Below are 115,343 nucleotides of genomic sequence, written 5' to 3' on the forward strand. Positions count from 1 at the left end.
GCCTGACGCGTCCATTGGCTACCCGTCCAGCACGGTTGTTCTCCGACGCCTCCCCCCCCCCCCCCCCCGCTCCCCCTCCCCCCCCCCCCCCCCCCCCCCCCCCCCCCCGACCCCGCAGACGGTCACGGTGCTCGCCGCGCTCGAGGCCGAGATCGCGGCGAGCACCCTGGTGCGGGCCGCGACGGACTCCGACGACGACGTGGTCGCCGAGGTCAGCGCCGACGGCGGCGGGCTCGCCGTCTGCGACCGGGCCGGGCCGCTGCACCCGCCGCGCCCCGCCGGGTCCGGCACGGCCGCGGCGCTGCGGGCCGACCTGGAGCGCGTCGCCCGGGCCACCGCGCTGCGCGGCCTGCGCGACGACCCCGCGTACCTGCTGACCACGCCCGTGACCGTCGAGTGGGGCCTGGTCGGCGCGGACAGGACCGAACACCCGCTACGGACCGCCGGGGAGGTGCTGCACCCCGGCCAGCGCACGTACGTGCGGATCCGCAACGACGGGGACTTCGCCGTCTACGCGTCGCTGATCGACATCGGCGTCGCCGGGAAGGTCACGCTGCTGACCAGGTTCGCCCCCGCCGGCTTCCGGCTGGAGCCCGGCAAGGAGTACGTGTTCGGCTACGACCAGCTCGAAGGTGTCCTCACCGGGCAGCCGCTGAACTGGCCGGAAGGGCTGCCGGCGCAGCTGGCCCGGCCGGAGACGCTGATCGCGCTGGTGTGCGACGCCCCGCAGGACCTCGGCGTGATCGAGCAGGAGGGCGTCGACGCGCGCCCCGGCCAGTCGCGGCGGCCCGGGTCGGTGCTGGAGCGGCTTGTCCGTCAGGTGGCAGTCGGCGGCTCCCGCGACTACCTCGCGGACACCGGACCGGAGGTGCGGTACATGGTGCGGACCATCGACTTCGACGTCGTCGACGCGCCCGCGCCCGCCGCCGAGGACGTGCCGTTCGAGATCGACGACCGGCCGGACCCGTCGGCGCGGCTGTTCACGCCGCGCGGGCTGGCACCCCGGGTGGTCGCGGTGCGTCTCGGCGAGCTCGTCGTGCACAAGAACCGGGCGGTGTTCGGCGCGGACATCCGGGTCGACGCCGTCGTGCTGACCGGCGGGAACCCCGGCGGGATTCCCGTGCACACCGCGCAGACGGAACGCTTCGCCAACATCAAGGACGGCGACCGGCTGCCCCTGGAGCAGATGCTCGTCTACCACGGCCCGGCGGTGGACTTCCTGGACATCGCCGTGTGGGTGTCCCGGGACTCGGCCGGCAGCCTGGCCCTGAGCGACCTGCTCCGCGCGCAGCTCACCGGCCAGGAGGTCCAGGCCGCCGGCGTGCAGCTGGCGAGCCTGGCGATGGCGGCGCCGCAGGCCGCCCTCGCCGTCGGTGCCGTCGGCGCCGGGGCGGTCCTCGTCAACGTCGCCTATCAGCTGCTCAGGGGCGCCGTGGGGGACAGCATCGGGCTGTACCGCACGTCGCTGCTGGCGCACGAGGAGTTCGGTGTCGGGCGCTACCCGGCCGACGGGACGCTGCGGCGCGCCCAGGACTTCTCGTTCTCGTTCACGGTCCAGGCCGTGTCCTGAATGCCCGAACCGACCGATCCCAACCACCGTTCGAAGGGACCACTGTCATGAGCAACAAGCGACTCATCATCGGCGAGACCGAGTGGACGATCGACGACAAGGACGAGGAGAACGTCGTCGCCCAGGTCAAGGCCGCCATGCACGGCAACACCACCACCGAGTTCGTCGTCCTGGACCCGAAGTCCCGGCCGGTGACCCTCGTGCTGAACGGCCGCGCCACCGCCGCCGTCGGGCTCGACCTCGACACGGACCCGCGGCCCGGCGAGATCTCCTGACCTGACACGTGGACCGGCGGTCCGGGCGACCCTGCTACGGGATGCCCGGACCGCCGCCGTGAGCAGGTCAGGCGTCCTCGTCGTCGAAGGGGTCGGCGGCGGGGCGCAACAGGCCGAGCCGCTGCGCCCGCAGGACCGTCGTGAGCCGGTCGGAGGTGCCCAGCTTGCGGTACAGGCGCTCCTGGTGCTTCGCGACGGTCCGCTCCGACAGGCACAGCTGCCGGGCGATCGCGCGGGTGTTGGCGCCGTTGCCGAGCATCACCAGGACCTCACGCTCCCGCCGGGTCAGCCCCAGCGGCGCGGCCGACCCCTCCGGCGCCGGCCGGTCACCGATGATCTGCGTGACGACCGCGAACGGCTCGGCCCAGCCGGCGGTGACGGTGCGCAACGCGGCCAGCTGCTCGTCGCGCATCGCGGCGGCGCGGGCCTCGACGAGGCCGGTGACCCGCCCCGCCCGGGACATGCCCGCCACCCAGCGCCAGCGGCCCTCGTGACGGGTCAGGGTGCCGTCGCCGAGCCCGCAGGCCAGCAGCGCGCGCAGCAGCACCGGATCGCCGCCGGACGCGGCGTTCAGAAGCCGCCGGGTCGCCGGCTCGACCGCGCCGTTGAGCACCTCGGTCGCCAGCTGCTCCAGATCCACGAACGGCGGCTCCGGCTCGGGGACGATCGTCGGTCGAAGGGTCGACATCCTGCGCTCCTCCTGCTCGGGGGTTACGCGGACAGCCTTCCGAGCGCGGCGCGGCGGCACATTGACACTCTTTAGCGATTCACGGATGGATCTTCTTTAGTCCCACGTGAGGCCGTACGCGTGGCGCTGCTTCAGCCCGCCGAACACGAGGCGGACCTCGCCGGCCTCGTCCGGCACCAGCGGATGCTCCCGGGGCAGGTCCGCGTCCAGCGACCACGGCGGCACCGCGTCGAGGCGCCACACGACCGCCGGCCGGTGCCCGGGCCGGAACCTGATCTCCAGGTCGAAGTGGTCGCACGGCACCGACGGCAGCAGCGTGTAGTGCGGGCGCGTCACCCGGTCCGGCGCGGCGACCTCCGCGACCCGCGACTCGTGCAGCGCCGGCAGCCGCGCCGAGTCCCGCCCGCCGGACCCGACGACGACGCACGACTCGTGCAGCTCCGGCAGCGCCGTGTCCAGGCGCAGGACGGTGCGCACCGAGCGCAGCCGCCAGCCGGCGAACGGGTCGGTGCCGTCGGCCGGGCGCTCCCGCAGCGCCGCCCGCGCCAGCAGCCTCGTCGCGTGGTCGACCCGGCGGCGGGCGGTCCTCGGCGCGCACGACTGCTCCGCGGCCAGAAACGCGACCCGCTGGGTCAGCTGCCGATACTGCCGGTCCCGGTCCAGCGCGAACGCGACCACGACGGCTCTGGCCAGCTCCGGCGGCAGCTCGTCGGCGAACGCCGTCAGCCAGGACCGGATCCGGTCGTGGACCTCACGGTCGTCGGCGCTGTCCCGGATGCCGCAGGCGCGGCGCAGGTGCGGCCCGGTCCGCCGGGCGAGGCTGCGGTCGCGCAGCCCCCACCCGCGCCGGACGGCGACGAGTTCCTGAACGAGATCATCTTCGGCCGACACCGTGTCTCTCCCTTCGGCGTTCCCGGCCGCTGCGAGGCCCGGTCAGCCTAACCCCGGGAAAAGCCGCCCGGTCGTTGCCGAAGTCAATGTGCGCATTTTTACGCAGCGCCACTCGATGGCCAGTCGATGTCCAGTCACGCCGATTCGCGCGATCCCGCAGGAGGACGTCGGCCCGTATCTGGCCAATGGCTCGGGAGGACACAGGTAATGATATCGGTCGTGTTCGGGCAGCCGAACAGACGGCCGCCGGAACGACCGGACGGCGGCATCGGCCGAACGCCTTTCGTTACTCCCCTGGGGTGGGATCTTTTGCGTACCGGGCTTTGCCGCTCCCATATCCCTGCGGCAGGCTGGCGGCAATCCACCCGGAAGGAGTAACGCAGTGCTCGAGTCGGCGGATCTGGTGCGGGACATGGCTCGCCGTGGAGTGCTCGCGGACCATGCGGAGTCGGTGAGCGGCCCCGAATACGTGAAGCTCACCGGCGGCGCGTACGACATCGTGTGGCCGGTCGTCTTCCAGCGGATGACCCGCGGCTTCGAGATCCGACGCGGCCACCCCGGCTGCGCCGCGTCGGTCACCGGCCTGCGCCCCGACTGCCTGGATCGTTTCCAGGACGACGTCGAGGCCGTCCTCGACGATCTGCTGCGCAACGCGAAGGTGCCCATCCACAACTTGGACGGTTGGATCACCAGACGGCTCAACGCCGCCACCGTCGACGCCCACCGGCGCCGTCGCGGCGAGCGGGGCGCGCTGCAACGTCCCCGGATGCCCGGCTGGCTCGCGGCCGCGCTCGGCGGGGACCCCTGGCTCACCGCCCTCGCCGTCGACATCCTCGTGTGGGTCGGCGTGCCGTCCACGGCCGGCACCGGCATCTGGCCGCTCGGTGCCTGGGCCGAGCAGCGGGCCCTCGCCACCGGCGAGGCCCGCGTCGACGAGGCCGACGTCCTCACCGACGTGGAGACGGTCCTCGCGGCGATGCGGCAGAGCCCGATGTGGTTCGCGAACTTCGTCGAGCGCCCGCTCGGCAGGAAGCAGGCGCCCGTGCTGTCCGCCCCGCGCACCGACCCCGACCACCCGGGCGAGCTGCCGCAGCTCGCGCTCACCGAGCCGCACGAGCGCGCCGACGCGCACCTGATCGAGCTCGCCGCGGGCGCCGTCGACGCGATCGAGCGCCGGATCCGTCTCGGGCACGACCCGCGCACCGTCGTCGCGGCCGTCGTGCGCACCGTCTTCAGCGGCGGCAGCGGCGCCGAGGAGATGGACCTGACCCCCGGCACGACGTTCGGCGACGCCGAACGGGCCGCGGCCCTCGTCGCCGACGAGGCGACCGTCGCGCGGATCACCGAGACGGTCCTCGACATCCTCGGCGACCGCCTCCACTGACCTGGTTCCGCTGACTTGGCTCCGCCGACCCGGTCCCGTTGACTCGGCGTCGCCGGCCCGGTCTCCGATGGCCTGGTTCCGTTGACTCGGTTCAGCTGATCCGGTTTCGCTGACCTGCTTCCACTGACTTGGCTTCACTGACTTGGTTCCGCTGGCTTGGTTCCGCTGACTTGGCTTCACTGACTTGGCTTCGTTGGCTGGGCTTCGTTGGCTGGCTTTGTTGACTTCGTTCCGCTGATCCGGCGAGACCGACCTGGCCGCCGGCACCACCTATGCCGGCCCGCGCTCCCGCACCCCCGGGGACCGCGCCGCAGCGGGATCTGCCATCGCGACGGCAGCCCCCGCGTCCCACGAGGAGGCGAACGATGACCGGCGCACCCGACGACCCGCGCGGCCGCACGGCCCGCCCCGCGATCCGGCCAGGCGCCTGGCTCGCCCGCCCGCTCAACACCGGCCCCGTCGCGGGCGGCCTCCGCAAGGGCGGCGTCCCGGCCGGCGGCACCCTGCCGGACAGTGCTTCGACCGGCGGTGTCCTTGCCGGCGGCGCTTCGGTCGACGCTGCTTCGGCGGGCGGGGCTCACCGCGGTCCGGCGGGTCCGGGGGGACGGTCTGATTCGCGGGCGGCGGCGCTGGACGGGCTTCGGCGGCGGGGTGCCGGCATCCTGCTGCAGCGGGACGCGGCAGGCGCGGCCGCGCTCGCCCGCGACGCCGAGCGGCGCTGCCTGGACCTGGCCCGGTCCTGGCTGGCCGGCGGCGACCCGGCGGCGGCGGTGCGGGCCCTCGAGACGGGCCGTGGCCTGGCGCTGCTGGCCGCGACCCGCTTCCGGGACGTGCCGGCCACGCTCGGCGCGGCCCGCCGGCGCGACCTGGCGCTGCGGTGGCGGATGTCGGCGCCCGGCCGGGAGCCGGCCGGCCTGCGCCAGGAGATCCTCGACGTGATGTGCGCCGGCCGGGCGGAGCCGCCAGGCCCACCGGCGCTCCCGGAGATCGGGGCCGCGCTGGGCGCGCTGGACGCCGACGCACTCGTGTACCTCGTGCCAGGCTCGCCGCCGGCGCCCGGCTGGGCGGTCATGGTCGGCGCCGGTGGCGGCCCGCCGGCCTGCATCGCGCTGCCCGGCCTCCACGACACCGGCGCGTCCGTGGCGGACGGGCTCGACAGGCTCGGCGGCTGGGCGTGGAGGGTCGCGATGGGCCCGCTCGTCGAACGGTTCCTGCCGTCGCTGCCACCGCCGTCCGGCCGCCCGCATCGTGTGGTGCTCGTCCCGTTGGGAGGTCTCGCGGGGGTACCGTGGCAGGCCGCCCACCACAACGGCCGCTATGCGGTGCAGGCCGCGGCGTTCACCCACGCGCTGTCCGCCAGGATGCTGTGCGGGTCGGCCGCCGCCGCCCCGGTGCCGGTCGCGCCCCTCGGGCTCGTGGTCGGCGACCCGGCCGGTCCCGCGCTGCCCGGTGCCCGCGCCGAGGCCTGCGCCGTGCACCGCGTGTTCTATCCCGGTGCGCGGTACGTCGGCCGCCGCCCCGACGGCAGCCCCGCCCGATCAGGGTCCGGCACCGCCGCCGAGGTGCGGGACTGGCTCACCGGCACCCGTCCCGCCGCGGGCGCCGTGCTGCACGTCGCCTGCCACGGCGCCCCCTCGAACCTGGTCCTCGCCGCGCCGGCACCCGGCGCCGGCGACGGGCGGCTCACGGCGGGGGAGGTCGGCGCCGCCCTGGCCGCGGCGCCGGACCGGGCGATCGCGCTCGTGGTCCTCGCCGCCTGCGGCGCCGGCCACGACGACGCGGCCGGCCTCGGCACCGCGTTCCTCGCCGGCGGGGTCCGGTCGGTGCTGTCGGCGCGGTGGCACGTCCCCGACCGCGCCGCGTCCCTGCTGCTGTTCATGTTCCACCACTTCCTCATGACCGAGCGCCGTCCCGCCTGGGACGCGCTGCACCGCGCGCAGCTCTGGATGCTCGACGCCGGCCGGACCCCGCCGCCGCGGATGCCGGGCCGGCTGGTCCGCCACCTGTCCGAGACCGACCCCGCGCGGGCGGCCGCCTGGTCCGGGTACGTCCACAGTGGCCACTGACCGGTCCTGGAGGCTCCCGGTGCACACCCCCGCCGACGCCGGCGCACTGCGGTTCGCGCTGCTGGACACCCTGACGCTGCTCACCGGCGACACCGTCGAGGCGGACACCCCGGCGGCCGCCCACCTGCCGGCCGCGGCGCTGCTGCACCCGGCCGCCCCCACGCCTGACAGCGACCGCGTCGACGACCTCGTCGCGCTCGCCACCGCCGTCGTGCACGGCGCCGGCGACCACGACCCCGCCACGGGCGTCGACCACTTCGTGCTCGCGGTCGCGCTGCTGCTGCGGCACCGCCTCGACGGCGCCGGCTGGGACGCCGACCTCGCCGACCTCCCGTCCGCCATCACCCACCTGCACGCAGCCATGGCGGCGCTGCCCCCGCAGCACCCCGCCGCCCGGACGATCGCCGGAGCCCTCCCCGCGTTCGCCGACCCCCGCCCGCACCCGCCGCAGCACGGGCGAGGCGGTATGGGGTTCAGCGGCAGGAGTGGGTGAAGGGCACTCAGGCCGCAGGATCGCTCGGGGTCAGCGGCCGTGGTGGGTGAAGGGTGCCCAGGCCGACGGGGCGGCGAGCGCCGCCGGGTCGGTGGGGACGACGGCGGCGAGTTCCGGTGGGACGTCGCGGTCCGGGTCCTGCATCCAGCGTTGCGCGGCGCGGAGGGCGTCGCGGTCGCGGAGGCCGCCGGTGGTGCGGAAGCGGTGGAACATCACCATCAGGCAGGCGGTGGTCCGGTCGTCGACCGGCCAGCGGGAGCCCACGACGCTGACCGCGCCCGCGGCGAGGAACGCGGTGGCGAGGGTGAGGGCCTCGTCGTGGCTCGCGCCGGTGAGGTCGCTGGCGCACGCGGACAGCACGACGAGGCCGCCGGCGGCGGAGGCGGGGCGGCGCTGGGCGGCGGCAAGGATGGTGGACACCGAGAGGGACGACCCGGCGCCGAGCGCCAGGTGGGACGCGTCGGGGGTCGCGCCGGCGCGGGCGTGGCAGGCGAGGTGCAGCAGCGCGGTCTCGGCGGTGATCGAGTGGAGCACGTCGTCCGGGCCGCCGGGGTGTGCGGGGCGGCCGAGGACGGTGGCCGACGGGTAGTACCGGCGCAGCAGGTCGACCTCGGCGGCGGCGTACTCCAGGTCGCCGGTGGGGTTGCCGACGAGTGTCGCGGCGCCGGTGGCGGGCACCGCGGGGCGCGCGGCGACACCGGTGAGCTGCCGGGCCGAGGCCGCGTAGGAGAACGCGAACGACTCGTCCGCGGGCCGGGAGCCCGCGCCGCGGGCGGCGTGCCACGGCACCGGGCCGAGGCCGCCGGTCGGCACGAGGACGAGCCGGTGGGGGCGGCCGGGCGCCGCGGGGCCCAGGTGGGTGAGCAGTGGCGCGACGACCGCGTCCCACGCCCACCGGCACACGCCCGCCAGCTGTGTCGTCCACTGTGGAGTGCCGGGGACGTCGGTGGCGTCGAGGTCGCGGGTACGCGGGGACCGCCCGGCCTTCGTGTCGTGCGCGGCCAGGAACGTGGTGAGCGGCTCGGCGTCGGCGCGCAGGGCAGGGGCGGGCACCTGCACGACGGGTCCGGTGGCGGGGACGAGGAGCAGCCGGCCGGCGCGGGTGGCGGCGCCGGGCAGGAGGTACACGAGGGCGTCGGCGTCGACGGCCCGCACCGCCGCGGCGATCTCCGCCGTCGTGGGGGCGGCCGCCAGGGTGTCGCCGCCGGCCCGGTGCAGGGCGGCCAGGACCCGGGGCCGCAGGTCCGACGGCACGCCGACGAGCCCGTCGACGATCCGGCCCACGGCGGCGCCGGCGGCCGGGCCGGGCGCGACGGGCCACGGCGCCGGTTCGGCCGGGCCCGTCTCCCACTCGGCCGCCAGGTCGTCGTGGCCCGCGGCGCGCAGCAGCCCGGGCACGGTGGTGGCGACGGTCGCGGCGTGCAGGACGAGCCCCCGCCCGAGCTCCAGCGCCTCGACGGCCCGCCCCGACCGCTCCGCGGACGCGTCGGCGGTGTCGGCGGTGTCGGCGGTGTCGTCGAGGCACCAGGCGGCGACGCGCAGGGCGAGCTCGGCGGCGTCGCGGGCGGCGTCGACCCCGTGCCCGGCGCCGCTCTGCAGCAGCACGTCGTCGCCGGTGCGGCGCAACGCCGTCAGGCCGTTGTGGACGGCGCTGCCGACGTCGCCGGCGGTGCGGTACGCGTCGGCCAGCAGCGCGTGCACGTGCGCCGCCAAGGGGTGCCCGGCGGTGCCGGTGAGGAGACCGACCTTGATCCGTTCGAAGGCGACGATGCCGGCCCGCAGGTCAGCGACGTCGCCGTGCAGGTCGTGGCGGAGCACCGAGACGTGCGCCCGCATCGAGGCCAGGGCGACCCGGTCGGCCGCGGGCAGCGCCCCGCTGCCCGCGGCGTCGTCGAGGCGGGTCTCGGCGGTGGACAGCGCGTCCGGGTCGCCGTCGAAGAGGCCCTCCAGGAGCGCGCCGACGGCGCCGACGGCCTGCAGCGCGGGCCGGCCGGAGACCTCGACGGCGAGGTCGTCGCCGGCGCGCCGCAGCAGCGCCGTGCCGGCCCGCAGCCGCGCCAGGTCGTGGCGGACGACGCCGACGGTCAGGTGCGCGAGGCCCAGCGCGGCGTCGAGCCTGGACCGCCACGGGTACCCGTCGGGCAGCGCGTCCAGGAAGGCGCCCAGCTCGACGACGAGGACGTCCAGGTCGTCGGCGTCGCGCCGCTGGATCGCGGCCGTGGTCCGGGACAGCAGCCCGGCGACGTCGAGCATGGTGGTGTCCGCGGCGGGGCGGTGCCGGTCGAGGCCGGCCCGGGCCAGGTCCAGGAACCGCCGGCCGGCGTCGGCGTCGGCCCTGACCCCGCGCAGCAGGTGCCGGTCGTTGAGCAGCGCGCCGAGGGAACCGGCGATCGCCGGCGCGAGCTCGTCGTCGCCGGGCACCGCGTCGATCGCGATCCGCAGGTCCTCGACGGCGGCGCGCAGGTCGGCGTCGTCGCCGTGCAGCCGGCCGCGCAACGTCAGTGTCATCGCCCGCAGGTACCGGTCCTTGCCCGCCGCGACCGGGTCGTCGGGCGCGTCCGCGACGAGCTCGTCGGCGAGGCGCACCGCGCGGGCGACGTCGGCGGGGTCGGACGTGTACGCCGCCGCCGACACCAACATCCCGGCGAGCCGCCGCACGATCAGCTCCCGGTCGGGGTGCCCGTCGCCGACGGCGTCGAGGTGCTCGTGCAGGACCGGCGACAGGTCGGCGAGGGTCGCAGGCAGCCGGGCGTCGCCGTGACCGCGGTCCGCGATCGCGAGGACGCTCTCGGCGCCGATCAGCGGCCGGAGCCAGTGCCGCTCCGGCAGGTGTGGCAGGAGCGCGTCGTACGCCGCGACCCGCTGATCCGGCACGGCCGGCTGGATGGTGACGGTGAGCGCGTCGAGCAGCGCCCGCTGCTGGGCGCCGAGGTCACCGGCGAGGGCGGGCAGCGCCATCGCCGCCCGCAGCATCTCCTCCGGCCCGGACGCGCCGAGCAGCCGCAGCATGGCGAGCAGCAGCTGCGCGTGCTGCCGGGCGGCGGACTCCGGCGGCTCGCGCTCGACGATCCAGTCCATCTGGGCGGCGGCGCGTTCCCGGTCCGCGAGCCGCGCCGGGTCGTCGAACGCGCCGCTCATCATGGCCGTCACGAACCCGAGCAGCGCCGAGCCGTCCGGGTCCGGGCCGAGGTGCGCGGGCATCGCCCGCAGGAACAGCGCCACGCCGAGCGCCGCGCGGGTCATCACCTCCCGCTCGTGCGGCACCGCCACGGCCAGGGCTCCGGTGAGCAGGACGATCGCGTCGTCACGGTCCTCGAGCAGGCCGTTGCGGGTGGCGTACCGCACGATCAGCAGCCGGCCGAGCTCGTCGGCGAGCCCGGCGGTGACCTGGTCGCCGGGCGGCGCGTCGCGGTGCCGGGCACGCAGGTCCGCGATGCGGCGGTCGAGGTCGTCGGGGTCCGTGGTCATGGCGTCCTCACCCTGATTTCCCGCGGCGCGGCCCGCCGGCGGGGCGCCGCCCCTGTTAGCCTCGGAGTGCGATGTCGAACGAACTGTCGCCGCGGCAGCGGGACCTCCTGGCCCGGCTGTTCTCCTCGGAGCTCACCGTGCTCAGCGACGCGGCCCGCACCGCCGGGAGCACTCCGGAGTCGGTCGCCGGTGTCGCCGAGCGGCGCCTCGCCGACCTGGAGACGGACCCGGCCGCAGCGGACGCCGAGACGGACGCCGCGGAGGACGTCGCAGAAGAAGTCGCAGGGGAAGTCACCGGGGAAGGCGCGGAGGACCTGGACCGCCCGGCCGCCGGGCCCCGCTGAGCCGGGCCCGTCGCGCCGTCCCGGCGATGCCGCAGACGCCGGCCTCGCTGACGCTGGGCGGGTCACGGTGAAACCGCCTCGGCACCACCGTCGTGGTGGCCGGGCGGCGGATCCGATCGGGGGCCCGCTGCCGGGGCGGGGTCGCGTGGCGCGTCAGCCGTCACCACGGACCCCGCCCCGAACTGCTGCGGGTCTGTCCCGTTCCGCACCGGTCATCGCGTCGCTCTCTTCTCCGTCGGTACAGACGCACTGACGGACGGCGGAGCGACGCGACGGAGCCGGGGGACTAGGGGAGGGTGACGCGCTGCGCGTTGGAGGCGTTGCAGTCCCAGATCTGCATCTGGGTGCCGTCGGTGGTGCTGGCGGCGGGGTCGTCGAGGCAGCGGCCCGACTGCGGGTTGCGCAGGGCCTGGCTGCCCGACACGTACGTCCACTGCTGGGCGCCCGTGCCGTTGCAGTCCCACAACTGGACCTTGGTGCCGTTGGCGGTGCCGCTGGCGCTCACGTCGAGGCACTTGCCGAGCGCGCGGACGGTGCCGTCGCCCGGGACCGTCCACTTCTGGGCGCCGGTGCCGTTGCAGGACCAGATCTGGACCTTGGTGCCGTTGGCGGTCGCGCCCGCGTTGACGTCGACGCACTTGCCGACGCCGACCAGGGTGAGCGGGCCGCCGGTGCCGCCGCCACCGCCGCTGGAGATCAGGAAGCGGTTGTTGGCGGTGTTCCAGTGCGTCGCCAGGTAGGACCCGGCGGGCGGGTTGGTGTGGAAGTAGTCGTTCTTGTTGCAGTCCAGGCGGTTGTCCTGGGCCTGGTCGGTGCAGACGATCCGCATGACGGTGCCGGGACCGTCGTTGTAGCACATGATGTCGTAGTCGTCGGTGCAGTGGCCGTACGCGGTGTGATTCGGCGACGAGCTCATCACCGCGCCCATCGCGTGGGTCAGCTCGTGCGCGGCCGGACCGGCCGACCAGCAGCCCGAGTCGACCCGGCTGAAGGAGGCGCCGGAGTTGTTGGCGTTGTCCTGGCCCGGCCGGTCGTCGAGGGTCACGTACGCGACGCCGCACAGCGCGGTGGCGTCGACGTACATGAGGTACTTGCGGTCGGTGCGGTTGTAGCCGAGCGCCTTGATCGCGTTGACGGAGTTGCCGAAGTCGCTCAGCGCGCTGTTGGCGATCGCGACGTTGGACACCGCGATGTTGCAGCCGCTGTCGGTGACGTACCGGACGTGCCGCGTCCCGCCGGTCTGCGCGGCGGACGCGCTGTAGATGTCGTCCACCTGCGACGACCAGGTGCGGATCGAGGCGAGGTACTGGTTGTACCGGTCGGCGTTGCCGGAGCCGCGCACGTACAGCACCTGCACGCGGTTGCCGGAGACGCCGTCGCCGTCGCAGACGACGCTCAGCGGGTTGACCGCGAGCCCGGTCAGCGGCTGCACGGACGTCTTGACGTCCAGGCCCTGGAACGGGGCGTCGGGGCCGTGGGTGCAGGCGCCGGGGACGGCCTTGACCTCGAGGAGGCCGGCGCAGCGGCCGGTGCCTGCCTTGAACCCGCCGTAGACGAGGCCGCGGGCGGCGTCGTCGGCGGGCATCTTGAACGACGGGGCACCGTCGCCGGGCACGGCGGCGGAGGACGGAGCGCTCAGGCCCGCTGCGGCCAGCACGAGTGCGGCGGCGGCGAGCAGGAGCCTGTTCGGACGGGGGATGAGACTTCTCATGGACACTCTCCCGGTGGCGGCCGGACGGTGACATCGTTGTCACCCAGTTCCGCCAGTGTTGCCCGGGATCATCACATTGGTCAATGCAAGAACGTGAAACAAACCTGCCAGTAGCGGTTCGCAGTCAGCCGGGCACGCGCGGTGCCGCGGGATCAGCCCGGCACGTGCACGTGCACCCCGGCCGGCTCGGCCGAGGCGACCCTGCCCTTGCCGGCGGTCTTCGCCGCGTACATCGCGGTGTCCGCATCGTGCAGCAGGTCGTCGATCGCCGTGTGCCCCTGCCAGCACGCGACGCCGACGCTCGCCCGCGGCAGTAGCTCGGTGCCGGTGACCCTGACCGGGGCCTGCACGGCGGCGAGGAGCCGGTCCGCGACGACGACCGCGTCCTCGAGCGCGTCCATCCCGTCCAGGACGACGGCGAACTCGTCCCCGCCGAGCCGGGCCGCGGTGTCGGCACCGCGGATGCCGTCGCGCAGCCGGGCGGCGACGGCGACGAGCAGCTGGTCACCGGCCGCGTGCCCGTAGGTGTCGTTGACCTGCTTGAACCCGTCGAGGTCGAGCAGGAGCACCGCGACGTGGCAGCCGCGCCGGGCGCGGGCCAGGGCGTACTGGAGGTGCTCGCGCAGCAGCGACCGGTTCGCCAGCCCCGTGAGGTGGTCGTGGAACGCCTGGTAGTGCAGGTCGGCGGCGTGCTCGGCGTTGACCAGGCCGAGCGACGTCTGCGCGGCGAGGGTCTCCAGCGACGGGCGCACCTCGGCCGGGACCCCGCCGGTGGCGCCGCCGGCGAGGAGGTCGCCGTAGTGCTGCTTGTCGGAGCGCAGCGGCATCGTCGTCCCGCCGGCGGTCTGCCCGCCCACGGGGCCGGCCAGGAGCTCGACCGGTACAGGACCGGCGGCCGTGACCACGAGACCGTCGACGACGGTGGCGGCCCACGCGCCGGGCACCCCGTCGAGGAGGTCGACCGCCGACTCGGCGCAGTGCCGCAGGATCGTCTCCCGGTCCGACGTGGTCGCCAGGGTCGAGCCGAGCCGGGCGAACACCCGCTCCCGGGCGGCGGCCCGCTCCTGCCGGCGGGTCGACTCCGCGACCACCGCCGTGAACAGGGCGAGGGGCGGCACGCCGGGTGCCTGCTGCAGGAAGGGCACGACCGCCGACGGTTCGGTGAGCGCGACCCCGCCGACCGCGGCGGCGAACACCACGAGGGTGAACGCCAGGACGTGCCGCCAGGTGCCGTACAGCCCGCGGAACGACACGAACACGAACAGCAGACCCAGCGTGCCGACCCAGTCGCGCATGCCGAGCCCGATGGTGAGCATGGCGAGCCCCTCGAACGGGATCATCCACGGCGGGAACGCGCCCCGGCGGTACTGCCGCAGCCACCACCCGGCGAGCGCGAGCGCGGCGACGGCGGCCGGCAGCCGGTGCAGCAGCGGCTCCTCGACCCTGCCGAGGGTGCGGGGCAGGACCGTGAGAAGGTTGAACACCCCGAAGATCACGAACAGCCAGCGGATCCGCCCGCCGAGCGGTCGAGGCGGAGCGAGCCGGCGCAGCAGACGCATACCCAACCATCGGCAGCGCGAGCATCGACGTGAGCGGTGACCGAACGCTACCCTGTCCGCACGCGATACCGCTCAGCTCGGCACCACATCGGCCGAACAAGACGTCGGCCGGGAAAACACCGGCACAGGACGAGGCGGTGAGGTCAGCTGTTGGACGAGCCGGAGCGGCGCGCTGGCACGCTGAGCGACGGTGTCCGCCGGCTGCTGCTGCTCTACGCCCCGCTCTTCGCCGTCGCCCTCGGCTTCGCGGTGTTCCGCGGCGTGGGCTACAGCGGCGCCACGATCCTGGGCTGGCTGCCCGGCGCGCTGTCGCTGGCGGTGGCGTCCTGGTTCCTGTTCCAGGCGTCCCGCCTGGACCGGCTCGCGCCCGCCGGCCGCCGCTTCTGGCGCCTCATGGGCATCGCCGCGCTGCTCATAGCCCCCGCGACGAAACCACTGACCGAGGCGAGCCTCGGCGGCCGCAAGTCCGGGCCGGTGCTCGCCGGCGCCGTGCTGCTGCTGAGCGTCGCGCTGCTGCTGGTGCTGTGGGGGCTGCTGCGCCTGCCGACCCGCAGCCGCAGCCGCGGGGACTGGCTGCGCCTCGGCCTCGACGCCGCGACGGTCCTCGTCTGCTCGGCGACGGCGCTGTGGCAGTTCGTCCTCGAGCCGATCTCCGACGCCCGCGCCGACCTGCCGCGCGCGCTCGGCCTGCTCGTGCTGAGCCTGCTGTGCCTGCTCGCGGTGCTCGCCGTGGTGAAGCTGATCCTCGTCGGCACCGACGCCGTCGACATGCTGGCGCTGCAGTCCCTGGCCGGGGTGGTGCTGCTCGGCGCGATCGGCTCCGCGCTCGTGCCGGTCCTGCAGAGCGACCGGCTGGCCGGGATCTCCGACATCATCACCACCGCCGAGGGCACGATGGTCGGCCTCGCCGGGGTCGTGCAGCTGCGCCGCGTCCGTCCCGCGACCGTCGCGCCGCGGCGCCGCCGCCCGTACAGCATCCTGCCCTATTTCGCGGTCGCCGCCGTGTACCTGCTGCTCATCGCGCACCCGGGCGACATGCCCGTGCTGGCCGGCGCGATGGCCGCGACCGCCGCCGTCGTGCTGCGGCAGCTGCTCGCGTTCCGCGACAACGACGCGCTGCTCGGCACCGTCCGGGAGCACCAGCGGCTGCTGCACGAGCAGGCGACCCACGACGCGCTCACCGGCCTGCCCAACCGGGCGCTGTTCAACGACACCCTCGACGCGGCGTTCACCGGCGCGGCGATCCTGGTGGACCTCGACGACTTCAAGACCGTCAACGACACCCTCGGCCACCACATCGGCGACGGCCTGCTCATCGAGGTCGGCCGCCGGCTGCGCGCCGCCGTGCGCCCCGGCGACCTGGTCGCCCGGCTCGGCGGCGACGAGTTCGCGGTGCTGCTGCCGGGCGCGGACGACCACGCCGCCGTCGAGGTCGCCGAGCGGATCCTCGCCGAGCTCGCCAACCCGGTCACGACGCACGGGCACCTGATGACCGTCACCGCGAGCGTCGGCGTGTCGCGCGAGGACGACCCGCAGACGCTCCTGCGGCACGCGGACATCGCCATGTACGCGGCGAAGCAGCGCGGAAAGGGCCGGCACGCCCGGTACACGCCGGACCTCGCCGGACTGCTCGCCACCCCCGCGCAGCGGGCCGACGAGCTCCGCGCCGCGATCAGCGCCGGCCGGGTCGAGCTCACCGTCGAGCGGATCGCCCGCCTGAGCGACGGGGCGGAGGTCGAGCGGCGCCTGTGCGCCCGATGGCCGTCGATCGACGTCGCGGACCTGACGGTGCCCCTGGTGCGCTGGTCCCTGGCCGAGGCGTGCCGGGTGACCCCGCCGGGGCGCGCGTTCACCGTCGACGTGAGCCGCTCGGCGCTGCTCGCCCCCGGGTTCGGCAACGACGTCGCCGCCATCCTCACCGCCGCGGGCGTCGCGCCGTCCTGCCTGACCCTCGCCGTGCCGGCCGCGCTGGCCGGCGAGGACACCGCCGTGCGGGGGGCGCTGCAGGAGCTGCGCGAGATCGGCATCGGGCTCGCCCTGGACCACACCGGCACCGCGCACGCCCGCCTCGACCTGCTGGCCTCGTTGCCGTTCACCCGGCTGGTACTGGACGCGGCGCTGTTCCCGCCGGACGCCGGCACCGACCCGCGACGGGCCGCCCTCGTCGACGCGGTGGTCCGGATGGTCGCGGCGACCGGCGTGGAGACCGTCGTCAGCGGCGTCGGCGACCCGGGACAGGCGTCGCGGCTGCGGGAGCTGGGCTTCACGCTCGGCTCGGGCCCGGCCGTCGTCGCGGTCGAGGATCTCCGCCTCTCCAGCCACTGAGCCTGTCACCGTCCGTTGTTGGAGAGCGCTCTCCAGTAATCGTGCCAGCGGATTCGGGTGTCCTGGCAGGTCAGCCGCCGCAACGCTTCGTACGCGTCGAAAAATAAGTCCCGCGGAACCGGGTTCCGGAACCGTGGACCCCTTGACAGGGCAGCCGGATCGGGCAACGCTCGTGTTTGGAGAGCGCTCTCCCACCCCCGGCTCCGGGCCGCCCGTTCACGGCCTCGGAGTCACACACCCCGGATGGCCGGACCGAGCACCGCCGTACCCCTACGGTGGCGCTACCGGCTGCCGCCCGCCCTGAAACCGGGAGCAATTGATGCTGACCGCCGCACGACCGGCGCACCGCCGCCGCCGGAATCTGATCTTCGCGTCCGTGGCCGCCATCCTGATGGTGGCGACGTATGCGGTGACCACGACCTTCTCCGCCTCCGCCGCCGACACCCTCCTCTCGCAAGGCAAGACCGCGCTGTCGTCGTCGGACGAGAACGGCGGCACCCCCGCCTCCGCCGCGTTCGACGGCAACACGACCGGCACCCGCTGGTCGTCGGCCGCCTCCGACCCGCAGTGGCTGCGCGTCGACCTGGGCCAGACCGCGACGATCTCGCAGATCAAGCTGTACTGGGAGGCCGCGTACGCGACGGCGTTCAAGCTGCAGACGTCGCCGGACGGCAACACCTGGACCGACATCAAGTCGGTGACCGGCGCGACCGGCGGGGCGCAGACCTACGACGTCACCGGCTCCGGCCGGTACGTGCGGATGTACGGCACGGCCCGGGCCACCGGCTACGGCTACTCGCTGTGGGAGTTCCAGGTCTACGGCTCCTTCGGCGGCACCAACCCCGGCACCTGCAACACGTCGGTCAACGCCGCGCAGGGCAAGCCGGCCACCGCCTCCTCGGCCGAGAACGCGGGCGCCAACGCGGCCTCCGCCGCCGTCGACGGCAACACCGGCACCCGCTGGTCCAGCCTCTTCGCCGACCCGCAGTGGCTGCGCGTCGACCTGGGCTCCGTCCAGTCGATCTGCCAGGTCACGCTCAACTGGGAAGCGGCCTACGGCAAGGACTTCCAGATCCAGACGTCGACCGACGGCACGAACTTCACCACCGTCAAGACCGTCACCGGCGGCACGGGCGGCGTGCAGACCCTCGACGTGACCGGCTCCGGCCGCTACGTCCGGATGTACGGCACCGCCCGCGGCACCGGCTACGGCTACTCGCTGTGGGAGTTCATGATCCGGACCGGCTCCGGCCCGGCGACCTCGAACCCGCCGACCAGCCAGTCCCCGTCGGCCTCGCCGACCCCGTCGACGTCCACCGGCCCGATCCAGGGCGGCGGCGACCTCGGCTCCAACGTCATCGTCTTCGACCCGTCGCAGTCCACCGCGACGATCCAGGCGAAGCTGGACCAGATCTTCACTGCTCAGGAGACCGCGCAGTTCGGTCCCGGCCGCGTGCAGTTCCTGTTCAAGCCCGGCACGTACAACGGCCTCAACGCCCAGATCGGCTTCTACACCTCGATCAACGGCCTCGGCCAGAACCCGCAGGACGTCCGCATCAACGGTGACATCACCGTCGACGCCGGCTGGTTCCAGGGCAACGCGACGCAGAACTTCTGGCGCTCCGCGGAGAACCTGTCCGTCTACCCGGTCAGCGGCACCGACCGGTGGGCCGTCTCGCAGGCCGCCCCGTTCCGCCGCATGGACATCCACGGCGGCATGACCCTCGCGTCGCCGAACTGCGGCTGGGCCTCCGGCGGCTACATCGCCGACTCCCGGGTCACCGGCACCATCGGCTCCTGCTCGCAGCAGCAGTGGTTCACCCGTGACAGCACGATCGGCGCCTGGAACGGCGCGGTCTGGAACATGGTGTTCTCCGGCGTGCAGGGCGCCCCGGCGAACAGCTTCCCGAACCCGCCGTACACCACGATCAACCAGAGCCCGATCTCGCAGGAGAAGCCCTACCTGTACACCGACGCGTCGGGCGCCTACCGGGTGTTCGTGCCGTCGCTGCGCACCAACAGCAGCGGCGCCACCTGGCTCAACGGCCAGACCCCGGGCACCTCGCTGCCGCTGACCCAGTTCTACGTCGCCAAGCCGGGCGTCTCGGCCGCGACCCTCAACGCCGCCGTCGCGCAGGGCCTCAACCTGCTCTTCACCCCCGGCGTGTACCACCTCAACAGCACGGTCAACATCAACCGCGCCGGCACCGTGGTCCTCGGCCTCGGGTACGCCACCATCGTCGCCGACAACGGCGTGCTCCCGATGGCCGTCGGCGACGTCGACGGGGTCAAGATCGCCAGCCTGCTCTTCGACGCGGGCCCGACGAACTCCCCGGCCCTGCTCCAGGTCGGTCCGGCCGGCGCCTCCGCGAACCACGCGGGCGCCCCGAACCTGCTCTCCGACGTGTTCCTGCGCGTCGGCGGCGCCGGTGCCGCCAAGGCCAGCGCGGCCCTGATCGTGAACAACAACAACACGATCATCGACCACATCTGGGCGTGGCGCGCCGACCACGGCGACGGCGCGGGCTGGACCACCAACCCGTCCGACAACGGCCTCATCGTCAACGGCCAGAACGTGCTCGCCTACGGCCTCTTCGTCGAGCACTTCAACAAGTACAACGTGGTCTGGAACGGCAACGGCGGCCGCACCATCTTCTTCCAGAACGAGCTGCCGTACGACCCGCCGTCGGCCGCCGCCTGGTCCCACGACGGGATCGTCGGCTACGCCGCCTACAAGGTCAACAACAACGTCACCACCCACGAGGCCTGGGGCCTGGGCAGCTACTGCGTGTTCACCACGGACGCGTCGATCGCCGCCTACCACGCGTACGAGGTGCCCAACACCCCGAACGTGAAGTTCCACAACGCCCTCACCGTCTCCCTCGGCAAGGGCTCCATCACCCACGTCATCAACGACACCGGCGCGGCAGCCCTGCCGTCCGCGGTGGTGCCGTCCAACGTGATCAGCTACCCGTAACCCATCGCTGAAAGCGGGCCGGTCCTCTCGGGGACCGGCCCGTCCGCATTACGGGGGCCGGACGTGCGGTTGTGACGGGTGAGCCGATCATCGCGCCCCCGCCACCGAGTCGCCCGATTCCGATGCTGATCAGCGGAGTGCGAGCGGGTGGTTTCACCCAGTAGCGTGGTTGACCATGAGGCGAGGGTCGCCGGTGCCGCGATGGTGGGAGGTTCCGCCCCGGCACCAGGTCAGTTACCTGGCCGGGGCCGACCCGGAACTGCTCGCCATCGACCTCGACCCGCTGCCGTACGACGCTCCCGCCGTGGTGCGCTTCCGCCCAGCTGCGCTCGCCGCCGCGGACCACGTCACGGTCATCCTCGACGAGCTCGACCGCGCCGCCCTCGCCCTCTTCCCCGCCTGGCTGCCCGGCGCGGAGCACCTCGAAGGACCGCAGGGCAACGGCGTGGCCGCGGTCCGCGCCCTCGCCGCCGAGGCCGCCGCCCGTTCGGCGAACTTCGGGCCGTTCCTCGCCGACCTCGCCGAACGCGCCCTGCGCGGCAGCACCGCAGGCCGGTCCCGTTTCCCCGCCGAGGTCCGCGCCGCCGGTCTCGCGCGGGTCTTCACCGACGCCTACGGCCGTGCGGGCACCGCGCTCCTCATGCACGTCCCGGCCGGCTTGGACCCGGCGGCGGAGCGCAACCTGACGCGCGCCGCGGAATGGCTCGCGCACCGCGGCCCGCTCACCGTGTGGCTGGCCGGTGCGCCGCTGCACACCGTCGAGCGGATCCGGTCCGTGCAGATCGCGCTGCCGGCACACCTCACCCAGCTCGCCGCCGAGGCACGGCTCATCCCGCCCGCCCCGGCACCCGCCGTCGCGGAGCCCGTCCTCACGTACCCGCCGCTGTCGGGTCAGCCGCGCCGGGACAGCCCGGCGGAGTGCGCCTTGGAACGTGCGCTCGCACCGCACGAGTGGGCCCGCGGCCGGCACTGGAACCACACGTACGAGGGGCACATCCTCGGTCAGATCTACCGTCTCGACCTGTTCTGGCCCGCGGAGGGCCTCGTCGTCGAGGTCGACGGTCCAGAGCACCGGCAGCACCTGCAGTTCGCCGACGACCACCGCCGCGACGTCCAGCTGCACCTGCTCGGGCACGACGTCCTGCGCTTCACCAACGACCAGGTCCTCGCCGATGCCGGGGCCGTGGTCGAAAAGCTTCGTCAAATGCTGCACCACCGACGGTCCGTCAAGGAGATCGCACATGTCGAGCACTGAAGACGTCCCCACCCTCACCGGGACCCAGCTTCTCGCCCTGGTCGTGCTCATGGCCGAGGCGCGCCCGCTGAGCAACAACGAGCTCAAGGAACTCGCCGGCTTCGCGCTCACCGGCGCGGACAACAAGAAGCTGGTGAGTCTCGGCCTGGTCGAGACCGACAAGTCGACGCGTCCGTTCAGCCACGAGCTGACGGAAAAGGGCTGGGCCGTCATCCAGAAGGTGCGCACCCCACCCGCCCGGGCGATGTCGGCGCACAAGACGCTCGTCACCCTGCTGACCAACCTCGACCGGGCCCTCAGCGGCCGATCCAGCTATGCCATGTTCTTCACCCGCACCGCCGAACCGGCATTCGAACCCGTCGTGGAGCAGAGCAGTGACGTGGAGATGCGGGTGCGCCTCGTCTACGACAAACTCACGCCGGCGCCGGGAGAGTGGGTCGGCATCGCCGACATCCGCGACAACCTCGGCGACGTCGACCGCGCCACGCTCGACTCCGCTCTGCGGGCGATGGCCCGTCTCGAGGACGTCCGCATCATTCCCCTGGCGAACTCGAAGGCGCTCAGCGACCGGGACCGGGCGGGGGCGCTGCTGATCGGCGATGAGCAGCACCATGCGATGTCGATCGGCGCCGCCGTATGATCGGGCCAGAAGAACGCCGGGCTCTGGAGGCGCTCGACTTCAACCCCGCACCGACCCCGGACGACGTGTGGCGCCCCTCCCCGTATGACGTTCCCGAGCTGCACGCGAAGGCCGTCGCGCAGATCCTGAGCGGCGTCAACAAAGCACGCACCGGCGACGACGCGAGCCCGATCGGGGTGGTCGTCCAAGGCCGGTCTGGCTCCGGCAAGACGCATCTGCTCGGTGCGGTGCGCGAGAAGATCCAGCGGGAAGGCGGCTTCTTCTTCCTCGTCAGCCTGCTCAGCGGGAAGAACTTCTGGGAGAGCACCGCGCTGTGCATGGTCGAAGGGCTCGGCCGCGACGCGATCGGCTTCCGCACACAGCTCAAGACGTTCCTGTTCTGGCTCACCCCGAAACTCGAGCTGCCAGCAGATCTGCGCCAGGCCATCGCCGGCGACGCCGATCTGACCCCCACCCATCTGAACACCTTCATCAGGGCGCTGCGGCGGTTCAACCCGGCCGTCGGGCTGGAATGCCAGGACACCGCGCGGGCGCTGGTGCTCTGGGGTTCGAGCGACTTCCAGGCACAGGACGTCGGCTACGCCCATCTCATCTCCGAGCCCGGCGAGCCGTCGACCCGTGCCGAGTGGGGGCTCACCAACGCGATCCGCACGCCGCAGCAGATCGTCCGTGACATCTCCCGGCTCATGGCGCTGACCCTCGCCCCGACCGTGATCGCCTTCGACCAGATCGACACCTTCTTCGCGCAGAGCAAGACCTCCCTGCTGAAGACGCAGGAGAGCGTCGAAGAAGATCAGGCCCGGATCTTCGGTCCGATCGCCGACGGCATGCTGATGCTGCGGGAGGTCACCCGCCGGACCTTGACCGTGGTGTCGTGTCTGCCCGACACGTGGGTGATGATCCACAAACTGGCACCGGCGCCGGTGCTCGACCGCTTCCGACTGACGACGCTGCCCGCACACATCACCAGCCCGGAGGTCGGTGAGGCGATCATCGCGAAACGGTTCGCGGTCAAGTACGCCGAGCAGCGGTTCACCCCGCCGTACGCCACCTGGCCGGTCCGGCAGAAGGCGTTCGCCGACGCGCAGGACCATACGCCCCGCGCGCTGCTGCGCATCGTCGACCGGCACGTCCAGTCGTGCCTGGATCGTGACGAGGTCGTTCACCTGGACCGGTTCGTCGATGTCCGCCAGTCCGGCCGCGGTTCGACCGTGGTCGAGCCGGTCGACGTGACGGCGCTGAAGGAGCTGGACGACCTGTTCGACGCTCTGGTCGCGCGGGCGGACGTCAGCGGCGCGCTCTCGCCGAAGACCGAGGATGCTGTCGTCCCCGGCCTGCTCGCGGCCGGGATCGCGTCGTGGATCGACGAGCAGGCGCCGACCGGGAAGGTGTACAAGCAGGATCCGCTGCCGCCGGAGAAGCCCTCGCTGCATGCCCGGCTGATCGAGGTGCTCGACGAGGCGACCGAGAACGAGGCGCACTGGGCGTTCCGGGCGATCAGCCATCCGCACGCCGTCGCGGTCATCAGCCGGGTCAAGGCCGCGTGCACGATGGCGGGGCTCGATGTGCAGGTCCCGCAGCGCAGGCTCGTCCTGCTGCGCAACGGCCCGTGGCCCACCGGACCCCGCACCACGGAGATCACCCAGGCGTTCGAGACGGCGGGCGGTGTCGTACACCCGCTGACACCGGAGGATCTGAAGGTCTTCATCGCACTGCGTGACCTGCGCACCGTGCCACGGCCCGACCTGCAGGAGTGGCTGGCGTCCCGCAAGCCCGCCAGCCGGACCGCGCTGTTCTCCGCCCTGCTGCCGGCGACGCAGGTGGCTCCGGCCCCGGCACCTGCGGCTCTCACGCCAGTCGCCGCGGCATCGGAAGCAGCACCGGCGGCCGCTGTGTCCGACGACGACCGGGACGCGTCCTCGATCGGCCTCGGGAAGGTCATCGACGGGCAGCGGGCGTTCCGGGTGGATCTGGAGTCGCTGCGGCGGCACACGGTGATCTTCGCCGGGTCGGGGTCGGGGAAGACGGTGCTGATCCGGCGGCTCGTGGAGGAGTGCGCGCGGAGCGGTGTCTCCGCGATCGTGCTCGACCCGAACAACGACCTCGCGCGGCTGGGCGACCCTTGGCCGGAGCCGCCGACGGGGTGGGGGCCGGGGGACGAGGCGAAGGCGCGGGACTACCTCGACAACACCGACGTCGTGGTGTGGACGCCGCGGGTCAGCGCCGGGCGGCCCCTGGCCTTCCAGCCGTTGCCGGACTTCGCGCCGATCCGGGACTCGCCGGACGAGTTCGACGCGGCGATCCATTCGGCCGTCGCCGCGCTCGCGCCGCGGGCCGGGGTGGCCGGCGCGTCGAGGCTCGCCCAGCAGGGCAAGGCCGTCGTGACGGAGGCGCTGCGGGCGTACGCGAAGAGCGGCGCCGTCGGGCTGCGTGGCTTCACGGACTTCCTCGCGGAGCTGCCGGACGGGGTCAGCCGGATGGTGAAAGCGGAGAAGCTCGCCCTCGACGCCGCCGAGACGCTCAAGGCGGCGATGGTCACCGACCCGCTGTTCGGCGGGCAGGGCACCGCCGCCGACCCGGGGGTGCTGCTCACGCCGCCGCCGGGCAAACGGGCCAGGGTGTCGGTGATCAGCCTTGCCGGGCTCAACTCCGACGAGCAGCGGCAGAGCTTCGTCAACCAGCTGCAGATGGCGCTGTTCGCGTGGATCAAACGGCACCCGGCGGGGGACCGGCCGCTCGGCGGGCTGTTCGTCATGGACGAGGCGCAGACCCTCGCGCCGTCGGCGGGCAACACGCCGTGCACGGCCAGCACGATCGCCCTGGCGTCGCAGGCCCGCAAGTACGGCCTGGGTCTGGTCTTCGCGACCCAGGCGCCGAAGGGGCTGCACAACCAGATCTCGGGCAACGCGACGACCCAGTTCTTCGGGCTGCTCAACTCGCCGGCGCAGATCGACGCGGCGAAGGAGCTCGCGCTGGCCAAGGGTGGCCGGTTGCCGGACATCGGCCTGCTCGGCAGCGGCGAGTTCTACGCCGCGGGCGAGGGGTTCTCGTTCGTGAAGGTGAAGACGCCGCTGTGCCTGAGTCACCACCCGAAGGCGCCCCTGTCGCCGGAGGAGGTCGTCGCCCGCGCGGCGGCCGGGTGACCCGATGATCCCGAACGGTTGTGGTGGCCGGGGCCACCACAACCGTTCGGGATCACGAGGTCGTCAGCTGTGCGTCACGGCCAGGGAGTAGAACTTGACCTTGGCGCCGTTGGTGGTGCTGGACGACGAGGACTGGTTGTAGGAGCCGGCCTTGAAGTACATGCCGTACTGGTTGAAGGACGACGGGATCGTGTAGGTGGTCGTCGAGCCGTTCACGGTCAGGGTGATCCGGTTGCCGGACACCGCGATCACGTAGGACCACTTGACGCCGAGGGGGACGTTGCCGACGAGGTGGAGGGTCTGGCCGCCGTCGGGGGAGTTCTCGGTGCCGATGTAGATGTCGCCGTTCGGGCGGTAGTACAGCTCCAGCAGCGGCTTCGTCGACGGGCCGCCGGAGCCGAGGTGGACCTGGCCCACGCAGACGTTCTTCGTCACGGACGGGATGCGCAGCGTCGCCGAGAGGCGGTGGTTGCCCGCGAGGCGCCAGTCCGCGGCGCTGCCGTTGCTGTTCATCTCGCGCAGCTCGGAGCGGGCGTAATTGGAGTTCGGCGTCGTCACGCCCTTCTCCGGGGCCCAGAACGTCATCGAGCCGTCGGTCTTGTCGGTGAAGAAGTACGCCGGGTTCGTGTACCCGTTCGGGCCGCGCAGCTGTGCCGACGGGATGGTCGTCGGGGCGCCGGGGTTGCCGACCGGCAGTTGCAGCTGCCAGATCGACAGGTCGAAGTTCCCGCCCGGCGCGACGGCCGGGTTGAGGCCGCCGGTCGGCGGGGTGGTGCCGCCGGGCAGGGTCCAGGTCTGGTTGGCCGCGCCGGTGCAGGACCAGATCTGCAGCCGGGTGCCGTTCGCCGAGCTCTGCCCGGTCGCGTCGAGGCACTTGCCCGACCCGGCGTTGACCAGGGCGCCGTTCGAGGCGGTCCACTGCTGCGCGCCGGTGCCGTTGCAGTCGTACAGCTGGATCGTCGCGCCGTTGGTGGTCGACGCGGCGGTCACGTCGAGGCACTTGCCGAGGGCCTTGACGGTGGTGCCGTCGACGGTCCAGGTCTGCGCGGCGGTGCCGTTGCAGTCGTAGAGCTGGACCGCGGCGCCGTTGGCGGAGCTGGCGCCGGCCACGTCGACGCACTTGCCGCCGGGTCCGGTGATGGCTCCCGCGGTCGCGGCGGATGCTGCGGTACTGCCGAGCAGGCAGGTCAGGAGGGCGACGAGGGCGATCGTGCTGGCGCGTCTGGACATGGCACCGGTCTCCAAAGATTAGGCAGAGTGGCTAACAATAAACACTCCTATCAATGCGTTGTCAATGAATGCGTGCGGAGCATGTTGACGAACCGGCACCCATCTGAAATCTTGGATGCCCAGCGACGCAAAAAACTTGCAGATCCAAGTCAAGATTTTGTGTGGCGCTGTGCAAGCCGCGTAGCAGTCGACCGCCACCGCCTGCTCCGTACCACTCACCGTCCGTCCCCGCCGATCCCACGCACACACCCCAGAGAAGGCGCACCGGTATCCCCGGCGCGCCTGTCGCCGTACCCCGATGCAAGCCCGCCGGACGACTCCCGCGGGCTCGGTGTGCAGCGCCCTCGCCCGATGAGAGGCCTAGACGTCATGAGTACACGAAAGCCCAGGTGGCGGCTCTACGCCGCGGCCGTGGCGACCGTGGTCATCGCCGCCACGATGCCCACTGCCGCCGAGGCCGCCGGTGGACCGAACCTTGCCCTCGGCAAGCAGGTCACGTCGAGCAGCTCCAACGCCCCGTACGGCGCCGGCAACGTCAACGACGGCAACGCCGCGTCGTACTGGGAGAGCCAGAACAACGCGTTCCCGCAGTGGGTGCAGGTCGACCTCGGCGCGAACACCGCCATCGACCAGGTGAAGCTGAAGCTGCCCACCAACTGGGGCACCCGCACCCAGACCATCGCGCTGCAGGGCAGCGTCAACGGCACGTCGTTCAACGACCTGTCGGGCGCCACCGGCCGCGTGTTCGACCAGGGCGCGCAGAACGTCGTCACCATCAACTTCACCGCCGCCAGCGTCCGGTACGTGCGGGCGACGATCTCCTCGAACAACGGCTGGCCCGCCGGTCAGCTGTCGGAGTTCGAGATCTACGGCACGGCCGGCACCGTCCAGCCGCCGACGGCGCCGGGCAACCTCGCCTACACCACGCCCGCCTCGGGGCAGATCCGGCTCACCTGGACCGCCTCCACGTCGGCGTCCGGGATCGCCAGCTACCAGATCTTCGCCAACGGCGCGCTGCGGGCCACGGTCGGCGGCAGCGTCCTCGTGTACACCGACACGCAGCCGGACACGGCGACGGTCGAGTACTACGTGAAGGCGACCGACCCGGCCGGTCTCACGTCGGGTGAGAGCAACCACGTCACCCGCACCGGGACCACCCCGCCGAACGGGCAGAACCTGGCCCAGGGCAAGGCCGTCGAGGCGAACTCGTCGATCTTCACCTTCGTCGCCACGAACGCCAACGACGGCAACGTCGGCTCGTACTGGGAGTCCAACGGCTTCCCGGGCATCCTGACGGTGAAGCTCGGCTCGAACGCCGACGTCAGCTCCGTCGTCGTGAAGCTCAACCCCGACTCGGCGTGGGGCCCGCGCACCCAGGCCATCCAGGTCCTCGGCCGTGAGCAGTCCGCGTCGACCTTCACCTCGATGAAGGCCCGCGCCGACTACGGCTTCAGCCCGTCGGGCAACCAGAACACGGTGAGCATCCCGGTCAGCGGCCGCGTCGCCGACGTGCAGCTGCAGATCTTCACCAACAACGGCGCCCCGGGCGGCCAGGTCGCCGAGATCCAGGTCATCGGCACCCCGGCGCCGAACCCGGACCTCACCGTCACCGCGCTCACGTGGACGCCGTCCGCGCCGTCCGAGGTCAACGCCGTCACGGTGTCCGCCACGGTCCGCAACGCCGGCACCGCCGCGTCCGCCGCCACCACGGTCAACGTGAACGTCGGCGGTACCTCCGCCGGGACCGCCAACGTCGGTGCGCTCGCCGCCGGCGCGTCCACCACCGTCACGGTCAACGCCGGTACCCGCGCCATGGGCAGCTACCCGGTGTCCGCCACGGTCGACCCGGCCAACACGGTCGCCGAGCAGAACGAGTCCAACAACTCCTTCACCGCGAGCTCGCAGCTGGTCGTCTCCCAGGCGCCCGGCCCGGACCTGCAGGTGCTCGGCGTCTCGTCGAACCCGTCGAACCCGGCGGTCGGCGCGGCCGTCAGCTTCACCGTCTCGGTCAACAACCGGGGCACCACCGCCAGCGGCGTCTCCAGCGTCACCCGGGTCACCGTCGGCGGCACCACGCTCAACGGCACCACCGCCTCGATCGCGGCCGGCGCGACCGCCAACGTCACGATCAGCGGCACCTGGACCGCGACCAGCGGCGGCGCCACCATCACCGCCACGGCCGACGCGACGAACGTCGTCGCGGAGACCAACGAGAGCAACAACACCTTCACGCAGTCGATCGTGGTCGGGCGCGGCGCCGCGGTGCCGTACACCTCCTACGAGGCCGAGGCCGGCCAGTACCAGGGCACCCTGGTCACCGCCGACCCGCTGCGCACCTTCGGGCACACCAACTTCGGCACCGAGTCCTCGGGCCGCGCGTCGGTGCGCCTGAACAGCCAGGGCAACTACGTCGAGTTCACCTCGACCAACCAGGCGAACTCCATCGTGGTGCGCAACTCGGTGCCGGACTCCGCGTCCGGTGGCGGCGCGGACTACACGATCAGCCTGTACGCCAACAACGTCTTCGTCCAGAAGATCACGCTGTCGTCGAAGTACAGCTGGCTGTACGGCACCACGGACGACACCGAGTCGCTGTCGAACTCGCCGCAGGCCAACGCCCGCCGCCTGTTCGACGAGTCGCACGCGCTGCTGGCCAGCAGCTACCCGGCCGGCACGAAGTTCAAGCTGCAGCGCGACGCCGGTGACAACGCGTCCTTCTACTACATCGACCTGATCGACCTGGAGCAGGTCGCGCCCGCGATCAGCCAGCCGGCCGGTTGCACGTCGATCACCACGTACGGTGCGGTCCCGAACGACGGCGTCGACGACAGCGCCGCCATCCAGCGCGCGGTCAACGACGACATGAACGGCGTCATCAGCTGCGTGTGGATCCCGGCCGGTCAGTGGCGGCAGGAGCAGAAGATCCTCGCCGTCGACCCGACCCGCGGCCAGTACAACCAGAAGGGCATCCGCAACGTGACCATCCGCGGCGCGGGCATGTGGCACTCGACGCTCTACACGCTGACCGAGCCGCAGAACGTGGTCGGCAACATCAACCACCCGCACGAGGGCAACGTCGGCTTCGACATCGACGACTCCACGCAGATCTCGGACATCGCCATCTTCGGCGGTACCACCAACCGCGCCAACCGTGGCCACGGCCTCAACGGGCGGTTCGGCAAGAACACCAAGATCAGCAACGTGTGGATCGAGCACGTCAACGTCGGCGCCTGGGTCGGCCGCGACTACAGCGACACCCCGGCATACTGGAACCCGGCCGACGGCCTGGAGTTCAGCGGGATGCGCATCCGCAACACGTTCGCCGACGGCATCAACTTCTCCAACGGCTCGCGCAACTCCAAGGTGTTCAACTCGTCCTTCCGCACCACGGGCGACGACTCCCTGGCGATCTGGGCGAACCCGCGGGTGAAGGACGCCACGCTGGACATCGCGCACGACAACCACTTCACCAACAACACCGTCCAGCTCCCGTGGCGCGCCAACGGCATCGCCATCTACGGCGGCTACGGCAACGGCGCGGAGAACAACCTCGTCTACGACACGATGAACTACCCGGGCATCATGCTGGCCACCGACCACTCGCCGCAGCCCTTCAGCGGCACCACGGTCCTGTCCAACAACGGCCTGTACCGCTGCGGCGGCGTGTTCTGGAACGAGGACCAGGAGTTCGGCGCGATCACGCTCTTCCCGTCGTCCCTGGACATCGTCGGCGTCACGATCCGCGACACCGACATCGTCGACTCGACGTATGACGGCATCCAGTTCAAGAACGGCGGCGGCAACATGCCCAACGTCGCCATCACGAACGTCCGCATCGACAAGTCGAACAACGGCGCCGGCATCCTCGCGATGTCCGGAGCCCGCGGCAACGCCAACCTGACCAACGTCACCATCACCAACTCCGCCGACGGCAACATCGTCAAGGAGCCCGGCTCCCAGTTCGTCATCAACGGCGGCTGACCAGCCCCACCGCACAACACCGCGGGCCTGCCCTGTTCACAGGGGCGGGCCCGCGGCCTGTTTCAGCGGGGCATCGCCCGCGCGTGATGCTCGGCCAGACTCAGGAGGCGCTGCCGGTCGCCGTCCGGATCGAACGCGTCGTGGTTGAGCGAGATGTCGTGGTTGCTCCGCACGATCGGTTGAACGAGCGCCGGCACGTCGCGGCCGCTGCGCTGGACCATCACGACCGCCGGGGGCAGGTAGCCCTCGAGCATCGCCGTGAGGATGGGGTGGTTCGTCGACAGGTACCGCGCGGTCAGCGCGTCCACGAACGTCGCGAAGGCGTCCGGGTCGACCTGATACTCATCCCGTCCTGTATCCGGTCCGACGCCTGACGGGCACTCGGCGACCAGCACCATCGCTTCGGTCATGCGGGCGAACAGCCGCGCGACGGTCTGGGCCGGATTCCACAGCACGAGATCGCCGACCTGAAAGTACTGACTCACCGCGCGATGATCCCAGGTCCGGCACGGGTGATGGCAAACGGATTCCGGACCGCCGCCCCGGAGCTAAGGCGTGTGCTGGACCTGGACCAGGAGGCGGGTCGTGCCGATGATGATCTCGTCGCCCGGGTTGACGGTGACGGTGGTGACCTTGTGGCCGTTGACCTTCGAGCCGTTGGCCGAGCCCAGGTCGGTGAGGGTGAGGCGGTTGCCGTCGAAGTCGAGGCGGGCGTGCTGGCGGGAGGCGCCGGTGTCGGCGAGGCGCAGGTCGGCCTGCTCGCCGCGGCCGATCACGGTGCTGCCGCGCTGGATGGCGTGGGCGTAGCCGTCGTCCATGACGAGGCGGACGCCGCTGTCGGGGCCGCGCCGGGTCCGCTGGTCGGCGCCGGTGTAGACCTGGGCGTCGACGCGGAAGAGGCCGGTCTCCAGGCCCTCGCCGCGGGAGACCTCGACGAGGATGTCGCCGTAGACGGCCCAGCCCTGCTCGCCGATGTACTCCGCCTGCGACTGGGCGAGCTCCCGGGCCAGGGCGGCGGCGTAGGCGGCGAGCCGGTCGTGGTCGGCGGGGGACAGGACGATGACGTAGCGGTTGGGGACCAGGATCCGGCCGCCGGGGATGCCGGTCTTGCCGGCGTTGGCCTCGGTCTGCATGGCGTTGAGGATCTCGACCGGGTGGACGACACCCTTGAACACCTTGGCGAACGCGCCCTCGACCATGCCCTCGAGACGCTTCTCAAACCGCTGCAGTCCGCTCACGCCGCCACCTCCGCTCCGCTCCGGCGTCGCCGCGAGCGCCACCCTGTGCTCATGGTGAGCGGGCCTGCGGCCCGCTCACGCCTCCACGGTAGCGCCCATGAACGTTTCATGGCCGTCGTGGTGCCGACAACCGCCCCTGAGCTGCGGAAAGGACAAATGGAGACGGTCCCGGGACACGGTTGTGGCTCGCGTCACCGCGGCAATGCGCACAGGATCGCCGGTCATGAAGGTCTTGCACAAGCGTGGACTGCTCGCGGTGGGCGCCGCCACCGCCCTCGCGGTCACCGGCATCGTCGTCCTGCCCGCCGTCAACGCGTCCGCGGCGAGCGGCTGCCGCGTCGCGTACTCGGTGGCGAACCAGTGGCCGGGCGGGTTCACCGGCAACGTCACGATCACCAACCTCGGCGACGCCGTGAACGGCTGGACGCTCGGCTGGACGTTCCCCGACGCGGGGCAGAAGGTCGGCCAGGGCTGGTCGGCGACGTTCAGCCAGAGCGGGTCCGCCGTCACGGCCCGCAGCCTCGACTACAACGGCAACCTCGGCACGGGCGCGTCGACCGGCATCGGCTTCAACGGCACGTGGACGGGCGCCAACCCGACCCCGGCGACGTTCACGCTCAACGGCGTGACCTGCACCGGCGGCGTGACCAACAGCCCGACCCCGAGCCGTACCCCGTCGCAGAGCCCGTCGACGAGCACGTCGCCGAGCCAGCCGCCGCAGGGCGGGACCCCCCTCGCCGCGAACGGGCAGCTGCACGTCTGCGGCGTCAACCTCTGCAACCAGAACAACAAGGCGATCCAGCTGCGCGGCATGAGCAGCCACGGCATCCAGTGGTTCGCGAACTGCATCACCAACGCCTCGGTCACCGCGCTCGCCGACGACTGGAAGGCCGACCTGCTGCGCATCGCGATGTACGTGCAGGAGGGCGGCTACGAGACCAACCCGGCCGGCTTCACCAACCAGGTCAACCAGTACGTCGACCTGGCCGAGTCCAAGGGCATGTACGCGATCATCGACTTCCACACGCTGACGCCGGGCGACCCGAACTACAACATCGACCGGGCGAAGACGTTCTTCGCGTCGGTGGCCCAGCGCAACGCGAACAAGAAGAACGTCATCTACGAGATCGCCAACGAGCCCAACAACGTGTCGTGGCAGGGCATCAAGTCCTACGCGGAGCAGGTCATCCCGGTCATCCGGGCGGCCGACCCCGACGCGGTCGTCATCGTCGGCACCCGCGGCTGGTCGTCGCTGGGCGTGTCCGACGGCACCGACGAGAACGAGATCGTGGCCAACCCGGTGAACGCGGCGAACATCATGTACACGTTCCACTTCTACGCCGCGTCGCACAAGGACAACTACCGCAACGTGGTGTCGCGGGCGGCGGGCCGGCTGCCGCTGTTCGTCACCGAGTTCGGCACCGTCACCTACACCGGCGGCGGCGCCGTCGACCAGGCCAGCAGCGCCGCCTGGCTGGACCTGCTCGACTCGAAGAAGATCAGCTACGCGAACTGGACCTACTCGGACGCGAACGAGGGCAGTGCCGCGTTCCGCCCGGGCACCTGTTCCGCGGGCAGCTGGACGAACCCGTCGTCGCTGAGCGAGTCCGGCACGTTCCTGCGCAACCGGATCCGCACCCCCGACAACTTCTAGCCCGGCAACCGCACGACCCGGCCGTCGACGAGCACTGTGTGCACGTCGGCGGCCGTCGCGCAGGACACGACCGCGCCGGCCCGGTCGCCGGTGAGGTGCCCGAGCCCGGACAGCAGGAGCAGGTCGGCGCGTCTGCCCGCCTCGACGGTGCCGACGGCGCCGCCGAGACCGACGGCCCTGGCTCCGTCGGCCGTCGCGGCCCGCAACAGGTCCGCGGCCGGTGGGACCGCCGCGGACCCGGCCCGCAGCCGCGCCGTGCGCAGCGTGTCGCGCAGCGGCTCGAACAGGTCCTGTGGCTGGTTGATGACGACGTCGGCGCCGAACGCGGGCCGGGCGCCGGCGTCCGCGAGCCGCCCGTAGGCGGACGGGCCGTGCCCCATCACCGCCTCCACCGTCGGCGTCACCACCACCGCGGTCCCGGTGTCCGCGAGGAGCTTCGCGTCGTCCGCCGGTGACCGCGTTGAGGTGGACCAGCTGCAGGTGCGGCCCGAGCAGCCCCTCGTCGTGCAGCCGGCGCACGCACGGCCCGGCGGCGTGCGCCGCGACCATGACCCCCAGGTCCCGGGCCAGGGCGATCCGCGCGGCGGCGGTGTCCCAGTCGCCGTACTCGGGTCCGAGGATCGCCAGGGCGCCCGTCACGCGGGACGTGCCCGGCGTCAGGGAGGCGGGGTCGCAGAAGCCGACCACGGCGCGGATGCCCGAGCGCTCCAGGCCGTCGAGCACCGCTTCGGTGTGCGCGGGGGAGTGCGTCGCGTTGCTGTAGTCGAAGACCGTGGTGACGCCGGCGTTCAGCGCGGCGGTCGCGCCCAGGAAGGCCGCCCGGCCCGCGTCGGCCGGGGACATGGCGTGCAGGGCGGTGCCGAGCACGTCGGTGAAGTAGCGGGACATCGGCATGTCGGCGCCGGTACCGCGCAGCGGCGCCTGCCACACGTGCCGGTGCGCGTCGACGAACCCCGCCGTCAGGGTGAGCCCGGTGGCGTCGACGACCTCCGCGCCGGGCGCCACCAGTGCCGGGCCGACGGCGGTGATGACGCCGCCGGTGCAGAGCACGTCGGTGCCCGGCAGCTCGGGACCGCTGCCGGGCACGACGTGGGCGTTGCGGACGAGAACCTGGCGTTGCACGTACACCTCCGAAGAAAGCTTTTAGAAAAGCTATCTCGAAAGTGGACCGGTGTGCAAGGTCAGGTGGCGGTGCAGGTCACCGCCGGCGCGGTGTTGGTGCCGGACCAGGCGCCGTTGAAGCCGAAGCTCGTGGACTGCCCGGCGCCGAGCTTGCCGTTGTAGCTCATGTTCGTGGCGGTCGACACGGCGCCGGCGGCGGTGATCGCCGCGTTCCAGAACGACGTGATCGTCTGCCCGTTGGCCCAGGTGAGCTTGACCGTCCAGCCGTTGGTGCCGGCGCCGCCGGCGGTGACGGTCACGTTGGCGCCGAAGCCGCCGGCCCACTCGTTGGTCTTGGCGTAGGACGCCGTGCAACCGCCGGGCGGGACGCTGGTGGAGCGCGACGGCGACGGGGACGCCGATGCCGGCGCCGACGCCGACGGGCTGGTGGACCGGGACGGCGACGGGGACGCGCTGCCGGACGGGCCGGGGCCCGTGCCGCCGGTGAAGATCACGTCGCTGCAGAAGTAGTACGACTGGTCCAGGTGGCTCGCCTGCCAGATCGTGTACACGACGTGCCGGCCGGTGCGGGTGCCCGCGTTGACCTGCGCCTGGTACTGCGGCGCCGGCGCGTACCGCCCGGTGCTGTTGACCAGCTCGAGGCTCGCCCAGGTCAGCGGCTGCGTCGCCGGGTCGAAGCCCTGCTTGGTGATGTAGATGCGCAGGTAGTCCGCACCGTGCTGGGCGGCGTCGGTGAGGGTCATCGTGAAGTTGTTCGGCTTCGTCGCGGCGACCCACGCGCCGACCGTGTCCATCGACGCGTAGCGGCCGTTCTGCGTCCGGCCGCCGCTGCACAGCTGACCGTCGGGGATCGCGGCCTGGTGGTTGCCGGCGACGCCCTCGCGGTAGAGGCCGTTCCAGTTCCACATGGTGTCCGGGTTGGCCTGCCACGCCTGGGCGCACATCGGGTCGGTCTGGGACATGTTCGGGTTCTGGAAGTCGCTGCCCCACCGGGCCCAGCAGCCGTAGTTGCGCGACGGCGGGTCGGTGACCGAGCCGTGCGCGGCGGCGGGACTCTGGGCGGCGACGACCGCGACGACCGCGGCGGCGAGGGCCACCGCGGCGCCGGCGGCGACTGTTCTGAAGCGGGCTGAAAGTTGCACAGGGAACTCCGTCACGTCGATGCGAAATGCGTGCATGGCGACGCCTGCGATGCAGCTCAGAGGCTGTCCGCGGCGCTGTGCGGCTCCCGTGGACATTCTACCTACTGCATGGATCACGGTGAATGCGCGACGGAAATGTGTTACGGGCCGGGCGGCGCGGCGGTCTGTTGACGCGCATGAGACGAATCCGCTCCCGAGGGGGATGTAGTGCACCTGCGCCACCTGTCCGCGACCGGCGCCGCCGCCGTCGTGCTGTTCGCCGTCTCGGCCTGCGACCCACGGCCGCAGACCGCATCAGTCCCGCCGTCCCCGCCCGCGGCGGCCACCGGTGCGCCGGCGGCCACGGCCGTGGGCCCGTCCGGCGCCGCCGGGGCCGGGCCGGCGGCGCCCTCGGCGGCGCCCTCGGCGTCCGCGGCCGCTCAGGTGCCGCCGTTCCTCGCGGCGGTGCCCGCGGTGCCGAGGGTCGCCGACGCCGTTTCGGTGGGTGCGGTACGGCAGCACCGGCGCGTGGCCGGCCGGGACAACGGCCAGAGCACCCGCTACGGCGACCGGTCCGTCTGGATCTTCGACGACACCACGTTCAAGGACCCGTGGGGGTTCATCTCCAACAGCGGCGCCGCCACCGCCGACCTCGACGCCTCCGACGGCATCGACCTCACGTCGAGCGGCCCCGCCACCGTCGACGCGTCGAGGACCCCGGCCGAGCTGATCCCGCGCTCGGCCGCAGAGAAGGCGTACGAGCAGGCGAACATGGTGCTGTTCGGGTTCTGGCCCGGGCCGGTCGTCGCCGACCCCGCCCGCGGCCGGGTCCTCGTCTTCTACGGCAAGCTGTGCCGGGGCGGCCCCGAGGGCAGCGTCTGCACCGGGCCGCTGGGCAAGGGGCTCGGCACCGGCGTCGCCGCCGTCGACATGACGTCCGGCGCCGTCACCCGCCTCACCGCGGTCAACGCGCCCGCCGTCACCAGCGTCGAGGGCACCGACCCGACGATGTTCTTCCCCGACGGGCTCGGCTGGAGCAGCGCCGCGCTCGTCGTCGGGGACGTCCTCTACGCGTACGGCGCGTGCACGTACCACGGCTGCAAACTCGGCAAGGTCGGCCTCGCGGACGTGACCGACCGTCGCAGGTGGACGTTCTGGACCGGGTCCGGCTGGGGCACCGATCCCGCCGCGGGCGCCGTCACGATCGCGCCGGGCGCGGCCGGGCAGACCGTGTTCTACGCCCCCGCGCTCAAGGCGTGGCTCAACGTGTTCATGCCCTTCGGCAGCAACGACGTGATGTTCCAGGTCGGCGGCGCGCCGTTCGGGCCGTGGTCGAAACCGGTGCGGGCGATGACGACCCAGGGCGGCAAGGCCGCCAACTACGCGTTGTTCGGGCACCCGGAGTACGCGCGGCGCGACGGGCTCGTGCAGTACCTCTCGTACTTCCACCCCGACAGCGGCGAACAACGCCTGGTGCGCCTCACCTTCGGAACGTGACCCGCGCGATGCGCTGCTCCCCGCTCGCCGGGTTGAAGTAGGTCAGGTACTGCACGAGACCGTCCTGGCGGGCGTACTCCGGATGCGCGAACAACGCGTAGTTCGCCGCGTCGCCGCCCGCCGGGACGGTCGCCGCCCGCACCGGTTTCGACCACGGCCCGTGCGGCGCGCCGCCCACCTGGAACATGATGTCGTTGCTGCCGAACGGCATGTACGTGTTGACCCACGCCTTGAGCGCCGGGGCGTAGAACACGGTCTGCCCGGCGGCGCCGGCGGCGACGGTGACCGCGCCCTTCGCGGGGTCGGCGGTCCAGTCCTTCCCGGTCCAGAACGTCCACCTGCGACGGTCGGTCAGGTCCGCGAGGCGCACCTTGCCGAGTTTGCAGCCCTGGTACGTGCACGAGCCGTAGACGTAGAGCACCTCGCCGACGGTGAGGGCGGCGGCGCTGAACCCGGCACCGTCCGGGAAGAACATCGTCCGGTCCGTGCCTTCGAGGCCGGTCACGGCCGGGCCGTTGGTGGCGGTGAGGCGGGTGACCGCGCCGGAGGTCATGTCGATCGCCGCGATGCCGGTGCCCAGGCCCTTGCCGATCGGGCCGGTGCAGGGGTCGGCGGCGCGGCACAGCTTGCCGTAGAGGACGAGGACCCGGCCGCGGGCGGGGTCCGCGACGACCGGCCCGGGCCAGAACGCGAACCTCGCCGGGTTCCGCGCCTCGTAGTCGCGTTCGGCCTGGTTGCGGGTGATCAGCTCGACCGGGGGCTGCGAGGCGTCGACGGTGACCGGGCCGCTCGACGTGAGGTCGATGCCGTCGGAGGCGTCGAGGTCCCTCGTGGCGGCGCCGCTGTTGGAGATGAAGCCGAACGGGTCCTTGAGCGTGGTGTCGTCGAAGATCCAGATCGAGCGGTCGCCGTAGCGGGTGCTCTGGCCGTTGTCCCGGCCCGCCACGCGCTGCTGCTGCCGTACCGCACCCGTCACCGTCACCTCGGCCACGCCGGGCACCGCCGGTACCGACGCGAAGAACGGCGGCCCGGAAGCCGGCGGCGGCACCGCGGAGCCGGACGGGGACGGCGGCGGCAGCGACGGCGCCGGGACCTGGGCCGTCGCCGGGGGAGCCGCCGCCGGAGGACCCTGCGGCGCCGGAGCGGGCCACTGCCACACGGCCACGCCGATCGCGAGCGCCAGGGCCGTCACCCCGCCCGCGACCGCGGCCAGCACCGTGGACCCCGCCGTCCTGGACGGCGGCGGGACGAGCAGCGGCAGGCCGGCGAGGAGCCCCTCCGCCGCGGCGAGCCGGCGCGACCGCTCCGTGCACTGTGGACAGTCGCGGACGTGCCGGGCGATCCGCTTGCGCCACAACGGATCCGGCTCGCCGTCCCAGCCCTTCGTCTGGTCCCGCAGCACTGCACAGCCCGGCGCGGCGTCCAGGGCGCGGACCACCGACCGGGCCACGTCCAGCTGCTCCCGCATCCGCTGCACCCGCACCCCGGCGTGCGCGACCGGCTGGTCGAGCGCCGCGGCCACCTCGGCGCGGGTCAGATGACCGCTCGCCTCCAGCCACCACAGCGACAGCACCGTGCGGTGCGACGCGTCCAGCCACCGGGCCGCCTCCGCGATCTCCCGCTGCTCGCCGTCCAGGACCTGCCGCAGCACGGCGAGCCCCACGAAGTCCGCCGACGGGTCCTCCCGCTCGGCGTCCCGCGGGTCGTCGCCGCGGGTCAGCCGCGCCCGGCGGGCCTCGGCGCGGGCGTCGGCGAGCTGCCGCAGCGCGATCGTCACCACCCACGACCGGAAGCGCTCCGCCTGCCGGACCCCGCCGACGCCCGTCACGACCCGCACCATCGCGTCCTGGACGATGTCGTCGACGTCGAGGTCCCGGTCGGCGCCCCGGCCGACGACGGAGTAGACCAGCGGCAGGTACCGCGTGGCGAGCGCCTCCACGGCGGCCCGGTCACCGTCGCGGGCCGCCGCCACGAGGACCTCGTCGGACTGTGCCACGCTCGCTCCCGCCTGTTCGCCCATCTTCCAGCAGACGCCGTCCGGTCCCGTGTCATAACACTTTTCCGGGCTTGACGGGGCGGGGTGGCGGGTCTTACGGTCCAGATCACAACCGCATATCGCGCTGCACGACCCGCGACGGGAGAGCCCTCGGTCAGTCCGAGGCGCCGAAGGAGCAACGTTCTCCCCAGAATCTCTCAGGCATCGGTACCGCCGCGGTCAGGCGACTCTGGAAAGTCAGGACGACAGCTGTCCTGCACCCACGGTGCAAACCGCCCGTCCCGGGCGGCGAAGCTCTCAGGTTCCGATGACAGAGCGGGGAGGTCACCCAGCAGGGGTGCCGTCCGCGACGGCATCCGGACCCAGGGAGCCTCTCGTGACACCGCTGTTCGACGTGCACCGCGATCTGGGCGCCACGTTCACCGACTTCGCCGGCCGGCGCATGCCGCTGCGCTACCAGAGCTCGGGCGAGCTCGCCGAGCACCACGCGGTCCGCCGCACCGCAGGCCTGTTCGACCTGTCGCACATGGGGCAGCTCGAGGTCACCGGCGCGGAGGCGGGCAGCTTCCTCGACCACGCCCTGGTCGGGCGGCTGTCGGCGGTGGAGGTGGGGCGCGCGCGATACACGATGCTCTGCCACGACACCGGCGGCGTCCTCGACGACCTGGTCGTCCACCGCCTGGCGGAGCGCCGCTACCTGATCGTCGCGAACGCCGCGAACACCGCCGTGGTCCTCGCCATGCTGCGCGAGCACGCCGACGGCTTCCACGCCACGGTCCGCGACATGTCGGCCGACCGGGCGCTCATCGCCGTCCAGGGCCCGTCGGCGGCGTCGATGGTCGGCCCGGGCCCGCTGCGGTACTACGCCGTCAAACCCTTCGAGGTCGCCGGGCGGGACGTGCTGCTGGCCCGGATGGGGTACACGGGCGAGGACGGCTTCGAGATCTCCTGCCGCGCCGGGGACGCCACCTTCGTGTGGCTGGCGCTGCTCGGGCGCGGGCCCGTGCCGGCGGGGCTGGCCTGCCGCGACACGCTGCGCCTCGAGGCCGGGATGCCCCTGTACGGGCACGAGCTGTCCGTCCGGCGCACCCCGGCGGCGGCCGGGCTGGGACGGGTCGTCGACCTCACGAAACGGGACTTCGTCGGCGCCGCCGCGCTGCGCCGCCTGCACGCGACGGGCCACGCGCCGGGCTGCGGCCGCGGCCCGGATCTTTCGGATGACGCCGGCTGCGTCCCGGATGACGGCGCCGGCTGCGTTCCGGGCTGCGGTCAGGTGCTGGTGGGGCTCGTCACCGGCACCCGCCGGGCGCCGCGCGCCGGCTACGCGGTGCTCGACCCCGCGACCGGCGCCCCGGCCGGGACCGTCACCAGCGGCGCGCTGTCACCGACGCTCGGCCATCCCGTCGCGATGGCCTACGTGCCCGCCGGCCTGTCCGCGCCCGGGACCCCGCTCACCGTCGACGTCCGCGGCGAGCACGTCCCCGCCACGGTCGTGCCGCTGCCCTTCCACTCCTCGCAGAAATGAGCGCCATGTCCGCGATCCCGCCGCACCTGCGCTACACCCGCGACCACGAATGGCTGCACGACGGCCGGGTGGGCATCACGGCGTACGCCGCCGCCGCGCTCGGCGACATCGTCTACGTGCAGCTGCCGGAGGTCGGGGCGACCGTCACCGCCGGCACGCCCTGCGGCGAGATCGAGTCGACCAAGTCCGTCAGCGACCTCGTCGCCCCCGCCGGCGGTGTCGTCGTCTCGGTCAACCCCGCGCTGGCCGGCGAACCGGGGCTGGTCAACGACGACCCGTACGGGCGTGGCTGGCTCTTCGAGCTCGACCTCACCGGCGCGCCCGACCTCCTCGACGCCGCCGCCTACGCCGACCTGGTCGGGTGAGCGGGGTGGCCGCGGCGACGCTGAGCGTGTTCGACCTGTACTCCGTCGGCATCGGCCCCTCGTCGTCGCACACCGTCGGCCCGATGCGCGCCGCCCGCCGCTTCGCGACAGCGCTCACCGGCCCGGTCGGCCGGGTGCGGGCGGAGCTGTTCGGCTCGCTCGGCGCCACCGGCCACGGCCACGGCTCGGCCAAGGCCGTCGTCCTCGGCCTACTCGGCGAGGACCCGGCGACGGTGGACACCGACGGCGCCGACGAGCTGGTCGCCGCCGTCCGGGCCACCGGCCGGCTCCGCCTCCCCGGCGGGACGCTCGTGCCGTTCTCCGCCGACGACGACGTGGTCCTGCACCGGCGCAAATCCCTGCCCGAACACCCCAACGGCATGCGCTTCCACGCCTTCTCACCCGACGGCGGCACGCTGCTGGAGAAGACCTACTTCTCCGTCGGCGGCGGGTTCGTCGTCGGCGACACCGGCATCGTCGCCGACACCACGGTCCTGCCGCACCCCTTCACCACCGGCGGTGAGCTGCTCGCCCTGTGCCGCGACCTCTCGATGCCGGTGAGCTCGCTCATGTACGCCAACGAACGCGCCTGGCGTCCCGACACCGAGACCCGCGCCGGCCTGCTGCACCTGTGGTCCGTCATGCAGGAATGCGTCGAGCGCGGCTGCACCCGCCCCCCGGACGGAGTCCTGCCCGGCGGGCTGCGGGTGCCGCGCCGGGCCCCGGCACTGTTCCGCGACCTCGAGAACTCCGCGGGCCACGACCCGCTGCGCGTGCTCGACTGGGTGAACCTCTACGCGCTCGCCGTCAACGAGGAGAACGCCTCCGGCGGCCGCATCGTCACCGCCCCCACCAACGGCGCCGCCGGCATCATCCCCGCCGTCCTGCACTACTACACCCGCTTCGTCCCCGGCGCCACCGACGACGGCGTCGCCCGCTTCCTGCTCACCGCCGCCGCCATCGGCATCCTCATCAAGGGCAACGCCTCCATCTCCGGCGCCGAAGTGGGCTGCCAGGGCGAGGTGGGCTCGGCGTGCGCGATGGCCGCCGCGGGGCTGTGCGAGGTCCTCGGCGGCACCCCCGCCCAGGTCGAGAACGCGGCGGAGATCGGCCTGGAGCACAACCTCGGCCTCACCTGCGACCCGGTCGGCGGCCTCGTCCAGATCCCCTGCATCGAACGCAACGCCATCGCCAGCGTCAAGGCGATCAACGCGGCCAGGCTCGCCCTGAACGGCGACGGCAGCCACAAGGTGACCCTCGACAAGGCCATCCGCACCATGCGAGACACGGGCCGGGACATGTCGGTGAAGTACAAGGAAACCGCCCGCGGCGGCCTGGCCGTCACCGTCATCGAATGCTGACCCGCTGTGCTGTGCTGGCGCCGGCGGCGGGCCGCCGGGGTGGGGGATTCTCACCCCACACCCCCGATGCGCCGCGAGCGGCGCACAGCCGCGCGTGCCGCGCTGGCCGGGATCGCGCCTGCGCGCAGCATCCCGGTGGCCGGCCGCCGTCCCCATGTGTCGCGGGTCGTCCGGGAGCGTGCGTTTTCCGTGATCCGGAAGACTTGGTGTCGCCAGGGCAGCAAGATCTCTTCCGGATCATGAGGGGAGGCCGCGTGGAGGCGCTGTCTCGTGATCCCGGGGCGTGCCCCGCCGATTGCGGGTTGGCGTGATCGGGAAGAGTTCGTGCGCCCGTGACCGCGCGAAGTCTTCAGGATCATGAGGAACGGGTGGTGGGAGACTGGGGGCGTGGAGCGGGTTGTTGCCGCGGAGGAGTTGCGGGCGGCGGTGGAGCGGCTGCGGCCGCGGGACACCGACCACTGGACCCTGGAGGTCGCGGGACCCGGCGCCGACGTCGCGGACACCGACGCGGCGGCGTGGGAGGTCGTGCGGGGGTTGTCGCTCGACCGGCTGACCCTCGCCGGCGTCGCGGCCGGCCCCCGGCTGCTGGGGCTGGTGCGGGCGGCGTTCGGGCACGATCCCGCGACCCAGGAGCTCCTGAGCTACCTGCGAGGACCGTTCCCGCCGGAGGGGGACGTGCCGCCGGTGCCGCCGCGGATGCTCGGCGTGGTGCGGGGGCTGGCGCTCGGCGGGCCCGGCGACACAGTCGCGCACGGGTTGTTTCCCTGCACGGTCACGAAGCTCGCCCGGCTCGCCCTGGCGCGGCAGGGCGGGTACCCGGCGGACGACGTGGTGCGAGCGGCGCGGGCGGCGTTCCAGGGGCGGTACCACGCGCACGACGCACTCGCGTGTGCGCTGGTGCATCCCGGGGTGGACGCCGGGGAGATCGTCTGGGAGCACGGGCGGCGCGGGCGGGGGTGGCGGTCGCGGCGCAAGACGGGCAGGGTGCTGCGGTGGGGGCGGCGGCACGGGTACGTCGAGGTGCCGCTGCTGTGCGGGTGCCGGCACGAGCGGCTCGCCGAGCCCCGCGCGACGTGGGAGGCGGTGCGGCTCGCGGAGAACTGGAACAGGATCCTGCCGTTGCTCGACCCGGTCGCCAGCGACCCGGCGCGGTGGCTGGGCGTGTACCGGTGCTCGCGGTGCGAACGCCTGTGGGCGCGGGACGCCGTGTCGTCCGGCCAGGCGGATCTCGTGTACGGCTACCCGATCGTCACCGCCGACCCCGCCGCCTGGCTGGCCGCCGCCACGAACCGCCGCCTGCGCTGAAAAGGGCGAAACTTTCAGGCGGGGCGGCGGGCGATGGCGATCACGGACTGGCCGAAGGGCGGGGTGACGAAGCGTTCCGCGAGGCGGGTCATCGGGGCGACCGTCGAGTCGTAGAACTTGACCATCAGGCCGGGGCCCGGCTTCTGGCGCAGCAGGCACGTCGACACGTAGTAGCCGATCAGGCCGAGCGAGTTGGCGTAGTGCAGCCGCTCGATCTCCAGGTCCGCCGCGAGCAGGACCTCCCGCATGGTCTTCTTCGTGTACCGCCGCACGTGGCCGGTCGCGATGTCGGCCGGGCCCATCGCGAACGGGAACGCCGGGACCACGATGATCACGTAGCCGCCGGGGCGGACCAGGGAACGCATGGTCTGCAGGGCGCCGAGGTGGTCCTCGATGTGCTCCAGGACGTTGTAGGACACGGCGGCGCTGTGCTCGGCGGTGATCTCGCTCGGCAGCATGAGCTCGCGGATCGAGACCTCGCGGTTGGCCGAGAAGCGCTCCTTGAGCGCGAGCAGCCGGTCCGGGTCGGCCTCCGTGACCGTCATTCTCGGTGCGTGCTCCAGCCACTCCGCCGCGTAGTCGCCCAGACCGGCGCTGACCTCGATCGGGTCGTCGCCGAGATAGGGCGTCGCGAACGCGACGAACCACTTGCGGTGGTTCTTCGCCATCGCGAGGCCTTCGAGGACCTCGGACTGGATGAGCTGGTCACCGAGGATCTCCGCACTGCGATCCCGATCGCCTCCAAGCGGCACGGCGTACTCCTCGGTAGCTCGTCGATCCAACGATCTGATCATGTTATCCGGAATTGGCGTAGTTTATCGGCGTCGATGCAATGAGGCCAGTGGCTGGGCAAGGCGTGCGCCGAAGGCAGGCGTCCAGCTATGGTCTCACCCGTGAAAACCGGCGGAAAGAACGCACTTGTCGCCCTGAGCTACGTGGTCTTCTCCGTCGTGCTGTTCCACCACCTGTGGGCGGCACCGCAGACCCGGATGCTGGCCGACAACAATCAGGACCAGGTCTTCTTCGAATGGGTGCTCACGCACGCCGCGCGGCTGTTCACCCATGGTGACTCCCCGTTCTTCACCGACCAGCTCAACGCGCCCCTGGGCGTGAACCTGATGGCCAACACGTCCATCCTCGGGCTCGCCCTGCCGCTCGCCCCGATCACGCTGCTGTTCGGCGCGCCGGTCACGTTCGCGCTCATCAGCACCATCGCACCCGCCGGCACCGCGATCGCGTGGTTCTTCATGCTGCTGCGCTGCGAGGTGGTGCGGTCCCGGTCGGCAGCCTACCTGGGCGCGCTGTTCTGCGGCTTCGCCCCCGCGATGGTGTCGCAGACGACCGCGCACCCCAACATCGCCGGCCAGTTCATGATCCCGCTGATCCTGTGGGCCGTGTTCCGGATGCGGCAACCCGGCGACACGGTCCGCAAGGGGCTGATCCTGGCCGCGCTGGTGGTCTACCAGTGCTTCATCAACGAGGAGGTCCTCTTCCTCGCGGCGTTCGCGCTGCTGGTGTTCCTGCTGGTGTACCTGCGGCCGAGGGACATGCTGCCGGCGGCCCGGGCGGCGCTGCCGGCCCTGGGGGTCACCGCCCTGGTCGCGGGCGTCGTCATGGCGTACCCGCTCTACCACCAGTTCGCCGGGCCGCAGGCGTACCACGGGCTGCCCGACTTCGTGCACGGCTTCAGCGCCGACTGGGCGTCGTTCTACAACTTCAGCCGCCGCTCGATCCTCGGCGACGTGACCCGCATCGAGAAGCTCGGCGGGCCGACGGAGGAGAACACGTTCTTCGGCTGGCCGCTGCTGCTGCTCCTGCCGGCCGCCGCGGCCGCGCTGTGGCGGCACCGCGGCGCGCGGGCCCTGTTCGTCACCGCCGTCGTGTTCGGGCTGCTGTCGCTCGGCCCGGTCGTGCGCTACCAGGGCGAGGAGACCACCTGGCACGGCCCGTGGCGCTTCCTGGTCGACCTGCCGCTGTTCGACTCGGTGGTGCCGACCCGGGTCGCGCTCGTCGTGACCCCCCTCGTCGGGGTGCTCCTGGCGATCCTGATCGACCGGTTCGTGGTGCCGTCGCCGTTCCCGGCCACCGGGCCGGCCACGGAGTCCGCCGCGTTCGCCGCGGAGGCCCCGGCCACCGACATGCACGCCGCGGAGCCACCCGCGGACGCCGCCAAGGGCGACACCGAGGCCGCGGGGGACGCCGCGGGAGACGGGGCCGGTGCGGTGGCAGGCCGCGTCAGGCAGGACGAGGACGACGAGGAGCCGCTGCCCTACGCGGGCCGCTGGCTGTGGGCGGCCGCCCTCGCGATGGCGCTGCTGCCGCTCGTACCGACGCCGCAGCCGACGAACGAGCGGCCGCCGGCGCCGGTGTTCTTCAGCAGCGGCATGTGGCGGGAGCACGTGCCGGAGCAGGCCACGGTCGTGGTCATCCCCGGCGGCTGGTGGGAGGGCCTGGACGCGATGCGCTGGAACATCGACTCCCGCATCGACTTCAAGATCGCCGGTGGCTACTTCCTCGCCCCCGACCCGAACGACCCCGAGAACAGGGCCATGTTCGGCCCGGTGTACCCGCCGACGTGGAGCCTGCTCGGGCAGGTCGGCCAGGACGGGGTCGTGCCGGTCCTCGCGCCCGAGCAGATCCAGCAGGCCCGCGCCGACCTGGCGTACTGGAAGGCGTCGCGGGTCATCCTCGCCGACGGCCACGGCAACAGCGACGCGATCCGCCAGACCGCCGACCAGCTGTTCGGCCCCGGCGAGCACCTCGCCGACGTGTGGGTCTGGAAAGTCTGATCAGCCGGCGTCGAGGGCCTCGGTGACGATGAGGTCCTCGACGCCGTACAGGAAGGTGGCCATGTCGGCGCGGGGCAGCAGCGCGCTGTCGGCGGTCATCGCGAGCTCGAGCGCGCCGGGCGCGTCCTGCGCGTCGAGGGCGAACGACACGCCCCGGCGCGGCTCGTGCTCCACCGGCCAGGTCAGCGTCGTGCGGGTCAGCGCCTCCCGCAGCGGCACCGGGGCCGGCGGCGCGAACCCGAGGGCCGGCATCAGGCCGCGCTGGTCGTTGACGAAGCACGAGTGGTCGCAGGGCCCGTCGAAGGCGGCGATGTCCCGGTCGAGGGCGAGCTTGTCGTAGTACGAGTGCCGCTGCGCGGACAGGGCGGCCCCGAAGGTCCGGCGCACCAGCTCCGCGAAGGCGACCCGGGTGGTGCCGGTGAGGTGGAAGAGCCCCTCCTGCGCGATCGTGGTGACCCCGCCGGCCATCCCGGGCAGGAACCGGTTGTTGACGACGACCTGGAAGACGGCCTCGCCGACCCCGGTGATCCGGGCCGCGGACACGGCCGCCGCCGCGAGGACGACCGAGGCGGGCGTGACGGACAACGACGCCGCGACCCGGTCCAGGGCCAGGCCCAGCGCGGGGGAGTTGAGGACCGCGTTCGGGAACGCGGCCGCGGGTGGCGTGCCGGCCCGCGCCGGGAACATGCTCGCCGGGCCGCTGCCGAGCTTCGCCAGCCAGGAGCGGCGGGCCGCGGCGTCGCGGCGGCGCCCCCGGTCCGACGTCTGGAACGCGGCCTCCTCCAGTGGCTGCAGCAGCTCCCGCGGCGGCAGCGGCCCGCGCAGCAGCGCCGCGAAGTCCGCCAGGAGGTTGCGCAGCCCCCAGCCGTCGGACGCGGTGTGGGACAGGAAGAACACGACGTAGCGGATCCCGCCGCCGGCCTCGACGACACCGACCCGCAGCGGCCACTCCCGCTCGGCGTCGAACGGGACCTCGAGGAGCTCGTCGCGCAGCGCGTACGCGGTCTCCGCGACGGTGTCCGGGGTCGCCTCGCGGGTCGTGACCGGGATGCCGCCGGCGGCGTACACGACCTGGTCGAGGCGGCCGTCGCCGGCGGGCCGCAGCCGGGTCCGCAGCGACTCGTGCAGCAGCACCAGGTCCCGGACCGCGGCCTCGACCCGCTCCGCCGGCACCGGCGAGGGCAACGGCATGCCGCCGCTCACGTTGTACCGCGCGGCGTCGCTGCCGAGGTTGCGCACCACGTCCCAGATCGCCTGCTGCCCCCACGTCGCCGGCCCGGACCCGGCCCGGCCGCCGCTGAACGTGTACTCCGCCTGCACCTGCGCGACACTCATGCCCGCCCCCTCGTGAGCCCCACCGTGAACCCGCCCTGTCCCCGAGTCTTGTGCACCGCCGCGGCGATGTCGACGGCGCCCGGAAGCTGTATATGCAGCGGCCCGTACGGTGGGGGCCGCTCACAGGCAGTACGTGCGGACCTTGACGACCGTGAGGCCGTGCGGGCCGGCGAGGGTCTTCGCGTCCTGCTCCGAACCGAAGTAGACGACCGAGTAGTCGTCGCCCGGCGGTGCGCCCACGGCAGCGGCGGCGCCGACGTCGCACGCGAGCGGCACGACCCTGGCCAGGTAACCGTCGACCGCCAGGTCGCCGGCCTTCTCGTCGCGCGCCGGGCGCTGCCCCGCGAACGCGTCCACGCCGACGACCACGGCCCACGCCTCGCCCCCGGCGACGGGTGTCACCGGCCGGGCGTACCGGGGCCGGCAGGCGGGCCAGAAGACACACATGCGGGAGATCATCGTGGCCGCCCGGCTGTCCTGGCCGGACGCGGTGACGATGCCGTCGAACACGGCGATCGCGCTGCCGAACCGCACCACCAGCAGGCGGAACGGCTGGCCGGCGTGCTCCCCGGCGCCGTCCTTCGGCCAGGCGACCGTGATCGACGCCGCCTCGTGGCCGAGCTCGGGGCTGCCAGCCGGCTGCAGGACCTTCTCGTCCGGGAAGCCGGTGCACTGCCGAAGCTTCGGCCGCAGGTCCCGCATCACCGCCGTCGCCTCGGCCTCGTCCCGGTACACGTACAGGGCCTCGCCGAGCCGGACCCGCTGCTCCCGCTCCCCGACGTCCTGGCTCATCGCCCGCCGGGAGACCGGCCGCCCGAAACACTCCACGGCGTAGTCGTGGTCGGCACCGCCCTCCGCGGCCAGCGACTCGGGGAACAGCAGGCCCGGCGGGAGACGCTCGGGGCGGCTCCCGGTCGGGGTCGGCGGCGCCGGTACCGACGGCGACACCGCGACCGGGGACGGCGACGTGCCGGTGCGCCCGGCGACCGCGAAGCCGCCCGCGAGCACCGCGAGGACCGCGAACCCGGCCAGCGCCACGTGGCCCGCGCGCCGGCGCCGCCCGCGCGCCTCGATGAGCTCGGGCGGCGGGACGACCGCGGTGTCCATGACCCGCCCCCGCAGGTTCTCGAACGCCCGCTCGACGACGTCGGTCATGACTGCCTCACATCCAGCGGGTCGGTGACGGTCAGCATCGGCGCGAGCGCCTGCCGGCCGCGGGCCAGGCGCGCCTTCACGGTGTTCTCCGGCGCGCCCTCCATCCGGGCGATCTCCGCGACCGCGAACCCGCCGAGGTGGAACAGCACGAGCGCCCGCCGCTGCGGCTCCGGCAGCCGCCGCAGCGCGGCCACGAGGTCCAGGGTCTGCGGGTCGGGCCCGGGGACCGGCGGTGGCGGGCCGTGCCGTGTCCAGCCGGCGATCGCCGTGCGGGCCCGCCGCCACCGGCTGATGACGAGGTTGTGCCCGACGCGCCCGATCCACGCCCGCGGGTCGTCGTAGGCGCTGATCCGCCGCCAGCGCGCCCACGCCCGCACGTACACCTCCTGCGCCACGTCCTGCGCCTCACCGAGGTCGCCCGTGTACGCGACGAGCTGCGCGACCAGCCCCCGGTAGGTGTCCCGGTAGAACTCCGCGAACGTGTCGGCGTCTGCCATGCCCAGGAACACGCCGCCGCCCGGTCACCGGTTGCATACGGAAATGCATTCGTTCCAGTGATTTTCCGCGTGCGACCGTGCGGGACGTGACAGTGGAATTCGTCCGGCATCTCCAGCTCCACGACACCCCGCTGCGGGTGCCGCGGACCGGCGCCGTGCTGTTCGACGACGAGGCCGTGCACGTCGAGGCGTACACGGCCGGGCCGCAACGGTACGCGCTGACCGCGCTCACCCCCGGCGTCCTCGCCGCGCAGCGGGCCCGGATGCTGCTGCGGCTGCTGCTCGCCTCTCGCGCCGGGCTCGGCGACGCGGAACGCGACACCCTCGCCCGGGTCACCCGCGTCCTCGCGCTCGGCCTCGCGCCCGCCGACGTGCTCACGGTGCTGCTCGCCGTCCGGCGGCGCCGCGCCAACCACCGGCACGTCACCCGCACCGCGCTGACCGTGCTCCTGGAGCACCCGCACGCCGCCGAGATCGCCGCCGCCCGGCGCTCGGTCGTCCAGGACTGCTTCGAGCACGCCCTCGGCCGTGGTGTCGCCCGCGCCTGCCTCGACGCCCTGCGCCGGGGTGCCGGGCCGCGGCACCGCCTGGTGCGCTCGTCCGCCGTCTCGCGGATTCCGGTGATGTACCGGCACCGCGACGGCACCGGGCTGCTCCCGCTCCCGGGGGCGCGCGGCGACCTCGACCTGACCGGCCCGCGGCCGGACACCGTCACCGCCACCAACCGCGGCGACCTCGCGGCGACACTCGTGCACCTGCTGCGCGGCGGGCCCAGCGGCGAGCTGCTGCCGGCGGTCGCGCGGTACACCGACGAGGCCGTCGCCGGGCTGCCCCGCTACGAGGGCACCGTCGCGCTGGTCCTGGACGACTCCGCGTCGATGCGCGGCTACGGCGACCGGGAATGGGCGGTCGCGTCGCAGGTCGCCGCGTTCCGGCGGGTCCTGGACCGGGTGTGCGCGCGGCTGGTCGTCGTCCGCGTCGGCGGGAGCAACGGCCGTCCCGGCGGGGCCACCGACCTCGCCACCGGCGTCCTGGACGCGCTGTCGGGTCCGGTCGCGCCGGACGTCGTGGCGGTCGCCACCGACGGCTACGAGAACGTCCACCCGGGCGACCTGGCGTGGGTCACCGACGCCCTGCCCGGCGCCGGGGTGAGCACCCCGGTCGTCCTGTGCCAGGCCACGTTCGGCCACGCCGACGACCTGTCCCTGCGCCGCCCGGCGCCGCGGCTGCCGCGGCGCACGTTCTGGCACACGGACGACCTGGCGCCGCTCACGCTGTGGCTGCTGTCGCATGTGGACAGTGCCGCCGCCGAGCGGTGGACCGTGGCCGAGCTGCACCGCCGGCTCGCCGCGCTGGAGCGCTCCGCGCCGGAAGACTCCGCGCCGGAACGCTCCGCGCCGGCGGGCTCCGCTCTTGAAGGCTCCGCTCTGGAAGGAGGATCGTGATGAACCTGCCGGTTCCGGCCGGGGTCGACGCCACCGGCTACACGCTCGGACCGCCGCAGCGGGCCGGTGCGCTGACCATGGTGCCGGTCTTCGGGCCGTCGTACCCGGGCATCGCGCCGCCGCGCAGCGGGCTGAAGCTCAGCCGGGTCGTGACCTACGGCCAGGTCGAGCTGACCAACCCCGCCGCGTCCGGGGTGGCGATCGTGCCGCTGCACGTCGGGTACATCCAGGACTCGGCGCAGAACCACGCGCTGTGCCGGTCGGCGTTCATCGCGGCCGGGCAGACGCTGCGCTTCGACGACGCGTGCTGCGTCCAGGAGAGCCAGGGCGGCTACCTGGCGGAGCGGGACCAGTGGTTCTTCGTCCTGCCGGTCGAGCTGCGCCCGGCCGCGCTGCGGCTGCGTGGCACCAACCAGTACAGCAAGCTGTGGGGCGACATCGCACGCTTCAACGACGCGCACGGGCTGCCCGCGCGGGGTCACCTGGAGCAGGTGCTGACCCGGAAGCGGGCGGTGCTCACCCAGTACCAGAGCCGCCTGGAGCTGCTCGACGGGCAGGTCGGCGCGCTGTTCTTCATCGGCGGCGAGCTCGCCGGGGTGGAGATCGCGCCGGACCCGGTGTACTTCGCCGAGGTGTGGATGGCGCTGGTCTGCTTCGCCTACGGCCCGGCCGCCTGGACCCGCTCACTGTCCACTTCGGACGCCGCCGCGGAGCCGTGCGCCGCCGGGTCGCTCGGCGACGTGCGGGCCGGGCTGCGCCGCCGCCGGCAGTCGGTCGCCGACGAGGTGAGCGCCTGGCTGGAGCGCGCCGCCTGGCGGCCCGACTCGCTGGTCGAGGAGGACCGGTACCTCGGCCTGCGACTGTCCACTGTGGCCGGTTCGGCCGTCGGCGGGCAGGTGGTCACGGACGGGTCGCGGCTGGTGTACGCGTCGCTGTTCGCCGCGGCGGCCTGAAAACCGATTGCCGCGCCGGACCCGGATCCGGTTGAATCACAGGTGTTGCGGGACTGCGTCAGGCCCGGCCGACAGGCCCCCCGATTCCAGATCGGGGCACAGTCGCCTTAGGAGCGGCCTTTTATGTCGGCAGGGCGCTGGCCACACGCACCGCATCGCCCGAAAGGGCGCCACCCGGCGGGGTGGCGCCCTTTCGGCTTCCTCAGCGATCCCACATCGTGCGGCTCGGCTCGCCCCAGTCGTAGCCGATGACGACCCAGCGCTCCGGGTCGTGGGCATAGGCGATCTTGAAGCTCGGGTCGGACCGGACGATCCCGCGCATCGACGCGAACAGGCCCGACAGGTAGCGCTCGTGACCCGGCAGCCGGTCCGCGGTGAACCGGAAGCCCAGGATCCCGCCGCCGTCGTCGGTGACGGCCTCGAGGCCGGCCGCCCGCAGCGCCCCCGGCAGGTCGGGTGCGTCCCGGACGTCCCGGAGGAAGGCCGCGCCCGGCCGGTCGGCGTGGCGGTGGGCGTACCGTCGCAGCGCCTCGCGCACGAAGGGCACATCACCCGCGCCGACCACGGCGTCGCTGCCCACGTGCGACTCCGCGGCGACCACCTCGTGCGCGGCCTCGCCGCCCGGCGCCGCCGCGACCCGCAGGGCCGTGTCGCCGAGGTCAGCGCCGTCGAGGATCATCGACACCCAGTAGACGACGGGGTCGGCGGCCCCCTCGTGCAACGTCAGGCGCACCGTCCCCACCCCGCCGACCGGGACCAGCGGCGGGTCGAAGACGCCACTGACCTGCGCGGAGTGCGGGCACTGCAGCTCGACGAGGGCACCTTCGGGCGCGCCGTGGCCGTCCAGGCGGAACTGGACGTCGGTGGGGACACCCGGCCGCAGGACCGCCGTCCCGTGCCGCTGGACGAGGCGGACGCCCGGCTCGCGCCGGTAGTAGATGTTGCGCCCCCGGCCGACGTGGTGCTCACTGATCCACGGCTCGCCCTCGATCCACCGGAAGAACGTCCCGTGCCGCACGAACGGGGCGATCGCCTCCAGGATCGACATCGGGAAGTCGTCGCTCGCGTCGCGCGGGTACTTGTCGCCGCCGTACCTGAGCCCGACGATGTCGCCGTGCTCGTCGACGTCGGGCACCCACCAGCTGTCCCTGAACAACGTCACCAGGTCGGGGCAGTCGGGGTCGCCCTCCATGTCACCTGGACAGTCCCGCAGGTGCGCCCGCAACGCCGCGAGGGCCGCCGGCTGGTCCTCCCGCTGCAGCAGCAGCTCCGTCGAGTCGAACACCACCATCGTCCCCACGGCGTCGGATCGTACTGCCGCACCGCAACATCACCGCCCGGTGCTGCCGTGAGCCGGGCGTGGGCGGACCGCTGCTCGGTCGGCCGAGGGCGGCCTTCACGTCCTCGAGCTTCACCGCGGGTCTTCGTCTTGGACACGAACGGCAGCGGACCCGCGAACGTCAGCTGCCCGCCCGCGTCGACGGTGGCGTTCCACGTGCCGATCAGGTGCACGATCGTGAGCGTGGCACCGGGCTTGACGTCACCCCTTGACGACGGTCCGCCTACCCCCCCCGGGTCGCCGCCGATGTCAGCCGAACTGGCACGTGCGGCAGCGGCACGGTGCCGTAGCGGCCTGTGCGCTGGGACGAGCTCCGGTCGCGGGTTGCGGCGGTTGTGTACCGGTGGCGTCGTCCTGGTCATGGCAAACGGCGACGGGGATGGGACCCGGTCGCCGTTTGCCGCGACAGCGTGGCCGGCGGTGGGGGGAAGGGAGGGCTAGCGGTTGGCGTCCGACTGGTCGCGGCCGGCGTCGCGCTGGGCCGGGACGGTGTGGTCGGAGGCGTGGCGGGCGTAGCCGTTGCCGGCGGTGGGGCGGTCGGCGTCGGACGCCGACTCGTGGGCGCCAGACCTGGGCTCGAACAGGCTCCTGGAGCCGCCGCCGTTGCCGCCGCCGTTGCCGCCGCCGTTGGTGCCGAGCGGGCTGTGCTCACCGGTGCGGCTGTCGCCGCCGCGGCCGTTCGTGCCCAGGGGGCCGTGCTCGCCCGTGCGGCTGTCGCCACGGCCATTGCCGTTGGTGCCGCCGTTGCCGCCGCCGTTGGTGCCGAGCGGGCCGTGCTCGCCGGTGCGGCTGTCGCCGCCGCGGCCGTTGGCGCCGCGGAGCTGCTCGCCGAGGGAGGCGTGCTCGCCGGAGGCGCTGTCGTCGGCGGTCGCGTCGGCGTCCGTGTCGTCCTGCTGGTCCGCCTCGGCGGACTGGTCGGCGGGCTGGTCGGCGCCGTTGACCGCGCCGGGCAGGCCCGCGACGGGGCGGCCCGCCAGGGGGTGCCCGCCGAGGGGGTGGCCGGCGGCCGGCAGCGGCTGGCCGGTGAGCGGGTGGACCGCGACGGGCTGACCGGTCAGCGGGTGCACGGCGACGGGCTGCGCGGCGGCGGTCGGCACGGCGACGGGCTGCTGGCCCGCGGTCGGCTGGCCCGCGGGGTCCTGCTCGGCCAGGCGCTGCTGGTCGGCGAGCCGCTGCTGGTCCGCGGCGCGTTCCGCGGCGGAGCGGACCGGGATCTTCGTGTATTCGCCGGTCTCGCCGCCCGCGGCGGCGGCCATGACGGCGGCGGCGGCCAGGTCGGCGACGCGCTTCGCCTCGCGCTGGACGCGGGCGCGGACCTCCTTGGCGTGGCGCTCCGCGCCCTCGGCGGCCGAGCGGGCCTCCTCGAGGCGGCCCATCTCCTCGGCGAGGTCCTGGCGGGTCTCCTTCAGGCGCTGCTGGAACTGCACGACCTCACGCTCGGTGGTCGCGCCCTCGCGGCGGGTCTGGGCCAGGCGCTGCTGGTTGGTCTCGAGCTCGGCCTGGAGCTGGGTGAGGGCCTGGCGGCGGGCCTGGATCTCGCGCTGGACGGTGGCGAGCTGGTGCTGGGCGGCGGTGTTGGCCTCGTCGGCGCGGCGGCGCAGGTCGGCGATCTCCTCGTCGACGCCGGTGCGGTGGCGGGTGAGCTCCTCCTCGACCGACTCGCGGTGCGCGGCGACCTCCTGCTCGGCGGCGGTCTTGGCGTCGGCGATCTCCTGCTCCGCCCCCGCCTTCCACTGCGCCAGCTCCTGCTGGGTCTGCTTGCGGGCCGCCTCGATCTCCTGCTGGATCTTGAGGTGGGCCGCCTCGAGCAGCGCCTTCGCCTGGGCCTGGGTGTGCTTGATCTGCGCGGCGCTCTGCTCGTTGATCCTGGCCGCCTCCTGCTCGGCGCGCTGCTGCGCGGCCTCGCTGTTGGCGCGCAGGCGCTCGGCGACCTCACGGATCTCGGCGAGCTCGGCCTGCGCGGCGGCGCGGCGCTCCTCATACGCCTGCTGCTCCTCGGCGCGGCGCTTCGCCAGCTCGTCCTCGAGGTCCTGCAGGGTCTTGGCGGCCAGCTCACGGGCGTCGGCGAGGACCTTCTCGGCCTCCGCCTGGTGCTTCGTGGCCCGCTCCTGGGTGGTGCTGGTGATCTGGTTGGCCTGCTTCTCCGCGAGCGCGAGGATGTCGTCGACCATCGGGCCGAGGTGCCGGAACGAGGCCTTGTCGACCTGCGCGGGCCGCTCCTTGACCTCGGCCAGCTCCTGCTGCAGCTGCTGGCGCTGCGCCTGCATGGAGCGCAGCCGGGTGTCGAGGTCCTGCCGGTCCGCCTCGATCCGCCGGCGCTCCGCGGCGAGCTGCCCGAGCTCCCTGTCCCGCTTTGCGAGGTACTGGTCGACCTGTCCCTGGTCGTACCCGCGCAACGCGACCTTGAAGATCGGCCGCGCGCCGGAATCGTCGCGAGCCGTTGCCAGCTCTCCGCCCTGGGACATGTGCCAACCCTCCATACCGTCGCCTGCGCGATCTGGCGCAACGCTACCGTCGCGTGCCACCGGGCCAACACCCCGCCCGGCGTGTCAGTTTGGCACCACATCGGCCGGCGGCGGATCGTCCGGAAGGCCCTCGATCCTGCGGGCGTGCTCGATCATGCCGTGGATCGCCTCGAGACTCGGGCCGGACAGCCCGGCCGCGCGCAGCGCCATGGTCCGGACCCCGGTGTTGCGCAGCGCGGCGAGCAGTTCGAGCTGCTCGTCGATGCGCCGGGCAGCCTCGTCGTCGAGGAAGTACGCGGCGTTCACCCCGAAGAACTCCGCCAGCGCCTCGAGGTGCCGTTTGGTCGGATTGTCCCGTGCGCCCTTGCGCAGCTGCCAGATGTACGTGTGCGAGATCATCACGCCGCGTTCACGGATGGCGGCGGCGACCTCTTCATAGCTGTACTCGCCGCGGCCCGGCGGATGGACCGTGCCGAAGAGCCGGTCGAGCTTCTCCGCGAGGGTCACCTGGCCTCCTGGTAACTGGTCATGCTTGACAATCGCACCCTGACGATGGAAATCTCCATCATAAGCTCAGGTTTATGGACGATGTCGCCCCATAAACTGAAGTTGACGTCAGCGACCCGGGTCGGACGGATCGTTGTGGCCGGCGAAGGTAACGGGGGTGGCCACGACGTCCTGCGGGGCAGCGTCGCGGTATCGCCGCGCGAGGCCGAGCAGCGCCCGGACCTCGGCGTCGACGGCGGGCCCGCCGGCCGACTGGGAGGCGCCCGGCGGGCCGGATGCCTGCGCCGCGACGGGAGCGGGGTCCATCACCGGAGCCGGCGCCGGGCCGTTGCTGGGGGGCGGGCCCGGCGCCACCGGCACCCCTCCGGCAGTCCGCGCGACCGCGCCGCGCAGGGCGGCCGCGTCCGCATCCGTCTCGCCCGCGTGCCCCACGAGCAGCCATTGCGCGTCCCTGATCTCGATGACGCGTCGGTACAGGCGCAGCTCGGCACCGCGCAGTGCGAACAGATCCGCCAGCCGCCCGGGTGGGTCGCCGAGCACGACACCGGGGGCGGCGGTGGACAGCTCCAGCCACAACGGCCGGAGTCGCTGCAGCGCCACGTAGCGTGACGTCCAGCGGCGCAGCCCGCCGAGCGCCGGGATCGCCGCGCCGACCGCGAAGAGCAGCAGCATCGTGGCGAGCAGCATCCGGGAGACCATCTGGGCGCCGGGGCTGTCCAGCGCGCGGCTGCCCGCGGCGTGGCTGATCTGGTACACGACGCGGTTGGTCATGAACAGCAGCCCGACCACGGCGGCGGCGCTCAGCAGCCACATCCCGATCCGCAGCCGGCCGGGCGCGACCCCCCGGCCGGCGGGGCGGAACAGCACGAGCGCGCAGATCAGCCCGACGGTCAGGCCGAGCTGGGTGAGCACGGCGTACGCGGTGACCAGCGGCGTGCCGGCCTGCTCGTAGACGAAGTCGTAGCGCTCCGGGCGGCGCGGCGCGAGCACGAACAGCACGCTCATGGCGACGCCGGTCACGCTCAGCAGCGCGTACGCCGCACGCCGCAGCCAGGCCCACCGGGCCGGGTCGGTGGACAGCAGCCCGACGATGTGGACCATGCCGGCCGACGCGGCGACGGTGGCGAGGTTCTTCAGCGGCACGGAGATGTCCGGCACGTGCAGGACGGTGTCGGTGGCGTACGAGATCTCCCGCCGATTGAACGTGAACGACAGCGTCGCCAGCAGCACGACGAGCCGGATGGCCTTGCCGCGCGGGGTCTGCGGGGTCGCGAACCGCCAGATCGTGAACGCCCAGAACGCGACCAGGACGGTGATCTCCAGGACGTCAACGACCACGGCGCTCGACCAGGAAGGGCTCGGCGAGGGCGTCGTACAGGTTGCTCAGGGCGGAGTCGGTGAGCGGCCGGGCGGTGCTGCTCGCGGCGCGCTCGTTGAGCATGGACGCGAGCATCTCGGCGACCTGCTCCTGCGGCGCGCTGTAGGAGGAGCGGCGCAGGACGCGGGCGACCGTCGCGGGGTCGATGTCAGGCAGTAACAGGGCGGTCACGTCCTCGGGGTCGGGATCGGGCGCGACGTGGTCGCAGAGGATGTGCCCGATCTCATGCAGGATGATGTGCTGCTGGTGCAGCCAGCCGGTGCTGGCCGCGTAGAACACGTGGTCGGCCTTGTCGGTCGACAGCCACAGCCCGCACGCGGTGCCGTCGGCGCCGGCCCTGGGCAGCTGGTGCAGGTGCAGGTCGCGGCCCCGGGCGGCGGCGACGGACGCGCAGAACTCCCGCACGTCGAACGGGTCCGGGACGTCGATCCCGGCCAGTATCCGGGTCACCTGTTTCTCCAGCGCTCGCAGCCGCATCCACGCTCCAGCCGGCCGTCGGGGCAGTCGGGGTCAACGATATGCCCTAGGTCGGAAAGCCAGGTGGCTCCGGCAGCCGGCCGCACTTTCATCCGTTCACCTCTATTGACAGCGTTCGAGCTGGAGACGTACGTTTCCTGCACTTACTCGGTTCAGTAAACCTTCTTCAAGGAGCCCCCGTGCGAAGAGCCTGGATCGTGGCGGTCACCGCCCTCATGACCGCCGTCGCCGCCCTCGCCGCCGTCGGCGCCGAGCCGCGGCCCGAGACCGCCGGCGCGTTCCCCGCGTCGACCCGCAGCGCCCTCATCAACTACCTGAGCGGCATCAGCGGGCAGTACACCATCACCGGCCAGCACAACCGCGAGCCCAACTCCGACCCGACCAAGTGGACGAGGGTCGCCCAGCAGATCACCGGCCAGACGCCCGGCCTGTGGGGCGGCGACTTCCTCTTCCAGTCCTCCGACGTGTCGTCCCGCCAGACGATGGTCAACGAGGCGGTCCGGCAGTGGCAGGGCGGCTCGCTCGTCGCGCTGACCTGGCACATGTGCCCGCCGACCGTCGGGCAGACCTGCGGCTGGGACACCGGCGGCGTGCTCAGCCACCTCAGCGACACCCAGTGGAGCCAGCTCGTCACCGACGGTACGTCGCTCAACACCGCCTTCAAGAACCGGCTCGCCGAGGCCACCCCGTACCTCCGCCAGCTCCAGAACGCCGGGGTGCCGGTGCTCTTCCGTCCGGTCCACGAGATGAACGAGGGCTGGTCCTGGTGGGGCGGCCGTCCCGGCGCGAACGGCAGCCGCAAACTGTTCCAGCTCGTGCACGACTACTACGGCGCCCAGGGCCTCACCAACCTGGTCTGGGTGTGGAACGTCAAGGACGTCAACATGGGCTCGATCGCCGACTACTGGCCCGGCGCGTCCTATGTGGACCTCGCGACCCTCGACATGTGGGTCAAGTACGCCCCCAGCACGTCGGACTACCAGGCGATGCTCAACGTCGCCGGCGGCAAGCCGATCGCCCTCGCCGAGGTCGGCCAGGTCCCGAGCGTCGCGCTGCTGCAGGCACAGCCACGGTGGACCTACTTCATGGTGTGGGCGGAGTGGCTGACGGACCCCGCGTACAACACCAACGCCAACGTCCAGAACACGTACTTCAACAGCCGGGTCCTGGTGCGCGGCGAGTTCACCGTGCCCGGCTCGGGCGGCGGCGGCGCGCGGACCGGCCCGGTGACCGGTCTGGCCGGCAAGTGCCTGGACGTCGCCGCCTCGGGCACCGCCAACGGGACCAAGGTGCAGCTGTACACCTGCAACGGCACCGGCGCGCAGACCTGGACCATCGGGACCGACGGCACGATCAGGGCCCTCGGCAAGTGCCTCGACGCCGCCGGCGGGGTCGCCGCCGACGGCACGAAGGTCCAGCTGTGGGACTGCGCCGGCAACAACAACCAGCGGTGGAACCGGGTGGGTGAGACCCTGGTCAACCCGGCGACCGGCCGCTGCCTGGACGCCACCGGGCAGTCCAGCGCCGACGGCACCCAGATCCAGGTCTGGACCTGCAACGGCCAGACCAACCAGCGCTGGACCCTGCCGGCATAGTGCCCCGGCCCCCGCTGTCGCTCCTATGCGGCGGCGGGGGCCGTGCTGTCCCTGATCGCCAGGGTCGGGTTGGTGTACCGCACACTGCGCGGCGCCCGCCCGTCGACACACTCCAGCAGCAGCCGGGCGGCCCGCGCGCCGTAGTCGGCGATGTTGCGCCGCAGCACCGTCAGCGCCGGATGCACCAGCTCACACAGCGGCGAGTCCTCCCACGCCAGCATCGACACCTCCCGCGGCACGCCGATGCCCATCTCCGCCGCCACCCCGAGCCCGGCGAGCGCCATCACGTCACTGTCGTAGACGATCGCGGTCGGCCGGTCCTTGCCGCTCAGGATCCGCCGGGTCGCCTGCGCGGCGGCGTCACCCGTGTAGTCGGCGGCGACCACCGTCACCGCCATGCCGGCCCGCTCGATGGCCTCGGTCCGCGCCTGCGTGTGCAGCATGTCCGGCGGCCCGCTCACCCTGGCGACCTTCGTGTGCCCGAGCGAGGCCAGATACCCGACGACCTTGCCGGCCGACGCGGCCTCGTCGGTCCACAGGTTGGCCACCCCGGGGATCTCGCCACCGCCACCGACCACCACCGCCGGCAGGCCGAGCGCGAGGACCGCCGGCACCCGCGGGTCGTCGCGCCGCAGGTCGCACAGGATCACCCCGTCGACCCGCCGCTCCGCGTGCCACCTGCGGTGCACCGCGATCTCCTCGTCGGGCCCGTCGACGAACTGCAGCGCCAGCCCGAACCCGCGCGCCGACAGCTCCACCTGGATCCCGCTGATCAGCTGCCGCCGGAACACCTCGACACTGACCGCCGCCGACGCCCGCCGCAACGTCAGCCCGACCGCGTCGGAGGACGCCCCGTGCATCGCCACCGCGGGCCGGTGTACTGCGAACCCGAGCTCCTCGGCCACCTCCCGGACCCGCACCCGCAGATCCTCGGACACCCCTGGCCGCCCGTTGAGCGCATAGGAGACGGCGACCCTCGACACCCCGACACGCTGAGCGATGTCGCTCATCGTCGGCCGCTGCCCCATCCGCGCATCCTAGCCGCTGCCCCGCCCCCGCCGCTTTCTCATGATCTGTGAAGGGTTTTGTCAAGCGATGGTGTTGGTTTGGAGGTATCGGTAGAGGTTTCGGGCTGCGTAGCGTTTGAGGCAGCGGAGGATTTCGTTGCTGCTGCGGCCTTCGGTGGTGCGTCGGGTGATGTAGGTGTTGGTGGCTGGGTGGTTCATGCGGCGGCGGGTGGTGATGATGGTGTGGAGTGCGGCGTTGAGTTGGCGGTCGCCGCCGCGGTTGAGTCGGTGCCGGGTGATGCGTCCGGAGCTGGCGGGGAGTGGGTTGGTGCCGGCGAGTGCGGCGAACGCGGCTTCGCTGTGGACGCGGCCGTGGTGGGACCAGGTGGTGAGCAGGGCTGCGGCGGTGACCGGTCCGACGCCGGGCAGGTCGAGCAGTCCGGGGCAGGCCTCTGCGATCAGGGCGCGGAGCTGTTTCTCGTTGTGGTTGACGGCGGTTGTCAGTGCGTGGATCGTTGCGGCGGCACGGCGCAGGGCATGGACCCTGATCTGGGTTTCCAGGTCGTTGGTGGTGTCGTCGGGCAGGGTGAGCACGGCGCGGACCTGTTGAGGGGTACTGAGGCCGCGGAGCTGTTCACGCAGGGTGCCAGCGCCTGCCAGCGCCGAGGATGAGGGATTTGAACAGGTTGATGGTGGCGGTGCGGGTGTCGGTGTCGTGGCGGCGGGTGACCAGCAGAATGCGTAGTGCTTCGCGGCGGCCGTCCGCGCGGGGAACGGCGTTACGGGAGCCGGGCTCAGCAGCGACGGCCAGGGCGGTGCGGGCGGCGTGCACGGCGTCGATCGGGGTCGATCGGGTCGGACTTCCCACCACGGCGCCGGCGAGAACTGACCGGTTTCGGGGCTTCGATCACGGCGTGACCAGCGGCGTGCAGGTGCCGGACGAGGTCGTAGCCGTGGCAGCCGGTGCCCTCCACCGACCAGTCCAACCGTTCGCCGGCCGGGACCAGACCGGCGGCCCACGCGGTCAGCTGCGCGTATCCGGCCGGGCCGGCATAGACCTCAACCCTGGCTCAACCCTGGCATGGACCGTGCCCAGCCGATCCACCAGTGCCGCAGCATGGGTGTCGGTGTGGGTGTCCACCCCCACCATCCACCCCGCGGAAGGTGCGGAACGAGGGCCGCAGGCAGGACCGGGCCGGTCTGTCACCATAGGCATGACGGTGCTTCCTTTCGAGTGGACGAGTCGCCGTCAACACGGCGTCGGCCCGGGAAAGCACCTGGCGGGATATCTGTGATGAGTCACGTGCTACGAACACGGACAGGCTTCTGATCAGGCCAGCACGGCACCTCGGGTCGACGCCGGCCATGCGAGCGGACAGGTCCAGAACAAAGGACACACGCCACCGCGGTCAGATCATGAGTGAGTCACACCCACACAACCGGCATCGAACCTAACGGATCACGAACCCCGGGCCCGATCACCATCCCTATAGAAGCGTCCGGAAGAGTTTGTGTAGCCAGGGGTGCACAAGGTCTTCCGGATCACGGAAACAGCCAACCCGGCCAGCGACCAACTGGCCGGATCATGGAAAACGGCGGCGGTGAGCCACCGGGGATGGCACGCGGATGCGTAGGAGGCTGCCGCGCGCTCTGCGCGCTGGCAGTGCGTCGCGCAGCGGCGCATTGGGGGGCTCCGGGGGTGAGAATCCCCCCGGCGGGACCCGCGCGAAGCGTGGGGCAGCGAGCCCTATCGCCGGAGGCGACAGAGCGGGTGACAGCGGGAAACAGCTGACGGTTACGGGGGGGAGCAGCTGTCGCGGAGGAGGAGGCGGGGGGTGGCGTCCTGGAAGTCGGTGGGTGGGGCGCCGTCCAGGTGGGACAGGAGGGTACGGGCGGCGTTGGCGCCGTACGCGTGGACGTCGCGGGCCAGGGCGCTCAGTGCCGGGTACGCCATCTCGCACAGCTGGGAGTCGTCGCCGGCGATGATGGACAGCTGGCCGGGGACGTCGAGGCCGAGTTTGCGGGCGACGTGCAGCCCCGCGGTCGCCATGATGTCGTTGTCGTACGTGATGGCGGTCGGCGGGCGGGACGAGGTCAGCAGCTGCTCGGTGGCCCAGGCGCCGGCCTCCCACGTGTAGTCGGTGTCGACGACCTCGGCGGACTCCAGGCCGTGGCGGGTGGCGGCGGCGCGGAAGGCCAGGGTGCGGATCCGGGTGTGTTCCAGGGCGGCCAGGCCGGCGACGCGGGCGATGCGCCGGTGGCCGATCGCGGCGAGGTATGCCAGCGCCTCGGTGAGGGCGGCGGCGTCGTCGCTCCAGACGGCGGGGATCGAGGAGCCGGGGCGTGGGTGGCCGACCAGGACGGCGGGCAGGCCCATGGCGGTCAGCGCCGCGACCCGGGTGTCGTCGGCCCACAGGTCGGTGAGGATGGTGGCGTCGATGCGCCGGGCCGCCCACAGCGACCGCAGTGCGTCGATCGCCCGGTCGTGGTCGGCGACGACCTGCAGGACGAGGGCGGTGCCGGTCGCCGAGAGCTCGGTCTCCAGGCCGGCGATGAACTTCATGTAGAAGGGCTCGACGCCCAGGGTCGCCGCGTCGCGGGCGATGACCAGGCCGATCGCCTCGGCGCGGGAGACGGACAGGCCGCGGGCGGCGGCGCTGGGCTGCCAGCCCATCTCGGCGGCGATGGCGAGGATGCGCTCGCGGGTGCGGGCGGAGACGCCGGGCCGGTCGTTGAGCGCGAACGACACGGCGCCGATGGAGACCCCGGCGGCTTCGGCGATGTCGTTGATGGTGGGCCGCCGTGTCACCAAGGCATTCTCGCACTGAAGGACAGCGGGGAGGTCACTTCGTGGCCCCGGAGGTGAAGCCGTTGTAGATGAACCGCTGCAGGAACAGGAACAGCAGCAGCGTGGGCACGATGACGAGGATCGCGCCGGCGGAGATGGTCTCCCAGTGCGCGCCGAACGGCCCCTTGAAGCGGAACAGCGACGTGGAGATCGTGCCGAGTCCCTCGGACGGCATGTAGAGGAACGGGATGTAGAAGTCGTTGTACACGAAGATGCCCTTGATGATGACGACCGTGGCGATCGCCGGGCGCAGCAGGGGCAGAATGACGCTGCGGTAGATGCGGAACGTGGAGGCGCCGTCCAGGCGCGCGGCCTCGTCGAGGGACACCGGGATGCTCCGCATGAACTGCACGAAGATGTAGATCGCGACGATGTCGGTGCCGAGGTACAGCAGGATCGGCGCCCACCGCGAGTCGAACGCGCCGAGCGAGTCCACCACCTGGAACGTCGTGACCTGGGTGGTGACGCCGGGCACGAGCGTGGCGACCAGGAACGCGCCGACGACGACCTTCTTGAAGCGGAACGTGAAGCGGTCGATGGCGTACGCGGCGAGGGAGCCGATGAGCACGGTCCCGGCGACGGAGACGACGAGGATGACGGCGGTGTTGGCGAACGCGGTCAGCATCTTGCCGTTGGTGAACGCGGTCGCGTAGTTGGACAGGTTGGTCCAGTCGGCGGGCAGGGCGAGGGGGTCGCCGCCGCCGACCATCTCCTGCGGGGTCTTGAGCGAGGTGAGGAACACCGAGACCAGCGGCAGCAGGACGACGACCGACGCGACGACGAGCGACAGATATTTGAGGAACCTGCTCATGTCAGGTCGGTCCTTTCCTCCGGCACCAGGCGCCGCTGCACCCAGGTGACGAGCAGCACGATGAGCAGCAGCACGACGGCGGCGGCCGAGGCGAGCCCGAACTTGTTGAACTGGAAGGCGAGCTTGACGGTCTGGATGACGAAGGTCTTGCTGTCGCCCGCCCCGCCGGTCATGACGAAGGGGATCTCGAACACCGACAGCGACCCGGACACGGCGAGGATGACGCTGAGGCTGAGGATCGGTTTGATGCCGGGCACGACGATGTGGCGGAAGACGTGCCAGCGGTTCGCGCCGTCGAGCTCGGCGGCTTCGTGCAGCTCCGGCGGCACCGCCTGGATCGCGCCCAGGAACAGCACGAAGCTCAGGCCGAGGAAGCGCCACACCGACACCCCGGACAGTGAGACGTTGACCAGGTCGGGGTCGCCGAGCCACAGCTTGTCCGGGTTCGCGCCGACCAGTGCCAGGACCGCGTCGAGCGTGCCGCCGGGACGGAAGAAGTACAGGAACACGAACGACACGGCGACGCCGTTGATGAGATAGGGGAAGAACAGGATCCCCTTGAACAGGTTCCGCAGCCGCAGCTTGAAGCTGAGGATGAACGCGAAGTACAGCGCCAGCGCCGTCTGCAGGAAGGCGGCGAGCAGGTAGTACACGCTGACGAGGAAGACCGAGAACAGCTCGGGACGGGTGAAGAGCTGGACGTAGTTGTCCACGCCGACGAACGCCGGGTCGGGGTCGAGGCCATCCCAGTCGGTGAAGCTGTAGGAGATCATGCTGCCGACGGGGATGTACGTGAAGGCGATCAGCAGCACGAGGGCGGGCAACAGGTAGAGCCAGGGGGTCAGGCGGGTTCTCACGGGGGCGCTCCGTCGGGGGCGAGGGCGCCGCCCGTGCTGGGCGGCGCCTCAACAAAACAGCAGGTCAGCCGAGGGTCTTGGCGGCCTCGGTCCAGCGCTTGCCCAGGTCGGTGAAGATCGCCTTGGCGTCGCCGGGTGCGGCGCCGCGGGCGGTGTCGACGAGCTTCTGCCGGTACTCGGGCTTGCTGATCCCGACCTCGGAGGCGTTGTCGATCTTCGTGAGCTTGGCCGCGTCGGCCTGCGACAGCTCGATGAACTGCACGCCCGCGGCCGTGAACGGCTGCATGGCCGGCGGCAGCGGAGCGCCCTTGACGGCGGAGATCGCCTGGTTGACCGCGGCGCTGTCGGACTTGTCGATGAACCAGTCGAACCAGGCGCGGGCGGCGGCCTTGTTCTTGGAGTGGCTGTTGATCGCGTACTGGTAGTCGGGCGCGACGACGGAGCAGAACTTGCCGCCGACCTGCTTCGGGAACGGCATGTAGCCGATGACCGACGGGTCCTTGCCGGCCTTCTTCGCCGCGTCCTGCATCTGCGCGATCGCCCACGAGCCGAGCCACATCGTGGCGATCTTCCCGGTGGCGATCTGGCCCTTCGAGTCCTCCCAGTTGGTGGTGGTCGGGTCGGCCTCGGACAGCTTGTTCTTCACGATGTCGTAGAGCAGCTGGTCGCCGGTGGCGATGTCCGCGCCGTCGGCCCACGGGTCGGTCTTGACCAGGTTGTCGTTGGCCTTCGGGTCGCAGCTGACCGAGCCGACCACCGACGACCAGGAGCTCAGCGGCCAGCCGTCGTGGTAGTTGGTGTAGTACGGCGTCGCGCCGGTCTTCGTCTTGATCGCCTGCAGCGCGGTGATGAACTCCGCGGGCGTGGTCGGCCAGGTCGTCACGCCGGCCTGGGTCCAGACGTCCTTGTTGTAGACGAAGCCGTTGACGTAGGCGAAGCCGGCCACGCCGTAGACCTTGTCGGCGACCTTGGCCTTGTCCGTGAAGCTGTACTTCGCGCTGAGGTCGGCGGCGGAGCCGAGGGAGGCGAAGTACTTCGGGTAGTCCTCGGTGACCACGGTGTTGGGGATGAGCAGGACGTCACCGTAGTTCTCGGTGTTCATCCGGATCTTGACTTCGCCCTCGTAGTCGGTGACGCCCTCGAACTTGACGGTGACCTTGGGGTACAGCGCCTTGAACTGGTCGGCGTACTTCTGCATGGTGCCGTCGGTGACGAGGTCGGTGCGGTTGGTCAGGACGGTGATCTCGCCGGAGACGGCGCCGGGGTCGGTGGGGGAGACGGCGTCGGCGGACGTCGCGGGATCCGACCCGCCGCACGCGGCGAGCGGCGCGGCGAGGGTGAGGGCAAGCGCGACCGCGAGTGTTCGTCGGTACATGAGGCTTCCTTCGGATGGGGTGTCTAAAGCGTTTTAGTGGGAGCGAACGCAGAATGACACCGTTGTCAGCAGATCCGGAAGACCCCTTTACCAATCCGTTACCGAGACGCGCGCCGGCGCGGACCGGCGTCAGGACGTGCGCGGCGGCGCGGTGCTGCCCCGTGGCGTGAGGTGCGCCGGGGCGCCGTGTGTGCTGGTCACGGCCTCGCCGGCGATCGCCGCGAGCAGCGTGCTGGCGGCCTGCACGCCATACGCGCCGATGTCGCGGGTCAGCGCCGTCAGCGGCGGGTGCAGCAGCCGGCAGATCGGCGAGTCGTCCCAGGCCACGATCGACAGGTCGGCCGGCACGGCGACGCCGAGCTCGCGGGCCGCGGTGAGCCCCGCGACGGCCATCACGTCGTTGTCGTAGAGCAGCGCCGTCGGCGGCCCGCCCCCGACCGCCCGGCCGCCGAGGAGCTTCCGGGTCGCCCTGGCCGCCGCCTCCCCGGTGTAGTCCGCGGGCACGGTCACCGCGTCGGCGATGCCGAGCCGGGCGCAGACGCCGGTGAACGCGGCGGTGCGGATCGCGGTGTGCGCCAGCTGCGGGATGCCGCCGACCCGGGCGATCCGCCGGTGCCCGAGCGCCGCGAGGTATTCCACCGCCTCGACCATCGACTGCTCGTCGTCGCTCCAGACGCTGGTCAGCGTGCCGCTGACGTCGGGCGGGCCGATGACGACCGCGGGCAGGCCCAGCTCCTGCAGGGTGCTGACCCGCGGGTCGCCGACGTGCACGTCGCAGACCAGGACGCCGTCGACGCGGCCCTCGCTGAACCACCGCCGGTAGAAGCCGAGCTCCTCGTCGCGGCCGGGCGCCATCTGCAGCAGCAGCGCGTAGGACTGCCGGGACAGCTCCAGCTCGATGCCGCTGATCAGCTCCATGAAGAACGGCTCGACCCCGAGCGTGCTCGGCGGCCGGCGCAGGGTCAGCCCGACCACCCGGGTCTTGGCCCCGGCCAGGGCGCGGGCGTTGCTGTCGGCGTGGAACTGCAGGCGGTCGGCGACCGCCAGGATGCGCTCCCGGGTGGCCGCGGACACGCCCGGCCGGCCGTTCAGCGCGTAGGACACGGCCCCCTTGGAGACCCCCGCCTCGCGGGCGATGTCGGCGATGGTCGGTCGTTTCACCACGGTCCGCCTTTCTCGGTTCACAGATGCTAGCGGGTCACCGCACGCGTTGACAGGTCGTGACAGCCGCCGTTACCGTCAATCGCTACTTACTCGGTTCACTCCACACGCGATGAGGTTGAGCATGTACCGCGCGCTGCACGACGGCTGGACCCTGTCCGGCGGCGAGTTTGCCCAGGTGCCCGCCACCGTCCCGGGCAGCGTGCACACCGACCTGCTCGCCGCCGGGCTGATCGACGACCCGTATCTCGACGACAACGAGACCCGGCTCGGCTGGATCGGCCGGACGGACTGGACCTACGCGACCGCGTTCGACTGGGCGCCGGACGGGTCCGACCGCGTCGACCTGGTCTTCGACGGCCTCGACACGATCGCCGCCGTCGAGCTCAACGGGACCCTCGTCGGCCGGACCGCCAACATGCACCGCCGGCACCGCTTCGACGTCACCGGGCTGGTGCGCGAGGGCGGCAACACGCTGCGGATCGGGTTCACCGCGCCGTATGCCTACGCCGAGGCGGAGGAGGCGCGGCTCGGCGCCCGGCCCGGACCGTACGACGAGCCGTACCAGTTCATCCGCAAGATGGCCTGCAACTTCGGCTGGGACTGGGGCCCGACGCTGGTCACCGCCGGCATCTGGCGCGCCGCCGGCCTGCACTCGTGGTCCGGCGCCCGGCTCGCCTCCGTCCGCCCGCAGGTCCGCGCCGACGGCGTCGACGTCACCGTCGAGATCGAGCGCGCGTCCGACAGCAGCGCCGTCGCGGTCGCCGCCACGATCGACGGGCACCGCGCCGAGGGCAAGATCGCCGCGGGGGCGAGCACCGCCACGCTGTCGCTCGACGTCGCCGACGCGCGGCTGTGGTGGCCGCTGGGGTACGGGGACCAGCACCGCTACGAGCTCACCGTCACCGCCGCCGACGACGTCTGGTCCCGGATGATCGGCCTGCGCACCGTCGAGCTGGAGACCGACGCCTTCCGGGTCGTCGTCAACGGCACCCCCGTCTTCGTGCGCGGCTTCAACTGGATCCCGGACGACTGTTTCCCCGCCCGTACCACCGCCGCCGACCTCGAGGCGAGATTCGGCCAGGCCATCGGTGCCGGCGCCAACGCCCTGCGGGTGTGGGGCGGCGGCGTCTACGAGTCCGACGACTTCTACGACCTCGCCGACCGGCTCGGCCTGCTCGTCTGGCAGGACTTCCCGTTCGCGTGCGCCGCGTACCCCGACGACCTCGCCGCCGAGGTGGCGGCCGAGGCCCGCGACAACGTGGAACGGCTCATGCCCCACCCGAGCCTGGTGCTGTGGTGCGGCAACAACGAGAACATCGAGGGCCATCAGCACTGGGGCTGGCCGGACGAGCTCGGCGACCTCAGCTGGGGCGCCGCGCTGTATCACGACGTGCTGCCCGGGGTGGTGTCCGAGCTGGACCCGGGCCGCCCGTACTGGCCCGGCAGCCCCTACTCCGGCGCGCCCGACCGGGACGTGCACGACGCGAGCACCGGCACCGTGCACATCTGGACCGTGTGGGGCAGCGACGACTACACCCGCTACGCGGACTACACCCCCAGGTTCGTCGCCGAGTTCGGTTTCCAGGGTCCGCCGGTGTACGCCACGCTGCGGGCCGCCGTGTCGGACGAACCCCTGGCGCCGGACTCGCCGGGCGTGCTGCACCACCAGAAGGCCACCGGCGGCAACGACAAGCTCCTGCGCGGCCTCGGCGCGCACCTCCCGGCCCCGGCCATGTTCGACGACTGGCACTACCTGACGCAGCTCAACCAGGCCCGCGCCGTGTCGTTCGGCGTCCAACGGTTCCGCTCGCTCATGCCGTACTGCATGGGCACGGTCATCTGGCAGCTCAACGACTGCTGGCCGGTGACCTCCTGGGCCGCGGTCGACGGTGCCGGGCGGCGCAAACCGCTGTGGTACGAGCTGCGCCGCGCGTACGCCGACCGCCTCCTCACCTTCCAGGACGGCGGGGTCACCCTGGTCAACGACCACGCGTCCGCATGGACCGGCACGCTGCTGGCGCGCCGGCTGGAGCTGGACGGCACGGAGCTGGCCACCTGGTCGGTCCCCGTCTCGGTGCCGCCGCGGTCGTCCCTGCCGGTCCCGCTGCCCGCCGCCGTCGGGACGCCCGGCGACCCGCGCCGGGAGCTGATCGTCGCCTCCGCGGGGGAGACCCGCGCGATCCGGTGCTTCGAGGAGGACCCGGCGATGGACTACCCGGTCGCCGCCTGCACGGGCACGGTCACCGCGGTCCCGGGCGGCTACGAGGTCACCGTCACGGCGACGACCGTCCTGCGGGAGCTCGCGCTGTTCCCCGACCGCCTCGACCCCGGCGCGTCCGTCGACGACCTCCTCGTGACCCTGCTGCCGGGGGAGACCGCCACGTTCACCGTCACGTCCGCCGCGCTGCCGGATCCGGGCGCGCTGCTCGCCCACCCGGTCCTGCGCTGCGTCAACGAGGCCCGGCCGTGACCGGCTGGGGCCCGCGGGTCCTGGCCCTCGACATCGGCGGCACGAAGTTCGCCGCCGCCGTGATCACCGGCGACGGCACCGTCCTGCACCGGGTGGAGGCCCCGCTCGCCGGCCGCCACCCGACCGAGGTCCTGCACCACGTCGTGTCCACCCTCGAGTCCCCCTTGGAGGGCGCCGTCGACGCCGTCGGCGTCGGCACCGCCGGCCCGCTCGACCGCGCGCTCGGCACCGTCAGCCCCGTCAACATCCCCGACTGGCGGGACTTCCCGCTGACCGGCACCCTGTCCGGCCGGCTGCCGGGCATCCCCGTCACGATGGCCGGCGACGCCCAGTGCGTCGCCCTCGGCGAATGGTGGCGCGGCACGGCCGGCGGCTCACTCCTCGGCATCGTCGTGTCCACCGGCATCGGCGGCGGTCTCGTCATCGACGGCCGCCCCTGGCTCGGCGCCACCGGCAACGCCGGCCACATCGGCCACATCACCGTCGACCCGCACGGCGAACCCTGCCCGTGCGGCGCCGTCGGCTGCGTCGAGACCATCGCCAGCGGCCCCGCCATGACCCGCTGGGCCCTCACCAACGGCTGGCGCCCGGCCCTGCCCCCGGACGCCCGGGCACTCGCCGCCGACGCGAAGGCAGGCGACCCGGTCGCGCTCGCCGCGTTCGACCGCGCCGCCGATGCCCTCGCCACCGCCCTGCTGACCACGGCGGCGCTCTGCGACATCGACCGCGTGGTCGTGGGCGGCGGGGTGGCGGCCGCGGGCGACGTGCTGCTCGACCCGATCCGCAGGTCCCTCGCCGACCGCGGCGGCATGGCGTTCCTGCGCCGGCTCCGGGTCGAGGCCAGCACCCTGGGCCGCGACGGCGGCCTCTACGGCGCCGCCGCCCTGGCCCTCGGCACCCTCGCCGTCCCCGCCTGACCCTCATGGCCCGCAAGACGCCGGGCAGCCGTGGCCGCCCGGCGTCGCCGGATCACGCGGCCGCGGTCAGAGACCGGTGTTGAGGGCGGTCATCAGGGTGCCCGAGGTGGTGTCGCCGGACATCTCCCAGATCATGCCGCCGAGCAGGTTCTGCTGCTTGAGCCAGGCGGTCTTCTGGGCGATCGACCAGGTGTCGTCGAAGGTCCACCACTGACCGCCGTTGCCGGTGAAGCAGGACGTGGCGATCGACTGGACGTCGTGGTACACGGTGCAGCCCGGCACCATGGCGAGCAGGTTGGCGTAGCCGCGGGTCCCCGCCTCCTCGGCGAACTGGCCGGGTGCGGCGCCGGTCGCCGGCTGCCACTCGCCGTTGGTGGTGCCGGCGGTGACGCCCTGCCAGCCCCGGCCGTAGAAGGCGAACCCCACGGTGAGCTGGCGCGGGTTGACGCCGGCCGAGGTGTACGCGGCGACGGCGTTCTGCACGCTGAAGGTGAAGGAGTAGGGGTCCTGCGCGTCGCCGTACAGGTTGCCCTGGTGGCCGGTCCGGTTCGGCTCCCACGAGTTGTCGCTGCCGGCGCCGTGGAAGTCGTAGCCCTGCACGTTGGCGAAGTCCAGGGAGTCGAAGACGCTCGGCGTGCCGTCGTTGCGGGTGATGTCCCAGCCGGCCGCGATCTTCGCCGGGTCGGCCGGGGTGAAGGCGGTCAGCAGGTACCGCTTGCCGCCCAGCGCGTCCAGCTGCTTGCGGAACTCGGCCAGGAGCAGGGTGTTGTTCGCCTTGTCCGCGGCGCTCCAGTGGTTGCCGGGGTGCCCCTCGGCGCCGGGCCACTCCCAGTCGAGGTCGATGCCGTCGAAGATGCCGGCCGCGGAGCCGGGACCGCCCGCGCCGTTGTACGTCGGCAGGTTGCCCTTGATGTACATGTCGATGCAGGAGCGGACCAGCTTCTCCCGCGAGGCGGGGGTGGCGGCCGCGTCGGAGAAGTACTTCGAGTACGTCCAGCCGCCCAGCGAGATGAGCACCTTCAGGTTGGGGTACTTCGCCTTGAGCTTGCGCAGCTGGTTGTAGTTGCCGCGCAGGGTCTCCCAGCCGGTGTCGGCGACGCCGTCGACGGACTGGGCGGCGCTGAACGGGCGGCCGTAGTCGGCGTCCGCGTCGCCGGCGCCGGTGCCCTGGTCGGGGTCCTGCGGGTTCTGCGTGGTGCCGCGGGTGACGCCCTGCAGGCAGGTGAGGTTGACCGGGTCGAGGTTCGCGAACGCGTAGTTGAGGTGGGTGAGCTTGGCCGCGGCGCCGGACGTGTCGAGGTTCTTCACGAAGTACTGCCGGCCGTAGATGCCCCACTGCACGAAGTAGCCGACCTTCGCGTAGTTGCCGGCGCCGACGGCGTCGTCGGTGGTGACGGTGACGGGCGCCGAGGCGGGCGAGGTGTTGTCGTACGTGTCCCGCGCCCGCACCGTGAACGTGTACGCGGTCAGCGGCGCGAGCCCGGCGACGGTGGCCGACAGGCCGGTGGACGTCGCCACGAGCGTCGAGCCGCGGTAGACGTCGTAGCCGGCGATGCCGCTCGCGTCGGTGACCGCGTTCCAGGCGAGGGTCACGCTCACCGCGCTGCGGGCGGTGCTGCGCAGGTTCCCCGGCGCCGGTGGCGCGGTGGTGTCGTTGGCGGGGTTGAGCGTGGTGGCGCTGACCGGGGCGCTGTCGGCGGAGACGTTGCCGCGGGTGTCCTTCGCCCGCACGGTGAAGCTGTACGCGGTGTTCGGGGCCAGCCCGGTGACGGTCGCCGTGCTGGCGGTGACCGACGCCGCCAGCACGTCGCCGCGGTACACGTCGTAGCCCGCGACCGGGAAGTCGGTCGCCGCCGGCGCGGTCCACGCGAGGGACACGGTCTTCGTGGTGCGGCCGGTCACCGCCACCCCCGACGGCGCGTTCGGGGCGCGGTCCGCGCTGCCGTCGCACTTGTTGCCGTTGATGCGGCAGTTCAGCGGTTCGGTGTTGGTGCCGGTGGCGATGAACCAGAAACTGTAGGGCTCGGTGTTCCCGCCGGCCGCCACGGTCCCGTTGTAGTGCGCGTTCACGACAGTCACGTGGTTGCCGGTCCGGGTGACGGTGCCGTTGTACCCGGTGCCGACGGTGAGCCCGGCGGGCACGTCGAACTCCAGGGTCCAACCGGTGACGGGGGCGCTCGTCGGATTGCTGACCACGTACTTGTCGACCCAGTACGTGCCGTAGTTCGCGGCGGAGTAGGCGGCGGTGAGGCCGGGGGCGGCGGCCTGCGCGGTGCCGGGGATGGCGACCGCGGCGGAGACGGTGAGCAGTGCGGCGGCGAAGAGCCTGGTGGGGTGCACTCGTGCCTCCTTTTAGGAAAGTTTCCTAATAGTCCATGCGGCACCAGGACAAAGTCAAGGACGTCGATCGATGGGCCGAATCTCCGGCGTGAGCAAAAGTCTGTCCAAATCCTGCGAGACTTGAGTCGGTTTCTTGCATCGATCGAGCTGAGTTAGTAACGTCGGCTCACCAACCATCGCGACGCGTGGATGTGTGGGGCTTCGGCGGCCCGCGCACCGCCGCCGGCCGCGCTCAAGACCGTCAGCCGTCCGGCGCCCGCCAGCGCCGGCGGCGCAGCGTGCCCGGCATCGCGTGACCCGACCCGTCCCGGGAAGGACACCCGCCGATGCACCGAAGGACCCGACTCGCCACGGCGGCGCTGCTCATGTGCGGCGCCGCCGTCGCACTGCCGGCGCCCGCCCAGGCGCACACCACCATCAACCCCGCCCTCTTCCAGCAGGTCGAGCTCGCCAAGGGCATCAACGAGCTCGGCGAGCCGATGTCCATCGCGGTGCTGCCGGACCGGTCCGTGCTGCACACCGCGCGCAACGGGACGCTGCGCCGCACCGACGCCGCCGGGACCACCACGGTGATCGGTTCGCTGCCCGTCTACACCCACGACGAGGAGGGCCTCCAGGGGGTCGCCGCCGACCCGGGCTTCGCCACCAACCGGCAGATCTACCTGTACTACGCGCCGCCGCTGAACACCCCCGGCGGCGACGCGCCCGCGACCGGCAGCGACTGGACCGCGTGGAAGGGCGTCAACCGGCTGTCCCGCTTCACCCTCAACACCGACAACACGCTCAACACCGCCAGCGAGCGCACCGTCCTGGAGGTCGGCACCGACCGCGGCATGTGCTGCCACGTCGGCGGCGACATCGACTTCGACGCCGCCGGCAACCTGTACCTGAGCACCGGCGACGACTCCAACCCGTTCGACTCCGCCGGCTACGCGCCGATCGACGAGCGCACCGACCGCAACCCCGCCTACGACGCGCAGCGCTCCGCGGCCAACACCAACGACCTGCGCGGCAAGATCCTGCGCATCAAGGTCAACGCCGACGGGTCGTACGGCATCCCGAGCGGGAACCTGTTCCCGCAGGGCACCGCGAACACCCGCCCCGAGATCTACGCGATGGGCCTGCGCAACCCCTTCCGGATGAGCGTCGACAAGCCCACCGGCGCCGTCTACGTCGGTGACTACGGCCCGGACGCCGGCACCACCGACCCCAACCGGGGGCCGTCCGGGCAGGTCGAGTTCGACCGGATCACGGCACCGGGCAACTACGGCTGGCCGTACTGCACCGGCACCAACACCGCGTCGGAGACCTACAACGAGTGGAACTTCGCGTCCAACAGCACCGGGCCGAAGTACAACTGCGCGGGCGGGCCCACGAACAACTCGTTCCGCAACACCGGGCAGGGCACGCTGCCGGCCGCGAAACCCGCCTGGATCCGCTACGCCGGTGACGCCGGCAGCCCGCCCGAGTTCGGCAGCGGCTCCGAGTCGCCGATGGCCGGGCCGGTGTACCGCTACGACGCCGCGAACCCCTCGGCGGTCAAGTTCCCCGCGGACCTCGACGGGCACTTCTTCGCCGGCGAGTTCGGCCGCCGCTGGATCAAGGCGATCGACGTCAACGGCGACGGCTCACCCGGCGCCATCGCCAACTTCCCGTGGACCGGCATGCAGATCATGGACCAGGCGTTCGGGCCCGACGGCGCCCTGTACGTCCTGGACTACGGCGCCGGGTTCGGCAACGGCGACGCCAACTCCGCCCTGTACCGCATCGAGTACACCGGCGGCGGCAACCGGGCACCCGTCGCGGTCGCCGGCGCCAACCCCACGTCCGGTCCCGCGCCGCTGACGGTGAACTTCAGCTCGGCCGGCAGCAACGACCCCGAGGGCCAGGCCATCACCTACGCGTGGGCGTTCGGCGACGGCACCACCTCCACCGCCGCCAACCCGGCGAAGACCTACACGACGGCCGGCACGTACACGGCCACCCTCACCGTCCGCGACCCGCAGGGCGCGACCGGCAGCGCCAGCGTGCGGATCTCCGTGGGCAACACCGTGCCCACCGTCCGGATCGTCAGTCCCGCGAACGGTTCCCTGGTCTCGTTCGGCGACACCGTGCCCTACCAGATCACGGTCACCGACCCGGAGGACGGCACGATCGACTGCGGGCGGGTCCGGATGACGTACATCCTCGGCCACGACACCCACGGTCACCAGATCACGTCCCGGACCGGCTGCTCCGGCTCGATCACCATCCCGCTGGACGGTGAGCACGACGCGGCCGCGAACATCTTCGCCGTGTTCGACGCCGAGTACACCGACAACGGCGGCCTCACCACCCACACCCAGCACACCCTCCAGCCGCGGCACCGCCAGGCCGAGCACTTCGCGACCCAGCAGGGTGTGCAGACGTTCGACAAGGCCGGCGCCGAGGGCGGCAAGACCGTCGGGCAGATCGAGAACGGCGACTGGATCGCGTTCAGCCCGTACCGGCTGAACAACGCCACCTCGTTCACCGCCCGGGTCTCCTCCGGCGGGGCGGGCGGCACCCTGTCGCTGCGGACCGGCTCGCCGACCGGCACCCTCGTCGGCTCCACCACCGTCCCCGCGACCGGCAGCTGGGACACGTTCGTCAACGTCACCGGCACCGTCTCCGGCGCGCCCGCCACCACCGGCCAGCTGTACCTCGTCTTCACCGGCGGCGCCGGCGCCCTGTTCGACGTGGACGCGTTCACGATCGACACCGGCACCACCCAGCCCCCGACCGGCCGGGTCGAGGCCGAGTCGTACACCTCGCAGAGCGGCGTCCAGGTGGTCGCCGACGGCACCGCGCACGGCGGGAACCGCGTCGGCTACATCGACGGCGGCGACTGGGTTGGTTATGCGGGGGTGAACGTCTCCGGCAAGACCGGCTTCACGGCGCGGGTCGCGTCGGGTGGCAGTGGCGGCACCATCCAGATCCGGTCGGGTTCGCAGACGGGGCCGTTGCTGGGTTCGGTGAACGTCGGTAACACCGGTGGCTACGGCACGTTCGTGGACGTCTCGACCACGTTGTCGGCGGGGTCGGGTGCGTTGTTCCTGGTGTTCGTCGGTACCGGCGCGGGCGGGCTGTTCGACGTGGACGACTTCGCGCTGACCGGTGGTACGACGCCGCCGGCGACGAACCTGGCGTTGAACAAGACGGCGACCGCCGACAGCCAGTGCGCGGCGACGGAGGGTGCGGCGAAGGCCGTCAACGGGACCGTCAACGGCGGCAACGCCGACAAGTGGTGCTCCCTCGGCGCGTCGAAATGGTGGCGGGTCGACCTCGGCGGCGTGTCCAATGTCGGCCGGGTCGTGATCCGGCACGCCGGCGCCGGCGGGGAGAACGCCGCGTTCAACACCCGCGACTTCGACGTGCAGACCAGCGTCGACGGCACCACCTGGACGACCGTGTCCCAGGTGCGCGGCAACACCGGCAACGTCACCACCTCCACGTTCACCGCCACCGGCGTCCGCCACGTGCGGATCAACGTCATCGCACCCACCAGCAACGCCGACACCGCCGCCCGTCTCTACGAGGTAGAGGTCTACGCATCATGAGAAAGCTTCTCCCGCTCGTCGCCGTCACGGCCCTGCTGACCGCCGGTGCCGCCGTGCCCGCCTACGCCGACACCGCCTTCGACGTGCTCGTCTTCTCCAAGACGGCCGGCTTCCGGCACGACTCGATCCCCGCCGGCATCACCGCCGTCCAGCAGCTCGGCGCCGCCAACGGCTTCACCGTCACCGCCACCGAGGACGCAGGAGCGTTCACGACCGCGAACCTCGCCCAGTACGAGGCCGTCGTCTTCCTCAGCACCACCGGCGACGTCCTCAACGCGACCCAGCAGACCGCGTTCGAGTCCTACATCCGCGGCGGCGGCGGATACGTCGGCGTGCACGCCGCCGCCGACACCGAGTACGACTGGCCGTTCTACGGCGACCTCGTCGGCGCCTGGTTCTCGTCGCACCCGGCGATCCAGCAGGCGACGATGAAGATCGAGGACCGCACCCACCCGGCGACCGCGCACCTCGGCGCCACCTGGGTCCGCACCGACGAGCTGTACAACTACCGCACCAACCCCCGCTCCACCGCACACGTCCTCGCCACCCTCGACGAGACCACGTACAGCGGCGGCACGATGGGCACGGACCACCCGTTCGCGTGGTGCAAGACGATCCAGAGCGGCCGGTCGTTCTACACCGGCGCCGGCCACACGCAGGAGTCCTATTCGGACAGTGCGTTCCGCGCCCACCTGCTCGGCGGGATCCGCTACGCCGGCGGGAAAGCGGCCGCCGACTGCAGCCCCGGCACCACGCAGCCCCCGGCGGGCCGGGTCGAGGCCGAGTCGTACAGCAGCCAGAACGGCGTCCAGATCGTCGGCGACGGCGCGGCCCACGGCGGGAACCGCGTCGGCTACATCGACGGCGGCGACTGGGTCGGTTATGCGGGCGTCAACGTCTCCGGCAAGACCGGCTTCACGGCGCGGGTCGCGTCCGGCGGCGCGGGCGGCACCATCCAGATCCGGTCGGGTTCGCAGACCGGTCCGTTGCTGGGTTCGGTGAACGTCGGTAACACCGGTGGCTACGGCACGTTCGTGGACGTCTCGACCACGTTGTCGGCGGGGTCGGGTGCGTTGTTCCTGGTGTTCGTCGGTACCGGCGCGGGCGGGCTGTTCGACGTGGACGACTTCGCGCTGACCGGTGGTACGACGCCGCCGGCGACGAACCTGGCGTTGAACAAGACTGCCACCGCCGACAGCCAGTGCGCGGCGACGGAGGGTGCGGCGAAGGCCGTCAACGGGACCGTCAACGGCGGCAACGCCGACAAGTGGTGCTCCCTCGGCGCGTCGAAATGGTGGCGGGTCGACCTCGGCGGCGTGTCGAGCGTCGGCCGGGTCGTGATCCGGCACGCCGGCGCCGGCGGGGAGAACGCCGCGTTCAACACCCGCGACTTCGACGTGCAGACCAGCGTCGACGGCACCACCTGGACGACCGTGTCCCAGGTACGCGGCAACACGGCCAACGTCACCACCACGACGTTCGGCCCGGCCGGAATCCGCCACCTGCGGGTCAACGTCATCACCCCGACGAACAACACCGACACCGCCGCCCGCCTCTACGAGGTCGAGGCGTACGCCTCCTGACCACCCGTCCGCCGGACCGGCCTCACGTCAGGTGGGGTCGGTCCCGGCGGTGCGCAGGCGGCGCGCGCCGTGTAGGTTTCACGCCCGTCGATCCCGGGACCTGCGGCGGCGGTCCCGGGTCTCCGCACGGCATTGAGCGGTGTCGAAGGGCGCTGCTGTACTGCGCGGATGCGGACCCTCCTCGCGCTCCTCACCGCCGCCGTCGTCGGCGCGGCCACGCTTCTGACGCTGCCGGCCGGTCCCGCCGCCGCGGCCGCGGTGCGCATCATGCCCCTCGGCGACTCGATCACCGGCAACCCGGGCTGCTGGCGGGCGCTGCTGTGGAACGACCTGCAGGCGGGCGGGCACACCAACATCGACTTCGTCGGCACCCAGGCGCCGCAGGGCTGCGGGGTGGCGTACGACGGCGACGGCGAGGGCCACGGCGGCGCGCTCGTCACCGCGGTCGCCGACCAGAACCAGCTGCCCGCCTGGCTGTCGGCGACCAGGCCCGACGTCGTCCTCATGCACTTCGGCACGAACGACGTGTGGAGCAACCGGTCCACCGACACGATCCTCGCCGCGTACGGCAAGCTCGTCGACCAGATGCGCGCGAGCAACCCCGCCATGCGGGTCCTGGTCGCGCAGATCATCCCGATGAACCCGGCCAGCTGCACCGAGTGCGCCGCCCGGGTGGTCGCCCTCAACGCGGCCATCCCGGCCTGGGCGGCGGGCAAGACGACCGCCGCGTCGCCGGTCACGGTCGTCGACCAGTGGACGGGCTTCAGCACCGCCGCGGACACCGGCGACGGCGTGCACCCCAACGGCTCCGGCGACCGCAAGATGGCGGACCGCTGGCTGCCAGCCGTGATCCGCGCCCTCGACGGCGTCCAGCCCTCCGCGTCCCCGTCCCGCTCGGTGTCGCCGTCCCCGTCGCGCTCGGTGTCGCCGTCGCCGTCCCGGTCGGTGTCGCCGTCCCCGTCCCGGTCGGTGCTCCCGTCCGACAGCGTCCCGCCGATCCCGGGCTGCGCCGCCACGTACGCGGTGGTCGGCCAGTGGCCCGGCGGCTTCCAGGGCGAGGTCACCGTCCGCAACGGCGGCTCGTCGCCGATCGCCGGGTGGACCGCGCGCTACACGTACACCGGCGGCGAACAGGTCACGCAGGCCTGGGGCGCGACCGTCACGCAGACGGGTGCCGCCGTCACCGCCGTCAACGCCGCCTGGAACGGCGCGCTCGCTCCCGGCGCCACCGCCACGTTCGGCTTCATCGGCTCCGGTACCCCCGGCGCCCCACCCGTGACCTGCACCTCGCGCTGACCGGGCGTCACGCCGAGGTGAACCCGGAGGTGAACGCGGCGAGCGCGCCGGTGTACCGCTTCGGCGGCGGCGGCGCGTACTCGCCGCGCTTCGACGTGCGCAGGCCGAGCGTGACGAGGGACTGCACGAGCACGGTCGCGGCGGCGACACCGTCGACGACCGGGACGCCGACCCGCTCGGCGACCACGGACGGCAGGTCGGCCATCCCGGCGCAGCCCAGCACGATGACGTCGGAGCGGTCGGTGGCGAGGGCGGTGCGGGCGAGGGCGGTGACCCGGTCGGCGACGGACGGGTCCCGGTCGAGCTCCAGGACCGGGATGTCGCAGGCGTGCACCCCGCGGCAGACGCCCGGGGCGACGTACCGGCCGGCGAGCTCCCACGCCCGGCCGCGGGTGCGGTCGAGGGTGGTGACGACGCTGAACCCCCGGCCGAGCAGCGCGGCGGCGTGCATGGCGGCCTCGGCGATCCCGACGACCGGGCCGCCGGCGACCTCGCGGGCGGCGTCCAGGCCCGGGTCGCCGAAGCAGGCGATGACGTACCCGTCGGCGTCGTGGTCACGGATCGCGGTGAGGATGCCGGGGACGCTCAGCGCCTCGTCGTAGTGGCTCTCGATGGAGGCCGGGCCCATGCTCGACGTGACCGCCTCGACGCGGGTGCCCGGACCGGCGACGGCCCGGGCACCCGACTCGATCTTCGCGGTCATCTCCGCCGTGGTGTTCGGGTTGACGACCAGGATCCGCATGGCGTCAGGCGGCCCGGCCGCGCTTCGACAGGGCGTAGTGGACGGCGAACCCGAGGGCCATGCCGATGAACCAGCTGTACTGCGCGGTGGTGTGCATGCCCGGCCCGCCGGTCCACAGCACCGGCACGACCGCGACGACCGCGCCGACGGCGGTGGCGACGATCGCCGGCGGGTTGTAGCCCCGCTTGTAGAAGTACCGCCCCGACGGCGCCATCGTGAACATCTCGTCGACGTCGACGACCTGCCTGCGGATCAGGTAGTAGTCGGCGATGAGCACCCCGAAGAGCGGGCCGATCGCCGCGCCGAGGACCTCGAGCGTGTAGTGGATGACGTCGGGGTTGTTGTACAGGTTCCACGGCGTGATGAGCACCGACCCGACCGCGGCGATCATGCCGCCCATCCGCCAGCTGATCCGCTGCGGGCTGACGTTGGAGAAGTCGAACGCCGGTGAGATGAAGTTCGCCACGATGTTGATGCCGATGGTGGCGATCGTGAACGTCAGCGCGCCGAGCACGATCGCGAACGTGCTGTCGATCTTCGCGACCGTCTGGACCGGGTCGGTGATGAGCTCCCCGAAGATCGGGATCGTCAGCGACGACGTGACGACGACCAGGATCGAGAACGCCAGGAAGTTCACCGGCAGCCCGAGGAAGTTGCCCTTCTTGACGGCGCCGAAGGACCGCCCGTACCGGGAGAAGTCCCCGAAGTTGAGCATCGGCCCGGAGAAGTACGACACGACCAGCGCGATCGCCCCGAGCATGACCGGCACCGCGTCGAACCCGGTGTACTTGACCTCGCCGAGGTTCAGGTCGATCTCGCCCCAGCCGGCCTTCCAGATGAGGTACCCGGCGAGGACGATCATCACGACGTACACGGCGGGACCGCAGAAGTCGATGAACCTGCGGATCGTCTCCATGCCGGTCCAGAACACCGCCGCCTGCAGCACCCACAGCAGCGCGTAGGAGCACCAGCCGAGCAGCGGCAGCCCGAGGAAGCCCCACTGGTTCACGTCCGCGTACGGCGCGAGACCCGGGAACAGCTTCAGCACCACCACGTCGAGCGCGGCGGAGGCCAGGTACGTCTGGATGCCGTACCAGGCGACCGCGATACCGCCGCGGATGATCGCCGGCACGTTGGCGCCCAGCACCCCGAACGCCACCCGGTTGATCACCGGGTAGGGCACGCCCGTCACCTGGCTCGGCTTCGCGACCAGGTTGCAGAAGAAGTAGACGATCGTGATGCCGACGACCAGCGACACGAGGACCTGCCAGCTGGACAGGCCGAGCGCGAAGAGGCTGCCGGCCGTCACGTACCCGCCGACGCTGTGCACGTCGGACATCCAGAACGCGAAGATGTTGTAGGAGCCCCACGACTGCTGCCGCAGCGGGGCGAGATCCTCGTTGGTGAGCCGCGGGTCGTAGCCGGGTTTGACGACGCCGGAGCCGACCGGCATGCCGGCGGCCTCGACCAGATCCTGCGGCCCGTCCGGTGCCGCTCCTGCGGTGCTGACGGAATCCTGCGCGCGTGCGACTGTGTCGGCCATCCCCAACTCCCTGGGTAGTGCGGCTCGTTGCCGCTCACGCTAGGAAGCCGCTGTTTCACGCCGATGTTCGAAAACATATATCTGTTGCTCAGTCAGGCTCCGCGAACAGTCCCGTGTGCTGGGGCAGCAGCGCGATCGCCGTCTGCAGCCGCCGGTGGTGCTCGGCGCAGACACGGATCAGCCGCTCGGTGTCCCGGTCGACGAACGCCTCCAGCATCCCGGCGTGGTCGCGGTGCAGCAGCCACCGGTCCTCGTCGCCGAGGTGCGACATCGGCCGCAGCGGCTCCGTCATGTTCCACGCGGTGCCGAGCATGTGCAGCAGCCGCCGCATCCGGCACGGCCGGATCAGCGCCAGGTGGAAGCGGCGGCTCTCCCGGTGGTGCGCCCGCGGGTCCCCGGCCGCGACCGCGTCCTCCAGGGCGGCGTGCGCGGCCCGCGCCTGCTCGTCGTCGCCGGCCCCGGCGAGCGACACCGCGACCCGCAGCGCGGCGGTCTCCAGCGCCTCCCGGACCAGGTAGATCTCGCCGAACTCGGCCGCGGTCAGCTGCGCGACCCGATACCCCAGATGCGGCCGGTGATCGACCAGCCCCTCGCCGATGAGCGTCATCAGCGCCTCCCGCACCGGGATCCTGCTCACCCCGAACGCGGCGGCGACCCCGTCGACGGGGATCGGCGAGCCGGGCGGCACCTCCCCGTCGAGGATGCACGCCCGCAGCTCGTCGAGGATGACACTCTGCGAACTGCCGGCCGGCCTCCCCGCCAACCGCGCCAGCAGCACCGACCGGCGACGTGCTCCAGCCATGCGCCACCTCCCAACGGCGCACACCACGCTAGACCCGCCCCGTTATCACCACGTTTCGTGGCCGCGGACCGTCCCCGCCCGGACCCGAACCTCCGGAGTGACGGCCGGGCGAAAGGGGTACCCGGGCCGAAATCTGGCGGTTAGCTTCGACGGCATGAGCGCGACGAAGATCATGCTGGACGAGGGCGAGATGCCGCGTCGCTGGTACAACATCATGGCCGATCTGCCGGTGGGGCCGCCGCCGGTGCTGCACCCGGGGACGCTGGAGCCGGTCGGGCCGCAGGACCTGGCGCCGCTGTTTCCGATGGCGCTGATCGAGCAGGAGGTGACGCAGGAGCGGTACGTCGACATCCCCGAGGAGGTGCTCGAGGTCTACCGGCTCTGGCGGCCGTCGCCGCTGTTCCGCGCGCACCGGCTGGAGAAGGCGCTCGGGACGCCGGCGAAGATCTACTACAAGTACGAGGGGGTGTCGCCGGCCGGGTCGCACAAGCCGAACACCGCCGTGCCGCAGGCCTACTACAACGCCGCCGCGGGGATCCGCAGGCTGACCACCGAGACCGGGGCGGGGCAGTGGGGGACCGCGCTGGCGTTCGCGGGGGCGCAGTTCGGGCTCGACGTCGAGATCTGGCAGGTCCGAGCCTCCTACGACCAGAAGCCGTACCGCAAGATGATGATCGAGACGTTCGGCGGGACCATCCACCCGTCGCCGTCGGACCGCACGGAGGCGGGGCGGCGCATTCTCGCCACGGACCCGGACAGCCCGGGGTCGCTGGGGATCGCGATCAGCGAGGCCGTCGAGGTCGCGGCGGGCCGGCCCGACACGAACTACGCGCTCGGCAGCGTGCTCAACCACGTGCTGCTGCACCAGACGATCATCGGGGAGGAGGCGCTGCTGCAGCTGGCCAAGGTCGGCGCCACGCCCGATGTCATCGTCGGGTGTACCGGCGGCGGCTCCAACTTCGCCGGCCTCGCCTTCCCGTTCCTGCGTGAGAAGCTCGCCGGGCGGATGGCGCCGGTGATCCGGGCCGTCGAGCCGGCCGCGTGCCCGTCGCTGACGAAGGGCGTCTACGCCTACGACTTCGGCGACACCGCCGGGATGACGCCGCTGATGAAGATGCACACGCTCGGCCGGGACTTCATCCCCGACCCGATCCACGCCGGCGGCCTGCGGTACCACGGCATGGCGCCGCTCATCTCGCACGTGTACGAGCTGGGCCTGATCGAGGCGGTCAGCAAGACCCAGCGGGAGTGCTTCGAGGCGGGGGTCCGCTTCGCCCGCACCGAGGGCATCGTCCCCGCGCCCGAGCCGACCCACGCCCTCGCCGCCTGCGTCGAGGAGGCGCTGCGCTGCAAGGAGACCGGCGAGGAGAAGGTGATCCTGACCGCGCTGTGCGGGCACGGGCACCTCGACCTGCCCGCGTACGGCCGCTACCTGGCCGGCGGGATGGAGGACCGCGAGCTGTCCGACGAGGCGCTCGCCGCCTCCGTCGCCCGGCTGCCGAAGGTGCCCGCCTAGCGTTCAGCGGATGGACGTCACGACGTGGGAGCCGGTCGGCACGAACCGCACCGGCATCCTGCGCAGTCCCGGCAGGGCGGCGGACACCGCCTCGTGCGTGTGCGGCGGCGCGAGCAGCAGCAGCGAGCGGCCGAGCCGTTTGCCGCCGTACGCGCCGGCCCGCAGCGCCGCGGCGTAGCGGGCGTCGAGGTCGCCGGGTCGCCAGCCGTCGTGCAGCAGCGCCCCGACGCCCGCGATGTCCCCGGCGAGGAGCCTGTCCCGGCCGAGCTCCACCAGGTCCGCGGGGCACGGCACCTCGCCGGCGCACCCCGGGCCGGGCGGCCGGCCGGTGGCGAAGACCAGCGCGTGCCGGGCCAGCTCCTCCAGTCCGGCGTCCGGCACCGGTACCCCCGTGATCGACACCCGCTCGTCGGGGTGGAACGCGTACTCGTTGCAGCCGCCGACCGCGACGGCGTACGGGTCCTGCTTGCCGGGCCGCCCGGACTCCACCCGGCAGGCGAGGTCGGCGAGCCCGGCCGGGTCGGCGATGCGGTCCGTCGCCGTGTACAGGGCGTGCAGCAGCCCGACGGCGAACGCGCTGGACGTGCCGAGGCCGCTGCCGCCCGGCGGTACGTCGGACATGCTGGCGATGTCGCAGCCGCCGGTCACCCCGGTGGCCTCCAGCGCGGCCCGGACGACCGGGTGCTCGACCTCGCACGGGTCACCGGCGAGGGTGTCGCTCCAGCTCAGGCCGATCGCGCCGTCCCAGCGGGCGCGGACGGTCACGTAGACGAACTTGTCGATGGTGAGGCTGAGCACCTTCCCGCCGTGCGCCCGGTAGTGGTCCGGGAGGTCGGTGCCGCCCCCGAAGAGGCTGACCCGAAGGGGTGTGCGGGTCGTCGTCAGCGTTCGCATGGTGATTCCCCCTCTGCGTGGTCCCGCTGCGCGTGGTCCGGCAAAAGATTCCTCGCATTCAATGGAAAATGAGGTGCGGAGGGTTGTCAAACGCTCCGGGCAGGGCATCGCCTGGGCGGGCCGGATCGCGGAGGGGCAGAATCCTGCAGATGGTGACGACGCTGACGGTCGACTGCGGTGGTGGCGGGCTCAAGGCCGCCGTGGTCGACGACACCGACACGCTGTGCTGCGAGCCGGTGCGGGTGCCGACGCCGTACCCGCTGCCACCGGCCCGCCTCGTCACGGCGCTGCTGGACATCGCGGCGGGGCTGCCGGCCGCGGACCGGGTCACGGTCGGCCTGCCGGGGATGATCCGGCACGGTGTCGTCGTCGCGACCCCGCACTACGTCAACGAGGCCGGCCCGCACACCCCGGTCGACCCGGAGCTGTTCGCCCTGTGGAAGGGCTTCGACGCCCGCGCCGACCTCGAGCGCGCCTTCGACCGGCCGGTCCTGGTGCTCAACGACGCCGAGGTGCACGGTGCCGCCCTGGTCGAGGGCAGCGGCCTGGAGCTGGTGCTCACCCTCGGCACCGGGCTGGGCAGCGCGCTGTTCGACGACGGGCGGCTCGCCCCGCACCTGGAGCTGTCGCACGCGCCGTACTCGAAGGGGCGCACCTACGACGACTTCCTCGGCGAGCTGGAGCGCCGCCGGCTCGGTGACCGGCGCTGGTCGCGGCGGGTGCTGAGGATCGTCGACGGGCTGCGGCCCGTGTTCCGCTGGGACCGGCTGTACCTCGGCGGCGGCAACGCGGAACGCCTGGTCGTGCCGATGCCCGACGACGTGCGCCTGGTGCCGAACCAGGCCGGGGTCCGCGGCGGTTCACGGGCCTGGACACTCATCGGCGTGTAACGTCCGTTCTGTCCGGAATGCGCCGTATTGTAGTGCGGTGACCACGGTATGTGACGACGTACTGGAGACCGCCCGCGGCTCCGTCGCCGCGCTGCGCGCCCTGCCGCCACCGGCCGCCGACACCGGGGTCCCCGTCGTGCTGTGCCCGGGCCTGATCGGCTCGAAGGAGGACTTCCTGCCGCTGCTGCCGGCCCTGGCCGCCGCCGGGTACCGCGCCTACGCGTACGACTACCGCGGCCACTACGGCGCCTGCGACGACGGCGACCACTCGATCCAACGGCACGCGCGGGACCTGATCGCCGTCCTGGACGCCCTGGGCGCCCTGGACGCTCCCGGCGCCGAGAAGCCGCACGTCGTCGGCCACTCCTACGGCGGGTTCGTGGTCCGCGCCGCCGCCCTCGCCGAACCGGACCGCCTCGGGTCCGCCGCGCTCATCGGCAGCGGCCCCGGCATGGACAGCCCGAAACACCGCAAGATCCTCGGCGGCTTCGACCACACGCTGTCGCTGCAGGGCAACGCCGTGATGTGGCCGGTCGTACGGCGGCTCATCCCCGAGGACGACGTCGCCCGGCGCGAGTTCTGGCGGACCCGGCTGCGGCTGATGCGCCCCGCGTTCGTCCACGGCGCCCTCGCGTCCCTCGCGGGGGAGACCGACCGGGCCGAAGGACTGCGCGCCACCCGGCTGCCGCTGCTGGTCATGCACGGCCACCGGGACCGCAAGCTGTGGTCCGCGACGGAGTTCGCCGGCTACGCCGAACGCTCCGGCGCGTCCCTGGCCGTCATCGACGGCGCCGCGCACAGCCCCAACCTGGAGCGGCCCGGCCCGACCGCCGACGCGCTGCTGCGCTTCTGGGCGGAGACCGACCGGCGGCGGGCCCTGCGGACGTTCGTCGACCTGGTGCGGCCGGCCGCGCACGCCGACCCGTACCCGGCCTACCGGCGGCTGCGCGGGGCGACCCCCGTCCTGCCCGTGCAACTGCCCGGCAAGGCGGAGGCGGTGGTGCTCACCCGGTACGCCGACTGCGCCCGCCTCCTGCAGGACGCCGCCTTCGTCAGCGCCGGCGAGGCCCCGGAGCTGCTCACCCCGACCTGGCGCGACCACCGGCTGGTCCGCTGCCTCTACCAGTCGTTCGGCTGGCGGGAAGGGCCGGCGCACCTGCCGCTGCGCACCGCCCTCGCCCGGCGGCTCACCCCGCGCCGCTGCCCGGTCCAGCACGCCGACGTGGTCGCCGTCGCCACGTCGGTACTGGACGGCTTCGCGGCACGGCTCGCCGGGGGAGCGGTGGTCAACCTCGCCGAGGCCGTCGCCGTGCCGTTCGCGTCGCTGGTCACCGGGCGCCTCCTCGGCATCCCGGACGCCGACGCGCTGCGGCTCGGCGCCGCCGCCCGGGCCGGCAGCGCAGCGTTCGAGCCCTTCATGACGCCCCGGCAGCGCACCGCCATGGCGGCCGCCGGCGAGACCATCATCTCCGTCCTGGAGCGCTTCGCCGACGACGGCCTGCTGGGCCTGGTCCGGGCGCACCGGCCGGACGGCGGCGAGCAGTACCAGGGCGACCTCGCGCTGCTGTTCGGCGCCGCCTACGACTCCCCGGCGAGCCTCATCACCCTCGGCGCCCGGCTCCTGCTGACCCACCCCGACCAGGCGGACACGCTGCGCCGGGACCCCGCCACCGCCGAACGCGCCGTCGAGGAGATCCTGCGCTACGACCCGCCCGTGCAGGTCGCCGTCCGGATCGCGACCGTGGCGTGCGAGTTCGGCGGCGTGCCCGTCGCGCCCGGCACCGCCCTGCTCGGCATCCTCGGCGCCGCGAACCGCGACCCCGCGTTCACCGACGACCCCGACACGTTCCGGATCGCCCGGCGCACCACAAGGCCGCCGCTGTCGTTCGGCACCGGACGGCACTACTGCCCGGGCTCCGCCCTCGCCCGCACGCACGCGCAGGTGCTGTTCCCGATGCTGCTGCGCCGATTCCCCGGCCTGCGCCTCGCCGGCCCGCCCACGTTCCGCGCGCCCGGCACCATGCTGCGCGGCATCGAAGACCTGCCCGTCGTTGATTGCGAGGCCGCCTGATGCGGGTGCTGTTCACCATCAACCCGGCGCCCGGCCACCTGTACGCGCTGGTCCCCCTGGCCTGGGCGATGCACCTGCGCGGGCACGACGTGCTCGTCGCCGCGCCCCGATCCATGGGGCAGCAGATCCGCCGCGCCGGGCTCAGCCACGCCGTCATCGGCGGCGACGCGTCGTTCTTCGAGCTGTGGCCGCCGAACCTGCGCCTCGGCGGCAACGACACCCTCGACCTCACCGTCTTCGCCGCCATCGCCGAACACACCGGCCCCGACGTCGTCGCCCTCGCCCGCGCCTGGCGCCCCGACCTCATCGTCACCGAACCCGTCGAATACGCCGCGCCCCTCGCCGCCACGCTCCTGGGCATCCCGTGGGTCCTGCACCACTGGGGGCTCCCGGTCCCGCCCGGCGTGCACCGCGCCGCGCTCGCCGACATCGCCGACCGGCTCCTGCGCCTCGGCGACGTCCTGGGCGTCTCGCAGCCGACCGACGCGCCCCTGGCGACCGTCGACACGTGCCCGCCCTCGCTGCGCCTGCCCGACGCGGTCCCCGGGCTGGCCATGCGGTACATCCCGTACAACAGCGCCAGCACACTGCCGGAATGGCTGTTCGCGCCGCGCGTGCGCCCCCGGGTCTGCGTCTCCATGGGCACCGTGCCGATCCCCGAGGGCGTCGACGGCCTCACCGCCGCCGTCGAAGGGATGCGCGACCTCGACGTGGAGGTCGTCGTCAGCGGCGCCGGCGTGCACGGCATCGAGGACCTGCCGCCCAACGCCCGACGCGCCGGCTGGCTGCCGCACCACGCGCTCCTGCCCACCTGCGACCTGTTCGTGCACCACGGGGGGTCCGGCAGCTCCATGGCCGCCCTCGGCGCGGGCCGTCCTCAGCTGGTACTGCCGCAGATGTGCGACCAGTTCAGCATCGCCGACCGGCTCACGGCCGCCGGTGTCGCACGCGGCGTCGCCTTCGCCGACCGGTCCCCGGCAGCGGTCCGCGTCGCCGTCCGCGCGCTGCTCGCCGACACCGCCGTCACCCGCCGCGCCGGCCGGATCCGCGACGAGATCGCCGCGCTGCCGTCGCCTCCTGAGGTGGCCGCGACCCTGGCGGGCCTGACGGCGGGCGGCCGACCTGGCAAGGTGGAGGCATGTGCAGGAACATCCGGGTACTGAACAACTTCGAGCCGCCGGCGACCGAGGACGAGATCGAGGCCGCCGCCATCCAGTACGTGCGCAAGGTCGCCGGCATGACCCGCCCCTCGCAGGCGAACCAGGCGGCCTTCGACGCGGCGGTCGCCGCGGTCGCCGCCGCGACCCGTGAGCTGCTCGGCTCCCTGGTCACCAACACACCCCCACGCGACCGCAAGATCGAAGCCGCCAAGGCCAAAGCCCGAGCCGCCGAACGCTACGGAACCCGCTAGCTGTACTGTTTCCCGCTGTTTCCCGCTCTGTCGCCTGCGGCGATGGGCTCGCTGCCCCACGCTCCGCGCGGGTCCCGCCGGGGGGATTCTCACCCCCGGAGCCCCCCAATGCGCCGCTCCGCGACGCACTGCCAGCGCGCGGGGCGCGCGGCAGCTTCCTACGCATGCGCGTGCCATCCCGGTGCCTCCCGCCGCGCCTTTTCCATGATCCGGAAGAGTTTTGGTCGTCAGGGCGACGAAATGTCTTCCGGATCATGGGTTGTGGTGGGCGGGGGGGTGGGTCACGGTTCGGTTGCTGGGGGAACCGGGGTGCCGGCGGGGTGCGTCGGACCTGGCATGAAGCGGCTGGTCGTCGTCCTCGTCGTTGCCGGGGTGGTCGTGGGTGCGGGTGTGGTGGCGTGGGGGAACGCCTACCGGCTCTGTCCCGCGCAGATCACGGCGTACGCGCAGATGCCGCGCCCCGCGGTCCCGCTCGTCGGCGGAGGGGTCTACCACGCCGAGGTCGGCGACACGTTTGCCGTCGGCGGGCACCAGGAGCCGATGCCGGACGGGCGGCCGGTGCTCGGGGGTGACGTGTCGGTCGTTCGATACGTACGGGTCGAGACGGCGCCGACCGAGGAGCGCTGCGGCAAGGTCACGGCCGGGTACCGGTACCACGTCTACCGCGCCGAACATGCTGGCGACGTTGTCATAGCCGGTCACCAGGTCAGGATCAGTGCTTGATTAGTCGCAAAATTTCGAAGTGCGGTCAGCATCTTGCGGTGAAGAGGCGGCAGAGTTACGGTTCGATCCTTCATCGTTGCCGTTCCCCGCCAGGAGCGTGTCATGCGCCGTGCCCTATCCCGTCTCCTGCCGGCAGCGCTGACGCTGACCGCAGCCGTCGCAGTGCCCGCGCCCGCGCAGGCGGACGCCACCACGATCTCCGTCGACAACCTCCGGACCGGCTGGGACAGCAACGAGCCGGGGCTCGCGCCGTCGGCCGTCTCCGCGTCCGACTTCGGCCAGCTGTTCTCGGCCACCGTCAACGGGCAGGTGTACGCGACGCCGATCGTCGCCGCCGGCACGCTGATCACCGCCACCGAGAACAACTGGGTGTACGGGCTCAACCCGGCCACCGGCGCCGTGCTCTGGTCCCGCAGCGTCGGGCCGGCGTGGCCCGCGTCGGCGATCGGCTGCGGCGACCTGGTGCCCAACATCGGCGTCACCAGCACCCCGGTGTACGACCCGGCGACCGGTTCGGTGTTCTTCATGGCCAAGGTCAACGACGGCCCGGACGCCGACCACCCGCACTTCTACCTGCACTCGATCAACCCCGCGACCGGCGTGGAGCGGGCCGGCTGGCCGGTGACGATCCAGGGGTCGCCGACCAACGACCCCGGCAACACGTTCAACGCGAAGACCGCCGCGCAGCGCCCCGGCCTGCTGCTGCTCGACGGCGTCGTCTACGCCGGGTTCGCCAGCCACTGCGACTACGGCCCGTACGTCGGGTACGTCGCCGGTGTGCGTACCACGACGCCGCAGATGACGACGTTGTGGTCGACGGAGGCCGGGCGCAGCAACGGCATGGCCGGCATCTGGCAGTCCGGCGGCGGCCTCGTCTCCGACGGGCCCGGCCGGATCATCGTGTCCACCGGCAACGGCGTCTCGCCCGCACCCGGGCCCGGCACCAGCCCGCCCGGCACGCTCGCCGAGTCGATCATCCGGCTGCAGGTCAACGGCGACGGGTCGCTCACCGCGAAGGACTTCTTCAGCCCGTTCAACAACAGCCGCCTCGACCAGGACGACACCGACTTCGGCTCCGGCGGCCCGATGGCGCTGCCCGCGGGCTTCGGCACCGCCGCGTACCCTCGGCTGCTCGTGCAGACCGGCAAGGACGGCCGTGTGTACCTGCTGAACCGCGACAACCTGGGCGGCAACGCGCAGGGGCCGGGCGGCGGCGACGCGTCCGTCGGCCCGCCCGCCGGACCGTACAACGGCGTCTGGGGACATCCCGCGTTCTGGGGCGGCGACGGCGGCTACGTCTACCAGGTCGAGAACCAGGGCTTCCTGCGCGCGTTCAAGTACGGCGTCAACGGCGCCGGCCTGCCCGTCCTCACCTCGGCCGGGACCAGCGCGTCCACGTTCGGCTACACGTCGGGCTCGCCGGTCGTGACGTCCACCGGTACCACCTCCGGATCCGCCATCGTGTGGGCCGTCTACAGCGACGGGTCCAACGGCGCCAACGGCCAGCTGCGCGCCTACGACGCGCTGCCCGTCAACGGCAGGCTCAACCTGCGCTACAGCGCGCCGATCGGGATCGCGACCAAGTTCATCACCCCCGCGACCGACGGCGGCCGGGTGTTCATCGGCACCCGCGACGGCCACGTCATCGGCTTCGGCCGGCCCACCACGGCGGCCCTGACGAGCAGCCCCACCGACTTCGGCAGCGTCGGCGTCGGCAGTACGGCCAACGCCACCGTCACCGTGACCGCCACCCGCGCGGTCAGCATCTCGGCGATCACGACCGGCGCGCCGTTCGCCGCGACCGCGCCGGCGCTGCCGGTGAACCTCACGACCGGGCAGACCCTGTCCGTGCCGGTGCGGTTCACGCCCACCGCGACCGGCGGCGCGACCGGCAGCCTCACCTTCACCACCAACGCCGGGACCGTGCCGTTCGACCTGCACGGCGTCGGCACCCGGCCCGGCCTCGGCGCGACCCCGTCGACGCTGTCGTTCGGGACCGTGCCGACCGGCGCCAACAAGACCCTCGGCGTCAGCGTCACCAACACCGGCACGTCGGCGGTGACCATCACGGGCTTCACGCCGCCGGCCGCGCCGTTCACCGCCACCGGTGTCCCCGCGACCGGCACGACCCTCGCCGCGGGCGCGTCGGTGTCCGTGTCCGTGCGGTACACGCCGACCACCGCGGGCAACCAGAGCAGCTCCTTCATCGTGACCAGCAGCGCCGGCGCGGTCACCGTCCCGGTCACCGGCACCGCGGTCACCGGCGCACCGCACCTGACGATCACCCCGAACCCGGTCGCGTTCGGGCAGGTGCAGGTCGGGCAGACGGCGACGCAGACGTTCGACATCGCCAACACGGGCAACATCGCGCTGACGCTGACGAAGGCGGCGCCGCCGGTCGGGGCGTTCAACACCACCACGCCGGTGTCCGAGGGGCAGCAGCTGTCGCCCGGTGACGTCATCCACCAGACCGTCACGTTCACCCCGGCCTCGGCGGGCGCGCAGTCGGCGGTGTACTCGATCACCGGCGACGACGGGCAGGGCGCGATCCTCGTGCAGCTGACCGGGACCGGCGTGACGAGCACCGGGACCACCAACCTGGCCGGCGGCCGTCCGGTGACCTCGTCCAGCGCGCAGGGCGGCTACCCGGCGACCAACGCGGTCGACGCCGACGCGAACTCCTACTGGGAGAGCGCCAACAACGCGTTCCCGCAATGGATCCAGGTCGACCTCGGCTCGACGGTCGCGGTCGGCAAGGTGACGGTCAAGGTCCCGCCGGCCGCCGCGTGGGGCGCGCGGCGGCAGACCATCGCCGTCCTCGACGGTTCCTCCGGCGCGGTGCTGCGCCCGGCGGCCGACGTCGCGTTCGACCCGGCGACCGGCAACACCGCCGACATCCCGGTCACCGGCTCGGTGCGCTACCTGCGGCTGCAGATCACCGGCAACACCGGATGGCCCGCCGGACAGCTGTCGGGCTTCGAGGTGTACGGCACGGGCGGCGGACCCGCGACGCTCACGCTGAACCCGACGGCACTGTCGTTCGAGGACACCGCGGTCAACGACAACAGCGACTGGCAGACGGTGCTGGTCACCAACACGGGCTCCGGACCGGCGACGGTCTCCGGGATCACCGCCACCGGCGACTACACCCGCGTCACCACCTGCGGGACGGTCATCGCGGCCGGGGCCAACTGCACCGTCACCGTCACGTTCCATCCCACCGCCGCCGGTACCCGCACCGGGACGCTGACGGTCGCCTACGGCGGCACGTCGGTGGGGGTGGCACTGTCCGGCAAGGGCGTGGCCACGGGCAGCCCGGCGCTGACCGCGAACCCCACCACGCTGAACTTCGCGGCCACCACGGTCGGCTCGTACAGCGGCGCGCAGAACGTCACGGTCACCAACACCGGTACCGCGGCGGCGAACGTCTCCGGGGTCAGCGTCGCCGGCGACTACTCGCAGACGAACACGTGCGGCACGACGATCGCGGTCGGGGCGAGCTGCACCGTCAGCGTGACGTTCCGGCCGGCCGTGACCGGCACGCGGACCGGTTCGCTGACCGTCAACTACGGTGGCACCCCGCTCAGCGTCGTGCTGTCCGGGCAGGGCGCCTCGGCGAGCGGGCAGAACCTGGCGCTGGGCCGGCCGACCACACAGTCGTCGAACACGCAGAACTACGGCTCAGGCAACGTCGTGGACGGCAACGCCAACACGTACTGGGAGAGCGTCAACAACGCCTTCCCGCAATGGGTGCAGGTCGACCTCGGCTCGACGCAGCCGGTCGGCAAGGTCACGCTGCGGCTGCCCCCGTCGACGGCGTGGGCGACGCGCACCCAGACGGTCACGGTGACCGACGGCTCGACCGGCGCGGTGCTCCGCTCCTCGATCACCGTCACCTTCGACCCGGCGACCGGCAACACCGCGATCCTGTCGTTCCCGGCGGTGAACGTCCGGTACCTGCGGATCACCGTCACCGCCAACAGCGGCTGGCCCGCCGGGCAGCTGTCCGAAGTGGAGGCTTACAGCCTCTAGCACTTTTGTCAGACGTTTTCTGGCAAGCTGGCGGTCCCGGGGTCCTTGCGACCCCGGGACTTTCGGCGGATCGAACCATACTTTTGGTTGCGAGATAAGTCGTCCGTGCGTCTCGGGTTGACCCTCCGGATGACGCCGCTTGTCGAACCGGACGTTCATCACCAAACAACTCCCGTGCGCACTAGGTTCACTCGACGACATGAGTGAGCCGCGTCTCACCGCCACTTCCGCGGGACGCTCACCTGTCGATGGATTCGCCCGCCAGCGAGGCCACGGGAGGTTTCGAGGTGTGGAAGGGCCGCATGGCCATCATCGTGCTGCTGGCCGTGTCGCTGCTGGCAGGACTGTCGCAGCTGACCGTCAGGGGCGGGAGCGACGACCAGCTCGAGGTCTACTCCTGGTGGACCGGCCCCGGTGAGGAGGAAGGCCTGGCCGCGATGGCCGAGGCCTTCGAGGCGGCGAACCCCGGCATCCGCTTCGTCAACGCCGCCGTCTCCGGCGGCGCGGGCTCCAACGCCAAGGCGATCCTCGCCAGCAGGCTCCTCGCCAACGACCCACCCGACTCCTATCAGCGGCACGCCGGACTGGAACTGCTCGACGACGTGCGCTCCGGCAAGGTCCAGGACCTGACCGGCCTGTACGAGGAACAGGGCTGGGGCAAGGTCTTCCCGAAGGGCCTGCTGGACAACCTCACCATCGACGGCAAGATCTACGCCGTCCCGGTGAACATCCACCGGGCGAACCTGATCTGGTTCAACCCCCGCACGCTGCGCGAGCTCGGCATCGCCGGCCCGCCGAAGACGTGGTCCGACTTCCTGGACCAGGCCGCGGTGATCCGGGACAAGGGCAAGGTGCCGCTCGCCGTCGGCCCGGAGTGGACCCAGAAGCACCTCATGGAGACCGTCCTGCTCGGCGAGCTCGGCGCCGACGCCTACGAGCGGCTCTTCGCCGGCGACCTCGGCTGGACCTCGCCGCAGGTCACCTCGGCCCTCGACATGTTCGGCAAGGTCCTGGCCAACTCCGACGTGAAGTCCGCCGCCGGCGAGTGGCAGCCGCAGCTCGACCGGATCGTCGAGGGTTCCGCGGTGTACGCCGTCATGGGCGACTGGAGCTCCTCCTACCTGGAGCAGTCGAAGAAGCTGCAGTGGCGCGAGGGCTACGACGTCGCCACCTCACCCGGCACCGAGGGGGTCTACGACTTCCTCTCCGACTCCTTCACGCTCCCGACCGGCGTCCGGTCACCCGAACTGTCCCGCAAGTGGCTCATCGAGTGCGGCTCCGCCGCCGGCCAGAACCTGTTCAACCCCTTGAAGGGCTCCATCCCGGCCCGTACCGACGCATCGGCTGACCTCTACCAGGGGTACCTCGGCTGGACGCTGCAGCAGTGGCGGGACCCGAAGACCCGCATCGTCGGCTCCCTCGCGCACGGCGTAGTGGCCAACAACGCCTACAACGCCGAGATCGACTCCGCGCTCGGCCTGTTCGTCCAGCACGGCGACCTCGGCAAGTTCGCCAGCACCGTGCAGCAGCAGTTCCAGGAGACCCGATGACCGCCCCCGTGCACGTGCCGCGGCACTCCAATGCCCCGCCGTCGCGTCCCTTCGTCCCGCCGCCCGTGCGCCGCCGCAAGCACCGCGGCCCCGCGTGGCTGGCCGGGCTGCTGCTCGTCTCTCCGTCGCTGATCCTCATCGGCGTCTTCGTCTACGGCTTCCTCGGCTGGAACGTCCGCGTCTCCTTCACGAACTGGCGGGGGCTCTCGCCCTCGTACCACTTCGTCGGCCTGGACAACTACTCCCGCCTCATGCGCGACGAACGCTGGCACGCCGACGTGCGCAACCTCGTCGTCTTCACCGCCGTGTTCGTCGGCGGCTCCCTGCTGCTCGGCTTCCTGATGGCCATGCTGCTGGACAAGGGCGTGCGCGGCGAAGGCTTCCTCCGCGGCGTCTTCCTCTTCCCGATGGCCATCTCCTTCATCGCCACCGCCATCGTCTGGCGCTGGCTGCTGGACAACGGCTCCGGCTCCGACACCGCCGGCCTCAACAAGCTCTTCGCCGTCCTCGGCCTGGACTTCCTGCGCAGCGACTGGCACAAGTCGGACTCCATCTGGGCGATCGCCGCCGTCGCGCTGCCCGCCGGCTGGGCCCTCTCCGGCTACGTCATGGCCCTGTTCCTCGCCGGCATGCGCGGCGTCCCCGAGGCCCTGCGCGAGTCCGCCCGCCTCGACGGCGCCAGCGAGACCCAGGTCTTCTGGCACGTCGTCCGCCCCGCCCTGCGCCCCGTCACCTTCAGCGCCCTGCTCATCATGATTCACATCTCGCTGAAGACCTTCGACCTCCTGTACGCCCTCGACCAGGGCAACCTGCGCATCGACACGCCTTCGCTGTACATGTGGTTCACCACCTTCGACGGCGGCTTCTACGACCGCGGCTCGACCATCGCCACGGTCCTGCTCGTCGGGGTGGCACTCGTCGTCGGCCCCTATGTCTGGTACGCCCTGCGCACGGAACGGCGGTGACCGCTGTGCCTGATGTCGTTGTGCCGCACGGTGTTCAGCTGTGTGGCGCCGATCCGCGTCACATCGACCCTCGCCCGGAACGGAGGTAGCCGGCATGGTGCGCGCCACCGCCACAGTGCCCCGGCACGTGGTCTCCGACCCGATCCCGCCCGCGGCGTCCAAAGCCGCCGGCGGCGCACGCAGCGTCGTGCGGTACGTCGTCCTGTGGGCCCTGGCCTGTTTCTTCCTCCTCCCCGTCTACGTCCTGGTGGTCACCTCCTTCAAAGACCCCGTCGACGTGTCGGTCACGAGGATCTGGGAGCTGCCGACCAGCCTCTCCCTCGACAACTTCGGCCTCGTCTGGCCGAAGCTCGCCTCCGGCTTCCGCAACAGCCTGTCCCTCGCGATCCCGGCCAGCCTCCTCTCGGCACTGCTCGGCTGCGCCAACGGGTTCGTCCTGTCGAAGATCCGTTTCCCGTTCGCCAACGTGGTCTTCCCGCTGATCCTGTTCGGCATCTTCGTGCCCTACCAGGCCGTGATCATCCCGGTCTCGCAAACCATGACGTTCGTCGGCCTGCGCGGCGGCAACGACCCGACCGGCGGCCTCGCCGGCCTGATGCTCATCCACATCATCTACGGCCTGCCGATCACGACCCTCATCTTCCGCAACCACTTCGTGGCCATGTCCAACACGCTGCTCGAGTCCGCCCGCCTCGACGGGGCCGGCATCCTGCGCACCTTCGTGGACATCGCGGTGCCCCTCGCCAAGCCGGCGTTCGCCGTGGCCATCATCTGGCAGTTCACCTCCTCCTGGAACGACTTCATGTTCGGCGCGATGATGACCAGCCGCGACTCCTGGCCGGTGACGATCGCCCTCAACAACATCGCCGGCGGCCAGTCCGTGCCCTTCGGCCAGGCGATGGCCGGCGCCCTCCTGGTGAGCCTCCCCACACTGGCGCTCTACATCATGCTGGGCCGGTTCTTCATGCGCGGCCTGCTCGCGGGCACCCTGCAGGACTGAACCTGAGTACCTCCACCATCCCTTCATAGGCAGAATTACCGATGCGCCGCCTCCGCCTTGCCGCGATGCTTCCTTCCGACCCGGTCCTTGACCCACGGAGGTACTTACATGAACGGCATCACGCGCGGCTGGGCAGGCCCAAGCCTCACCACCGCCCCTGGATGAACCCGACGAGACCATCCCGAACCCACCCGAGTTCAGCCGGACTCGTTCCGTGCTTGCGCGGGTTCGGCCGGACTCGTTCCGTGCTTGCGCGGGTTCGGCCGGACTCGTTCCGTGCTGGCGCCGGCTCGGCCGGACTCGTTCCGTGCTTGCGCGGGTTCGGCCGGACTCGTTCCGTGCTGGCGCAGCCTCGGCCGGACTCGTTCCGTGCTGGCGCGGTTCAGTCAGGCCTGCTCCGGGTCGGCGTGGGTTCAGCAGGGCGAGCTCTGTGTTGGCGCGGCCCAGCCGGGCCTGCTTCGAGTTTGCTTCGGGCTGCTTCGGGTTCAGCCGGGCCTGCTCCGAGTGCTTCGGGTTCAGCCGGGCGCGTCTCGGGCTGGCGCGGGCTCGGTCGGGCCTGCTCCAGGTTGCTCCGGGCTGAGCCGGGCCTGCTCCGGGCTGGCGCGGGCTCGGTCGGGCCTGCTCCGGGCCGGCGAAGGCTTAGCCGGGCCCACGCCGGCCGCCTCGGGCTCAGCCGGGCGCACACCGGCCACGGCGGATCGCGGCCGGTCGCCGTCCGCAACGGTGACCGGTCACCGCCGCGACGCCCGCGCACCCTTCGGCCTGTCCTCCAGCAGGCCGTCTCGGTCACGTGGTCCGGCGGAATCGTCGATCAGGTGATCTGGCGGGGCTGAGCCGCATACCCGCACTCGCAACGGAACCCGTAGATCGAGCCGCCCACCCCGCCGAACTCCCCGGTCCGCAACTGCCCGACGAACCACATCGGCCGCCCGCAACACCCCGGCCACTGCGGATACGCCTGCAACCACTCAGGTCGCCCGCCGAGCCGCCCCACGTCGTCCCACCGGCGCTCACCGGCAGGGGCGAGCCGCAGCCGCAGCCGCTCCGGCTCGTCGTCGGGCGGATAGCCGGGACACGACTCGTCGCGCTCCTCGTCGAACCTCCCGAGCCGCCAGCCATAGTCACCGCGCAGCTCCTCGTCGGCGTCGCACTCGCAGCAGAAGCTCATCACGAACGGATGCCCGCCTCCCCGCACCGCGGGCGGCAGCAACGCGTCACCCACCAGCAGCGGCACCGTGAGCGGCAGCGCGCACCCGAGCCCGCGCGGATCCTCGAACACCGTGCCCGGCTCGGCGAACGTCTCCAGCCGTGCATCGCCGCTGCGCGCTGTCACGATCGTCTGCGCCTCCGACGTGTGCCGCCGCACGGCCGGGCCGTCCGCCGGCGCCCACACGCCCCGGGCCCCGCACATCAGGCTCACCGGCTCGAACGTCTGCGCGAGCCGGGTCAGGTGCGCGAGCGCGCGGTCCGTGCCGGCCCCGAGCAGCAGCTCGACCCGTGCGGCGGCGAGATCGGCCGGCACCTCATACCGCCGCGGCTCGGCGGGCGGCGAGGCGGCGATCCGCTCGGCGAGCCGGTCGACGAGCTCGTCGGGCGCGTTCGCCGACGCCCGCCAGAACCCGACCCAGTCGGCGTCGACGAGCCGCGCCACCGCCGCATCCGTGAAGTCCTCCAGCACCGGGCCACGATAACGACCGCTCATGTCACGAACCTGATCTCCGGAAACCGCGGTGACACCCCGTCGAGCAACGCGGAGCGGACACCACGCAGGTGCAGTTCGAAGAACGCGCCGACATACGCCCGGACGACCGCCGCCACCCGCGGGCCGTCGACCGTGCCGTAGGCGTCACCGGTCTGCGCCCCGGGCAGCGCGGCCAGGGACGGCACCATCAGCACCGAGTCGTGGAACGCCAGGTGGCGCGCGTCGGGCATCAGCAGCTCGCGGTGCCAGCCGTGCAGGTGGTCGGCGAACGCGCCCCAGCCCGGCGTGTTGCCGCGATCGGTGTCGCCCGCCGCGAACAGCAGGAACGGCCGGTCGAGCCCGGCGGCGGCGTCAGCGCCATACAGAGCGCCGTCGAGGTTGACACCCGCACGGATGCGGCGGTCGTCGTGCATCGCCTGAGCCGCCGTCGCGCCGCCGAGCGAATGACCGAGGACGCCGACGTGGGTCAGCCGCAGCGACCCGCACGTGCCGGCCGGGAGCCGGCGCCGCTCCACGTCGGGATTGCCGCCGCGGTCGAGGTGCTCCAGGCGGTCCAGCACGAACGTGAGGTCGGCGGAACGGACGGAGGTCATCTTGGCCGCGAGCGCGTCGAGCTGGGCGGGATCCTCGATCTGCGCGATCAACTCCATGATCGTGTTGGGCTCGACGCGGCCGCCGGGGAACTCGACCGCGAGCGGGTCGTGGGTGTGGTCGACGGTCACCACCACATGGCCGCGGCTGGCGAGGTCCTTCACGAGGGCGGCGCCGGAGCTGCGCTCGGCGCCGAACCCGGGGGAGAACAGCACCACCGGCCAGCCGCCACGCCGGACGGCGACCGGAGCGCCCAGGTGCGCGTGGGTGCGGACCTCGGCAAGGCCGGGCAGATCCCGAGGGACGCCGGTGACCGTCTCGGCGAGGTCCCGGCCGACCGGCCCGGCCTCCGCCGGTGTCAGCCACGGCGCGGGCGGTCCCACCGGACGCTCCGTGGGATACCACAACTGGACCATGAGTTCCCTGGGCCTTGCCGGCGTCACCCGCGGGTCGGTCCTCGCCGGGTTCACCAGATGCAGCGGCACCGTGCCGATCGGGTGCGGGCCGGTCGGCGCGGGCAGCCGGAACGCGGGCCTGCCGTGCCGCGAAGCGGCGGTGGACGGCAGCGCGGGAAGCAAGGTCAAGCAGGCACCGACAGCGGCGGCGCCCAGCAGTCGGCGGCGGGACAAGTCCATGGAACGCATCGCGAATCCTCTCGCTCGGTGCCGCCGAAGCTAGCCCCGCCGCGACCGCGGTGTCGTCCTCCCCAGGACCGACCCGAAAACGCCGGTGTCCGACCTGAGTAGGACACCCATGGTGTGCTTGACGATGACGACGCGGCCCCCGCACCGCGCCTACCTTGCCTCCCATGACAACGACGCTCGCGGTCGAAGTGACCGACCTGGTGAAGGTGTATGGCACAGGCGACACCACGGTGCGCGCCCTGGACGGCGTCGGCGTCGCGTTCCCCGCCGGCGAGTTCACCGCGATCATGGGACCTTCCGGGTCCGGCAAGTCCACGCTGATGCACTGTCTCGCCGGCCTGGACTCCGCCACGTCCGGCTCGATCCGCCTGGGCGGCACCGAGCTGGCGGGCCTGTCCGACAAGGCGTTGACGCTGCTGCGGCGGGAGCGGGTCGGGTTCGTCTTCCAGTCCTTCAACCTGCTGCCGACGCTGACCGCCGAGCAGAACATCCTGCTGCCGTTCGACCTCGCCGGCCGAAAACCGGACCGCCGCCGGTTGGCGCAGGTGGTGTCGGTGCTCGGCCTCGGTGAGCGGCTGCGGCACACGCCGAGTCAGCTCTCCGGCGGCCAGCAGCAGCGGGTGGCGTGCGCCAGGGCGCTGCTCGGCCGGCCCGACGTGGTCTTCGCCGACGAGCCGACCGGCAACCTCGACTCCCGCACGGGCGCCGACGTCCTGGACGTCCTGCGTCGCAGCGTCCGCGAGCTGGGTCAGACGGTGGTCATGGTGACGCACGACCCCGTCGCGGCGTCCTACGCCGACCGGGTCGTGATGCTCGCCGACGGCCGCATCGTCGACGAGCTGCGCCGCCCCACTCCCGAGGCCGTGCTGGACCTGCTCAAGCGACTGGGGGCCTGAGATGCGCCGCACCGCACTGTCCGGCCTGCGGCCGCGGCGGCTCGTGCCGACCGTGGTCGCCGTCGTGCTCGCCGTCGGGTTCGTCGCCGGCATCATGATCTTCGGGGACACGACCCGCGCCACGCTGCTCGACGACTACGCGAGGGCCGCCCGCAACGTCGACCTCGCCGTCACCGCCGGCGGCGACACGCGGCTGCCACTGTCCACAGTGGAAGACATCGGTCGCGTGGCGGGCGTCGCCACCGTCGAGGGGCGCATGACCGAGCAGGCGCCGCTCATCGACCGCGCGGGCCACCTCGTCACCGAGTTCGGCGTCCCGGGCCACGCCGTCGACGTCGGCGACCACGCCGAGCTGCGCCCGTTCGACCTGCGCACCGGCGACCTGCCGCACAGCGACGGCGAGGTGGCGCTCGACGCCCGCAGCGTCCGGCGGACCGGCTACCAGGTCGGCGACACGATAGCGCTCGTCGGCGCCGACGAGCGGCGCCACGAGTTCCGGCTCGTCGGCGTCGTCGACATCGCAGGTGTGGACGGCGGCAACACGTCCATGGCAGTGCTGACCCGCCCGGCGCTCGTCCGGCTGACCGGCGCCACCGGCTTCCGCGAGGTCGTCGCGACCGTCGCCCGCGGCGCCGCGCCCGCCGACGTGCGGTCCCGGGTGTCGGTGCCCGGCAAGGTCCGCACCGGCGACGAGCTGCGGCACGACCTGGCCCGCGAGGCGTTCGGCCAGATCGACGGCCTGCTCGTCGGCATGCAGCTGTTCGCCGTGGTCGCGGTGCTGGTCGCGGCGCTCGTCATCGCCAACACGTTCAACATCCTGCTCGCCCAGCGCATGCGGGAGACGGCGCTGCTGCGATGCGTCGGCGCCACCCGCGCCCAGGTGTTCCGGCGGGTCGTCGCCGAGGCGGCAGCCGTCGGTCTCAGCGGTGCGGCACTCGGCATAGGCGTCGGCCTGGCGATCGGCTTCGGCCTGTCCCGTGGCGCCGCACTGCCTGGCATCGGGCTGCCCAGCGGCACGCTCGTCGTCGGGATTCCGCCGGTACTGGTGGCGCTGCTCCTCGGTGTCGTGCTGACGGTCGTGTCGGCGCTGGTGCCCGCCGTCCGGGCGACGCGGGTGCCGCCGATCGCCGCGCTGCGCATCGTCCCGTTCGGTCGCGGCGGCAGCCGGCGCGGCAGGGTCGTGCTCGTCGCGTCCGCGGCGCTGCTCGCCCTCGGCGGGGCGGCGCTGACCGCGGCCGGGCTGCGGACCGGCGACCCGCAGACCGCGATGGTGGTCGTCATGGCCGGCGGCACGAGCGTGTTCCTCGCGGTGCTGCTGCTGTCACCGCTGTACATCGGCCGGCTCGTCTCGGCGGTCGGCTGGCTGCCGGCCCGTCTCGCCGGCGCGCCGGTCCGCCTGGCCGTCGCCAACGCCAGGCGCAACCCGGGCCGCACCGCTGCGACGACAGCCGCGTTGCTCGTCGGCGTGGCGTTGATGGCCGGTGGCAGCACCATCGCCGCGACCGTCAACCGCACCGCCGAGGCACAGCTGGACGCGGCGTTCCCGGTCGACTATCTCCTCACTCCCGCGGTCACCGGCGGCGACGGGGAGCCGGCGGCCATCCCGGCGTCGGTGACCGCCGGGCTGCGCGCCGACCCCGCGTTCGGGCTCGTCGCGGCCGTCAGACAGGACACCGCGAAGACCCCTGGCGGGAAGCTGTACGTCGGGACCATCGACGAGGCGGCGATCGGCACGGCGTATCGTCCCGCGGTCACCACCGGTCGGCTGGCCGACCTGAGGCCGGGCACCGCCGTCGTGTCCAGCGGCTCCGACGTCCTTGTCGGGCTGCGCGCCGGCGACCAGGTCGAGCTGGCCGGCAAGGGCGGTCGGACGATCACGGTGACGGTCGCGGCGACGGTCCAGAGTGCCACGCTCGTCGGTGACGTCGTGGTCACCGACACCGACTTCAGGACGCTGTTCCCGGCCACCGCCGGGGATTCGCTCGTCATGCTCCGCGCCGCCGACGGTGTGCCCGCGGCGACGGCACGTGGCCGGCTCGACGCCGCCCTCGCGGCGCACCCGCTCGTCGAGGTCGGCGACCTCGCCGAGTTCCGCGAGCAGCGCAACGCCGCGATCGACCAGATCGTCGCCGTGATCGCCGTCCTGCTCGCGCTGGCGCTGATCATCGCGCTCGTCGGCATCGCCAACACGCTGTCGCTGTCGGTACTCGAACGCACGAGAGAGTCCGCGCTGCTGCGGGCGCTCGGCCTGACCGCGGGCAGCTGCGCGCGACGCTGCTCGCCGAGGCGTTGCTCGTGGCGGCGGCCGGTGCGCTCGTCGGCGTCGTGTTCGGTCTCGTGTACGGGTGGCTGACCGCCGTCGCGGGATTCGGTGACGTCGACACCCTCGTCGCGATCCCGGTCGGGCAACTAGCCGCGTTCGTCGGGCTCGCGGCACTGGCGGGGACACTCGCCGCAGTCCTGCCGTCACGCAGAGCGGCAAACGTCGCGGTCGTCGTCGTGCTGGCCGAGTGAAGACCTATCGTGGACGACGTGTGGAACGGCGAACACCTGCGGCGCATCAGGACCTGGTTGTTCGACGGGGGCATCGCGGGATCCGTGCTGTATGTGACGCTGATGGAGCACGGGCTTCGGCCCGCCCTCGTCGTGGTCGGCATCGTCATGGCGGTCGCGATGCTGGCCCGCCGCCGCTATCCGCTGACCGTCGCCTGCATCGTGTATACGGCCGCCCCGCTGCACCTGCTGTTCGACGACGCTATGCGCCTCTATGACGTCGCCGTGCTGATCTCGATGTTCGCCGTCGTCAAGTACCGGCCAGAGCTGTTCTGGGGCATCCTCGCGGGTGCCGGCGCGGGTGTCGGCGTCGTGATCGGCGCCGCCGTCGAGGCCCGGCGGAGCGACAACTTCGGCACCATCGCCTGGATCGTCGGTGCGCTGACCGTCGCCGTGTGGTTCTCCGCGTATGGGGTGCGGACCCGGCAGCTGTATGTGGCGAGTCTCGAGGAGAAGGCCGCCACCCTCGAACGCGAACGCGACCACCTGGCCCGCCTCGCGGCCGCCGACGAGCGCGCCGCCATCGCCCGGGAGCTGCACGACGTCGTCGCGCACAGCCTCAGCGTGATGATCGTCCAGGCGGACGGCGCCGGGTACACCCTCGACCGGTCGGCCTCGGCCGCCCGTCAGGCACTCGACACGATCGCCGCCACGGGGCGTGACGCGCTCGAGGACATGCACCGCGTCGTGAGCGTCCTGCGCGGGACGTCGCGCGGGGCGGATGCGGGGTCGAGGCGGCGGGTCGGCCTGGCGGAGCTCGACCGGCTCGTCGAGCGGGCCGGCCTGCGGGTCGACCTGCAGACGGTCGGCACCCCGGCGGGGTTGAGCGTGGCGGAGGAGCTGACCGCCTACCGGATCGTCCAGGAGTCGCTCACCAACACGCTGCGGCACGCGGGCCCAGACGCCAAGGTGACCCTGCGGCTGGAGTATGCGGCCGGGCACGTCGCCATCGAGGCCACCGACGACGGCGCGGGCCGCCCCACGACCCCGACCCCGGCGCCGGGCGGCCACGGCCTGATCGGCATGCGGGAGCGGGTCGCGCTGCACGGCGGCAAGGTGACGGCAGGGCCACGGTTCGACGGGGGTTGGACCGTCACCGCCACGATCCCCAGGACGCCCCCGCCGCCGCTGCCGGCACCGCCTCGGACATCGACCGCCCCGCCGCCAGATGCCGGCGACAGCGAGATCGCGGGCGGCGATGCCACGGCGCCGCGCCGTGGGGAGGGTGTCGCGAGCGCCGACGGCGTGCAGATCGACGACAGCATTGGCGTGCACCACCGCATCGCCCCGCGAGATCGGAAAGGACAGGAAACCGGCCTGGCCGCCGGGCCTGCGACCGACGACGGTGCGGGCCTGCGCACCGAAAGCACGCCCACGGGAGCCGCATCGTCGGACATGTGCGGTGAGGGCCAGGTCGCGGGCGGCGACGGCGCGGATCTGAGCGGTGGGAGCGGGGTCGCGGGCGGCGACGGCGCGGATCTGAGCGGTGGGAGCGGGGTCGCGGGCGGCGACGGCGCGGATCTGAGCGGTGGGAACGGGATCGCGGGCGGCGACAGTGCGGATCTGAGTGGTAGGGCCGGGGTCGCGGGCGGCGGCGGGGCGGATCTGAGCGGTGGGAACGGGATCGCGGGCGGCGGCGGGGCAGGTCTGAGCGGTGGAAGCGTGGTTACGAGAGACGGGGGCGAGGGCGCGGCGGATCTGGGCGGTGGGGACACGGTCGCGGGCGGTGGCGGGCGACGAGGCGAAGGCGGCGCCGCGTGTGACGAGGCGGACTTACGCGGCGGGGGCGAAGTCGCGGACGGCGGGACGGATCTGCGCGGCGGACGTGAGGTCGTGGGCCGTGGAGCGGATCTGCGCGGCGGGGGTGAGGTCGTGGGCGGCGGGACCGATCTGCGCGGTAGAGGTGAGGTCGTGAGCGGTGGGATGGATCTGCGCGGTAGAGGTGAGGTCGTGGGCAGCGGGACGGATCTGCGCGGCGGAGGCGAAGTCGTGGGCGGCGACGATCGGGATGCGCGCGGCAGGGCGGGGCGGAGGGTCGGCCGGGATGGCGGTCCGCCCGGACGGCCGGGTGGTGGGACAGCGGGTCGCGGCGGGGAGCGGGTCGCGGCGGGGAGCGTGAACGTGGTCAGGGAAGACGAAGGTGGGCGGTGGGGAGCCCTGTGATCCGCGTGGTGATCGTCGACGATCAGGAGCTGATCGTGGCTGGGTTCAGGATGGTGCTGTCCGCACAGCCCGACATGGTGGTCGTCGGGGAGGCGGGGGACGGGGCGGAGGCGTTGCGGCTGCTGCGCCGGGTCGAGGCCGACGTGGTGGTGATGGACATCCGGATGCCGGTGATGGACGGGATCGCGGCGACCGGGGCGTTGTGTGCGCGGGCGGGCGGGCCACGGGTGCTGATTCTGACGACGTTCGACACCGATGAGGACGCGTTCGCGGCGTTGCAGGCGGGGGCGAGTGGGTTCCAGTTGAAGAACGCGCCGCCGGGGGATCTGCTGGCGGCGATCCGGGCGGTGGCGGGCGGCGAGGCGATGGTGGCGCCGCGGGCGACGAGGAGTCTGCTGGATCGGTTCGCGGGGAAGTTCGTGACGGCGCCGCCGGTTGTCGACGACCCGGATGCGATGCGGCGGCTGGCCAGTCTGACGGAGCGGGAGCGGCAGGTGCTGCTGCTCGTCGCGGAAGGGCTGTCCAATGCGGAGATCGGGGAGCGGCTCAACGTGGCGGAGACGACGGTGAAGACGCATGTGGGGCGGGTGCTGCTGAAGCTGGAGGTGCGTGACCGTGTGCAGGCGGTCGTGTTCGCGTATCAGTTCGGCCTGATCCGCACCGACTGAGCCGAGCGCCGGCCGGACAGGGGCCGGACACTGACCCGGCGCGGCACCGTCCGGGCGAACCGGCACGACTCCCGCGCGGTGCAGGCGGGACCAGGCGGCGCGGTATCGAGCTGAACCGGACGCGGCGGCGCCGGGCCGCACCGACCGATCCGGGCGCCGGACGCGGCGGCGCCGGGCCGCACCGACCGATCCGGGCGCCGGACGCGGCGGCACCGAGCGAACCCGGGCGCTGGACGCGGCGGCACCGAGCGAACCCGGGGCGCTGGACGCGGCGGCACCGAGCGAACCCGGGGCGCTGGATGCGGCGGCATCGAGCCACACCGGACGAAGGCGCCGGGCGCAGTAGCAGCACCGAGCCGCACCGAAACGAACCGGCGCGCACGAGGGTGGGTGCGTGCCGTGGAGACAGCACGCACCCACCCGTGGGCGGTGGACTACTACGGCCGGGCGGCCCAGCGCTGGGCGCCGGTGCCGTTGCAGGTCCAGAGCTGGACCTTGGTGCCGTTGGCGGTGCCTGAGGCGTTCACGTCGACGCACTTGCCGGAGCCGGCGCCGGTGATGGAGCCGTTGGCGTTGAAGGTGAACTTCTGGGCGTTGGTGCCGTTGCAGTCCCAGATCTGGATCTTCGTGCCGTCGGCGGTGCCGTTGCCGTTCACGTCGAGGCAGCGGTTGCCGTACACGCGGATCTCATTGGAAGCAGTGCGGGTCCATTTCTGGTTGGTGCCGTTGTGGCAGTCCCAGATGTGGACCTGGGCGCCGGCGGTGGTGCTGGCGCCGGAGACGTCCATGCAGCGGTTCGACTGCGGGTTGACCAGGGAGACGGCGGTGCCGACCGGGGGGATGGTGGGGGTGAGGCTGCCGGGCACGGACTGCAGGGCGGAGTACCAGCGGGCCGCCATCTTGTCGTAACCGGTGGCGTTGGGGTGGACACCGTCGGCGAGGTCGGCGGTGGTGATCGCGGAGTGCATGTCGACCAGGTGGGTGAGCGGGCCCTTCGAGGCGACGATGCCCGGCAGCGCCGCGTTGTAGGCCTGGACGCGGGCCTCCTGCGTCGCGTTGGTCTCCGGGGTGATCTGGGCGACGAAGAGCTCGACCGACGGCGCGTTCGCCCGGATCTTGTCGATGAGGGCGGACAGGCGGGCGGGCGCGTTGGCGACGTCGTAGTTCTGGTTCATGTCGTTCGTGCCGATGTGCAGCAGGATGGTGCGCGGTGACGTGGCCTGCAGCCAGCCGACGATGTTGGCGTCGAGCTGGTCGATGCGCCAGCCGGAGTGGCCCTCGTGGTCGTGGTCGGGCAGCGACGCCGGGCCGTTGAACCCGGAGCCGACGAAGTCGACGGTGTAGCCGCCGGCGGCGAGCCGCTGCCACAGGTTGATCCGGTACCCGCCGGGCACGTTGAACCCGTCGGTGATCGAGTCGCCGAGCGGCATGACCCGCACGCCGCCGTTGGACTCGGCCAGGGCGGGTGCGGCGGGCGCCGCGAGCAGGCCGAGCCCGAGGGCGAGAGCGGCGACAAAAGCAGAGCGTCGCATGGAAAAGGGTCCTTTCGGTTGCGCCGTCCGAGGGCGGTCCGCAAAGAAGCACGGCAGGGACGGTCGCATCGAGTCTTGGCGATGAGAAAAACCAGGGGGAGCCCGCCGGCCGAGCGGAGCGCCGAGCGGTTGCGCACGAACGGTGAGCGGAAGCGTGCACAACGGCAAGACAGAAAGCGTCAGCGCCTTGCAAGAACAAGTTCAAAATCAGCAAAGATGAGTCTGGATATTGCGCACTCGTGTCGGTGGAGTTACGGTCCCTCTTGCACCGCACCGCCAACCGGTGTAGAAAAACCCACCCCGCCGTTCGAACGTCACCTCCACCGCCGACCAGCCCGGCACCGCCAACCCGCGGCCGGTCGGTTGATGCTTGCGCGGCACGGCCCCGTCGAAAGCGAGCAACACATGTCCCGGTCCATCCGAGGTTTCGGACGGAAGGGGCGCCTCGCCGCCCTGACCGCCGGCACCACCCTCGCTGCCGCGGGCGTCGTCGTCGGTCTGACGATGGCGCCGGCGTTGGCGGCCGCGACCGGCGGCGTCGGTGCGACGCTGCCCTATGTCGAGGTGCAGGCGGAGAACGCCGCCACCAACGGCACCGTCATCGGCCCGAGCGCCGCCTACAACACCCTCGCCGGTGAGGCGTCCTACCGCAAAGCCGTCACGCTGCAGGGCAGCGGCAAGTACGTCGAGTTCACCTCGCCGGTGCAGACCAACTCGATGGTGTTCCGGTACAGCATCCCGGACAGCAGCAACGGCTCGGTCTACACGGCGCCGATCTCGCTCTACATCAACGGGGTCCGGTCCAACAACTTCACGCTGACCAACGCGTACAGCCACTACTACAGCAGCTACCCGTTCAGCAACCAGCCGGGCAGCAACCACCACCACTACTACGACGAGGTCAACCGGCTCTTCCCGCAGTCGTACCCGGCGGGCACCAAGTTCCGCCTGCAGGTCGACTCGGACTCCACCGCCTCGTCGTACACGATCGACCTCGCGGACTTCGAGAACGTCGCCGGGCCGCTGTCCCAGCCGGCCGGATCCGTGTCGATCACCAGCAAGGGCGCGGACCCGAACGGTGTCAACGACTCGACGTCGGCGATGAACCAGGCGATCGCCTCCGCGGGCGCGGGCGGCACGGTCTGGATCCCGCCGGGCACGTTCAAGATCCAGGGTCACATCGCGGTCAACAACATCACGATCAAGGGTGCCGGCATGTGGCACTCGAAGACGACCGGTGACCGGATCGGGTTCTACGGCAACTACGCGCCGTCGCCCAGCTCCAACGTGCACCTGTCGGACTTCTCGATCTTCGGCAACGTCCAGGAGCGCAACGACGCCGACCAGGTCAACGGCATCGGCGGCTCGCTGAGCAACTCCACCGTCACCCGGGTGTGGATCGAGCACACCAAGGTCGGCGCCTGGATGGACGGGCCGTTCACCAACCTGGTCTTCGACCAGATGCGGCTGCGCAACTACAACGCCGACGCGATCAACTTCCACAACGGCGTGACCAACTCGAAGGTCACCAACAGCCACGTCCGCAACCCGGGCGACGACGGCCTGGCCATGTGGGCCGAGCAGAACGCCGACGTGAACAACTCGTTCGACCACAACACGGTCGAGCTGCCGATCCTCGCCAACGGCATCGCGATCTACGGCGGCCACGACAACTTCGTGACCGACAACAAGGTCATCGACGCGGGCCTCAGCCAGGGTGGCGGCATCCACGTCGGGCAGCGCTTCGCCTCGACCCCGATCGGCCGCACCGACGTGCTGCGCAACACGATCATCCGGTCCGGCAACCTCGACCCGAACTGGCAGTTCGGCGTTGGCGCGCTGTGGTTCGACGCCCGTGACGGCGTGATGAACGGCCTGACCAACGTCGACAACATCCTGATCCAGCAGAGCCCGTACGAGGCGATCCAGTTCGTCTCGGGCTCGCAGATCAACAACGTGAAGATCAACAACGCGACGATCCAGAACACCGGCACGTTCGTCGTGCAGCTGCAGGTGGCGGGCGCCGCGACGATCACCAACAGCACCGCGACCGGCACCCAGGCGTCCGCGCCGATCTACAGCTGCGGCGTCGGGTTCAACCTCACCGACGGTGGCGGCAACTCGGGCATCTTCGGCTCGACCGCCTGCCAGATGCCGGTGCCGACGTTCCCGCCGTACCTGCCGGACAACGGCTCCAACATCACCGTCAGCCCGAACGCGCTCGGCTTCGGCTCGGTCGCGACCGGCGGTACCAGCGCAGCGCAGGCCGTCACGGTCACCAACAGCGGCACCGCGTCGGCCCCGGTCGGCACGATCGCCGTCAGCGGTGACTTCCAGCAGAGCAACACCTGCGGCAGCAGCCTCGCCGCCGGCGCGTCCTGCTCGGTCAGCGTCACGTTCCGCCCGACGGCGGCGGGCACCCGCACCGGCAACCTGAGCGTCACCGCGGCCGGCGTCACCAGCACCGTCCCGCTGTCCGGCACGGGCGTCGCGCCCGGACCGGTCGTCAACGCCAGCCCGGCATCGCTGTCCTTCGCCGGAACCGTCGTGGGCGCCTCCGCGCCGACGCAGACGGTCACGCTGACGAACTCCGGTACCACGGCCGCAACCGTCTCCGGGGTCACCGCCGGCGGCGACTTCAGCCAGACCAACAACTGCGGCTCCCTGGCCGTCGGCGCGTCCTGCACCGTCACGGTGAAGTTCACGCCCACCACCTCGGGTGCCCGCACCGGCACGCTCAGCGTCGCCAGCAACGCCAACAACAGCCCGGCCACGGTCGCGCTGTCCGGCACCGGCATCGGTACCAACACCAACATCGCCCTCAACAAGCCCGCCACCGCCAGCAGCCAGGTCAACGGCACGCAGGCGGCGAGCACCGCCACCGACGGCAACGCCGCCACCTACTGGGAGAGCAACAACAACGCCTTCCCGCAGTGGGTCCAGGTCGACCTGGGCGCGGCGAGCAGCATCGGCAAGGTCACGCTGAAGCTCCCGCCGGACGCCGCCTGGGCGACCCGCCAGCAGACGCTGTCGGTCCAGGGCAGCACCGACGGCTCGAACTTCAGCACGATCGTCGGCTCCGCCGCGCAGACGTTCAACCCGGCCACCGGCAACACGGTCAACCTGACCTTCGGCGCCACCAACGCCCGGTACGTCCGCGTCAACATCACCGCGAACACCGGCTGGCCGGCCGGTCAGATCGCCGAGCTGGAGGTCTACCCGAGCGGCGGCACCACGCCGAACGTGGCCGTCCTCAGCGCCAACCCGACCAGCCTCACCTACGCCTCGCAGACGCTGAACACCACCAGCGCCTCCAAGGCGGTCACCATCACCAACACGGGCACCGCCGCCGCGACCGTCTCGGGCGTCTCCGTCACCGGCGACTACCAGCAGACGAACAACTGCACCTCGATCGCGGTCGGCGCGTCCTGCGTGGTCAACGTGACGTTCCGGCCCACCGCGTCCGGCACCCGGACCGGCACGCTCACCGTCACCAGCAACGCGCAGAACAGCCCGACCACGATCGCGCTGTCCGGCACCGGCGCGGGCGGCACCACGCCGACCAACCTGGCCGCCGGCAAGCCGACCAGCGAGTCCAGCCACGTGCAGGTCTACGGCTCGGGCAACGTCACCGACGGCGACCAGAACTCCTACTGGGAGAGCAACAACAACGCCTTCCCGCAGTGGGTCCAGGTCGACCTCGGCTCCGCGCAGAGCATCAGCAAGGTGGTCCTGCAGCTCCCCACCACCTGGGGCGCCCGCAACCAGACCATCCAGGTCGTCGGCAGCACCAACGGCACGAGCTGGTCGACGCTGAAGGACACGGCGTCGTACGCGTTCACCGGCGGCGCCGGCAACACCGTCACGATCACGTTCACGGCGCAGACCCAGCGCTACGTCCGGCTGAACATCACGGCCAACTCCGGCTGGCCGGCGGGGCAGATCTCGACCTTCCAGGTCTGGAACATCTGACCCTGAGCACGGCACAGGGTGCCGCCGGTCTTGCGGACCGGCGGCACCCTTCTTTCGTTTCCGCGGCTTTTGTACTGACGCCGCCGTCGCTTACAGTGCGGGACATGAGGCTCGTCCCGGTGGTGGAGATGGCGACGTCACAGGCCACCTATCTCAACCTGGACCACGCGACGCTGGTCGCGCCGGTGCACCTGGACACGAAGGCCCGCATGCTGCGCCGCGACCAGGAGACGTGGGCGGTCACGTTCGTGGTCACCGTGGGTGACACCGCGACGGTCTACGCGACCCGCCGCTCGTTCGCCGCCGAACAGGACGCCCTCGCCTGGATCGCCGCGGTCACCGACGTCGTGCGCTGACGCTTTCCGCCCCGCGGCTCCGCCTGCCGCCCAGGCCCGCGGCTGAGTCGCGCGGCTCTCTCCCGCGGCCGCGGTTCGCCGGCCGGGGCTGCACGTGTGGACGCCGGTTCGCCGGGCCGGTGCGGCATTTGCAGACGCAGGCTCGCCAGGCCGGGCCGGGATTTCGGAGGCGCCGGGCTCGCCGGGCCGGGATTTCGGAGGCGCCGGGCTCGCCGGGCCGGCCCAGCATTCGGAGGCCCGCTTCGCCGGGCCGGATTCGGAGGCGCCGGTCCGCCAGGGCCGTGGCCGGTCGCCGCGGCTGCAGGTGTGCCGCGGCGACCGGACGGCGTCAGGCCGGGACGGCCGGCAGCCAGGTCGCCTCGGCGGCGGCGCGGGTCGCGGCGCCCGTGTAGACCGCCGTGGCCAGCCACGCCCTGGCGAACGCGCTGCCGTCGTCCCCGGCGAGCCGCCCGAAGGCGTCCCGGGGCCGGGTGCACGCCGCCTCCGTCAGCCGGTCGAGCAGCGCCGCGCCCGTGTCGAGCCTGGCCCGCCGCAGCCGCGTGGCGTCGGACGGTCCCCTCCCGGCGGCGAACGTGTGCACGGTCCTCCCCCCGGACACCGTCCGCTCCACCTGCGCGGCGATCAGGCGCAGGACAGGATCACCGTTTCCGTCCGCGGCAGGTGTACGCCCGGCGCCACCCTCCGCCGCGAGCGGCACGTCCTGCGGGAGGTGGCTGCTGTGGAGCCGGTCGAACGCGAGGTCGACGTGACCGCTCTGCGCCGCCGGCAGGTGCCACCCGGCGCCGCCCACCGGCGCGACCGCGAGGGGGAACACCGTGCCCCGGCGCGCCGGATCGGGCCGCGCGACCATCCGCAGCTCCAGCCCCGTCGCCCGGCCGAGCAGCCGCAGGTTGTCCCGGTACGCCAGGGCCGGCGCGTCGTCGGCCACCCGCAACGTCAGCGGGACACCGCCGGTGGCCGTGGCGTGGACCGCGTCGCCGTCGGTGCCGTCGACGCGGACCGTCAGGAAGATCAGGTCGTCGCCGGCCCGCCTGTCCGTCACGGGCAACGCGAGCGCCTCGAACGCGCGGTGCACCTGATCGCCGAGCGGCACCGCCCACAGCCCGGCCAGGGGCTCCTCGTCCCAGCCGCACCCGCGCGCGGTGACCGCCCGCACCGACTTCCCGGCGCCGAGCTGCCTGGTCGCGGACGCCGTCGCCCCCGACACCACCAGGCCGGCCCTGGTCAGCGCCCGGTGGCTGAGCGCGGTCTCGCCGAGCGCGACGGTCGCGTTGCCCGCCGTCGCGGCCCGCTTCGCGTCGCCGGGCATCAGGTCCGCGATCATCCACAGCCCGCCGTCGCGGTCCACGACATAGGTGACGACGCCCGCATACCCGGAGTCGGCGAGCACCGCCGTCGTGCACAGGCCGTGCAACCGGAGGCTCCCCTGCAGCTGGTACGACCGGCGAGCCGCCCCCAGCAGCCCTTCCGCCACCGAGCCGGCGTCGCGGAGCCGCTGCAGCACCCCGATGAGCTCCTGCAGGGCGGCGGTCAGGTCACCGAGCCGGAAATCGGGATCCCCGGTGCGGGCGGCCTGCAGCATCGCGGCGACGACCCGTGCGGCGGCCGCCGGCCGGTACACCTTGCACGCCTGACCCTCGTGCGCCGCCCGCAGCAACGCGGTCCGCGCCACGGTCCCGGACCCGGTGACGCCCGCGCCGAGGACGTCGACCGCGGCCCGCCACAGGTGCTCGACCGCCGCCCGCTGCTGCACCGTCAGCTCCTCGACGGCCTCCTCGACCGCCGGCAGCTCCGCGTCCCGCGGCCTCGTGGTGTCGTCCGTGTCCTCCGTGTCCTCCGTGTCCTCCGTGTCCTCCGTGTTTTCCTGGTTTTCCGGGTTTTCCGGGGCGCCGCTCGGGTGCGGGTCCTCGCCGTGCGCCTCTTCGGCGGGCGGCGGGTCCTCACCCGAGTGCGCCGGGGCCAGAGCCAGGACGGCGGCGCGGTGCAGGCAGTTCGGCGCGAGCAGGCAGGTGCACGTCGCCGCGCCCGCCTCGCGGACCACCCCGCCGTCGGTGACGAGGGTGACGGTGGTCGTGTCGTCGACCGTGACGGTGAACCGCCCGTCCGCCCCGGTCACCGGCAGCGCCGCGAACCGGGTCACCGCCTCGTCGACCTTCTTGCGCAGCCGCGCCGGCAACGCCTCGACGGCCGCGACGAGGACCGTGTCCGCCACCGGCGGCAGCCCGGGAGTGCTCATGTGCGTACCTTCTCCCCGACCCAGCGGGCCAGCTCCAGGGGGCTCAGCGCGGCGACCGGCATGCCGCACGCGACGAGCTGCGACGCCACCGACACCGAGTACCTCGGGCGGCCCCCGTCGTCGAGGCTGGCGCAGCCCAGCACGGTCGCCCCCGACTCGACCAGGGCACGGGTCTCGCCGAGGAGACCACCGAGCGGGTACCCCTCCTCGAAGTCGCTCACGACGACGACCAGGGTCCGCGACGGGACGGTCACCAGCGACCGCGCGTGCCGCAGCCCCGCCGCGATGTGGGTGCCCCCGCCGACCTTGACCTCGAGCAGCAGCCCGAGAGGGTCGCTGACCCGGTCGGTGAGGTCGACCACCTCGGTCGAGAACGCCACGAAATGGGTCGTCAGCGCCGGGACACCGGCGAGGATCGCCCCGGTCAGCGCCGACCAGATGACCGACGCCTCCATCGACCCGGACACGTCGACGACCAGGACGAGCCGCCAGTCGACGCCGCGTCTGGCCTTGGTGCGGAACACGG

83 protein-coding genes, 1 pseudogene and 2 riboswitches (1 of these 86 cut by a window edge) are annotated in these 115,343 nt (G+C 72.5%); of the genes and pseudogenes, 45 read left to right on the top strand and 39 right to left on the bottom strand.

Features of this window, described 5'->3' with window-relative positions:
- Positions 1 to 127 precede the first annotated feature (127 nt).
- Together ACZ6TV_RS40200 and ACZ6TV_RS40205 are read left to right on the top strand one after the other, a co-directional pair.
- Positions 128 to 1,570 carry a hypothetical protein gene (locus ACZ6TV_RS40200; protein ID WP_465304098.1) on the top strand — a complete coding sequence of 481 codons (1,443 nt, stop codon included), beginning with the start codon at positions 128 to 130 and terminating at the stop codon, positions 1,568 to 1,570.
- Between the two features lie 47 nt (positions 1,571 to 1,617).
- Positions 1,618 to 1,845, top strand: coding sequence for a hypothetical protein (locus ACZ6TV_RS40205; RefSeq protein ID WP_465304100.1), 228 nt, complete (start codon positions 1,618 to 1,620; stop codon positions 1,843 to 1,845).
- A 67-nt stretch (positions 1,846 to 1,912) separates the two neighbouring features.
- Here the strand turns inward: ACZ6TV_RS40205 and ACZ6TV_RS40210 are convergent, their stop codons facing one another.
- The gene (locus ACZ6TV_RS40210) at positions 1,913 to 2,533 is read right to left on the bottom strand and encodes a helix-turn-helix transcriptional regulator (protein ID WP_465304102.1); all 621 of its coding nucleotides are present in this window, start codon (positions 2,531 to 2,533) and stop codon (positions 1,913 to 1,915) included.
- A gap of 96 nt (positions 2,534 to 2,629) precedes the next feature.
- Positions 2,630 to 3,424, bottom strand: a complete 795-nt coding sequence (locus tag ACZ6TV_RS40215; RefSeq protein ID WP_465304104.1) for a hypothetical protein — start codon at positions 3,422 to 3,424, stop codon at positions 2,630 to 2,632.
- 412 nt (positions 3,425 to 3,836) lie between these two features.
- Here ACZ6TV_RS40215 and ACZ6TV_RS40220 point away from each other — a divergent pair, with 412 nt between their 5' ends.
- The 3 genes from ACZ6TV_RS40220 to ACZ6TV_RS40230 all read left to right on the top strand — a co-directional run bounded on the left by ACZ6TV_RS40220 (position 3,837) and on the right by ACZ6TV_RS40230 (position 7,367).
- Positions 3,837 to 4,808: a hypothetical protein gene (locus tag ACZ6TV_RS40220; RefSeq protein ID WP_465304106.1), complete on the top strand. Its 972-nt coding sequence runs from the start codon at positions 3,837 to 3,839 to the stop codon at positions 4,806 to 4,808.
- A gap of 365 nt (positions 4,809 to 5,173) precedes the next feature.
- The gene (locus ACZ6TV_RS40225; protein ID WP_465304108.1) at positions 5,174 to 6,874 is read left to right on the top strand and encodes a CHAT domain-containing protein; all 1,701 of its coding nucleotides are present in this window, start codon (positions 5,174 to 5,176) and stop codon (positions 6,872 to 6,874) included.
- Positions 6,875 to 6,893: 19 nt separating this feature from the next.
- A complete protein-coding gene (locus tag ACZ6TV_RS40230; protein WP_465304110.1) occupies positions 6,894 to 7,367 on the top strand; it encodes a hypothetical protein in 474 nt (157 codons plus the stop codon).
- A 30-nt stretch (positions 7,368 to 7,397) separates the two neighbouring features.
- Here the strand turns inward: ACZ6TV_RS40230 and ACZ6TV_RS40235 are convergent, their stop codons facing one another.
- Entirely contained in the window at positions 7,398 to 10,835 is a 3,438-nt protein-coding gene (locus ACZ6TV_RS40235; protein ID WP_465304112.1) for a CHAT domain-containing protein, read from the bottom strand.
- A gap of 71 nt (positions 10,836 to 10,906) precedes the next feature.
- Between ACZ6TV_RS40235 and ACZ6TV_RS40240 the strand changes: the two genes are divergently transcribed.
- Complete coding sequence (locus tag ACZ6TV_RS40240; protein ID WP_465304114.1) at positions 10,907 to 11,179, top strand: hypothetical protein; 273 nt, start codon at positions 10,907 to 10,909, stop codon at positions 11,177 to 11,179.
- Positions 11,180 to 11,465: 286 nt separating this feature from the next.
- Here ACZ6TV_RS40240 and ACZ6TV_RS40245 read toward each other — a convergent pair whose 3' ends face one another.
- Positions 11,466 to 12,890 carry an RICIN domain-containing protein gene (locus ACZ6TV_RS40245; RefSeq protein WP_465304116.1) on the bottom strand — a complete coding sequence of 475 codons (1,425 nt, stop codon included), beginning with the start codon at positions 12,888 to 12,890 and terminating at the stop codon, positions 11,466 to 11,468.
- A gap of 152 nt (positions 12,891 to 13,042) precedes the next feature.
- Entirely contained in the window at positions 13,043 to 14,449 is a 1,407-nt protein-coding gene (locus ACZ6TV_RS40250; protein ID WP_465304118.1) for a diguanylate cyclase domain-containing protein, read from the bottom strand.
- A gap of 150 nt (positions 14,450 to 14,599) precedes the next feature.
- Between ACZ6TV_RS40250 and ACZ6TV_RS40255 the strand changes: the two genes are divergently transcribed.
- The 5 genes from ACZ6TV_RS40255 (at position 14,600) to ACZ6TV_RS40275 (ending at position 24,789) form a co-directional block, all read left to right on the top strand.
- Positions 14,600 to 16,774: a putative bifunctional diguanylate cyclase/phosphodiesterase gene (locus tag ACZ6TV_RS40255; RefSeq protein ID WP_465304120.1), complete on the top strand. Its 2,175-nt coding sequence runs from the start codon at positions 14,600 to 14,602 to the stop codon at positions 16,772 to 16,774.
- A 319-nt stretch (positions 16,775 to 17,093) separates the two neighbouring features.
- Complete coding sequence (locus tag ACZ6TV_RS40260) at positions 17,094 to 19,751, top strand: discoidin domain-containing protein (RefSeq protein WP_465304122.1); 2,658 nt, start codon at positions 17,094 to 17,096, stop codon at positions 19,749 to 19,751.
- A gap of 175 nt (positions 19,752 to 19,926) precedes the next feature.
- Positions 19,927 to 21,006 carry an endonuclease domain-containing protein gene (locus ACZ6TV_RS40265; RefSeq protein WP_465304124.1) on the top strand — a complete coding sequence of 360 codons (1,080 nt, stop codon included), beginning with the start codon at positions 19,927 to 19,929 and terminating at the stop codon, positions 21,004 to 21,006.
- The gene (locus ACZ6TV_RS40270; RefSeq protein ID WP_465304126.1) at positions 20,993 to 21,646 is read left to right on the top strand and encodes a hypothetical protein; all 654 of its coding nucleotides are present in this window, start codon (positions 20,993 to 20,995) and stop codon (positions 21,644 to 21,646) included. The genes ACZ6TV_RS40265 and ACZ6TV_RS40270 overlap by 14 nt, the downstream gene beginning before the upstream one ends.
- Positions 21,643 to 24,789: a helicase HerA domain-containing protein gene (locus tag ACZ6TV_RS40275; protein ID WP_465304128.1), complete on the top strand. Its 3,147-nt coding sequence runs from the start codon at positions 21,643 to 21,645 to the stop codon at positions 24,787 to 24,789. The genes ACZ6TV_RS40270 and ACZ6TV_RS40275 overlap by 4 nt, the downstream gene beginning before the upstream one ends.
- Positions 24,790 to 24,852: 63 nt before the next feature.
- Here the strand turns inward: ACZ6TV_RS40275 and ACZ6TV_RS40280 are convergent, their stop codons facing one another.
- Positions 24,853 to 26,019 (bottom strand): polysaccharide lyase family 7 protein, encoded by a 1,167-nt coding sequence (locus ACZ6TV_RS40280; protein WP_465304130.1) that lies wholly within the window; start codon positions 26,017 to 26,019, stop codon positions 24,853 to 24,855.
- Positions 26,020 to 26,388: 369 nt separating this feature from the next.
- Between ACZ6TV_RS40280 and ACZ6TV_RS40285 the strand changes: the two genes are divergently transcribed.
- The gene (locus ACZ6TV_RS40285; protein WP_465304132.1) at positions 26,389 to 30,000 is read left to right on the top strand and encodes a CARDB domain-containing protein; all 3,612 of its coding nucleotides are present in this window, start codon (positions 26,389 to 26,391) and stop codon (positions 29,998 to 30,000) included.
- 62 nt (positions 30,001 to 30,062) lie between these two features.
- Here ACZ6TV_RS40285 and ACZ6TV_RS40290 read toward each other — a convergent pair whose 3' ends face one another.
- Together ACZ6TV_RS40290 and ACZ6TV_RS40295 are read right to left on the bottom strand one after the other, a co-directional pair.
- The gene (locus tag ACZ6TV_RS40290; RefSeq protein WP_465304134.1) at positions 30,063 to 30,485 is read right to left on the bottom strand and encodes a DUF6086 family protein; all 423 of its coding nucleotides are present in this window, start codon (positions 30,483 to 30,485) and stop codon (positions 30,063 to 30,065) included.
- Between the two features lie 63 nt (positions 30,486 to 30,548).
- The gene (locus ACZ6TV_RS40295) at positions 30,549 to 31,238 is read right to left on the bottom strand and encodes an FhaA domain-containing protein (RefSeq protein ID WP_465304136.1); all 690 of its coding nucleotides are present in this window, start codon (positions 31,236 to 31,238) and stop codon (positions 30,549 to 30,551) included.
- 223 nt (positions 31,239 to 31,461) lie between these two features.
- Here ACZ6TV_RS40295 and ACZ6TV_RS40300 point away from each other — a divergent pair, with 223 nt between their 5' ends.
- Positions 31,462 to 32,892, top strand: coding sequence for a cellulase family glycosylhydrolase (locus tag ACZ6TV_RS40300; protein ID WP_465304138.1), 1,431 nt, complete (start codon positions 31,462 to 31,464; stop codon positions 32,890 to 32,892).
- Here ACZ6TV_RS40300 and ACZ6TV_RS40305 read toward each other — a convergent pair.
- Complete coding sequence (locus ACZ6TV_RS40305) at positions 32,889 to 33,296, bottom strand: amidohydrolase family protein (RefSeq protein WP_465304140.1); 408 nt, start codon at positions 33,294 to 33,296, stop codon at positions 32,889 to 32,891. The genes ACZ6TV_RS40300 and ACZ6TV_RS40305 overlap by 4 nt on opposite strands.
- Positions 33,297 to 33,439: 143 nt before the next feature.
- On the opposite strand from ACZ6TV_RS40305, the gene ACZ6TV_RS40310 reads away from it, so the two are divergent.
- The gene (locus ACZ6TV_RS40310; protein ID WP_465304142.1) at positions 33,440 to 33,655 is read left to right on the top strand and encodes a hypothetical protein; all 216 of its coding nucleotides are present in this window, start codon (positions 33,440 to 33,442) and stop codon (positions 33,653 to 33,655) included.
- Here ACZ6TV_RS40310 and ACZ6TV_RS40315 read toward each other — a convergent pair.
- A pseudogene (locus ACZ6TV_RS40315) lies at positions 33,616 to 34,020 on the bottom strand (amidohydrolase family protein); the annotation flags it as partial. The gene ACZ6TV_RS40310 and the pseudogene ACZ6TV_RS40315 sit on opposite strands and share 40 nt — an antisense overlap.
- A 53-nt stretch (positions 34,021 to 34,073) precedes the next feature.
- Positions 34,074 to 35,156 carry a lytic polysaccharide monooxygenase auxiliary activity family 9 protein gene (locus tag ACZ6TV_RS40320; RefSeq protein WP_465304144.1) on the bottom strand — a complete coding sequence of 361 codons (1,083 nt, stop codon included), beginning with the start codon at positions 35,154 to 35,156 and terminating at the stop codon, positions 34,074 to 34,076.
- A 207-nt stretch (positions 35,157 to 35,363) separates the two neighbouring features.
- Between ACZ6TV_RS40320 and ACZ6TV_RS40325 the strand changes: the two genes are divergently transcribed.
- Entirely contained in the window at positions 35,364 to 36,632 is a 1,269-nt protein-coding gene (locus tag ACZ6TV_RS40325; protein ID WP_465304146.1) for a hypothetical protein, read from the top strand.
- On the opposite strand, the gene ACZ6TV_RS40330 is transcribed toward ACZ6TV_RS40325, so the two are convergent.
- Entirely contained in the window at positions 36,616 to 38,628 is a 2,013-nt protein-coding gene (locus ACZ6TV_RS40330) for an RNA polymerase sigma factor (RefSeq protein WP_465304148.1), read from the bottom strand. The two genes, ACZ6TV_RS40325 and ACZ6TV_RS40330, sit on opposite strands and share 17 nt — an antisense overlap.
- 129 nt (positions 38,629 to 38,757) lie before the next feature.
- Positions 38,758 to 38,851: riboswitch (glycine riboswitch) on the top strand.
- Positions 38,852 to 38,952: riboswitch (glycine riboswitch) on the top strand.
- A 52-nt stretch (positions 38,953 to 39,004) separates the two neighbouring features.
- Here ACZ6TV_RS40330 and gcvT point away from each other — a divergent pair.
- The 4 genes from gcvT to ACZ6TV_RS40350 all read left to right on the top strand — a co-directional run bounded on the left by gcvT (position 39,005) and on the right by ACZ6TV_RS40350 (position 43,184).
- A complete protein-coding gene (gene gcvT, locus ACZ6TV_RS40335; RefSeq protein WP_465304150.1) occupies positions 39,005 to 40,153 on the top strand; it encodes a glycine cleavage system aminomethyltransferase GcvT in 1,149 nt (382 codons plus the stop codon).
- Positions 40,154 to 40,158: 5 nt separating this feature from the next.
- Positions 40,159 to 40,518, top strand: a complete 360-nt coding sequence (gene gcvH, locus ACZ6TV_RS40340; RefSeq protein ID WP_465304152.1) for a glycine cleavage system protein GcvH — start codon at positions 40,159 to 40,161, stop codon at positions 40,516 to 40,518.
- 5 nt (positions 40,519 to 40,523) lie between these two features.
- A complete protein-coding gene (locus ACZ6TV_RS40345) occupies positions 40,524 to 41,879 on the top strand; it encodes an L-serine ammonia-lyase (RefSeq protein WP_465304310.1) in 1,356 nt (451 codons plus the stop codon).
- 387 nt (positions 41,880 to 42,266) lie between these two features.
- Positions 42,267 to 43,184, top strand: coding sequence for a hypothetical protein (locus ACZ6TV_RS40350; protein WP_465304154.1), 918 nt, complete (start codon positions 42,267 to 42,269; stop codon positions 43,182 to 43,184).
- 14 nt (positions 43,185 to 43,198) lie between these two features.
- Here the strand turns inward: ACZ6TV_RS40350 and ACZ6TV_RS40355 are convergent, their stop codons facing one another.
- Positions 43,199 to 43,852: a class I SAM-dependent methyltransferase gene (locus ACZ6TV_RS40355; protein ID WP_465304312.1), complete on the bottom strand. Its 654-nt coding sequence runs from the start codon at positions 43,850 to 43,852 to the stop codon at positions 43,199 to 43,201.
- 225 nt (positions 43,853 to 44,077) lie between these two features.
- Here ACZ6TV_RS40355 and ACZ6TV_RS40360 point away from each other — a divergent pair, with 225 nt between their 5' ends.
- Positions 44,078 to 45,973 (top strand): DUF6311 domain-containing protein, encoded by a 1,896-nt coding sequence (locus tag ACZ6TV_RS40360; protein WP_465304156.1) that lies wholly within the window; start codon positions 44,078 to 44,080, stop codon positions 45,971 to 45,973.
- Here the strand turns inward: ACZ6TV_RS40360 and ACZ6TV_RS40365 are convergent, their stop codons facing one another.
- The 3 genes from ACZ6TV_RS40365 to ACZ6TV_RS40375 all read right to left on the bottom strand — a co-directional run bounded on the left by ACZ6TV_RS40365 (position 45,974) and on the right by ACZ6TV_RS40375 (position 48,960).
- Positions 45,974 to 47,308 carry a condensation domain-containing protein gene (locus ACZ6TV_RS40365; protein WP_465304158.1) on the bottom strand — a complete coding sequence of 445 codons (1,335 nt, stop codon included), beginning with the start codon at positions 47,306 to 47,308 and terminating at the stop codon, positions 45,974 to 45,976.
- A gap of 120 nt (positions 47,309 to 47,428) precedes the next feature.
- Positions 47,429 to 48,463 carry a hypothetical protein gene (locus ACZ6TV_RS40370; RefSeq protein ID WP_465304160.1) on the bottom strand — a complete coding sequence of 345 codons (1,035 nt, stop codon included), beginning with the start codon at positions 48,461 to 48,463 and terminating at the stop codon, positions 47,429 to 47,431.
- Positions 48,460 to 48,960, bottom strand: coding sequence for an RNA polymerase sigma factor (locus ACZ6TV_RS40375; RefSeq protein WP_465304162.1), 501 nt, complete (start codon positions 48,958 to 48,960; stop codon positions 48,460 to 48,462). Before ACZ6TV_RS40375 ends, ACZ6TV_RS40370 begins: the two co-directional genes overlap by 4 nt.
- A gap of 86 nt (positions 48,961 to 49,046) precedes the next feature.
- Here ACZ6TV_RS40375 and ACZ6TV_RS40380 point away from each other — a divergent pair, with 86 nt between their 5' ends.
- Entirely contained in the window at positions 49,047 to 50,405 is a 1,359-nt protein-coding gene (locus ACZ6TV_RS40380) for a hypothetical protein (protein WP_465304164.1), read from the top strand.
- Complete coding sequence (locus ACZ6TV_RS40385; RefSeq protein ID WP_465304166.1) at positions 50,405 to 51,358, top strand: ARPP-1 family domain-containing protein; 954 nt, start codon at positions 50,405 to 50,407, stop codon at positions 51,356 to 51,358. Before ACZ6TV_RS40380 ends, ACZ6TV_RS40385 begins: the two co-directional genes overlap by 1 nt.
- 202 nt (positions 51,359 to 51,560) lie before the next feature.
- Here the strand turns inward: ACZ6TV_RS40385 and ACZ6TV_RS40390 are convergent, their stop codons facing one another.
- The 5 genes from ACZ6TV_RS40390 to ACZ6TV_RS40410 form a co-directional block, all read right to left on the bottom strand.
- Positions 51,561 to 52,658 (bottom strand): hypothetical protein, encoded by a 1,098-nt coding sequence (locus ACZ6TV_RS40390; protein ID WP_465304168.1) that lies wholly within the window; start codon positions 52,656 to 52,658, stop codon positions 51,561 to 51,563.
- Positions 52,659 to 53,134: 476 nt separating this feature from the next.
- Positions 53,135 to 55,162 carry a hypothetical protein gene (locus ACZ6TV_RS40395; protein ID WP_465304170.1) on the bottom strand — a complete coding sequence of 676 codons (2,028 nt, stop codon included), beginning with the start codon at positions 55,160 to 55,162 and terminating at the stop codon, positions 53,135 to 53,137.
- An 84-nt stretch (positions 55,163 to 55,246) separates the two neighbouring features.
- Positions 55,247 to 55,669 carry a helix-turn-helix domain-containing protein gene (locus ACZ6TV_RS40400; protein ID WP_465304172.1) on the bottom strand — a complete coding sequence of 141 codons (423 nt, stop codon included), beginning with the start codon at positions 55,667 to 55,669 and terminating at the stop codon, positions 55,247 to 55,249.
- Positions 55,670 to 55,777: 108 nt separating this feature from the next.
- Positions 55,778 to 57,007 carry an MAB_1171c family putative transporter gene (locus tag ACZ6TV_RS40405; RefSeq protein WP_465304174.1) on the bottom strand — a complete coding sequence of 410 codons (1,230 nt, stop codon included), beginning with the start codon at positions 57,005 to 57,007 and terminating at the stop codon, positions 55,778 to 55,780.
- A complete protein-coding gene (locus tag ACZ6TV_RS40410) occupies positions 56,997 to 57,524 on the bottom strand; it encodes a hypothetical protein (RefSeq protein ID WP_465304176.1) in 528 nt (175 codons plus the stop codon). Before ACZ6TV_RS40410 ends, ACZ6TV_RS40405 begins: the two co-directional genes overlap by 11 nt.
- Positions 57,525 to 57,703: 179 nt before the next feature.
- On the opposite strand from ACZ6TV_RS40410, the gene ACZ6TV_RS40415 reads away from it, so the two are divergent.
- The gene (locus ACZ6TV_RS40415) at positions 57,704 to 59,119 is read left to right on the top strand and encodes a glycosyl hydrolase (RefSeq protein WP_465304178.1); all 1,416 of its coding nucleotides are present in this window, start codon (positions 57,704 to 57,706) and stop codon (positions 59,117 to 59,119) included.
- 23 nt (positions 59,120 to 59,142) lie between these two features.
- Here ACZ6TV_RS40415 and ACZ6TV_RS40420 read toward each other — a convergent pair whose 3' ends face one another.
- From ACZ6TV_RS40420 to ACZ6TV_RS40455, 8 genes are all read right to left on the bottom strand, one after another.
- Entirely contained in the window at positions 59,143 to 60,147 is a 1,005-nt protein-coding gene (locus ACZ6TV_RS40420) for a LacI family DNA-binding transcriptional regulator (RefSeq protein ID WP_465304180.1), read from the bottom strand.
- A gap of 60 nt (positions 60,148 to 60,207) precedes the next feature.
- Positions 60,208 to 60,720, bottom strand: coding sequence for a transposase (locus ACZ6TV_RS40425; protein ID WP_465304182.1), 513 nt, complete (start codon positions 60,718 to 60,720; stop codon positions 60,208 to 60,210).
- A gap of 40 nt (positions 60,721 to 60,760) precedes the next feature.
- Entirely contained in the window at positions 60,761 to 60,958 is a 198-nt protein-coding gene (locus tag ACZ6TV_RS40430) for a hypothetical protein (protein ID WP_465304184.1), read from the bottom strand.
- A 963-nt stretch (positions 60,959 to 61,921) separates the two neighbouring features.
- Positions 61,922 to 62,938 carry a LacI family DNA-binding transcriptional regulator gene (locus ACZ6TV_RS40435; protein ID WP_465304186.1) on the bottom strand — a complete coding sequence of 339 codons (1,017 nt, stop codon included), beginning with the start codon at positions 62,936 to 62,938 and terminating at the stop codon, positions 61,922 to 61,924.
- Positions 62,939 to 62,969: 31 nt separating this feature from the next.
- Complete coding sequence (locus ACZ6TV_RS40440) at positions 62,970 to 63,785, bottom strand: carbohydrate ABC transporter permease (RefSeq protein WP_465304188.1); 816 nt, start codon at positions 63,783 to 63,785, stop codon at positions 62,970 to 62,972.
- A complete protein-coding gene (locus ACZ6TV_RS40445; protein ID WP_465304190.1) occupies positions 63,782 to 64,642 on the bottom strand; it encodes a carbohydrate ABC transporter permease in 861 nt (286 codons plus the stop codon). The genes ACZ6TV_RS40440 and ACZ6TV_RS40445 overlap by 4 nt, the downstream gene beginning before the upstream one ends.
- A gap of 64 nt (positions 64,643 to 64,706) precedes the next feature.
- Positions 64,707 to 66,017 carry an ABC transporter substrate-binding protein gene (locus ACZ6TV_RS40450; protein WP_465304192.1) on the bottom strand — a complete coding sequence of 437 codons (1,311 nt, stop codon included), beginning with the start codon at positions 66,015 to 66,017 and terminating at the stop codon, positions 64,707 to 64,709.
- Positions 66,018 to 66,146: 129 nt separating this feature from the next.
- Positions 66,147 to 67,178: a LacI family DNA-binding transcriptional regulator gene (locus tag ACZ6TV_RS40455; RefSeq protein WP_465304194.1), complete on the bottom strand. Its 1,032-nt coding sequence runs from the start codon at positions 67,176 to 67,178 to the stop codon at positions 66,147 to 66,149.
- Between the two features lie 112 nt (positions 67,179 to 67,290).
- Between ACZ6TV_RS40455 and ACZ6TV_RS40460 the strand changes: the two genes are divergently transcribed.
- The gene (locus ACZ6TV_RS40460; RefSeq protein ID WP_465304196.1) at positions 67,291 to 69,651 is read left to right on the top strand and encodes a glycoside hydrolase family 2 protein; all 2,361 of its coding nucleotides are present in this window, start codon (positions 67,291 to 67,293) and stop codon (positions 69,649 to 69,651) included.
- Positions 69,648 to 70,568, top strand: coding sequence for an ROK family protein (locus tag ACZ6TV_RS40465; protein WP_465304198.1), 921 nt, complete (start codon positions 69,648 to 69,650; stop codon positions 70,566 to 70,568). The genes ACZ6TV_RS40460 and ACZ6TV_RS40465 overlap by 4 nt, the downstream gene beginning before the upstream one ends.
- A gap of 66 nt (positions 70,569 to 70,634) precedes the next feature.
- On the opposite strand, the gene ACZ6TV_RS40470 is transcribed toward ACZ6TV_RS40465, so the two are convergent.
- Positions 70,635 to 72,908 carry a glycosyl hydrolase family 18 protein gene (locus tag ACZ6TV_RS40470; RefSeq protein ID WP_465304200.1) on the bottom strand — a complete coding sequence of 758 codons (2,274 nt, stop codon included), beginning with the start codon at positions 72,906 to 72,908 and terminating at the stop codon, positions 70,635 to 70,637.
- A 326-nt stretch (positions 72,909 to 73,234) separates the two neighbouring features.
- Here ACZ6TV_RS40470 and ACZ6TV_RS40475 point away from each other — a divergent pair, with 326 nt between their 5' ends.
- The 3 genes from ACZ6TV_RS40475 to ACZ6TV_RS40485 all read left to right on the top strand — a co-directional run bounded on the left by ACZ6TV_RS40475 (position 73,235) and on the right by ACZ6TV_RS40485 (position 79,365).
- Positions 73,235 to 76,486 (top strand): carbohydrate-binding protein, encoded by a 3,252-nt coding sequence (locus ACZ6TV_RS40475; RefSeq protein ID WP_465304202.1) that lies wholly within the window; start codon positions 73,235 to 73,237, stop codon positions 76,484 to 76,486.
- Positions 76,483 to 78,069: a ThuA domain-containing protein gene (locus ACZ6TV_RS40480; RefSeq protein WP_465304204.1), complete on the top strand. Its 1,587-nt coding sequence runs from the start codon at positions 76,483 to 76,485 to the stop codon at positions 78,067 to 78,069. The genes ACZ6TV_RS40475 and ACZ6TV_RS40480 overlap by 4 nt, the downstream gene beginning before the upstream one ends.
- A 168-nt stretch (positions 78,070 to 78,237) precedes the next feature.
- Positions 78,238 to 79,365, top strand: coding sequence for a cellulose binding domain-containing protein (locus ACZ6TV_RS40485; RefSeq protein WP_465304206.1), 1,128 nt, complete (start codon positions 78,238 to 78,240; stop codon positions 79,363 to 79,365).
- Between the two features lie 7 nt (positions 79,366 to 79,372).
- Here ACZ6TV_RS40485 and ACZ6TV_RS40490 read toward each other — a convergent pair whose 3' ends face one another.
- The 3 genes from ACZ6TV_RS40490 to ACZ6TV_RS40500 form a co-directional block, all read right to left on the bottom strand.
- A complete protein-coding gene (locus ACZ6TV_RS40490; protein WP_465304208.1) occupies positions 79,373 to 80,107 on the bottom strand; it encodes an aspartate/glutamate racemase family protein in 735 nt (244 codons plus the stop codon).
- Between the two features lie 4 nt (positions 80,108 to 80,111).
- A complete protein-coding gene (locus ACZ6TV_RS40495) occupies positions 80,112 to 81,650 on the bottom strand; it encodes an NCS1 family nucleobase:cation symporter-1 (RefSeq protein WP_465304210.1) in 1,539 nt (512 codons plus the stop codon).
- An 88-nt stretch (positions 81,651 to 81,738) separates the two neighbouring features.
- Complete coding sequence (locus ACZ6TV_RS40500; protein ID WP_465304212.1) at positions 81,739 to 82,452, bottom strand: GntR family transcriptional regulator; 714 nt, start codon at positions 82,450 to 82,452, stop codon at positions 81,739 to 81,741.
- Positions 82,453 to 82,606: 154 nt separating this feature from the next.
- On the opposite strand from ACZ6TV_RS40500, the gene ACZ6TV_RS40505 reads away from it, so the two are divergent.
- Complete coding sequence (locus ACZ6TV_RS40505; RefSeq protein ID WP_465304214.1) at positions 82,607 to 83,968, top strand: TrpB-like pyridoxal phosphate-dependent enzyme; 1,362 nt, start codon at positions 82,607 to 82,609, stop codon at positions 83,966 to 83,968.
- A 3-nt stretch (positions 83,969 to 83,971) separates the two neighbouring features.
- Here ACZ6TV_RS40505 and ACZ6TV_RS40510 read toward each other — a convergent pair whose 3' ends face one another.
- Complete coding sequence (locus ACZ6TV_RS40510; protein ID WP_465304216.1) at positions 83,972 to 84,862, bottom strand: GHMP family kinase ATP-binding protein; 891 nt, start codon at positions 84,860 to 84,862, stop codon at positions 83,972 to 83,974.
- A gap of 149 nt (positions 84,863 to 85,011) precedes the next feature.
- On the opposite strand from ACZ6TV_RS40510, the gene ACZ6TV_RS40515 reads away from it, so the two are divergent.
- From ACZ6TV_RS40515 to ACZ6TV_RS40555, 9 genes are all read left to right on the top strand, one after another.
- The gene (locus ACZ6TV_RS40515; protein ID WP_465304217.1) at positions 85,012 to 85,752 is read left to right on the top strand and encodes an ROK family protein; all 741 of its coding nucleotides are present in this window, start codon (positions 85,012 to 85,014) and stop codon (positions 85,750 to 85,752) included.
- A 37-nt stretch (positions 85,753 to 85,789) separates the two neighbouring features.
- Positions 85,790 to 87,823 (top strand): alpha/beta fold hydrolase, encoded by a 2,034-nt coding sequence (locus ACZ6TV_RS40520; protein WP_465304219.1) that lies wholly within the window; start codon positions 85,790 to 85,792, stop codon positions 87,821 to 87,823.
- Positions 87,823 to 88,986 carry a nucleotide disphospho-sugar-binding domain-containing protein gene (locus ACZ6TV_RS40525; protein ID WP_465304221.1) on the top strand — a complete coding sequence of 388 codons (1,164 nt, stop codon included), beginning with the start codon at positions 87,823 to 87,825 and terminating at the stop codon, positions 88,984 to 88,986. The genes ACZ6TV_RS40520 and ACZ6TV_RS40525 overlap by 1 nt, the downstream gene beginning before the upstream one ends.
- On the top strand, positions 88,962 to 89,234 hold the full coding sequence (locus ACZ6TV_RS40530) for a DUF2277 domain-containing protein (protein WP_465304223.1): 273 nt from the start codon (positions 88,962 to 88,964) through the stop codon (positions 89,232 to 89,234). The genes ACZ6TV_RS40525 and ACZ6TV_RS40530 overlap by 25 nt, the downstream gene beginning before the upstream one ends.
- A gap of 336 nt (positions 89,235 to 89,570) precedes the next feature.
- Complete coding sequence (locus tag ACZ6TV_RS40535; protein WP_465304225.1) at positions 89,571 to 89,957, top strand: hypothetical protein; 387 nt, start codon at positions 89,571 to 89,573, stop codon at positions 89,955 to 89,957.
- 102 nt (positions 89,958 to 90,059) lie between these two features.
- Positions 90,060 to 93,989, top strand: a complete 3,930-nt coding sequence (locus ACZ6TV_RS40540; protein WP_465304227.1) for a choice-of-anchor D domain-containing protein — start codon at positions 90,060 to 90,062, stop codon at positions 93,987 to 93,989.
- Between the two features lie 248 nt (positions 93,990 to 94,237).
- A complete protein-coding gene (locus tag ACZ6TV_RS40545; protein WP_465304229.1) occupies positions 94,238 to 95,539 on the top strand; it encodes an ABC transporter substrate-binding protein in 1,302 nt (433 codons plus the stop codon).
- Positions 95,536 to 96,504 carry a carbohydrate ABC transporter permease gene (locus tag ACZ6TV_RS40550; RefSeq protein WP_465304231.1) on the top strand — a complete coding sequence of 323 codons (969 nt, stop codon included), beginning with the start codon at positions 95,536 to 95,538 and terminating at the stop codon, positions 96,502 to 96,504. The genes ACZ6TV_RS40545 and ACZ6TV_RS40550 overlap by 4 nt, the downstream gene beginning before the upstream one ends.
- Positions 96,505 to 96,598: 94 nt before the next feature.
- Positions 96,599 to 97,504 (top strand): carbohydrate ABC transporter permease, encoded by a 906-nt coding sequence (locus ACZ6TV_RS40555; protein WP_354788346.1) that lies wholly within the window; start codon positions 96,599 to 96,601, stop codon positions 97,502 to 97,504.
- An 811-nt stretch (positions 97,505 to 98,315) separates the two neighbouring features.
- Here ACZ6TV_RS40555 and ACZ6TV_RS40560 read toward each other — a convergent pair.
- Together ACZ6TV_RS40560 and ACZ6TV_RS40565 are read right to left on the bottom strand one after the other, a co-directional pair.
- A complete protein-coding gene (locus tag ACZ6TV_RS40560) occupies positions 98,316 to 99,206 on the bottom strand; it encodes a hypothetical protein (RefSeq protein ID WP_465304233.1) in 891 nt (296 codons plus the stop codon).
- Positions 99,203 to 100,381 carry an alpha/beta hydrolase family protein gene (locus tag ACZ6TV_RS40565; RefSeq protein WP_465304234.1) on the bottom strand — a complete coding sequence of 393 codons (1,179 nt, stop codon included), beginning with the start codon at positions 100,379 to 100,381 and terminating at the stop codon, positions 99,203 to 99,205. The genes ACZ6TV_RS40560 and ACZ6TV_RS40565 overlap by 4 nt, the downstream gene beginning before the upstream one ends.
- Before the next feature lie 224 nt (positions 100,382 to 100,605).
- Here ACZ6TV_RS40565 and ACZ6TV_RS40570 point away from each other — a divergent pair, with 224 nt between their 5' ends.
- Genes ACZ6TV_RS40570 through ACZ6TV_RS40590 form a run of 5 tightly spaced genes read left to right on the top strand, consistent with a single transcriptional unit; the run spans position 100,606 to position 106,721 of the window.
- On the top strand, positions 100,606 to 101,337 hold the full coding sequence (locus ACZ6TV_RS40570) for an ABC transporter ATP-binding protein (protein ID WP_465304235.1): 732 nt from the start codon (positions 100,606 to 100,608) through the stop codon (positions 101,335 to 101,337).
- Between the two features lies 1 nt (position 101,338).
- Positions 101,339 to 103,690, top strand: a complete 2,352-nt coding sequence (locus ACZ6TV_RS40575; protein ID WP_465304236.1) for an FtsX-like permease family protein — start codon at positions 101,339 to 101,341, stop codon at positions 103,688 to 103,690.
- Positions 103,633 to 103,851, top strand: coding sequence for a hypothetical protein (locus tag ACZ6TV_RS40580; protein ID WP_465304237.1), 219 nt, complete (start codon positions 103,633 to 103,635; stop codon positions 103,849 to 103,851). The genes ACZ6TV_RS40575 and ACZ6TV_RS40580 overlap by 58 nt, the downstream gene beginning before the upstream one ends.
- Positions 103,852 to 103,860: 9 nt before the next feature.
- On the top strand, positions 103,861 to 106,053 hold the full coding sequence (locus tag ACZ6TV_RS40585) for a sensor histidine kinase (protein WP_465304238.1): 2,193 nt from the start codon (positions 103,861 to 103,863) through the stop codon (positions 106,051 to 106,053).
- Complete coding sequence (locus ACZ6TV_RS40590) at positions 106,050 to 106,721, top strand: response regulator (protein WP_465304240.1); 672 nt, start codon at positions 106,050 to 106,052, stop codon at positions 106,719 to 106,721. The genes ACZ6TV_RS40585 and ACZ6TV_RS40590 overlap by 4 nt, the downstream gene beginning before the upstream one ends.
- Before the next feature lie 437 nt (positions 106,722 to 107,158).
- On the opposite strand, the gene ACZ6TV_RS40595 is transcribed toward ACZ6TV_RS40590, so the two are convergent.
- Positions 107,159 to 108,253 carry an RICIN domain-containing protein gene (locus ACZ6TV_RS40595; RefSeq protein WP_465304242.1) on the bottom strand — a complete coding sequence of 365 codons (1,095 nt, stop codon included), beginning with the start codon at positions 108,251 to 108,253 and terminating at the stop codon, positions 107,159 to 107,161.
- 405 nt (positions 108,254 to 108,658) lie between these two features.
- On the opposite strand from ACZ6TV_RS40595, the gene ACZ6TV_RS40600 reads away from it, so the two are divergent.
- Together ACZ6TV_RS40600 and ACZ6TV_RS40605 are read left to right on the top strand one after the other, a co-directional pair.
- Entirely contained in the window at positions 108,659 to 112,225 is a 3,567-nt protein-coding gene (locus tag ACZ6TV_RS40600) for a choice-of-anchor D domain-containing protein (protein ID WP_465304244.1), read from the top strand.
- 104 nt (positions 112,226 to 112,329) lie between these two features.
- Positions 112,330 to 112,581 carry a hypothetical protein gene (locus ACZ6TV_RS40605; RefSeq protein WP_344504607.1) on the top strand — a complete coding sequence of 84 codons (252 nt, stop codon included), beginning with the start codon at positions 112,330 to 112,332 and terminating at the stop codon, positions 112,579 to 112,581.
- A gap of 328 nt (positions 112,582 to 112,909) precedes the next feature.
- Here ACZ6TV_RS40605 and ACZ6TV_RS40610 read toward each other — a convergent pair whose 3' ends face one another.
- Together ACZ6TV_RS40610 and ACZ6TV_RS40615 are read right to left on the bottom strand one after the other, a co-directional pair.
- Positions 112,910 to 114,817 (bottom strand): hypothetical protein, encoded by a 1,908-nt coding sequence (locus tag ACZ6TV_RS40610; protein WP_465304246.1) that lies wholly within the window; start codon positions 114,815 to 114,817, stop codon positions 112,910 to 112,912.
- Positions 114,814 to 115,343 carry the 3' end of a DUF5682 family protein gene (locus ACZ6TV_RS40615; protein ID WP_465304248.1) on the bottom strand. Its footprint extends 3,487 nt past the window's final position, so 530 of the gene's 4,017 nt are visible here — the last part of the coding sequence; the start codon falls outside the window, past its right edge; it ends in the stop codon at positions 114,814 to 114,816. Before ACZ6TV_RS40615 ends, ACZ6TV_RS40610 begins: the two co-directional genes overlap by 4 nt.

It is taken from the genome of Dactylosporangium sp. NPDC051087 (genome assembly GCF_055586325.1).

Bases quoted from the DNA above. Each gene is read 5' to 3' on its own strand.
- ACZ6TV_RS40205 (WP_465304100.1), top strand. From the start codon at position 1,618: ATGAGCAACAAGCGACTCATCATCGGCGAGACCGAGTGGACGATCGAC.
- ACZ6TV_RS40210 (WP_465304102.1), bottom strand. From the start codon at position 2,533: ATGTCGACCCTTCGACCGACGATCGTCCCCGAGCCGGAGCCGCCGTTC.
- ACZ6TV_RS40220 (WP_465304106.1), top strand. From the start codon at position 3,837: ATGGCTCGCCGTGGAGTGCTCGCGGACCATGCGGAGTCGGTGAGCGGC.
- ACZ6TV_RS40225 (WP_465304108.1), top strand. From the start codon at position 5,174: ATGACCGGCGCACCCGACGACCCGCGCGGCCGCACGGCCCGCCCCGCG.
- ACZ6TV_RS40235 (WP_465304112.1), bottom strand. From the start codon at position 10,835: ATGACCACGGACCCCGACGACCTCGACCGCCGCATCGCGGACCTGCGT.
- ACZ6TV_RS40240 (WP_465304114.1), top strand. From the start codon at position 10,907: ATGTCGAACGAACTGTCGCCGCGGCAGCGGGACCTCCTGGCCCGGCTG.
- ACZ6TV_RS40245 (WP_465304116.1), bottom strand. From the start codon at position 12,890: ATGAGAAGTCTCATCCCCCGTCCGAACAGGCTCCTGCTCGCCGCCGCC.
- ACZ6TV_RS40250 (WP_465304118.1), bottom strand. From the start codon at position 14,449: ATGCGTCTGCTGCGCCGGCTCGCTCCGCCTCGACCGCTCGGCGGGCGG.
- ACZ6TV_RS40260 (WP_465304122.1), top strand. From the start codon at position 17,094: ATGCTGACCGCCGCACGACCGGCGCACCGCCGCCGCCGGAATCTGATC.
- ACZ6TV_RS40265 (WP_465304124.1), top strand. From the start codon at position 19,927: ATGAGGCGAGGGTCGCCGGTGCCGCGATGGTGGGAGGTTCCGCCCCGG.
- ACZ6TV_RS40270 (WP_465304126.1), top strand. From the start codon at position 20,993: ATGTCGAGCACTGAAGACGTCCCCACCCTCACCGGGACCCAGCTTCTC.
- ACZ6TV_RS40275 (WP_465304128.1), top strand. From the start codon at position 21,643: ATGATCGGGCCAGAAGAACGCCGGGCTCTGGAGGCGCTCGACTTCAAC.
- ACZ6TV_RS40280 (WP_465304130.1), bottom strand. From the start codon at position 26,019: ATGTCCAGACGCGCCAGCACGATCGCCCTCGTCGCCCTCCTGACCTGC.
- ACZ6TV_RS40285 (WP_465304132.1), top strand. From the start codon at position 26,389: ATGAGTACACGAAAGCCCAGGTGGCGGCTCTACGCCGCGGCCGTGGCG.
- ACZ6TV_RS40300 (WP_465304138.1), top strand. From the start codon at position 31,462: ATGAAGGTCTTGCACAAGCGTGGACTGCTCGCGGTGGGCGCCGCCACC.
- ACZ6TV_RS40310 (WP_465304142.1), top strand. From the start codon at position 33,440: ATGACCCCCAGGTCCCGGGCCAGGGCGATCCGCGCGGCGGCGGTGTCC.
- gcvH (WP_465304152.1), top strand. From the start codon at position 40,159: ATGTCCGCGATCCCGCCGCACCTGCGCTACACCCGCGACCACGAATGG.
- ACZ6TV_RS40355 (WP_465304312.1), bottom strand. From the start codon at position 43,852: ATGGCGAAGAACCACCGCAAGTGGTTCGTCGCGTTCGCGACGCCCTAT.
- ACZ6TV_RS40365 (WP_465304158.1), bottom strand. From the start codon at position 47,308: ATGAGTGTCGCGCAGGTGCAGGCGGAGTACACGTTCAGCGGCGGCCGG.
- ACZ6TV_RS40370 (WP_465304160.1), bottom strand. From the start codon at position 48,463: ATGACCGACGTCGTCGAGCGGGCGTTCGAGAACCTGCGGGGGCGGGTC.
- ACZ6TV_RS40375 (WP_465304162.1), bottom strand. From the start codon at position 48,960: ATGGCAGACGCCGACACGTTCGCGGAGTTCTACCGGGACACCTACCGG.
- ACZ6TV_RS40385 (WP_465304166.1), top strand. From the start codon at position 50,405: ATGAACCTGCCGGTTCCGGCCGGGGTCGACGCCACCGGCTACACGCTC.
- ACZ6TV_RS40395 (WP_465304170.1), bottom strand. From the start codon at position 55,162: ATGTCCCAGGGCGGAGAGCTGGCAACGGCTCGCGACGATTCCGGCGCG.
- ACZ6TV_RS40410 (WP_465304176.1), bottom strand. From the start codon at position 57,524: ATGCGGCTGCGAGCGCTGGAGAAACAGGTGACCCGGATACTGGCCGGG.
- ACZ6TV_RS40420 (WP_465304180.1), bottom strand. From the start codon at position 60,147: ATGGGGCAGCGGCCGACGATGAGCGACATCGCTCAGCGTGTCGGGGTG.
- ACZ6TV_RS40440 (WP_465304188.1), bottom strand. From the start codon at position 63,785: ATGAGCAGGTTCCTCAAATATCTGTCGCTCGTCGTCGCGTCGGTCGTC.
- ACZ6TV_RS40450 (WP_465304192.1), bottom strand. From the start codon at position 66,017: ATGTACCGACGAACACTCGCGGTCGCGCTTGCCCTCACCCTCGCCGCG.
- ACZ6TV_RS40460 (WP_465304196.1), top strand. From the start codon at position 67,291: ATGAGGTTGAGCATGTACCGCGCGCTGCACGACGGCTGGACCCTGTCC.
- ACZ6TV_RS40475 (WP_465304202.1), top strand. From the start codon at position 73,235: ATGCACCGAAGGACCCGACTCGCCACGGCGGCGCTGCTCATGTGCGGC.
- ACZ6TV_RS40480 (WP_465304204.1), top strand. From the start codon at position 76,483: ATGAGAAAGCTTCTCCCGCTCGTCGCCGTCACGGCCCTGCTGACCGCC.
- ACZ6TV_RS40485 (WP_465304206.1), top strand. From the start codon at position 78,238: ATGCGGACCCTCCTCGCGCTCCTCACCGCCGCCGTCGTCGGCGCGGCC.
- ACZ6TV_RS40490 (WP_465304208.1), bottom strand. From the start codon at position 80,107: ATGCGGATCCTGGTCGTCAACCCGAACACCACGGCGGAGATGACCGCG.
- ACZ6TV_RS40495 (WP_465304210.1), bottom strand. From the start codon at position 81,650: ATGGCCGACACAGTCGCACGCGCGCAGGATTCCGTCAGCACCGCAGGA.
- ACZ6TV_RS40500 (WP_465304212.1), bottom strand. From the start codon at position 82,452: ATGGCTGGAGCACGTCGCCGGTCGGTGCTGCTGGCGCGGTTGGCGGGG.
- ACZ6TV_RS40505 (WP_465304214.1), top strand. From the start codon at position 82,607: ATGAGCGCGACGAAGATCATGCTGGACGAGGGCGAGATGCCGCGTCGC.
- ACZ6TV_RS40510 (WP_465304216.1), bottom strand. From the start codon at position 84,862: ATGCGAACGCTGACGACGACCCGCACACCCCTTCGGGTCAGCCTCTTC.
- ACZ6TV_RS40515 (WP_465304217.1), top strand. From the start codon at position 85,012: ATGGTGACGACGCTGACGGTCGACTGCGGTGGTGGCGGGCTCAAGGCC.
- ACZ6TV_RS40525 (WP_465304221.1), top strand. From the start codon at position 87,823: ATGCGGGTGCTGTTCACCATCAACCCGGCGCCCGGCCACCTGTACGCG.
- ACZ6TV_RS40530 (WP_465304223.1), top strand. From the start codon at position 88,962: ATGTGCAGGAACATCCGGGTACTGAACAACTTCGAGCCGCCGGCGACC.
- ACZ6TV_RS40535 (WP_465304225.1), top strand. From the start codon at position 89,571: ATGAAGCGGCTGGTCGTCGTCCTCGTCGTTGCCGGGGTGGTCGTGGGT.
- ACZ6TV_RS40540 (WP_465304227.1), top strand. From the start codon at position 90,060: ATGCGCCGTGCCCTATCCCGTCTCCTGCCGGCAGCGCTGACGCTGACC.
- ACZ6TV_RS40545 (WP_465304229.1), top strand. From the start codon at position 94,238: ATGGATTCGCCCGCCAGCGAGGCCACGGGAGGTTTCGAGGTGTGGAAG.
- ACZ6TV_RS40550 (WP_465304231.1), top strand. From the start codon at position 95,536: ATGACCGCCCCCGTGCACGTGCCGCGGCACTCCAATGCCCCGCCGTCG.
- ACZ6TV_RS40555 (WP_354788346.1), top strand. From the start codon at position 96,599: ATGGTGCGCGCCACCGCCACAGTGCCCCGGCACGTGGTCTCCGACCCG.
- ACZ6TV_RS40560 (WP_465304233.1), bottom strand. From the start codon at position 99,206: ATGAGCGGTCGTTATCGTGGCCCGGTGCTGGAGGACTTCACGGATGCG.
- ACZ6TV_RS40570 (WP_465304235.1), top strand. From the start codon at position 100,606: ATGACAACGACGCTCGCGGTCGAAGTGACCGACCTGGTGAAGGTGTAT.
- ACZ6TV_RS40575 (WP_465304236.1), top strand. From the start codon at position 101,339: ATGCGCCGCACCGCACTGTCCGGCCTGCGGCCGCGGCGGCTCGTGCCG.
- ACZ6TV_RS40595 (WP_465304242.1), bottom strand. From the start codon at position 108,253: ATGCGACGCTCTGCTTTTGTCGCCGCTCTCGCCCTCGGGCTCGGCCTG.
- ACZ6TV_RS40600 (WP_465304244.1), top strand. From the start codon at position 108,659: ATGTCCCGGTCCATCCGAGGTTTCGGACGGAAGGGGCGCCTCGCCGCC.
- ACZ6TV_RS40605 (WP_344504607.1), top strand. From the start codon at position 112,330: ATGAGGCTCGTCCCGGTGGTGGAGATGGCGACGTCACAGGCCACCTAT.
- ACZ6TV_RS40610 (WP_465304246.1), bottom strand. From the start codon at position 114,817: ATGAGCACTCCCGGGCTGCCGCCGGTGGCGGACACGGTCCTCGTCGCG.